This is a genomic window from Streptomyces sp. NPDC091416 (genome assembly GCF_044756845.1).
GTDB lineage: Bacteria > Actinomycetota > Actinomycetes > Streptomycetales > Streptomycetaceae > Streptomyces.
On record NZ_JBIVTU010000001.1, the window covers coordinates 1,338,359 to 1,448,057 of the forward strand.

Genomic DNA, 109,699 nt, shown 5'->3' on the forward strand with positions numbered 1-109,699 from the left:
AGGGCCTTCCGGCGGAGATCTACAGCCCGGCCGCGTTCGTCGCCCGGAGGCTGCTCGACAAACTGCCGCCCGCGCGCGTCGCCCCCGTCCGCCAGGTCGTCCTGCGCACCCTGGAATGCAGCGAGTGCCGGGCCCCCGGAAGCCCCGAGGCCATGCGCGGCGGCATCTGCGGCGCATGCCGGGGCAAGCCCGCGACCGCACCCAGCGGTCCGGCGGGCGCCGTACCCGTACAAGGCGTGCGGGCCAGGATGAGCGCGGTACGGGCGGGGCTGGTGCCGCGGGCGGACCGTACGTACCGGTGACGGGCGTCGGCGGGGGCCTGGCCGGATTCAACGCGACAGCTGTGCCGTCTAAGGGAGTTGTGACGAGCGCGCGGTATTCGTTCGACCGGTTCGGTAGCGGCCCGGGGTCGTTCCGATGATGCCGGTGAACGCTGCGGTGAAGCTGCTGGGGTTGGCCCATCCGCAGGCGTGGGCGGTGCGGGTGGTGTCGTGGCCGTCGGCGAGGAGTACGAGCGCGTGGTAGACGCGCAGTTGGGTGCGCCACTCGTAGAAGGTCATGCCGAGTTCGCTGCGGAACAGCCGGCTGAGGGTACGGCTGCCGGCTCCGACCGCCTTCCCGAGCTCGGTCAGCGTGGAGTTGTCCGCCGGCGTCTCGTAGAGCCTCCGGGCAATGGCTCGCAGCCGGTCGTCCTGCGGCTCGGGCAGGTGCAGCGGCTGTTCGTGCGCTTCGCGGAGTTCGTCGACGAGGACGCGGAGGAGGCGGGCGCGGGCGGCGGGGCTGTAGTCCGGTACGGCGTCGTCGTAGTTGCGGGGGCCGGTCAGGGCGAGCAGGACTTCGCGGGCGAGGCCGGAGGCCAGGAACACGGCGGGGCGATCCGGGACGAGCCTGCTGAGGGACTGCGGGAGAAAGACGATGCGCATATCGGTGTCGCCGTGGGCGCGGTGGCGGTGGGTGAATCCGGCGGGGGTCCAGGCGACGCGGTTGGCGGGCACGATCGACGTACCGCGCTCGGTGTGAACCGCCAGGACGCCACCGGCCGCGTACACCAGGTGTCCGCGTGCGTGCGACCGCGCTTCGCTCGTTCCGCCGGACGGCCAGTGGTGGCGCCCGCCGGACGGCCAGATGTGTGAGGTCACGCCGGCGCTTCCGGGAGGTTGGCGGTGAACGGGCATCGATCGGCATCGTATCGGTGGTCGGCCAGGCCCTGTTCCGGCGAGGCTTTCTCCGTACGGAGCGGTCGACGGCGGCGCGAAGCGCCCGGCCGAACCGCATCGCATCGCATCGCGGCAGGGCGCCTCGACGCCTCGACACCTCGATGCCTCGGCTTGAGCGGCAAGGAGAGATCACATGGCAACGTTCGTTCTTGTACCCGGTGGCTGGAAGGGTTCCTGGTCCTTCGAGGCGGTGGTCCCGCTGCTGGAGCGGGCCGGCCATACCGTTCACGCCCTGACCCTGACCGGCCTCCGGCCGGACGACGACATCGCTACGGTCGCGGCCGCCAACCTCGACACACACGCCGGCGACGTGGTGCGGCACTTCGACCGCGCCCGCATCACCGACGCGACGTTGGTCGGCCACAGCTACGCCGGGATGGTGATCGCCGCAGCCGCCGACCGCGCCGGCGGCCGGGTCTCACGGCTGGTGCATCTCGACGCCTACGTACCGCAGGACGGCGAGTCGTGCTGGTCGTCGACGAACGACCACTTCCGCCACGTGTTCGCCGCCGGCGCGGCCAGCACCGGCTACGCCGTAGCACCCCCGGGCAACGGCGATCCCCGCCGCCGCCCTCATCCCCTCGCCTCGTTCCTCCAGACCATCCGGCTCACGGGCGCGCACGCCCGGGTCCCCCGCCGGGAGTTCGTCTACTGCTCGGGATGGGAGGACCGGACGCCGTTCACCGAACTCCGCAACCGGCTGCGCGCCGATCCCGCGTGGCAGGTCCACACCCTCCCCACCCGCCACGACGCCATGCACGAGGCCCCGGACGCGGTCGCCGCGCTCCTGCTGGGCGGAGGCGCACCGGACGCATCGGATGCGCCGGTGAACCGATGACATGCCTGCCGGTGAGGACCGGCGAGCCCCGTCCGCCCGGACCCACCGTCCGGAGGCCGACCCTGCGCGGGGCGGGACGCCCTTGAATCAGTAAGAAAACTCTGAACAGCTCAGGCAGACGCAAGGCTGCGTCACCGACTCCGACGGCCTGGAGATCATCCAGGCCCGCGACCGCTACTGCCCGCCCCGGGACGGGGAGCGCGCCGAATATCCCGTGGCAGCGAGTGCGCCACCCACTATCTTGGCCCGATGACAACGATCAAGCAGGTCCAGATCACCTTCGACTGCGCCGACCCCGAACGCGTCGCGCGGTTCTGGGCCGAGGTGCTGGGCTACGTCGTGCCGGAGCCGCCGGAGGGGTTCGACAGCTGGGAGGCGTACAAGGGCTCCCTGCCTGCCGAGGAGTTGCCGCTCAAGGGATTCGTCTGTTCCGACCCCACCGGCGCGGGGCCGCGCATGTACTTCCAGCGCGTCCCCGAGGGCAAGGTCGTCAAGAACCGGGTGCATCTCGACGTGCGGGCCGGCACCGGGCTCGTGGGTGAGGAGCGGCTCGCCGCGCTGGAGGCCGAGTGCGCGCGGCTCATTCCGCTCGGGGCCGTACGCGGGAAGCTGCTGGTGGCCGATGAGGAGAACGAGTCGTGTCAGCTGATGCAGGACATCGAGGGCAACGAGTTCTGCCTCGACTGAGCGGGCGGTGACGGAGGTGGCGATGGCGTGGCGGTCACCGGGGGCCTGCCCGCTGCGGACATCGTCACGTCGCGGTGGGCGCTTCGTGCGCGTGCGGTAACAAGCCCTGATTGCCGGTGACTTGACCATCGGGTTGCGGTCACACTCCTCTGTGTGGCCAGTAGGCCGTACACAGGCCGGCCCGGTGGTCCGGTCTCGGGGGAATGGGACTTCAGCATGCACACGAAGGCAGTCAGAACCGGTTCCGTACGTCAGGCCCTGCGCAGCACCCTCCTGGGAGCGGGTGTCGCCGCTGCCCTGCTGGCGGCCACCGCCTGCCGGCCTTCCGGGGGCGACGGCGACGCCGCCGCCCCGTCGGGCTCCGTCCCGGCGGCGGGAAGCCCGTCCAAGGGCACCGAGCCGTCCGGCGACTCCGGAACCGGGTCCAGTAGCAGCCCGGCCGCCGACGCGACCGGGGACAGCGGCGAGACCAGCGGTGGCAACGGCACCCAGTACCAGGACTGCACGGCCTCCGGCCTCGGAACCGCGGTCGAGCTCCAGGACGCGTCCGGGGAGACCCCCCGGCACTTCCTGCTGACCGTCACCAACGACGGCGGGGCGCCGTGTGTGCTCAACGACGGACCGCTGGTGCGGCTCGCCGCCGGTTCCGACGCCTCGACCGTCGAGGCGCTCGGCGAGCCGGACACCGAGCCCGTCGTCGTCGAGGGCGGCGGCGGCAAGGCGTACGCGGGCCTGTACGTCTTCGGCAACGACGAGGGCGGCGAGGCGGAGTACGACCAGGCCGACCGGTTCACCGCGACGCTGGTCGCCGGCGAGGGCACCGAGCTCAGGGGCACCCTCGTCTTCGACCTGCCCGACGGCCTCGGCACCGTCTCCTACGACGACGCGGCACGGGTGAACGGCTGGGCCGGTACCGAGGGTCTGGCCATGCGCCCGATCAACCAGCTCTGACGGCCGCGTACGACGGGGGTGCCACGGACGCGGCGCCCCCGTTCAGTCCTCGCCCTGCGGGAGCAGCAGCGCGGAGTCCGCGTGGACGGTGACCTGGACCGGTACGGACTCCGTTGCCTCGACGCGGGGTTCGCCCGTTCCGGGGTTCTGCGCGTAACGCGGGTGCGCGCCCGCGCTGATCTGCCAGCGGATGCGGTGGCCTGCGGCGAAGCGGTACGCGGTGGAGCTCATGGGGACCGTGACGTGGGCCGGTTCCCCGCCGGGCGTACGCAACTGTGCCAAGCCGTCGCAGACGTTGGTGGAGCGGCCCGCCGCGTCCACGTCGCACAGGCGGGTGAAGACGTCCCCGTGGCCCGTGTCCGTGGATGCGGAGATCCGCGCGGAGACCGCGCCCAGCACCGTGACGGGCTCGGTCAGCACCGGGCCGGTGAACGTGAGGACGTCGTCGCGGGACTCCAGTGTGCTGTTGTCCTTGGCGCCGGCCGTGAGGGAGAGCAGTGGGCCGCCGAGAGCGGGGGTCGGGGCGGCCGGGTCGTGGCGGAAGGTGGTCAGGGCGGCCCGGTCCGTGGGGGGCTGCCGGGTGAGGTGGCCGTCGGCGGTGGGGAACCAGGCGGTGGTGGCGGGGTTGAGCGGCCACGCGTCCAGGTCCTGCCAGGCCGCGTCCGCGCCGCCCGTGTGGACGCGTACGGGGGTGGGGCGCAGGCCGGAACGGTCGTCGCACAGGTGGGCGCGGAGCCAGGCGAGGCTTTCGGCGAACACCTCGGGCCAGCCGCGCTGGAGGGCGGACGCGTGGGTCCAGGGCCCGGCGAGCAGCGTGGTCTCGGCGCCCGCGGCGCGCAGCCGGGCGTACTGCGCGAAGGTCTGGTCGACGAGGGCGTCGCGCCAGCCGGTGATCAGGGCGGTGGGGATGCCGGGACGGTCGGCCGCTTCGGCGGCCGACGCGCCCTTCCAGTACGGGTCGTCCGGGTCCGGGTGCGTCATCACGTCATCGAGCCAGGGCACCTCCTGGCCGAGCGCGGCCACGTAAGCGCCTCTGAGCGGACGGGCGTTGACGATCTCCTTCAGGTGGCGCCGCAGGCGCAGGGTCGCCTTGACGAACGGACCCATGCCGCGGTGCTGGTACGTCATTCCGGTGCCCACGAGCAGCGCGTTCTCCAGCTTCAGCGCGCCGTCCGTGTGGAAGAGGGCGTACGGGTCGTGCAGGCCGACCTGGACCACCATGGCCTTCAGTTCGGGTGGCGGGTCCAGGGCCAGTGCCCACTGGACGTAGCCGAGGTAGCTGGGTCCGACCGTGCCCAGGGTGCCGTTGAACCAGGGCTGTTCGCGCAGCCAGTCCACCGTGGCGAGGCCGTCGGCGGCCTCGTTGCGCCAGAGGTCGAAGGTGCCGCCGGAGCCGCCCGTGCCGCGGCAGCTCTGAAGGATCACGTGGAAGCCCTGTTCGGCGAAGAGCATCCCGTACTGCGGGGACCAGGGCACGCCCCGCCCGTAGGGCGAGCGTACGAGGAGGGTGGGGAAGTCGCCCTCGTCACGGGGGAAGTAGTGGTCCGTGATCAGGGGGCTGCCGTCGGCGGCGGGGACGGTCAGTCCCGGCTCCCGGGCGATCCGGTGGCGCTTCGGCGGGAGGCCGCGCCAGGTGGCGCGCATCATGCGCGCGGACAGCGGCGGCTTCGCTGCCGACGGTGTCCGGGCAGGCCTCGGCCGGGCGTCGTGCGTGGGTGATGTCATCGTTCGCCTCCGTCGCTCCACTCATTCTCGTACTGTGTACGAGAATAGACGATGCTTGGATGAGCGCAGACAGGAGCCGCAGCAGTGCGGCCGCATCCGTGAGGCTGCATCCGTGCGGCTGCATCCATGAGGCCGTATCCGTGAGGAAGGGAACCGCAGGACCGTGACCCGTGCCGAAGGGTCCGGCGCCCCCGGCGTCGACCCCCGCGAACTCTGGCTGACCCCGGACCGGCCCCGCCGGGGGCGCAGGCCCGCCTTCAGCCGTGAGGCCATCACGGTGGCGGCCGTCGCCCTGGCCGACGCCGAGGGAATCGACGCGGTCACCATGCGCCGGGTCGCCGCGGAGGTGGGCGCCGGAGTCATGTCGCTCTACAGCTACGCCCCCGACAAGGAGACGCTGCTGGACCTGATGATCGACCACGTCAACGGCGAACTGCCCGCCTCCGGCCCGCTCACCGGCGACTGGCGGGCCGACCTCAAGGCCATCGGGCACCTCCAGCGCGACCACATGCTCCGCCACCCCTGGCTCGCAACCGCCGTGTCCGCCCGCCGGACCCTGGGCCCCCGCACCCTCGCGTTCCTGGAACACGCCCTGGCCGCCCTGCGTCCCAGCGGCCTCGACGGCGGCGCCCGGCTGGAGGTCTTCGCCCAGCTCACCGCGTTCGTGGCCGGGCACGTGGCCCACGAGGTGGCGCAGGCCGAGGCCGCCCTGTCACCGGACCGGGCCGCGGCCGAGGCGCTCTACCTCGCCGCCGTCGCCGCGGACGGCCACCACCCGGAACTGGCCGAGGCCCTCGCCTCGGCAGGCCGCCCCGTCACCCCCGACGCCACGTTCGCCCGCTTCCTGAACCGCCTGGTCGACGGCCTCGACGCGGGCTGACCGGCCACCCCGCCTCATACCGGGGTACCGGGTGCCGACCCGCCGATTGAGCACCCGGGTATCACGCGACCGGGCACACCGGCGGGGCATCGTGGGGTGTCCGCAGCACGGTGCGCACCGTGCCCGCGCCGTCCGAACGGGGAGAGTCCAGTGACCGCAGTCCCGCGTACCCGCACCCACAACCGCCGGCAGGTGCTCGTCACCGGGCTGGCCGCGACCGCCGCGCCGGCCACGTACGCCGTACCGTCCGTAGCAGCCGGCCGGCCCGGAGCGCGGGCCGGGACCGGGACCGGGGCGGGTTCCGGGGCTGGTTCCGGCGGGGTTCCCCGCTCGCTTCCGACCGCCGAACTGCCCCACCCCACCGGCCCGTTCGACGTCGGCTCCACGACCCTCCGGCTCGTCGACCGCACCCGCACCGACCCGTGGGCACCGGACCTGTCCCCGTACCGCGAGCTCATGGTCAGCGTCCGCTACCCGGCCGCGCCCGGCGGTTCCGCGCCCCGCGTGCCCCAGATGTCGGCTGCCGCGGCCGCCCACTTCGGCGGGCCCGGGGGCGCCGCCGCGCTGAACCTGGGGATGGCGCCGGGGACGGCCGACTGGGGCGCCACGCTCAGCCACGCCCGGCAGGACGCGCCCGTTCACCGCCGGGCCGGGCGGCTGCCCGTCGTCCTCTACTCCCCCGGGCTCGGGGACCCGCGCACCTGGAACACCGCGCTGGTGGACGACCTGGCGAGCCACGGATACGCGGTCGTCACCGTCGACCACACCTACGAGGCCACCGAAGTGGAGTTCCCCGGCGGCAGGCTCGCCACCATGCGGATCTTCGACGGCGCCCCGCCCAACGACCCGGACGCGGTCAGCGCCCTGCTGCGGAAGGTCGTCGCGGTACGGGTGGCCGATACGCGGTTCGTGCTCGACCGGCTGCCGGAGCTGAACCGGACGCGCTTCGGGGACGTACTCGAGCTGCGGCGCATCGGGATGTTCGGCCACTCCGCGGGCGGCTTCACGGCGGCCCAGGCGATGCATGACGACCGCCGGATCCGGGCGGGCGTCAACATGGACGGGCAGATGGACTACGTCGGCGGGGCGCTGCCGGACGGCAGCCGGCTGAGCACGGTGGCGCTCGAAGGGCTCGACCGGCCGCTGCTGCTGATGGGGACGGAGAGCGAGGGGTCGGGCGACTATCGCCGGCAGCCGTCCTGGGCGGCGTTCTGGCGCAACACCCGCGGCTGGAAGGCGAACGTCACGCTGACCGGCTCGCGCCATGCCTCGTACACGGACGCTCAGGTGCTGCTGCCGCAGCTGGCGCGGCAGGGTGCCGAGCCCGCGGACGGTCTGGCCTCCGCGGTCGGGACCGTGCGGCCGGACCGGGCGGCGGCCGCGGGACGGGCGTATGTGACGTCGTTCTTCGGGCGGTGGCTGCGCCGCCACGACGACCACCTGCTGGACGGCCCTTCGGACCGCTTCCCGGAGATGGTGTTCAGCCGCTGAGGCCTTCCCGCCGGATCCGGCCGGAGAGGAAGGACCGAGAGACGGAGAGACGGAGACGGCACCGGCCCCCGGGGACGAATCCCCGGGGGCCGGTGCCGTGTACTGCTGTGCAGGAGCTACCGATCCGTCAGGATCAGAAGTCCATGTCACCGCCGGGCATGCCGCCCGGAGCGCCGCCGGCAGCGGCCTTCTCCGGCTTGTCGGCGATGACGGCCTCGGTGGTGAGGAAGAGCGCGGCGATGGACGCGGCGTTCTGCAGGGCGGAGCGCGTGACCTTCGCCGGGTCGAGAATGCCCTCGGCGATCATGTCGACGTACTCGCCGGTCGCGGCGTTGAGGCCGTGACCGATCGGCAGGTTGCGCACCTTCTCGACGACGACGCCACCCTCGAGACCACCGTTGACGGCGATCTGCTTGAGCGGAGCCTCCAGCGCCAGCTTGACGGCGTTGGCGCCGGTCGCCTCGTCACCCGAGAGCTCGAGCTTCTCGAAGACGGCCGAGGCCTGGAGCAGAGCCACGCCACCACCGGCGACGATGCCCTCCTCGACGGCGGCCTTGGCGTTGCGCACCGCGTCCTCGATGCGGTGCTTGCGCTCCTTGAGCTCGACCTCGGTCGCGGCACCGGCCTTGATGACGGCCACGCCGCCGGCCAGCTTCGCGAGGCGCTCCTGGAGCTTCTCGCGGTCGTAGTCCGAGTCGGAGTTCTCGATCTCGGCACGGATCTGGTTGACGCGACCCTGAACCTGGTCGCTGTCACCGGCGCCGTCGACGATCGTCGTCTCGTCCTTGGTGATGACGACCTTGCGGGCGCGGCCGAGCAGGTCGAGACCGGCGTTCTCCAGCTTGAGGCCGACCTCCTCGGAGATGACGGTGCCACCGGTGAGGATGGCGATGTCGCCGAGCATGGCCTTGCGGCGGTCACCGAAGCCCGGGGCCTTGACGGCGACGGACTTGAAGGTGCCACGGATCTTGTTGACGACCAGGGTCGACAGGGCCTCGCCCTCGACGTCCTCGGCGATGATCAGCAGCGGCTTGCCGGACTGCATGACCTTCTCGAGCAGCGGAAGGAGGTCCTTCACGTTGCTGATCTTCGAGTTCACGATCAGGATGTACGGGTCGTCCAGGGACGACTCCATGCGCTCCATGTCCGTGGCGAAGTACGCCGAGATGTAGCCCTTGTCGAAGCGCATACCCTCGGTGAGCTCGAGCTCCAGACCGAAGGTCTGCGACTCCTCGACGGTGATGACGCCTTCCTTGCCGACCTTGTCCATGGCCTCGGCGATGAGCTCGCCGATCTGGGTGTCAGCGGCGGAGATGGAGGCCGTCGAAGCGATCTGCTCCTTGGTCTCCACGTCCTTGGCCTGCTCCAGGAGGGCGGCGGAGACGGCCTCGACGGCCTTCTCGATGCCCCGCTTGAGAGCCATCGGGTTCGCACCCGCGGCCACGTTGCGAAGGCCCTCGCGGACGAGCGCCTGAGCGAGAACGGTGGCGGTGGTCGTACCGTCGCCGGCGACGTCGTCCGTCTTCTTGGCGACCTCCTTGACCAGCTCCGCACCGATCTTCTCGTACGGGTCCTCCAGCTCGATCTCCTTGGCGATGGAAACACCATCGTTGGTGATCGTGGGGGCGCCCCACTTCTTCTCAAGGACGACGTTGCGGCCCTTGGGGCCGAGGGTGACCTTGACGGCGTCGGCGAGCTGGTTCATGCCGCGCTCAAGACCGCGCCGGGCCTCCTCGTCGAAGGCGATGATCTTGGCCATATGAAGTGGTCCTCCCGGACAGGGGTGGATTTCTCCGGACCGAGTGGCGCCCGCGACGGACGGCCTGCGTGCCTGCCGGTTCCTTGCCCCGGAGGCCTGCGGGCCTCACCGGCCCGGTCCAAGTTTCTGTCACTCTCACCCAGAGAGTGCTAAGCCAATAATTAGCACTCGACCCCCGAGAGTGCAAGCGTCTCCCTCGGAGTGTGGACAGCCACGGGGGGCGCGACGGAAGCGGCCCCGGACGCGCGGAGGGCCCGTACCTGTGGGGTACGGGCCCTCCGTGCGTGAGTAGTGTCGTCGACCGACTGCGTCGAACCCGGCCGGGCTCAGCCGACGGCGAGCTTGACCATGTCCGCCTGCGGCCCCTTCTGGCCCTGCGAGATCTCGAATTCAACTCGCTGACCCTCTTCGAGGGTGCGGTACCCGTCCATCTGGATCGCGCTGTAGTGGACGAAAACATCCGCACCACCGTCGACCGCGATGAAGCCGTACCCCTTCTCCGCGTTGAACCACTTGACGGTGCCCTGAGCCATGCCCAACTCCCCTATTACTGGCCCTTTCACAGGACCGCACTTCGCGGGCCCGGGTCAGAACCCACCCTCCGACAGGAGAGGGTGCGTGCGCCGGAACGCGTCGACCGCGGCCGAATGTATCTGCCCAACTGCCCTCTGCAACAGGTCAATCGGACGAGAATTCTGAGCAGAACCGATCGCCCGAATATGAGGAATTTATGAGATTCCAGGGCAAGTCGGGCCAGGCAAAGGTGACTTATGACGCAAGGAGCTCACACACTTTGGCTGCTTCTTGTCGTGTCCAGGCGCATTCTCGTATGCGGGGGGCACGGGCAGCGGAGGGGGCTTCCCTCACTGTACCCCGCTCAACCATGCAGAATTGCCCCCTCCGCTTCTCTCGCGGAGGGGGCAATCGTGGTCACGCTGTGAAATCGGCCCGGCGGCCGCGAAGGGTCCGGGCCGCGGCTCAGCAGCCGCCGGCGACGGCCGGGATGATCGAGATGCCGGCACCGTCCGGCGTGGCCGCGTCCAGGCCGCCCTCGAAGCGCACGTCGTCGTCGTTGACGTACACGTTCACGAAGCGCCGCAGCTTGCCCTGGTCGTCCAGGACGCGGGCGGCGATGCCCGGGTGGTCCTTCTCCAGGGACTCGATGACCTGGGAGAGGGTCGTGCCCTCGGCCGGGACCTCGGCCTGGCCGCCCGTGTAGGTGCGGAGGATGGTGGGGATACGGACCTTGACGCTCATGGCGGGTGCCCTTCCTTCAGTCTCGGGTGGTCAGCTGGTGGCGAGGCCGGCGGCGCGGAAGGCGTCCAGGCTCGGGCGGATCGTGGCGCTCGCCTGCGAGGTGGCGGCCACGGCGTCCAGCGTCTTGAGGCCGTCACCGGTGTTCAGGACGACGGTGGTGAGCGCCGGGTCCAGCAGACCGGCCTCGATCAGCTTCTTCGTCACGCCGACCGTCACCCCGCCCGCCGTCTCGGCGAAGATGCCCTCGGTCCGGGCCAGCAGCTTGATCGCGTCGACGACCTGCTCGTCGTTGACGTCCTCCACGGCGCCGCCCGTGCGGCGGGCGATGTCCAGGACGTAGGGGCCGTCGGCCGGGTTGCCGATCGCCAGGGACTTGGCGATCGTGTTCGGCTTCTGCGGCCGGACCACGTCGTGCCCGGCCTTGAACGCGGCGGAGACCGGGGAGCAGCCCTCGGCCTGGGCGCCGAAGATCTTGTACGGCTTGTCCTCGACGAGGCCGAGCTTGATCAGCTCCTGGAGACCCTTGTCGATCTTCGTGAGCTGCGAGCCGGACGCGATCGGGATGACGATCTGGTCGGGCAGCTGCCAGCCGAGCTGCTCGCAGATCTCGTACGCGAGGGTCTTGGACCCTTCGCCGTAGTACGGACGCAGGTTGACGTTGACGAAGCCCCAGCCCTCGCCGAGCGGGTCGCCGATGAGCTCGGAGCAGAAGCGGTTGACGTCGTCGTAGTTGCCCTCGATGCCGACCAGCTCGCCGCCGTACACCGCGGCCATGACGACCTTGCCCTGCTCCAGGTCGTGCGGGATGAACACGCAGGAGCGCAGGCCGGCCCGGGCGGCGGCGGCACCGACGGCGCCGGCGAGGTTGCCGGTGGAGGAGCAGGACAGGGTGGTGAATCCGAAGGCGCGGGCGGCCTCGACGGCGATCGCGACGACGCGGTCCTTGAAGGAGTGCGTCGGGTTGCCGGAGTCGTCCTTGACGTACAGACCGCCGGTGACGCCCAGCTCACGGGCGAGGTTGTCGGCCTTGACCAGCTTGGTGAAGCCGGGGTTGATGTTGGGCTTGTCCGCGACATCGGAGGGGACCGGCAGCAGCGGCGCGTAGCGCCAGATGTTGTTGGGTCCGGCCTCGATGCGCTTCTTCAGCTCGTCGGGGGAGCCGCTCGGCAGGTCGTACGCCACTTCGAGCGGCCCGAAACAGGACGCGCAGGCGAAAATGGGGCCGAGTGCGAATCGCTCTCCGCATTCGCGGCAGGAAAGCGCCGCGGCGGGACCGAGGTCCACGGAGGTTTCGGCGGGTGCGGCAACAGTCTCGATAGCCATGATGGCGAGGCCCTTTCTCCTCATCTTCCTCGCGACGCATTTCGTCACGAGACGGAATTGGCACCTTCCCCACCTGACCTCGCGGTCGGCGGGAGGGTTGCCGGGACTTCAACGGGCCGTTCCCTCTGTCCCTCTGGATGAGCGCTGTGGCACTGGACCTTGGATCCAGGCGTTTATCGGCGGACGGACCCCGGCATGCGACGGCCATCTGCGTTGTTCAAGACTGTAACCGAAGCACCGGACTGTTGAGATAGTCGTCCGTACCGCGAGATGGATCACATACAGGGAGTATCGACCGTGCTGGAAGAGGTCGAACGCTGGCTGACCAGGCGTTCCTGGTCAGCCGCCGACCGTCCGCTGGACCGTCTGCTGGACGCCAGGAACGACGCGCACGGCCGCCCCACCGTGAGCGTGGTGCTGCCCGCGCTGAACGAGGCGGAGACGGTCGGGGACATCGTCACGACGATCCGGCGCGAGCTCATGGAGAAGGTCCGGCTGGTCGACGAGCTCGTGGTGATCGATTCCGGCTCGACGGACGCCACCACCGAGGTCGCCCGCCGGGCCGGCGCCCGCGTCGTCCACCGTGACGCGATCCTGCCCCGCGTTCCGGCCGTCCCCGGCAAGGGCGAGGTGCTGTGGCGGTCACTCCTGGTGACCGGCGGCGACATCGTCTGCTTCATCGACGCGGACCTGAAGGACTTCTCGGCGGACTTCGTCTCCGGCATCGTCGGTCCGCTGCTGACCGATCCCTCGGTGCAGTTCGTCAAGGCGATGTACGACCGCCCGTTCGGCGACACCACCGGTCAGGGCGGCCGCGTCACCGAAATGGTGGCACGCCCGCTGCTCAATCTGCACTGGCCCCAGCTGGCCGGATTCGTCCAGCCGCTGGGCGGCGAGTACGCCGTGCGGCGCTCGCTGCTGGAGCGGCTGCCGTTCCCGGTCGGTTACGGAGTGGAGCTGGGCCTGCTCGTCGACGCGCTGCACACGGTCGGCCTGGACGCGCTCGCCCAGGTCGACGTCGGCGTCCGGAAACACCGCCACCAGGACGGCCAGGCGCTCGGCCGGATGGCGGCCGCCATCTACCGGACCGCTCAACTCCGCCTCTCCCGAGGCCATCTGGTCCGCCCGTCGCTGACCCAGTTCGAGCGCGGTGAGCACGGGTTCGTCCCGCGCACCTACCCGGTGGACACCGAGGAGCGGCCGCCGATGCGCGAGATCGAGGAGTACGTTTCACGCCGCGCGGCGTGAGGTGGCCTGCTTTCGCACGTTTGGGCGGTTCATGATCGGGCTAGATTTCGCCCATGGTCTCCGAGCACGCCCCTCAGCCCGCTGCCCAGGTACTCGTCGCGTCGAACCGCGGCCCGGTCTCGTACGCGCTGCGCGAGGACGGCTCCCTCGACGCCAGGCGCGGCGGAGGCGGACTCGTCTCCGGCCTGAGCGCCGTGGACGACAAGATGTGGGTCTGCGCCGCCCTCGGGGACGGTGACCGGGAGGCGGTGCGGCGCGGGGTCGGCGAGCCGGGCGTCCGGATGCTCGACATCGACGCGGACGTGCACGCCGACGCGTACAACGGCATCGCCAACTCGGTGCTCTGGTTCGTCCACCACATGCTCTACCAGACGCCCGTCGAGCCCGTCTTCGACGCGGACTTCCGCCGGCAGTGGGCCTCCTTCGAGACGTACAACCGGGCCTTCGCCGAGGCGCTCGCCGAGGAGGCGGGCGAGGGCGCGGCGGTCCTCGTGCAGGACTACCACCTGGCGCTGGTGCCGGGCATGCTCCGCGAGCTCCGCCCCGACCTGCGGATCGGCCACTTCTCGCACACCCCGTGGGCGCCCGTCGACTACTTCCGGCTGCTGCCCGACGACATCGCCGAGCAGCTGCTGCGCGGCATCCTGGGCGCGGACCGGGCGGCGTTCCTGACCCGCCGCTGGGCGGACGCGTTCATCGGCTGCTGCGCGGAGATCCTGGGCGGCACCGGGCACACCCGGGTCGGGGTGCACGGCCTGGGCGCCGACGCGGACTTCCTGCGCCGCCGCGCCCATGAGCCGGATGTGGACGAGCGGATGGCGGCGCTGCGGGATCAGGTGGGCCCCGGCCGGAAGACGATCGTGCGGGTGGACCGTACGGAGTTGTCCAAGAACATCGTCCGCGGTCTGCACGCCTACCGCGCCCTGCTCGACGAGCGGCCCGAGTGGCGCGGGCGCGTCGTCCACATCGCGTTCGCCTATCCCTCCCGGCAGGACCTGGCGGTCTACCGGGAGTACACGGCCGAGGTCCAGCGCGTCGCCGACTGGGTCAACGAGGCGTACGGGACGGCGGACTGGACCCCGGTCGTCCTCCACGTCAAGGACGACTTCGCCCGCTCGCTGGCGGCGTACCGGCTGGCGGACGTCGCGCTCGTCAACCCGATCCGGGACGGGATGAACCTGGTCGCCAAGGAGGTCCCGGTCGTCTCCGACCACGGCTGCGCGCTGGTGCTGTCGCGGGAGGCGGGGGCGTACGAGGAGCTGGGCGCCGACGCGATCACGGTGAACCCGTACGACGTCTCCGCCACCGCCGCGGCCCTCCACGAGGCACTGACGATGGCGGACGACGAACGGACGGCCCGCACGAAGCGGCTGGCCGCGGCGGCCACCGCGCTGCCGCCGCAGCAGTGGTTCCTGGACCAGCTGGACGCGCTCGGCCAGGGCTGACGCCTCGGCTGAAGGCGCCGGGGCGGAGCCGGCGGGCGGTCGGTGCCGTGACAGGCAACGTCCGCCCCGTCGCGGCACTAGAGGCGCTCGGCCAGGGCTGACAGGAACGCGACGACGGCTCCGGGGCCCGGCACCAACAGATCGGCCCTTTCGGCCAGTTCGGGCACTTCCGCGCTGCCGCTGCAGATCAGCAGGCCGGGAATGCCTTCGGGGCCCTCGGTACGGAGTTTGTCGACGGCCGCGTACGCGGCCAGATCGCCCAGGTCGTCACCGGCGTAGAGCACGGAGCCCGCGCCCGTCTCGTGCACGTACTGGGTGAGGGCCACGCCCTTGTCCATGCCGGAGGGCCGCAACTCCAGCACCAGGCGCCCGGGTTCGACGATCAGCCCGTGGCGGGCGGCGAGCTCGCCCAGGGGGCCGCGCAGGGCCTCGAACGCGGCCTGCGGGTCGGCGGCGCGGCGGGTGTGGACGGCGAGCGCCTGGCCCTTCTCCTCTATCCAGGTGCCCTGCCAGGAGTCGAACCGGTCGAGCACGCCGGGCAGTTCGGCCCGGACCGCGGCGACGCCCGGGTGCGGGGCGGGGGCGCGGACGGTGCCGGAGACGGCGTCCCAGCGTTCGGCGCCGTAGTGGCCGAGGACGACGAGCCGGTCCAGCCCCGCGACCCCTGCGAAGCCGCCGTGGCGGACCGCGACGCCGGCCGGGCGGCCGGTGATCACGGCGATCGACGCGACCTTGGGGGCCAGTGCGGCGAGCGCCTCGACGGCGCCGGGGTGGGCGCGGGCCTGTTCGGGGTCCGGGACGATGTCGGCGAGTGTCCCGTCGAAGTCGAGTGCGATGACGGCGCGGTCGGGCCGGGCGAGGAGCGCGGCGAGGCCCTCCTGTCCGGCGGGGGTGACCGGGGCCGGCAGGGGCGGGGTGTGCGGAGTGCTGCCCATGCGCCCGAGCCTATAGGCGGTGGCCCGTTGGCGGGGGCGTCCGCGGGGGCCCGTCGGTGGGCCCGTCCGCGGGGCCCGTCCGCGGGGGCTCGGGGCCTGCGGCTGGGGCCTGTGCGGGTACTACCGGGGCGCTGCCCCGAACCCCGCTCCTCAATCGCCGGAGGGGCTTGGTCTGGCCGGGGCTCGGTTTGGCCCGGCCCGGACGCCGCGTACCGGTAGCGGCTTGGTCTGGCCAGGCCCGGACGCCGCGTACCGGTACGGGGTCAGCGGCGGCCCCGGCGCGCCTCCCGCACCCGGCGCAGGCGGTTCACCGTCACCGGGTCCTCCTCCAGCGCCCGTACGTCGTCCAGCAGGGCGTTCAGCAGCTGGTAGTAGCGGGTCGGGGAGATGCCCAGCTGTTCCCTGATGGCCCGCTCCTTCGCGCCCGGGCCCGCCCACGACTGGCGCTCGACCGCGAGGACCGCACGGTCCCGGTCGGAGAGGCCGGCGGGAAGGGCCGGATCGTCGGGGCCGTTCGGGGGGAGGGCGGTCATATCAGCCAATATATTGCGCGGGCCGCAGACCGCTACTCCGCGTTCTCGGCCGCCGAGGACTCCTGCGCGATGTGCTGGAGCACGCTCTGCGGGTTCGCGCCCGGCTCGACCGCCTTGCCGATGTTCTCCTTGATCGACTCACTGGCCTGGGCCCAGGACGTCTTGCCGAAGGGGTAGAACTCCGCGTTCGTCAGCGTGGTCAGGAACTGGTGCAGCGGCTTGAACTCGGGGTCGTCCTCCATCGACGCCGACGCGCTGTCCGTGACCGGCAGCAGGTCGTACTTGTCGGCGAACGCGATCACGTTCTCGTCGTTGAACATGAAGTCGAAGAACTTGCCCATCTCCACACGATGGCCGTTCTGCTTGAACCCCATGATCCAGTCGGCGACGCCCATCGACGCCTTGGTGGGTCCGGCCGCGCCGGGCAGCTGCACCATGCCGACGTTCACGCCCTGCTTCTCGGCCTCCTCCATCAGGGTCGGGTGGCCGTTGAGCATGCCGACATCGCCCTTGCTGAACGCCTCGAAGGCCGCGGCCCGGTTGAGCTTGCCGGGGGCGACGGGCCCGACCAGCCGCTTGTCGACGAGGTTCGACTTCAGCCAGTCGAACGTCTTGACGTTCTCCTCCGAGTCGATGTCGTACGAGCCGACGTCGTCGGTGTAGCCACCGCCGCCGCTGAGCAGCCACATCATGGTCTCGGCCTGGGACTCCTCCTGGCCCAGCGGCAGCGCGAACGGGTACTTCACCCCGCGCTGCTTGAGCGCCTCGGCGTCGGAGGCTATGTCGCCCCAGGTGCGCGGGGCCCGGAGGCCCGCCTGGGAGAAGAGGTCCTTGTTGTAGAAGAGAAGCCGGGTGCTGGCCACGAACGGGAGACCGTACTGGACACGGCTGACCCGCCCGGCGTCCGCGAGCTTCGGCAGGAAGTTGGCCTGGGTGGGGATGCTGAGCATCTGGTCGGCGGAGTAGAGCTTGCCGGCCTTGGCGTAGTCCGCGTACGCGCCGATCTGCGCGATGTCGGGAGCCTTTCCGTCCTTCACCATCTCGGCGACCTTGCGGTCGACGTCCGTCCACGGATAGACGGTCACGTCCACCTTGATGCCGGGGTGGGACGCCTCGAAGCTCCGGGCGACTCCGTCCCAGTACGTCCGCGACTTGTTGGCCTCGCCGGTGCCGTAGTCGGCCGCGACGAGTTTCAGCGTGACGTCTCCCGAGCCCCCGTCGCCCCCGCAGCCCGCCAGCGAGACGGTCATCCCCAGTGCGGCGACAGCCGCCGTCAGTCCCAAGTAACGCCGCTGCACAGCCCAGTCCGTCCTCGTCTATTGCGCCACCCACGGCACCCACGTCGGCGTGGGCGTCCTCCGGATGAGCTGCGATTTTGCACCACGCCCGAGAAATGGTCTACACCACGGGGGTATCGCTTCCGCAACACAGCAGCATTGCACGGGACGCGGAGTGACTGCTAAGGAGGTCTCGGCCGGGCCCGACCCGGCCACCGCCCAGGCGCGAGGAGCCGTCCAGCATGTCCCGTACCGCATCAGAAATTGCCACCCAGCCCAGCTGCTGGCGTCGTGCCGCAGAGGCGGGTGCGGCCTTCGACGGGCTGCCGCGTCCGGGCGAGCGGGTCGCCGTGACCGGGTGCGGCACCTCCTGGTTCATGGCCATCGCCTACGCGGCACTGCGGGAGGCCGCCGGACAGGGCGAGACGGACGCGTACGCCTCCTCGGAGTTCCCCGCCGGGCGGGCGTACGACCGGGTCGTGGCGATCACCCGTTCCGGTACGACGAGCGAGGTGCTGGCGCTGCTGGGCGAACTGCGCGGCAAGGTGGCCACCGTCGCGCTGACCGCCGACCCGAAGACGCCGGTCATGGACGCCGCCGACACGGTGGCCGTACTGGACTGGGCGGACGAGGAGTCGGTCGTCCAGACCCGGTTCGCCACCACGGCCCTCGCGTTCCTGCGGGCCGGTCTGGAGGCGGCGGGCCCGCTGCCGGCCGGGGTCAAGACAGTCGCCGAGGCCGCCGTCGACGCGGAACTGGCGGTGACCGAGCCGCTGGACGAGACGGTGGTCGCGGCCGAGCAGTGGACGTTCCTGGGGCGCGGCTGGACGTACGGTCTCGCGCAGGAGGCCGGGCTGAAGATGCGCGAGGCGGCGGGCGCCTGGACCGAGTCGTACCCCGCGATGGAGTACCGGCACGGCCCGATCGCGATCACCGGTCCGAACCGGGTGGCCTGGGTCTTCGGCCCGCTGCCCGAAGGGCTCGCCGGTGAGGTCGCGGCGGTCGGCGGAACGCTCGTCGCGCACCGGTCGGCGGACCCGATGGCCGACCTGATCCGGGCGCAGCGTCTCGCGGTCGTCCTGTCGGAGTCGAAGGGCTACGACCCGGACCATCCGCGCAACCTGTCGCGCAGCGTGATCCTTCCCGGATAGCCCCTCGTCGGCGCGTTGCCGACGGGTTGCGTCCGGGTTGCGGCCGGTTGCCGCCGGGTTGCGGCCCCGATTTTGTATGGATGCGCAACAAACAGCGATAGTGGACTAGACCTATTGGGGGTCGTCGGGCGAAACTGTTTCCCGTGAAACACGTCATCGCCCTCGATGTGGGCGGCACCGGAATGAAGGCCGCACTGGTCGGGGCCGACGGCACCCTCCTCCACGAGGCACGTCGCGCGACCGGCAGAGAGCGGGGTCCCGACGCCGTCGTGGAGTCGGTCCTCGCCTTCGCCGCGGATCTGCGCGCCTACGGCCAGGAGCACCTCGGCGAGAGCGCCCGCGCGGCCGGCGTCGCGGTGCCCGGCATCGTCGACGGCGAGAACGGGATCGCCGTCTACGCGGCGAACCTCGGCTGGCGCGACGTACCCATGCGTCTGCTCCTCGGCGAACGGCTCGGCGGCGTGCCCGTGGCCCTCGGCCACGACGTCAGGACCGGCGGGCTCGCCGAGGGCCGGATCGGCGCGGGCAAGGGCGCCGACCGCTTCCTGTTCGTGCCGCTGGGCACCGGAATCGCCGGTGCCATCGGCATCGCGGGCACCATCGAGGCGGGCGCCCACGGCTACGCGGGCGAGATCGGCCACATCGTGATCCGGCCGGACGGCCCGGACTGCCCCTGCGGCCAGCGCGGCTGCCTGGAGACGCTGGCCTCCGCCGGCGCCGTCAGCCGGGCCTGGGCCGCCGCCTCCGGCGACCCGGAGGCCGACGCCGCCGACTGCGCCAAGGCCGTCGAGTCGGGCGACCCGAAGGCCGTCGCGGTATGGCTCAACGCCGTGGACGCGCTCGCCGCCGGACTCGTCACCGCGCTCACCCTGCTCGACCCCCGCACGCTCATCATCGGTGGCGGTCTCGCCGAGGCCGGGGAAACCTTGTTCACACCACTCCGTGCGGCCGTCGAGGAACGCGTCACGTTCCAGCGCCTGCCCCACATCGTCCCGGCGGCCCTCGGGGACACCGCCGGATGCCTGGGCGCAGGGCTGCTCGCCTGGGATCTTCTCTCCACGGAGGTATCCGCCTGATGGCCGGACGCGCAGACAGCACCGTTCTCGCAGGTGCCCGGGTGGTCCTGCCCACCGGGACCGTCGAGAACGGCCGGGTGATCGTCGAGGGCACCCGCATCGCCGGCAGTCCGGCCGAGGGCGCCCCGACCGTCGACCTGTCCGGCCACTGGATCGTGCCCGGCTTCGTGGACATGCACAACCACGGCGGCGGCGGCGGCTCCTTCACCTCCGGCACCGTGGACGACGTCCTGACCGGCGTCCGCACCCACCGCGAGCACGGCACCACCACGATGGTCGCCTCCACCGTCACCGGCGAGATGGACTTCCTCGCCGAGCGCGCCGGCATCCTCTCCGAGCTGGTCGAGCAGGGCGACCTGGCCGGCATCCACTTCGAGGGCCCGTTCATCTCCCCGTGCCGCAAGGGCGCCCACAGCGAGGGCCTGCTGCGCCACCCGGACCCGGCCGAGGTCCGCAAGCTCATGGACGCGGCGCGCGGCACCGCGAAGATGTTCACCCTCGCCACCGAACTGCCCGGCGGCATCGACTCCGTACGGCTGCTCGCCGAGCACGGCGTCATCGCCGCGATCGGGCACACGGACGCCACGTACGAGCAGACCGTCGAGGCGATCGACGCCGGCGCCACCGTCGCCACGCACCTCTACAACGCGATGCCGGGCCTCGGACACCGCGCGCCCGGCCCCATCGCCGCGCTCCTGGAGGACGAGCGGATCACCGTCGAGCTCATCAACGACGGAACGCATCTGCACCCGGCCGCCCTGGAGCTCGCCTACCACCACGCGGGCGCGCACCGCGTCGCGCTGATCACCGACGCCATGGACGCGGCCGGGTTCGGCGACGGCCAGTACCAGCTCGGCCCGCTCGCCGTCGAGGTCAAGGACGGCGTCGCCCGGCTCGTCGAGGGCGGCTCCATCGCCGGCTCCACCCTGACCCTGGACACCGCCTTCCACCGGGCCGTCACCATCGACCGGATCCCGGTCGGCGACGTGGTGCAGTCCATCTCCGCCAACCCGGCCCGGCTCCTCGGCGTGTACGACCGGGTCGGCTCCCTGGAGCCCGGCAAGGACGCCGACCTCGTCGTCCTGGACGAGGAGTTCCGGCTCAAGGGCGTCATGCGCCAGGGCGAGTGGATCATCAGGCCGCAGGCCGTCCGGCCCGCCTGACCGGGCCGCCTTCCGCGTAACGAAGAGACGGCGGTTGGTCCCGAGGTCTGGGCCGACCGCCCTCTCTTTGACATGATCGCGGAGGAAACCAGCAGGGAAAGCGCGTTCTGGAAAGAGATCCGCGCTCCACGGATCGAGAGGGGCCGAGGGTGATCCTCACGGTCACGCTGAACACGGCACTCGACCTGACGTACGACGTCCCGGCACTCGTCCCGCACGCCAGCCACCGCGTCACCGCACTCTCCGAGCGTCCCGGCGGCAAGGGCGTCAACGTGGCCCGGGTCCTCGCCGCCCTCGGCCACGACAGCGTCGTCACCGGCTTCGCCGGAGGCGCCACCGGAGCCGTCCTGCGCACCATGCTCGCCGCGCTCCCCACCGGCCCCGGGGCCGTCACCGACGCACTCGTACCGGTGGCCGGCGACACCCGCCGCACCCTGGCCGTCGTGGACCGCGCCACCGGGGACACCACCCAGTTCAACGAACCCGGACCGCACGTCACCGCCGACGAGTGGACCGCGTTCCTCACCTCGTACGGCGAGCTGCTCGGCGCCGCCGACGCCGTCGCCCTGTGCGGCAGCCTGCCGCCCGGCATCCACGTCGGCGCCTACGCCGAACTGGTCCGCCTCGCCCGCACCGCCCGCGTCCCCGTCCTCCTGGACACCAGCGGCGAACCGCTGCGCCGCGGCATCGCCGCCCGCCCCGACCTGATCAAGCCGAACGCCGCCGAGCTCGCCCAGCTCACCGGCTCCCGCGAACCGCTGCGCGGCGCCCGCGACGCCCGCCGCCGCGGGGCACACGGGGTGATCGCCTCGCTGGGACCCGACGGCATGCTGGCGGTCTCCCCCGGCGGCACCTGGCAGGCGTCCCCGCCCGCGGCCGTCAAGGGCAACCCGACCGGGGCCGGCGACTCCGCGGTGGCCGGGCTCCTGTCCTCCCTCGTGGAAGGCCTGGACTGGCCGGACCGGCTGCGGCGGGCGGTGGCACTGTCGACGGCGACCGTGCTCTCCCCCACGGCCGGTGAGTTCGACCGCGCGGCGTACGAGGAGCTGCTGCCGCGCGTCGGTATCGAGGAACACGCAGACGCGGCCTGAACGCCGCGTCCCCACCGGACCCGCCCGCCGGGCCCGAGGAAACACAGAGGTCAGCATGCCGCTCGTCAGCACCGGTGAACTCGTCTCCGCCGCCCAGGCCCGGGGACACGGAGTCGCCGCCTTCAACGTCATCACGCTGGAGCACGCCGAGGCGATCGCCGCCGGGGCCGAGCGCGCCGGTGCCCCCGCCATCCTCCAGATCTCCGAGAACGCCGTGAAGTTCCACGGCGGCCGCCTCGCCCCGATCGCCGCCGCCGCCGCGGCCGTCGCCCGCACCTCCGGCGCCCCGCTCGCGCTCCACCTCGACCACGTCGAGTCCGTGGAGCTGCTGCACCAGGCGCACGAGACGGGCTTCGGCTCGGTGATGTTCGACGCGTCCAAGCTGAGTTACGAGGAGAACGTACGGGCCACCGCCGCGGCGGTCGCCTGGGGCCACGAGCGCGGCGTCTGGATCGAGGCCGAGCTCGGCAAGGTCGGCGGTAAGGAAGGCGAGGCACCGCTCGACGCCCACGCCCCCGGTGTCCGCACCGACCCGGACGAGGCCGCCGCGTACGTCCGCGCCACCGGTGTCGACGCCCTGGCCGTCGCCGTGGGCTCCTCGCACGCCATGACCGAGCGCACCGCGGCCCTGGACCACGAGCTGATCGGCCGGCTGCGCGACGCGGTCCCCGTCCCGCTGGTGCTGCACGGCTCCAGCGGCGTCCCGGACGAGGAGATCCGCCGGGCCGTCACGTCCTCCGGCATGGTCAAGATCAACGTGGGTACGGCGCTGAACACCGCCTTCACCGGAGCCGTGCGCGCACACCTGGCCGAGCACACCACGGGCGTGGACCCGCGCAAGTACATCGCCCCGGGCCGCGAGGCGATGACCGACGTGATCAGCCACTTCCTGGGACTCGTGTCCGGCGCCGCGCGCTGATCCGAGCGGCCCCCGCCGCGTCCGCCACCGCACGCCGGTCCCGAACGGCCCCCGTGCGCCGACGGGAACGGGCCCCGTCCCACGCGCTCGGCGTGGGACGGGGCCCGTCATCGTTTGGTCGCTCGCGCGCACCCGCCGGGCGGGGCACGTCCGGAGGACTCAGTCCTTCGCGGGGGTGACCTCGACCCAGTCCAGGATCACGTCGCACTGGTTGCCGTCCTGGCACGAGATGCTGATCTCGTTCTCACCCTTGACCAGGTCGACGGGTGCCCAGGTGGTCTGCCAGTTCTTCTCCCAGTTCGGGTCCGAGGACTGGATGAAGTCCTTGAGCCCGATCGGCTGCGAGTTCGGCTTCCCGTTGACCGTCAGCGTCGCGTTGGCGTCCTTGTCGGGGATCGCGTAGCGCACCGTCAGACGGTACGAACCCGCCTGTTCCATGGCGGCCCGCCAGGTGACGGACGATCCGACGGCGTTGAAACCGGAGACGTAGGAGCCGTCGGGGCCCTCGGCTCCCTTGACGGTCTTGTCCACGGCCGCGGTACCGCCGAGCTTCAGCGACGCCGCGTCCTGCTTCGGCAGCTCGACCGGGGCCTCGGAGCTCTTGGCCGGCTCCGGCGTCGGGGACTGCTCGACCTCGCCGGCCGGACCGGAGGAGGACGTGGCCTCGTCCTTCTTCCCGCCCTTGTCGTCGTCCGTCATCAGCGCGACACCGATGCCGATGAGCACGACCGCGACCACCGCGACCGCTCCGATCAGCAGGCCCTTGGTGTTCGGACCGCCCCGGCCGGGACCGCCGCCACTGCCGCGGCCGCCCTGGTGCGGCACCTGCGCGGTGGTTCCACCGGGGTACGTCTCCGGAGCCGCGTACTGCGCGTTCGGCTGACCGTACTGCGCGGTCGGCTGGCCGTACTGGCCGTTCTGCTGGCCGTAGGGCGCCTGGGGCTGCCCGTACGCCTGCTGCGGCGGCACCTGCCCGTACTGGCGCTCGCCGACGGTCCGCACCTGGTTGTACGAGGTCCGGGGCACGCCGGGCTGCGCGGCGGGACCCGGGTAGCCGTAGCCGCCCTGTCCCGGCGGCTGCGCGCCGGCCGCCTGTCCGTCCTCGTAGAGGTAGCCGAACGGATCGTCGTCCTCGGGTGTGCTCGCGCCGTTGTTCCCGGCCATCCCTGGGTCACTCCTCACCATGTCGCCAGCCGTCGCCGAACCTCGCCAGCCGTCGCCGACCGGCCGAGCCTACCCCGAACGGACCACACCAAGAATTGCCGGAGGCGGGCCGGCAACCGGCGTGAGACAGCCCACGCACCCCCGGAACGACGGGCCGGCGAACGTCAGCCGGCCCTGCGGTGAACCTTGGACCGGGACCGCTTCTCGACGTACATCCGCTGGTCGGCGGAGCGCAGCACCTCTTCCGCCGTCATGCCGCAGGCGGCCCAGCCGATACCGAAACTCGCCCCGACCCGCACCGCCCGGCCATCGACCCGAATGGGCGGAATGATGGCGTTACGCAGGCGTACGGCCAGGTCCGCGGCGTCCGCGGACCCCAGCCCGTCCGCGAGAACGACGAATTCGTCACCCCCGAGCCGGGCGACGGTGTCCCCGTCACGGACACAGGTGGTGAGCCGCCGGGCGACCTCGATGAGAACCGCGTCACCCGTGTGATGTCCGAAGCGGTCGTTGATCGACTTGAAGCCGTCCAGGTCGCAGAAGAGGACGGCGAGACCCTTCGACCCGTCGTCGTTCACCGTGTCCGGTGCGACGGAATGCACATGGTGGTCGTACGGTCCGACGGCCCGCCCGGCGCCGAACCCGTCGGCCGGGAATCCGTGCGCCCGCGCCTCGTCGACGTCCCCGTACGCCGCGTCCAGCGCCTCCACGTCCGTGGAGATCACGGAGTGCGGGCGCTCACACAGCCGCGCGCTGAGCCGGGACCGCAGCTCCGCGCTGTTGGGCAGCCCGGTCAGGGCGTCGTGCGAGGCGCGGTGCGCGAGGTTCAGCTCGTGGCGCTTGCGCTCCTCTATGTCCTCGACGTGCGTGAGGAGGAAGCGCGGCCCGTCCGCGGTGTCCGCGACGACGGAGTTGCGCAGCGAGACCCACAGATAGGTGCCGTCCCTGCGGCCCAGCCGCAGCTCGGCACGGCCGCCCTCGGCGGAGGTGCGCAGCAGGGTCCCGATGTCCTCGGGGTGGACCAGATCGGCGAAGGAGTAGCGGCGCAGCACCGAGGCGGGACGGCCCAGGAGCCGGCACAGCGCGTCGTTGGTGCGCAGCAGCCTGCCGTGCTGGTCACCGCCCATCTCCGCGATGGCCATGCCGCTGGGCGCGTACTCGAAGGCCTGGCGGAAGGATTCCTCGCTGGCCCGCAGCGCCTGCTGTTCACGCTCCAGGCGGACCAGGGCGCGCTGCATGTTCGCCCGGAGCCGGGCGTTGCTGATCGCAATGGCCGACTGCGACGCGTACATCTGGAGCGCCTCGCGGCCCCAGGCACCGGGCCGGCGGCCGTTGCGGGGGCGGTCGACGGATATGACGCCCAGGAGGTCGCTGCCGCCGCCCGAGGCGTACATCGGGGCGTAGAGACGGTCCTGCGGGTGCCACTCGTCCTCGAAGCGGGGTTCGGGGCCCTCGGTGTGCCACTGCGGGACGTCGTCGTCGAGGAGGACCCAGCCGTCGGTGTGGGGTATGAAGCGGAGCTCGTCCCATATCTCGCCCATGGCCAGCCGGCGCTCCCAGGAGGTTCGGGAGCCGACGCGGCCGGTGATCAGGGCCTCGGCGGCGCTGTTGCCGGCGAAGGCGGCGACGACGAGATCACCGTCGGGACGGACGAGGTTGACGCAGGCAAGCTCGTAGCCGAGACCGGCGACGATTCCGTCGGCGACGGTCTGCAGCGTGTCGGCCAGGCTCCGCGCCGTGTTGAGATCGGCTACGGCCTGGTGCAGCTGCCGCATCGTCGCAAGACGGACGTACGGCTCCGACTCGGCCTCCATTGCTCGCACTCCCCGAGACCTCGACAGCACTCCAGATTTCATATCGACGCACTAGACGTACTTACTGCAGTGTCACGGCCACTGAATCACAGTGAGCTGTGCACCCGGTACACAGGGTCAGCAAATATTGCGCTCTGTGACTCAAGTCACAACAGATGGTGAAGGGTCCGTTGTGCCGCCTGTCAGCGGTCCGTCCTTTTCTTGAACGCAAAACGCAAACCTCCTGTCGCCACGGCCCCGCGACGGACAGGTCCTAGGACCTGGGGCTGGTCCCCTGGCCCGATGCGGCGGCCCACGGTACGCGGCTAGCGTTCCCGGTGTGTTGCAGACGAAGCCCCCCGCCCCGCGTCCCGAAGCCGTCCCCCATGCTGAGGGGGTGAGCAACGACGAGTTCCGCGGCGCCCTGGCCCGGCTGGCAGCCGGAGTGGTGCTGATCACCGCGCAGGAGCCACCGCTCGACGAGCACGGACGCGGCGAGGACGTGGGCATGACGGCGACCGCCTTCATGTCGGTCTCGCTCGACCCGCCGCTGGTCACGGTGAGCCTGCGCAACGACTCCCGGATGGACGACCTGCTGGCGGAGCAGCCGCTGTGGGCCGTCTCCGTACTGGCGGAGAGCCAGCGGCACATCGCGGGACGGTTCGCCATGAAGGGCCGGATCAGCGACCGGCTGCTGTTCGAGGACATCCCCTACGTACGCGGGGACGTCACCCGCGCACCTCTGGTCGGGGGCGCGCTCGCGACGCTGGAGTGCCGCACCGAGCAGCGGATCACCGCGGGTGACCACACGCTGGTGATCGGCCGGGTGCTCGGTGCGCAGCTGCCGAGCGAGGACGGCGGCCCGCTGACGTACTTCCGCGGGCGCTACCGGCAGCTGGGCTGACGGCGGCGCGGAGGACGGGCGCTACCCGTCGCGGGCGGCGCTGAAGACGGCGTCACCGGTCGCGGCCGCAGCGGCGCTGAAGACGGCGTCACCGGTCGCGGCCGCAGCGGAAGGCGGGCGCTACCAGTCGCGGCCGGAGCGGCCGCGCTTGGTGTCGCCGCGCTGCTTCTTCTCGCGCAGCCGGCGTTCGTTGATCCCGCGCGGGATCTTCCGTTTGACGCGCGGCTTGGGCGGCGGCGCCGTGGCCTCGGCCAGCAGGGCCGTGAGCCGCACGACGGCCGTCTCCCGGTTGCGCCACTGCGAACGGTGCTCCGAGGAGCGGACCGACACGACACCGTTGACCAGCCGGCTCGCGAGCCGTTCCAGCGCGCGCTCCTTCCAGACCTCCGGCAGCGACTCGGTCGCCGCGAGGTCGAAGCGCAGCTCCACCTGGGAGTCGCTGGTGTTGACGTGCTGCCCGCCGGGCCCGGAGGACCGCGAGAAACGCCACATGAGCTCGGCCTCCGGCAGGGAGACCGCACCGCGGATGAAATAGGGCCCGGACATGACACCCATGTTCCCCGCACCGCGCACGGTTCGTCACCTCCTTTTGCCGCAGGCCTCCTCCGTCCGCGCGCACCCCGTCATCAGTTCGGTAAAGAAAGTAAAGGCGGAAGGAACCTCACGGTCCCCTGCTTGCGTTAGGAACTGTGACGGTAGCTTCGTGATGGCACGAAGCCCGCACCGACAGATGAAAGGGACTTCCCATGGCAGTAAGCCTGTCCAAGGGCGGCAACGTCTCCCTCACCAAGGAGGCCCCCGGCCTCACCGCCGTCACGGTCGGCCTCGGCTGGGACGTCCGTACCACCACCGGCACCGACTTCGACCTCGACGCCTCCGCGATCGCGGTCAACGCCGCGGGGAAGGTCTTCTCCGACGGGCACTTCGTCTTCTTCAACAACAAGGCGACGCCGGACCAGACCATCGTGCACACCGGTGACAACGTCACGGGTGAGGGCGAGGGCGACGACGAGCAGATCAACGTCAACCTGGCGGGCCTGCCGGCCGACATCGACAAGATCGTCTTCCCGGTGTCGATCTACGACGCCGAGACCCGCAGCCAGAACTTCGGCCAGGTGCGCAACGCCTACATCCGCATCCTCAACCAGGCCGGCGGCGCCGAGATCGCGCGCTACGACCTGAGCGAGGACGCCGCCACCGAGACCGCCATGGTCTTCGGCGAGCTGTACCGCAACGGCGCCGAGTGGAAGTTCCGCGCCGTGGGCCAGGGCTACGCCTCGGGCCTGCGCGGCATCGCGCAGGACTTCGGCGTCAACCTCTGACGCTCAGCACCACCGCTTCACAGGAGCCCCCGGCCGAACGTCCTGCGGCCGGGGGCTCCGGCATGTCCGCGTACGGCGGGGTGCGCGGACGCCTCGTCCGCCATGCCGGCACACCGACATGTCCACGTACCACTGAACGCGCCCGACGCGGCCCGCGACACGCGGTGTTGTCCCATCGATGGGAGTCCGCCGGATAGCGGACACAGACGCATCCCAGTCGGACAAGAAACGGTCAAAGAATTGTGAGGTAATTGTTGGTACACCGTCAAAATTGGTCATTCGGTGGCACGCTCCCTGCTCGTAACCCCCCACGGAACGAGCAACGGAGAACGCATGACCCCCCACATGAACACCCGTCGCGCCGCAGCCCTGGCCGCCGTGGCCGCGATGGTCGTCGTCGGAGTGCAGACCGGTGCGGCGAACGCCACCCCGGGCGCCTCCGACGGCGGTTCCTCCGCCTCCCCCCGCACCACCTCCCCCACCTCCCCCGCGTTCAACAGCGCCTCCGCACGTACGAGCGCCATCAAGTCGGCCCAGACCGACGCCTCTTCGGCCGCCACCGCCCTCGGGCTGGGCACCCAGGAGAAACTGATCGTCCGTGATGTGATCAAGGACGCCAACGGCACCGTCCACACCCGCTACGAGCGCACCTACGCCGGACTGCCGGTCCTCGGCGGCGACCTCGTCACCCACACCGCGAGCAGCGGCAAGCTCAAGGGCGTCACCAAGGCGACGAAGGCCCGGATATCCGTGCCGTCCACGACGGCGAAGATCAGGACGGCGGCGAGCGCCCGCAAGGTGATCTGGGCGCGCGGCACCACGCCCGTCCTCGCCTTCGAGACCGTGAGGACCGGTGTGCAGAAGGACGGCACCCCGAGCCGGATGCACATCATCACGGACGCCGTCACCGGCAAGAAGCTGCACAGCTACGAGGCCATCGAGACGGCGGGCGTCGGCAACAGCCAGTACAGCGGCACCGTCGACCTCTCCACCACCGCGTCCGGATCCGGCTTCGAGCTGACCGACGGCGACCGCGGCGGCCACAAGACGTACGACCTGAACCAGGGCGAGAGCGGCACCGGCGACCTCGTCACCGACGAGGACGACACCTGGGGCGACGGCACCGGCGACGACCGCCAGACCGCCGCGGTCGACGCCCACTACGGTGCCGCGAAGACCTGGGACTTCTACAAGTCGGCCCTCGGCCGCGACGGCATCGCCGGTGACGGCAAGGCCGCCTACTCCCGGGTCCACTACGGCGACGCGTACGTCAACGCGTTCTGGGACGACAGCTGCTTCTGCATGACGTACGGCGACGGCGCCGACAACAAGAGCGCCCTCACCGGCCTCGACGTCGCCGGCCACGAGATGAGCCACGGCCTGACCGCCGCCACCGCCAACCTCGACTACGCCGGGGAGTCCGGCGGCCTCAACGAGGCGACCAGCGACATCTTCGGCACCTCCGTGGAGTTCTTCGCCGACAACGCCACCGACGTCGGCGACTACCTCATCGGCGAGAAGATCGACATCAACGGCGACGGCACGCCGCTGCGTTACATGGACGAGCCCAGCAAGGACGGCGGCTCGGCCGACTACTGGGACAGCAGCGTCGGCGACCAGGACGTGCACTACTCGTCCGGCGTCGCCAACCACTTCTTCTACCTGCTGGCGGAGGGCAGCGGCGCGAAGACGATCAACGGCGTCGACTACGACTCCCCGACCTCCGACGGCTCCACCGTCACCGGCATCGGCCGGGACAAGGCCGTCCAGATCTGGTACAAGGCCCTCTCCGAGTACATGACCTCCACCACCGACTACGCGGCCGCCCGCGTCGCGACCGAGAAGGCGGCGACCGACCTGTACGGGGCGGACAGCGCCGAGCTCGCCTCGGTCAGCGCCGCCTGGACCGGCGTCAACGTGAAGTAGCCCGCCCCGCACTGCCCCGGGAGCCGGCCCGCCGTCCGCGGCGGGCCGGCTCCTGCGTTCCCGCAGCCGGCCGGCCCGCACGTTCACCGGGGCCGGGTCAGCCCGGCCCAACAGGCCCACCCCCGCGCCCCCGGAGCCGGGTCAGTCGTCCGCGGCGGGCCGGTCTTTGCCGTACAGCCAGGTCTCCCACAGCTGCGACAGGTCCTCGCCCGTCTCCTCCTCGACATACGCGGTGAAGTCCGCCGTCGAGGCGTTGCCGTGCCGGTGCGCCTTCGTCCAGCCGGCGAGCAGCGCGAAGAACTCCTCGTCGTCGTCGACCGCCTCGCGGATCTTGTGGATCACCATGGCCCCGCGCCCGTACACCGGCTGCTCCGAGATGTCCGCGGCGCTCGGCGGATCGGCGGGCGGGAAGGCCCAGTTGTCCTCGTCCTTGTACGCCGCGTCGAACGACTCCTGGGCCGGGACGTCCTGCTTCTCCTCCTCCCAGAGCCACTCCGCGTACGTCGCCAGGCCCTCGTTGAGCCACATGTCGCGCCAGGTCGCGGGCGTCACCGAGTCGCCGAACCACTGGTGCGCCATCTCGTGGACGAGCAGAGCGACGCTCGGCGGGCCGGGGAAGAACGGGCGGTTCTGCGTCTCCAGCGCATAGCCGGAGTCCCCCTTGCGGTCCACGATCGCGCCCGTGGCGGAGAACGGGTACGGGCCGAAGTGCTCGGCCTCCCACTTCACGACCTCGGGGACCCGGGCCAGCGTCCCCGCACTCGCCTTCGCCGACTCCGGGTCCACGGCGGTGAACACGGTGATGCCGTCCGCCGTCGTCGACGTCTTCGTCGTGAACCGGCCGACGGCCAGCGTCGCGAGATAGCTCGCCATCGGTTCGGCGGTGTGCCAGCGGTAGGTGGTGCGTTCCCCCGCCGCCGTCGGCGGCCCGGCCGGCACCCCGTTGGAGACCGCCGTCAGCCCCTTGGGGACGGTGACCGTCAGGTCGTACGAGGCCTTGTCGCTCGGGTGGTGGTTGCCGGGGAACCAGGCCATCGAGCCCGTCGGCTCCCCGAGTGCGACCGCGCCGTCGTCGGTCGGCAGCCAGCCCTCCTCGGAGTCGTCCGCATCGGTGATCGTGCGCGGGGAGCCGGAGTAACGGACGACGGTACGGAACGTCTCACCCCGCTGGAGCCGGTCCTCGACCTTCGCGTCCGTACGCAGCGTCAGCTCGTTGCCCGCCCGGTTGACGGCTGCCGGACGCCCCTCCACGGTCGCCGAGTCCACGGTCAGACCGGCGAGGTCGAGGTTGAACGCACTCAGGTCCTGGGTCGCCCGCGCGGTGATCACGGCGGTCCCGCGCAGCGTCTGCTCGTCCGGGTCCACATCGAGCGTGAGGTCGTAGTGCGTGACGTCGTAGCCGCCGTTGCCGAGCTTCGGGAAGTACGGGTCGCGCAGGCCGGAGGCGCCGGGCTTGCCCTCCACCCCGCCGCTGCCGGCGGAGCAGGCGGGGGCGAGGACGGCGAGGGCGAGGAGCAGGGCGGCGGACCCGGCTGCCCTGCGGGGTGCGCGTGCCGGGGGTCGGTGATCCACACCGGTGATCCTATGTGCGGAATGTCGGAGTCCGGGGACGGCGGGACAGTGGCGGAGCCTTTCCGGTCCTCGGAGCACCACGATGCCCGGCGACCGCCCGCCTTCCCGGTACTCAGAGCACCGCAATGCCCGGCGGCCGCCCGCCTTCCCGGTCCTCAGAGCACCGCAATGCCCAGCGGCCGCCCGCCTTCCCGGTCCTCAGAGCACCGCAATGCCCAGCGGCCGCCCGCCTTCCCGGTCCTCAGAGCACCGCAATGCCCAGCGGCCGCTCGCCCGCCGCCAGCCGGACCGGGTCCTTCTTCCCGGCGAGGTCCACGACCGTGATGCCGTTCCAGTACCCGTCCCGGGTGAAGCCGCCGGTGACGTACGCCGTGCGGCCGTCCGCGGACACCGCCACGTCCTCGTGCGGGCCGTCCAGCCCGATGACGCGCTCGGTGCCGTCCGGCTTCCGGACCGTCAGCGACGCCTCCTCGTCGTCGGAGGCGATCGGGCCGGTGCCGACGACGAGCAGCGTGCCGTCGGGGGCCGTCGTCGCGCCGTGCTGGTGCGTGTTCGCCGTCATCGGCTCGACCGTCACCTCGCCGGTCCGCGGATCGAGGACCGCCAGCCGCTCGCCCTCGAACGGCAGCAGCAGCTTCCCGTCGGCGGGGCGGACGGCCGCGTAGTGCGGCTTCAGCCAGGAGCCGAGACCGCCCTCGGTGCCGTACGGGGCCACCTCCGTCCGCCGGGTCCGCAGGGTGTCCGTGCGCACGGACGTCACGTCGAAGGAGTCGTGGCCGGTGGCGTACACCTCGTCGCCGTCGGGCGAGACGTCCACGTCGAAGGGCCGGCGGCCGACCGGGGCGGTGCCGGTCACCTCGCGGGTCCCGGTGTCGATCACCTCCAGGACCCCTTCCGTGTCCGGGACGTTGACGCCGACGTACACGTGCCGGCCGTCGGGCGCCAGAGCGATGCCCATGCCGCCGCCGCGGTACTCGCCCGTGGTGACGGGGCCGGTCTCCGTCGCGTACGGGATACGGGCCAGCCGGGTACGGGTCCGCGTGTCGACGACCGCGACGCCCTCGGCGGTGGCCACCCAGGCCCGGCCGTCCGCCCCGACCACCAGCCCGTACGGAGCGGCGCCGACCTCGACCCGGTCGAACGCGCCGCGTTCCGGATCGACGAACGTCACCGTGTCACCGCCGAAGTCGGCGACCAGGAGCGTGCCGTCGGGGGTGCTCCCGGCCGGGGCCCGTACCGAAGAGGTCGCCGCCGGGCTCTTCGCAGCCGGGGCGTCCGGCGTGCCCGTGGCCTGCCCTGCGCAGCCGGCGAGCACGGCCGCGGCGGCCATCAGGAGCACCGCGCGACGGGCACTCACCGGGGCTCCCGATCGCCCGGGGCGCCCCGCAGCAGCGCCGCGATCTCCGCGAAGCCGCGGCGTTCCGCGTGTGCCAGGGCCGTGACGCCGTCGCCGTCCGGCAGCCCGGGCGCCGCCCCGGCGGCCAGCAGCAGCTCGACGATCTCCTGGTGCGCGCGGCCTCCGTCGCCGAGGATCACGGCCTCCAGCAGGGCCGTCCAGCCCAGCCGGTTGACGTGGTCGACGTCGATGTCCGTGACCCGGAGCAGCTCCCGTACGTACGCGACGTGGCCCCGCTCGCTCGCCGGGATCAGCGCGATGCCGCCGAACCGGTTGCGGAGCTTCAGGTCGGGCCCGGCCGGCAGCAGGACGTGGAGCATCGCGACGCTGCCCGTCACACCGGTGGCCAGCCACGGGCTCTCCTCCCGGCTGTCCTGCGCGTCCGGGTCGGCACCCGCGTCGACGAGCAGCCGCGCGGTCTCCACATGGCCGCCGTGAACGGCCAGGAGCAGCGGGGTGCGCAGCTCCTCGTCCCGGGCGTCCACCCGGGCTCCGCCCTCGACCGCGGTCCGCACGGCATCGGTGTCGCCGGCGCGTGCGGCGTCGAGCAGCTGCTGATCGAGGGCGTTCATATCCGTCTCCTGCGGTTGGCTTCGACTACTTGGCGAGGGCGGCGACGCCGGCCCGGGCGAACTTCTCGTCGAGGTCGCCGCTGGGCGCGCCGGCCACTCCGATACCCGCCACCGGGGCGCCCTTGACCTGCACCGGGGCGCCGCCCGCGAGGAACAGGGTGCCAGGGATGTCCTTCAGGTTCGGGGCCTGGGCCAGCCGTCCGGCCAGCTCCGAGGTCGGGGCGTTCCAGGACACGGCGGTGTACGCCTTCTTCTCGGCGGACTCGTACGCCTGCGGGCCCGCACCGTCGCCACGCAGCGTCAGGATCGTGTTGCCGTTGCGGTCGACGACGGAGACGGCGACCCGCTGGTTCTCCTTCTCCGCGGCGTCGAGGGCGGCCTGCGCGGCCTTCGACGCGGCGTCCACGGTCAGGTGCGTGGACTGCTGGAGGTTGCGGTTCGCGGTGTCCGCCTTGACGGTGGTGGCGGGCGCGGCGGCCGGGGCGGAGGCGCTCGCGGACACGGCACCGAAGGTTCCGGCCCCGAGGGCGGCGACGGCGACGGTACCGGTCAGGACACGGGTGCGCAGCGACATCTTCTTCATGGTGGGCTCCTCAGCGGGGTGGTGCGTGGCTTCTGCGTTCTGTGTTCCATCCTTGGGCCGGTTCCGGGGCCGTACGGTCGTCGTACCGGCTCGACGCCGCACGCGGGACGGCTGACGGCCCCATCGGCCGATCGGTTGATGCGGGGACGCCCGTTCGGGGTGACGATGAAGGTCCGCGCAGGTCAGGAGCAGGGCCCGGGCAGGTCAGGCAGGGGTACGAGGTGGAGCAGCGGTACGAGGTGAAGCGGCGGGGCCCGCTGCCGCCCGGCACCGGGCAGGCCGGCGACCCCGGCACCCGCGGGCTCGCGCTGCTCATGCACGCCGCGTTCTTCCTGCTGCTGGGCGCCTCGCTGACCCGGTTCCTGCTGCGGCACCCGGGCGAGACGCGTACCCCGTGGATCATCGGGCTGTCCGTCGCCCTCGCCGTCCTGTACGTGGTCGGCCCCGTCCTCGGCTCCCGCCCGACACCGCGCCGCCTCGTCTGGCTCGGGGTGCTCGTCGCCGTGTGGATGGTGCTGGTCGTCCTCGCACCGAGCTTCGCCTGGTGCGCGGTCCCGCTCTTCTACACGGGGCTGCGCATCCTGCCGCCGCGTGCCGCGCTCGCGCTCGTCGCGCTGCTGACCCTGTTCGTCGTCGCCGCGCAACTGCGGCTGGCCGACGGCTTCGACCCGAACCTGATCCTCGCCCCGCCCGCCGTCGCGGCCGTGGCCACCGCCGTCTTCATCCACATGCAGCGCCAGGCCGCCACCCAGAGCGCACTCATCGACGACCTGCTCCGCACCCGCCGTGAACTGGCCGCCACCGAACGGCGCGAAGGCACCCTCGCCGAACGCCAGCGGCTCTCCATGGAGATCCACGACACCCTGGCCCAGGGGCTGTCCAGCCAGCAGATGCTGCTCCAGGCCGCCGACCGCACCTGGGACGCCGACCCGGCGACCGCCCGCCGCCACGTCCGTACCGCGACCGGCATCGCGGAACGCAACCTCGCCGAGGCCCGCCGCTTCGTCCACGACCTGGCCCCCGCCGACCTCGCCGAGGGCGGCGGCCTGGAGGCGGCACTGCACGCCCTGGCCGCCCGCGAGACCGCGCAGACACAGGGCCGGCTCACCGTCCGCTGCCACGTCGAGGGCACACCCCACGCCGCCCTGCCCGACCGCGTGCAGTCCGCCCTGCTGCGGATCGCCCAGGGCGCCCTGGCCAACGTCACCGAGCACGCGGACGCCACCGAGGCGGCCCTGACCCTCACCCACCTCGACGACCGGACCGTCCTCGACATCGCCGACAACGGCCACGGCTTCACGCCCGGCCCACGCACCGGAGCCCCGGACGGTGTCCGCGGACACGGGCTGCCCGCGATGCGCGCCCGGCTCCAGCAGCTCGGCGGCACCCTGGCCATCGAGTCCGCGCCCGGCGAGGGCACCGTGGTGACCGCCGCCGTCCCCCTCACCGGCGAGCCGCCCACCGCCCCCGCCCCCGCCCCGACCCCCCAGGACTCCCCATGACCGCTGCTCCGCGTCCGCCCGTCCGGATCCTGCTCTGCGACGACCACGCCGTCGTGCGCGCCGGACTCCTCGCCCTCCTCGGCAGCGAGCCCGACATCGAGGTCGTCGGCGAGGCCGGCAGCGGCGAGGAGGCCGTCGCCCTGACCGCCAGGCTCACCCCCGATGTCGTCCTGATGGACCTCCAGCTGGGCGAGGGCATCGACGGCGTGGAGACGACCCGGCGCATCGTGACCGGCACCGCCGGCGCCCACGTCCTCGTCCTGACCACGTACGACACCGACGCCGACATCACCCGCGCCATCGAGGCGGGCGCCACCGGCTACCTGCTGAAGGCCGAACGCCCCGAGGAGCTCTTCGCCGCGATCCGCTCCGCCGCCCAGGGCCGCACCACCCTGTCCCCGCCCGTCGCCAGCCGCGTCATGGCCCGCATGCGCGCCCCCCTGCCCACCCTCACCGACCGCGAACGCGACATCCTCGGGCAGCTCTCCCAAGGCCTCGGCAACCGCGACATCGCCCGCGCCCTCTTCATCAGCGAGGCCACCGTGAAGACGCACCTGGGCCGCATCTACGACAAACTCGGCGTCGACACCCGGGCCGGCGCGGTCTCCGTCGCCAAGGAACAACGGCTGCTGCCCTGAGCAACCCCCCGCCCCCGCCTCCGGCCGCCACTGATGCGGAAGCGGAACACCGGGCATGACACCATCGAACCGTGCTCGACATCGGCTACTCCCTCTCCCGACGCTTCCCCGATCCCCCGCAGACCGACTACCGCCGAGCGGACGTCCACGCGCTGCGCCACGATCTGTTCTCCGGGGACGTCTACCTCGCGGACACCAAAGAGGACCGCGAAGTATCCACAGCCTGGGGATGGGTGCCGGTTCTCGACTTCGCCTGGGCCCTGTGCGACATCGTCGAACAGCTCGACCAGGACCCCCGCGGCAACCGCTCCCACCGCCGCCAGTTCGCCGAACTCGACTTCACCGAGTCCTCCGACCGCATGCTCTTCGAGCGCCGCTTCGGCTGGGTCGACGTCGAGGCCGACTGGATGCCCGCCGAGGAAGCCCCCCTCACCTTCAGCCACTCCCTGCTGCGCCGCGAGGCCCGCGATTTCCTGCACGACCTGATCGCCGACCTCGCCGACATGCACGAAGGCCTCGCCGACAACCCCACCGTCTGGGATCTCCAGGCCCGCTTCCCCCGCCTCTGACCGGGCCGCGGGCCCGGCTCCGTCACGCCTCCACCCGCCCGGAGGCCCCCTCACGCCTCCACCCGCACCCCGATCTGCGCCGCGAACGCCGGAGCCAGCTCCATCAGCTGCGACGGACTGATCACCGCGCCGGCCAGCCGCTCCACGCCCCGTGCGATGTCCAGCTCCGCCACCGTCCGCAGATCAACCGAATCCATCCGCACCGCACTGAAGTCGGCCCGCTTCAGCACACAGTCCCGGAACTCCACCCGGGTCAGCTGCGCCTCCCCGAAATCCGGCTCCGACAGCACACACCCCTCGAACACCACGTCCTTCAGACGGGCCTTCCGCAGATTCAGGTAGTCGATCTTCCCGCCCCTGAACAGGACCCGCTCCAGCACCGCGCCGTGCATCTGCACCCCGCCCAGCCGCGCGTCCACGACCTCCACATCCCGCAGCGCGACCCCCGCGAGATCGGTGCCCACCCCCCGTACCCCCGTCAGCACCGAGTCGATGAACCGGGCCCTGACCAGCTCCGTGCGGTCTAGGGCGCAGCCGTCCAGCGCGCAGTCCATGAAACGCGCCCCCGGACCCGACTCGTCCGCCAGATCCACCGCGTCGAACCGCACACCGTCGTAATCCCCGTCCGGCTCCAGCCCACCGCCCTCGTACGCCACCAGCGGAGGCAACCGAACCTCCGGGCGCCGCGCCTCGGCGACCTGGCCCTTCGCTCCCCGGCCGGCCCTGCCCGTACCGCCACCACTACCGCTGCTGCGCACCATTGCCCCATCGTGACGCACACCACTGACAACGCCCCGCCGGTCCTCGCCGGAAACACCCCCGCGCCCGGCACACCGCTTGACCTCAAGCGCACCTGAGGTCCGAGGGTGGGCACACCGAGACCCACACCCCGGGGAGCCCACCATGCACGCCGTCCGCCTCCACGCCTTCGGCCCCGCCGAGAACCTCATCTACGAACACGCCGACGACCCCGTCCCCGGCCCCGGCCAGGTCCGCATCACCGTCCGCGCCGCCGGCGTCCACCTCCTCGACACCGCCCTCCGCCAGGGCATGACCGGCCCCTTCCCCGCCCCCGCCGAACTGCCCACCATCCCGGGCCGGGAAGTCGCCGGAACCGTCACCTCACTCGGCGAAGGCGCCGACCCCGACTGGCTCGGCCGTCGCGTCGTCGCCCACCTCGGCACCGTCCCCGGCGGCTACGCCGAACTCGCCGTCACCGACACCGGGAGACTCCACGCCCTCCCCGACGGACTCGACGACGCCGCGGCCGTCGCCATGATCGGAACCGGCCGCACCACCCTCGGCATCCTCGGATTCACCCCGCTCGGCCCGGACTCCGTCGTCCTCGTCACCGCGGCCGCGGGCGGCATCGGCACCCTGCTCGTCCAGTACGCCAAGAACGCCGGAGCCACCGTCATCGCCCTCGCGGGCGGCCCCGCCAAGGTCGCCCACGCCCACGCCAACGGCGCCGACCTCGCCGTCGACTACACGCTCCCCGACTGGCCCCGTCACGTCCGCACCCGCCTCGACGTCCTCGGCCGGCCCGCCACCGTCGTGTACGACTCCGTCGGCTCCACCACCGCCCGCGCCGCCGTCGACCTCCTCGGCAAGGGCGGACAGCACATCGTCTACGGCTGGTCCGGCAGCGGACTCCACGACGGCCGCCCGCTCACCTTCACCGACGACGAACTCGCCGCACGCGCCATCACGTCCGAGAGCGTCCTCGGACCGGCCATGCTCCAACGCGGCGGCGGCCTGCGCGCCCTAGAAACCCGCGCCCTCGCCGAAGCGGCAGCCGGACGGCTGCGCCCCGCGGTCCAGCGCTACCCGCTCGCCGAAGCCGCCGCCGCCCACCGCGCCCTAGAAACCCGCGGCACGACCGGCAAGGTCGTCCTCATCCCCTGAGCCGGACGGGCATCAGCCCCCGAGCTCCGCCAACGCCCCGTCCGTCAGCCGGTACACCGTCCACTCGTCCTGCGGCCGCGCACCCAACGACTCGTAGAAGGCGATGGACGGGGCGTTCCAGTTCAGCACCGACCACTCCAGCCGCTCGTAACCGCGCTCCACACAGATCCGAGCCAGCTCCGTCAGCAGCGCCTTCCCGTGCCCGCCGCCGCGCCGCTCGGGACGCACGTACAGGTCCTCCAGGTAGATGCCGTGCACCCCGCGCCACGTCGAGAAGTTCAGGAACCAGAGGGCGAAGCCGACGATCTCGCCGTCCTCGTCCGACTCGGCGATGTGCGCGTACGCGGCCGGACGCTCACCGAACAGCGCCTCACGCAGCTGCTCCTCGGTGGCCTTCGCCTCATGCAGCGCCTTCTCGTAATCGGCCAGCTCACGGACCATCGCGTGAATCGCGGGAACATCGGCAGCGGTAGCGGTACGAATCATGGGGGCAGCGTAAACAGCCCCGGCCCGGACACCGCCCCCTACCCCCGTCCCAGCAACCGCCGCGCCACCTCGGCATGCTCCGGCACCAGCCGGTGCCCGCCCTCCTCCGTCTCCCAGCACGCGTTCTGCAGCACTCTCCCCAGCGTCCACGCCCGCGCCCGCCCCCGGTCCAGCCCCAACGCCCCGGTCAGCAGATCGAACCGCCCCCTCACATCCGCCGCGTCGAACCGGTCCGCCAGCGCCGGAAACAGCTCGAACCCCGCATCACCCACCAACGGCTTCGGATCGATCGCCACCCACCGGTCACCGCCCTCACCCCGCCCCGCCAGCACGTTCCCGAAATGCAGATCCCAGTGCAGCAGCCGGTCCCCCGGCTCCCCCGCGACCTCCCGAACCGCCGCCGCACAGTCCGCCACCAGCCGCCGCTCCCCCGCATCCGCCAACCGCCCCGCCACCACCGGTGCCGCCTCCACCATCCGCACCGCCGCCTCCCCCAGCCCCCGCAGCCCCGCGCCCTCCGCGACCCGTACCGCCGTCAGCCCCGTCAGCAACCCCGCGACCACCCGCACCGCCTCCCGCGCGTCCGCCACTCCCGACAACGCACGCCGCCCGTCCAGCCGCTCCAGCAGCATCGCCCCCGACACCGCGTCGTGCTCCAGCAACTCCACCGCACCCGCCGACGCCTCACCCCACAACCGCAGCGCGACCGGCTCCCCCGCCGTCTCCTCGTCCACCGGCTGCAGCTTCAGCGCCGCCCGCCGCCCGTCCGCCACCCGCACCACCGGAAGAACGAGCGCGCACACCCCGTGCATGGCCTGACCATCCGGCCGCAGCCCCCACCGCTCCAGGAAATCCGCAGCCATCCCCGGCAGCGCGGCCACGAACGCCCGTCCCGCCTCACCGTTGTACGTGGACTGTGTGGCGATCAGCGCATCCGGAATGTCAATCACGCCGCCGATCCTAGGAGCGTGCGTCAATCGGCTATGACCCCGAGCCGCCCCGCCCCACCCACACGGCCCCGTCCCGCTCCCGCCACGTGGATCCGCAGCGCCGGCTCATGGGTCCGCAGCGCGCCCGGCACGTACATCTGGCTGACCGTCCTCTTCGTCACCACCGTCATCGTCCACCAGATGTCACCCGCCTTCGAGGAGGACTTCCTCCGCCAGCGGTCCACCAACATCCACGAGCTCTCCCGCAACCCCGTCCGCGTCCTCATCAGCAGCGCCTTCTGGATCGACAGCGGAACCTGGCTCCCGTACGCCGTCCTCTACACCGTCTTCCACGCCCCCGCCGAACGCCGCCTCGGCACCCTGCGCTGGCTCGCCGTCGCCGCCACCGCCCACGTCCTGGCCACCCTGGTCAGCGAAGGCGTCCTCGCCTGGGCCATCCAGCACGGCCATGCCCCCGCCACCGCCGTCAACACCCTCGACGTCGGCGTCAGTTACGCACTCGCCGGCATCGTCGCCGTCCTCACCTACTACGTGGCACGCCCCTGGCGGTACGTCTACCTCTTCGCCGTCCTCGTCATCTACGCCGTCCCCCTCGTCACCGGCGCCACCTTCACCGACGTCGGCCACTTCACCGCCGCCCTCATCGGCCTCGCCTGCTACCCGCTCACCCGCACCCACCCCGAGACGAAACCGGCCCCTGCGAAGTAGCGTCCCGCCAGGAGCACCTCACCCACACGGACAAGCAGGGGCAACATGAGCACCGTCAGCACCGTCAACGGCGGCATATCGTTCTGGTACGCGGACCGAGGCACCCCGACCCCCCGCGAACCCCTGCCCGGCGACAGCACCGCCGACGTCTGCATCGTCGGCGGCGGATACACCGGACTCTGGACGGCGTACTACCTCAAGAAGGCCGTCCCCTTCCTCAACATCACCGTCCTGGAAGCCAAGTTCTGCGGCTACGGCGCCTCCGGACGCAACGGCGGCTGGCTCTACAACGGCATCGCCGGCCGCGACCGCTACGCGAAGCTCCACGGCCACGACGCCGCCGTCCGCCTCCAGCAGGCGATGAACGACACCGTCGACGAGGTCATCCGCGTCGCGGCCGAGGAGAAGATCGACGCCGGCATCCACCGGGGCGGCGTCCTCGAAGTCGCGTACACACCCGCCCAACTCGCCCGCCTGAAGGACTTCCACAGCGTCGAGATCGCCTTCGGCGAGACCGACCGCACCCTGCACGGCGCCCGTGAGACCGCCGAGCGCATCCGCGTCCACGGCGCCGTCGGCTCCACCTGGACCCCGCACGGCGCCCGTCTGCATCCCGCCGGACTCGTCACCGGCCTCGCCGACACCGTGGAGGCCCTCGGCGTCACGATCCACGAGTCGACCCCCGTCACCGAGATCAGACCCAAACACGCCGTCACCCCCTACGGCACCGTCCGCGCCCCGTACGTCCTGCGCTGCACCGAAGGCTTCACCGCCGGCCTCAAGGGCCAGAAGCGCACCTGGCTCCCGATGAACTCCTCCATGATCGTCACCGAGCCCCTTCCCGCCTCCGTCTGGGACACCATCGGCTGGGAGGGCCGCGAAACCCTCGGCGACATGGCCCACGCCTACCTGTACGCCCAGCGCACCGCTGACGACCGCATCGCGCTGGGCGGCCGCGGCTACCCGTACCGCTACGGCTCCGCCACCGACAACGACGGCCGCACCCGGCCCGCCACCATCGAGGCCCTGCGCGAACTCCTGATCCGCCTCTTCCCGACCACCGCCGGCACGCCCATCGCCCACGCCTGGTCCGGCGTCCTCGGCGTCCCCCGCGACTGGTGCGCCACCGTCACCCTCGACCGCTCCACCGGCCTCGGCTGGGCGGGCGGCTACGTCGGCTCGGGCGTCGCCACCACGAACCTCGCCGCCCGCACCCTGGTGGACCTCATCCAGCAGGACTCCGGCCAGTCCGGCCCCACCGAGCTGACCACGCTCCCCTGGGTCAACCACCGCGTCCGCCGCTGGGAACCCGAACCCCTGCGCTGGCTCGGCGTCCACGGCATGTACGCCGCCTACCGCGCCGCCGACCGCCGCGAACTCACGTCCCCGCGCCCCGGCACGGACCGCATCGCGAAGATCGCGGACCGGCTGTCGGGGCGGGGCTGAACAGACCGCGCGGGTGCGACGGCGGCTACTTCGTACCGCCGTTGAACCTCGCTGTCGCCCAGAGGTAGCCCAGCACGGTCAGCCCGAGGCACCAGCCGGCTGCGAGCCAGCCGCTGTTGCCGATACCGGTACCGAGCAGGAGCCCGCGCAGGGTCTCGATGGCGGGGGTGAACGGCTGGTACTCGGCGACCGGCCGGAACCAGCCGGGCATCGAGTCCAGCGGAGTGAACGCGCTGGAGAGGAGCGGCAGAAGGATCAACGGCATCGCGCTGTTCCCGGCCGCCTCGGCGTTCGGGCTGACCAGACCCATCCCGACCGCGATCCAGGTGAGGGCGAGGGAGAACAGCACCAGCAGCCCGAACGCCGCCAGCCACTCCACAGCGGTCGCGTCCACCGACCGGAAACCGATGGCGACACCGACAGCACCCACGAGGACCACACTGGCGACCGCCTGGAGCACGCTGCCGATCACATGCCCGACGAGCACCGAACCGCGGTGAATGGCCATGGTGCGGAAGCGGGCGATGATGCCCTCCGTCATGTCGGTGGAGACGGAAACCGCGGTACCGACCACCGTGCTGCCGATCGTCATCATGAGGATGCCGGGCACGATGTAGGCGATGTACGCGGCACGGCCGCCGCCCCCGTCACCGATACCCGCGCTCATCGTGTCGCCGAAGATGTAGACGAAGAGCAGGAGCAGCATCACCGGGGTGAGCAGCAGGTTCAGCGTGAGGGAGGGATAGCGCCGGGCGTGCAGGAGGTTGCGGCGCAGCATGGTGCCCGAATCGCGTACCGCCAGGGAGAGGGAACTCATCGGACAGCCTCCTTCGGCTGGACGGGGACGCGGGCCGGGCCGGTCAGGGCGAAGAACACGTCGTCGAGGTCGGGGGTGTGCACCGTCAGCTCGTCGGCCTCCACACCGGCCGCGTCGAGACGGTCGAGGACGCCGCGCAGGTCACGCTGACTGCCGTCGCTCGGGATCTGCAGCGCCAGCGCCTCGTCGTCCGCGGCGGCCCCCGCCAGGGCCAGCGCGGCGGAGCGGTAGGCGGCCGGGTCGGTGAAGCGGAGCCGGACGTGCCCGCCGGGGACGAGGCGCTTCAGCTCGTCGGCGGTGCCTTCGGCGGCGATCTTCCCGTTGTTCAGTACGGCGATGCGGTCGGCGAGTTCGTCGGCCTCCTCCAGGTACTGGGTGGTGAGGAAGACGGTGACGCCGTCGGTGACCAGTGCGCGGATGATGCCCCACATGGTGTGGCGGGAGCGGGGGTCGAGGCCGGTGGTCGGTTCGTCGAGGAAGATGATCCGCGGGCTGCCGACGAGGGTCATGGCGATGTCGAGGCGTCGTTTCATGCCGCCGGAGTAGGTGGAGGCGGGCTTCGACGCGGCGTCGGTGAGGTCGAAGCGTTCCAGGAGTTCGGCGGCCACCCGGCGGCCCTCCTGCCTGGACAGGTGGTGCAGGTCGGCCATGAGGAGCATGTTCTCCTCGCCGGTGATCAGGCCGTCGACGGCGGAGAACTGTCCGGTCACGCCGATCGCGGCCCGTACCGCCTGCGGTGACGTGGCGAGGTCGTGGCCCGCGACCTGGGCCTGCCCGCCGTCGGCGGTGACGAGCGTGGAGAGGATCTGCACGGTGGTGGTCTTGCCGGCGCCGTTCGGGCCGAGCAGCGCGAACACGGTGCCGGTGGGGATGCGCAGGTCGATGCCGTCCAGGACGGTCTTGTCCCCGTAGGACTTGCGCAGCCCGACGGCGGAGACGGCGGCGGCCGGAGGCCGGCCAACCCGTGTTTTGGACGTGGGCATGACAGAAATGGCCATGGGTTCCTCCCGTGTGAAGGGTCGAGCGCGCAGCGCGCAAGGAGATCGGACAGGACGAGACGGAGCGGTCGGCGCGTGAGACCCGTCCGCCGCGAACGGACCTCACGGCGAACGGAGTCCCCAGAGGTTCACAGACCCCCGGCACCGGCCGGCGGCATCCACTCCACAAGCTGGATCACCACGCCGTTGGGGTCGGTGAGCTGCAGCAGCCACTCGCCCCACGGCTCCTGCCGCAGCGGCATCGTGATCCGCGCGCCTTCCCGCCGCAGCCGCTCGTGTTCGGCGGCAAGACCGGTGACCGCGAAGGACACCGCGACATCGGCCCGAGCGGACGCCCGCAGCTCCTCGGGCAGGCCGGGCCGGGACCTGAGGACGACGAGATCGGCAGCCGCGTCGTCGCGCGACAGATGCACGGCTCCCTCAGCAACCAGCACCTCCCGGAACCCCAGATGACCGGTGAAGAACCGGCTCGACGCCGCCGGATCACCGACGGTCAGCAACACCGCCGACGCGATGACGTTCATGCCCTGAGCTCCTTCCACGCGGCCGACTGCCGTCACCACCCAGCTTCGGCACTACGGAAGGACGGATCAACGACGTATCTTGCACATGCGGTTAACCCAGGGATTACCGATTCGGGGGCGCGAGGCGTGGAACTGCGCGAGATAGAGATCTTCCTGACCTTGGCGGAGGAGCTGCACTTCGGCCGCACCGCAGACCGGCTCCATGTCACCCGGGCCCGCGTCAGCCAGGCGATCAAGAAGCAGGAACGCGCCATCGGCGCCGAACTGTTCAAGCGCACCAGCCGCACTGTGCAGCTGACCCCCATCGGCACACAGCTGAGAGACGGACTCAGCATCGGCTACCAGCAGATCCAGGACGCCCTGACCGCCGCGACGGCGGCCGGCCGCGGCATCACCGGCGAACTCGGCATCAGCTACTCGGCAGCCTGGTGCGGCAACCTCGTCCTGACGGCCGCCGACACCTTCCGCGCCCGTCATCCCCAGTGCGTGCTCACCATCCAGGACTCCCAGCTGGGCGATGTCCTGGAACCGCTGCGCCAGGGCAGATGCGACCTCGCGCTGATCGAGCTGCCGATCGAGGAGCCCGACATCGCCCACGGCCCGGTGCTCTTCTCCGAACCCCGCGCACTCGTCGTCCCCGCCGGCCACCCGTTCGCCCGGCGGGACACGGTCTCCATGGAGGACCTCGCGCAGGCCCCGCTCATCACCATCACCGGCCAGCCGGCGTACTTCCTCGACCACCACTACCCCCGGCACACGCCGAGCGGCGCCCCCGTCCCGCGCGGCCCTTCGACGTCCGCCTGGCAGGAGGTGCTCGCCCTGGTCGGCGCGGGCAAGGGCGTCTCCCCCACGTGCGCCCGCGCGGCGCGCTACTACTCCCGCCCGGACATCGCCTTCGTCCCTTTCAGCGACGCGCCGCTGGTGGACTACGGCCTCGTGTGGTCGGCCACCGGGAACACCCCGAGCGTGCGCGCGTTCGTCGACACCATCCTGGAGACCGCCGCCCTGGAACGGCCGTGACCCAGGAGCGCCGCAGCCGCTCCTGGGCGGGCTGGGGCCATGACGAAAAAAATCCCAGGTCAGCGAGGTGCTGACCTGGGTTCTGAGCCGCCTGTCGGATTCGAACCGACGACCTATTGATTACAAATCAATTGCTCTAGCCAACTGAGCTAAGGCGGCAACGCGCACACCGGAGAACAACCGCGCGCGCGAGCCCTCACTCTACACAGCGCCCAGCCACCGATCCACGAAGTTCCACCGCCCGGCAGCCGGGGGGGGCGGCGCGGCATGACGGATACGACGGACGGCACGGGCGAGAGATATTCCTCCCCAGAGAACTACTGACAGATCCCAAACCGCCAGGTAGCGTCGCTGATGGTTCACCCAGGTGGACCAGACCACTCCCTTTACAACGGATCGTCCGGCACGTTCCTGCCGGTTGAGGAGAAGATTCAGCATGGCCAGTGTCACGTTCGACAAGGCATCCCGCGTCTACCCCGGCTCCACGAAGCCGGCCGTCGACCAGCTCGAGATCGACATCGCGGACGGTGAGTTCCTCGTCCTCGTCGGTCCCTCCGGTTGTGGCAAGTCGACCTCCCTGCGCATGCTCGCGGGTCTCGAGGACGTCAACGGTGGCGCCATCCGCATCGGTGACCGCGACGTCACGCACCTGCCGCCCAAGGACCGGGACATCGCCATGGTGTTCCAGAACTACGCGCTGTACCCGCACATGTCCGTCGCGGACAACATGGGCTTCGCGCTGAAGATCGCCGGTATCAACAAGACCGAGATCCGCGCGAAGGTCGAAGAGGCCGCCAAGATGCTGGACCTCACCGACTACCTGGACCGGAAGCCGAAGGCGCTCTCCGGTGGTCAGCGTCAGCGTGTGGCGATGGGCCGCGCCATCGTGCGTGAGCCGCAGGTCTTCCTCATGGACGAGCCGCTGTCGAACCTCGACGCCAAGCTCCGCGTCTCCACCCGTACGCAGATCGCCTCGCTCCAGCGCCGTCTGGGCATCACGACCGTGTACGTCACGCACGACCAGGTCGAGGCCCTCACCATGGGTGACCGCGTCGCGGTCCTCAAGGACGGTCTGCTCCAGCAGGTCGACTCGCCGCGCAACATGTACGACAAGCCGGCGAACCTCTTCGTGGCCGGCTTCATCGGCTCCCCGGCCATGAACCTGGTCGAGGTCCCGATCACCGACGGTGGCGTGAAGTTCGGCAACAGCGTCGTCCCGGTCTCCCGCGAGGCGCTCACCGCCGCCGCGGACCGCGGTGACCGCACGGTCACGGTCGGCATCCGTCCCGAGCACTTCGACATCGTCGAGCACGGCGGCGCTGCGGCGACCGGCCTGACCAAGGCGTCCTCCGACGCCCCGGCCGGCCTGGCCGTCTCGGTCAACGTCGTCGAGGAGCTCGGCGCCGACGGCTTCGTCTACGGCGCCGCCGAGGTCGGTGGCGAGCACAAGGACCTGGTCGTCCGCGTCGGCGGCCGTGCCGTCCCGGAGAAGGGCACCAAGCTCCACGTCGTGCCGCGCCCGGACGAGCTGCACGTCTTCGCGACGTCGACGGGTGAGCGTCTCACCGCCTGATCCGCACACGCTCCACGACGGCCCCGCACGTTCTCCGTGCGGGGCCGTCGCGCGTTCGGGGGTTTGGGGCGGCCGGGTCAAATTCCCCGGCACAACGGTCATTTCGCTCCGGGGCGTCAACACGGGATTCGAAAAGCACACTCGAACCATCCCTCGCACGAGTGACGTAATGTCGCCGATTCATCACTGCCCGCTACGCTCGCTGCGTGACCCACACCGCGCGCCGTATCGGCCGAACTCTCGCTTTCGTCCTGCCTGTCGTCATGGTCCTGTCCGGGACCCTCGCGGTCACCGCCGTGCCGTGGGCAGCTCACGACTCCGAGTCGACGTTGCTCACCGCGTCGGCCCAGACCGTCTCCAAGCGCGCCAAGGCGCGTACACCGCAGGACATTCTGCGCGACAAGCTTCTCCTGGAGCTCCAGGAGAAGGACCCGGGTGCCGCGCTGACGGATCTCCAGCGGGCCGTGGAGGGGCGCCCGTCGCTCGCGCGGCACTGCATGTCGATCGCGAAGGCGCTGGGCAAGGCCGCGGTCGAGCAGTACGGTCCGACCCGCGCGCACCGCTTCTCCCGTCCGGTCTGTGACACGTCGTTCGCCTCAGGTGTCGCGCAGTTCAGCTGACCGTCCGGGCCGGGCACGGCATATCGTGCCTGGCATGGATACGTTTCCGACGCAGGCCGTGATCCTGGCGGGTGGCCAGGGGTCACGGCTGCGCCCGTACACCGATGACCGCCCCAAGCCGATGGTCGAGATCCCGGGCACCGGGACGCCGATCATCGGCCATCAGCTTTCGTGGCTGGCCGCCGAGGGCGTGACCGACGCGGTGGTGTCGTGCGGGCACCTCGCCGAGGTGCTGCAGGAGTGGCTCGACGCGGCGGTGCTGCCGTTGCGGGTGACGACGGTCGTGGAGTCCGAGCCGCTGGGCCGCGGTGGCGGGCTCAAGTACGCGGCGGCCCGGCTGCCCGAACCGGAGCAGCCCTGGTACGCGACCAACGGTGATATCTGGACCCGTTTCTCGTTGCGTGAGATGGCCGCGTTCCATGCGGAGCGTGATGCGACCGCGACGCTGGCGCTGGCCCGTCCGCGCATTCCGTGGGGTGCGGTGGAGACGGACGCGTTCGGGCACATCACGGACTTCATCGAGTCCCCGCCGTCGCCGTATCTGATCAATGCGGGTGTGTACGTGTTCTCTCCCGCGTTCACGGGGATGCTGCCGGACCGGGGCGACCACGAGCGGACGACGTTCCCGAGGCTGGCGCGGGAGCGCCGGCTGGCGGGGTATCCGTTGCCGCACGGGGCGTACTGGCGGGCCATCGACACGGCGAAGGATCTCACGGAGGCGGCGAAGGAGCTGGACGGGCAGTAGGTCCTTGTCCGGGGCGCATCGAAGCGGAACCGGGTCGTATCGAAGCGGAAGGGGCGGGCACCGGAAGTGATTCCGGTGCCCGCCCCTTCCGCTTGTGGTGGGTGTCAGCCGAGGAGGCCGCCGATGGGGTTGCGTCCGCCGCCGTCACCGCTGGTGCCGCCCGTGGAGCCGGTGCCGGGGTCCGTGCCGCCGGTGGTGGAGCCGCCGGTGGGGCCGCCGGAGGAGCTGGGGCCGGAGCTGCTGGAGGAGGGCGGCTGCTGGGGGGTGGTCTGCTGCGGGGTGGTCTGTCCGGTGCCCTGGGTCTGGCTGGGCTGGCCGGCGCCGGTGCCCGCGGCCTGGCCGGACTCGCGGACGCTGTCCGTGGCGGGCGTGGAGGCCTTGGCGGACGGGGTACGGGGTGCGGTGGTGCGGGAGGGGGTGGGGCGCTGTCCGCTCGGGGTGTGGGAGGCCTTGCCGTGGCGGGACTTCTCGGGGAGCGGGGTGCCGGGGAGCTGGTTGGTGGGGACGCCGTTCGGGCCGGGGACGGTGACGACCTCGGTGGAGCGGACGGCGCCGCCGAGCATGGAGCCGATGAGGAGGGTGAGGCCGACGACCACGGTGGCGACGACGGCGCCGCGGCGCAGGACGCGGCGGCGGAGGTCCCAGATCTCGGAGCGCGGGCCGAGCTTGCGCCAGGCTTCTCCGGCGAGGCGTCCGTCGACGGAGTAGACGGGGGCGCCCGCGATGACCAGGGGGCTCCAGGCGGCGAGGTAGATGATGTCGGGCGCGTCGTAGACGGCGACGGTGCGCCAGCTGACGGTGACCAGGAGGGCGGCGGACAGGAGGGCGCCGATGGAGGCGGCGACACGCTGCCAGAGGCCGAGGACGGTGAGGACGCCTACGACGACCTGGAGGAAGGCGATGGTGAGGCCGGCGCCGACGGGGTGGGAGAGGGCGAAGTCGCGCAGGGGTTCGGCGAGGGCCCAGGGGTGGAGCGAGGTCAGCCACTTGACCATGGAGCCGCGGTCGCCGCCGTCGAAGTAGACGGGGTCGCAGAGCTTGCCCATGCCGGCGTAGATGGAGATGAAGCCGAGGAAGACGCGCATCGGCAGGAGGACGACGCCGAGGTTCATGCGGCGGCCGGGGTAGTACGCGTGCCGGACGGTGTCGCTGCCGGTGCGGCGCTCGCGGGTGTCGGTGATGTCGTAGGCGTCGCGGTCGTGTCCGTCGGTGTCGTACGGGCCGGGTTCGACGGAGTCGTAGGCGCCGACGGCCTGGCGCATGGGAGGCAGCAGCGGGCCGTCGGGGCGGCGGGGCTGGTGCGGTGCGGTGATGACGGGGTTGGGCTGGGTCTCTTCGAGGCGGTCGATGACCTGGGTGCCGGGGCCGCCGTGTCCGCTGTCGAACTCGTAGGAGGCGTACGGCTCGTAGGGGTCGTAGGCGGTGTCGGGCCGGCCCGCGGTGGAGTTCCGTACGGCCTGGAGGAGTCCGCCGGCGCCGGGGTCTCCGGGGGCGGACCTGCCGCTCCATACGACGGGGGCGCGTCGGCCGCGCCCGGCTCCGGCGCCGCTCATGGCGGGGATCCTGGGTGCTCCGGCGGGTGCCACGCCGCGCAGCCGTGCGCGCTGGCCCGGGGCGAGCTGCACCCGGAAGCTGGCGTGGTTGACGATGACCTGCGCGGGGTCGCAGTCCACCTTGGCCATGCTCAGGGCGGGTTGTTCGTCGAACCGAGGCGTTCTGGTGTCCACACTCATCTAACCGAGTGATGTGTGTTTAGGACACTGCCTTGACGGTGTCGAAGTGTCCGAGACCCGTCAACAGGGGGTGGTGGGGTGCGCCGGGGCGTGAGGGTGCCCGGATGCGCCCCCTGCGCGGGCATCGCGGACCCGGTCGGCCGCCGCCTGTGCGGGTGGTCCCGCGGGACGGGCCGTGCGGCCCGTCCCGGCGGCGGATCAGGCGCGGCGGCGCGCGACCTCGTACATCACGATGCCGGCGGCGACGCCGGCGTTGAGGGATTCGGCGCCGCCCGGCATGGAGATGCGGACGCGGTAGTCGCAGGTCTCGCCCACGAGGCGGCCGAGGCCCTTGCCCTCGCTGCCGATGACGATGACGACGGGGCCGCCGAGTGCTTCGAGGTCCTCGACGGTGTGCTCGCCGTCGGCGGCGAGGCCGACGACCGCGATGCCTTCCTTCTTGTACGCCTCGAGCGCCCGGGTCAGGTTGGTGACGCGGGAGACGGGCGTGCGGGCGGCGGTGCCGGCGGAGGACTTCCAGGCTCCGGCGGTCATGCCGGCGGCGCGGCGTTCGGGCACGACGACGCCGTGGCCGCCGAAGGCGGAGACGGAGCGGACGATGGCGCCGAGGTTGCGCGGGTCGGTGACGCCGTCGAGGGCGACGATCAGCGGGTCCTCGCCGTTGTCGTAGGCGGCGGCGGTGAGGTCCTGCGGGTCCGCGTACTCGTAGGGCGGGACCTGGAGGACGAGGCCCTGGTGGTTGAGGCCGTTCGTCATCCGGTCGAGCTCGGGGCGCGGGGCTTCCATCAGGTTGATGTTGCCGCGTGCGCCGGCGAGCTGGAGGGCCTCGCGGACGCGCTCGTCGTTGTCGATGTACTGCTGGACGTACAGCGTGGTGGCGGGCACGCCGTCGCGCAGGGCCTCGAAGACGGGGTTGCGGCCGACGACCATCTCGGAGGTGCCCTTGACGCCGCCGCGCCGGGGGGCGGGGCGGCGGTTGGCGGCCTGCTTGGCCCTGGCGGTGGCGATGCGGTTCTTCTTGTGCTTCTTGCGGTCCTCGGCGGCCGGCGTCGGACCCTTGCCTTCGAGGCCACGGCGTCGCTGGCCACCGCTGCCGACCGTGGCGCCCTTCTTGTTGGACGTGCGGCGGTTCCTGCGCTGGCTGTTCCCGGCCATGACCTACCTGTTTCGTTGCTTCAGACGTGCGTGCGTATAAGTGAAAGTGTGCCGCCCGGCGGGCCGGGCGGCACATGGAGGACTACGGGCGCGGGCCGAGTGTCCACCGCGGCCCGGTGGGGCTGTCCTCGATGACGAGGCCGGACTGGTTGAGCTGGTCGCGGATGGCGTCGGCGGAGGCCCAGTCCTTGCGGGCCCGTGCGGACTGGCGCTGGTCGAGGACGAGGCGTACGAGAGTGTCGACGACGCCGTGCAGGTCGTCGCCGCGGTCGCTCTCGCCGGCCCAGTGCTCGTCGAGCGGGTCGAGGCCGAGGACGCCGAGCATCGCGCGGACCTCGGCGAGGCGTGCGACGGCGGCTTCCTTGTCGTCGGCTGCGAGGGCGGAGTTTCCCTGGCGGACGGTGGTGTGGATGATCGCGAGGGCCTGCGGGACGCCCAGGTCGTCGTCCATGGCCTCGGCGAAGGCCGGCGGCACCTCGGTGGCGGCGGCGACGGTCTCGCCGGCCTTCTCGGTGACGCGCTGGACGAAGCCCTCGATGCGGGCGAACGCGGACTCGGCCTCGCGCAGGGCCTCCTCGCTGTACTCGATCATCGACCGGTAGTGCGGGGTGCCGAGGTAGTAGCGCAGCACGATGGGGCGCCAGGCCTTGACCATCTCGCTGACGAGGACGGAGTTGCCGAGCGACTTGGACATCTTCTCGCCGGACATGGTGACCCAGGCGTTGTGCACCCAGTACTTCGCGAAGTCGTCGCCGTAGGCCTTGGCCTGGGCGATCTCGTTCTCGTGGTGCGGGAAGATCAGGTCGATGCCGCCGCCGTGGATGTCGAAGGCGGTACCGAGGTACTTGTGCGCCATGGCGGAGCATTCGAGGTGCCAGCCGGGGCGGCCGCGGCCCCAGGGGGTCTCCCAGCTCGGCTCGCCGGGCTTGGACGCCTTCCACATGGCGAAGTCGCGCTTGTCCCGCTTGCCGGTCTCGTTGTCGCCGGAGGGCTGGCGCAGATCGTCGAGCTCCTGGTTGGAGAGCTCCAGGTAGCCGGGGAACGAGCGGACGTCGAAGTAGACGTTGCCGTCGGCCGCGTAGGCGTGCCCGCGCTCGATGAGGCCGCGCATCATCTCGATCATCTCGGGGATGTGGCCGGTGGCGCGGGGCTCGTAGGTGGGCGGCAGGCAGCCGAGCGCGGCGTAGCCGTCGTTGAAGGCGCGCTCGTTCTCGTAGCCGATGGACCACCAGGGGCGGCCCTGTTCGGCCGACTTCTTGATGATCTTGTCGTCGATGTCGGTGACGTTCCGGACGAACGTCACGTCGTAGCCGCGGTAGTCGAACCAGCGGCGCATGATGTCGAAGTTCAGTCCGGACCTGATGTGCCCGATGTGCGGGGCGGCCTGGACGGTCGCGCCACAGAGGTAGATCGAGACGCAGCCCGCTGTGAGCGGGACGAAGTCACGGATCTGCCGGGCGCTGGTGTCGTACAGGCGAATAGTCACGCCTCAAGGGTAGTGGGCGCGCACCAGTGCCCCGCGACCCCTTGGGGTATTGCGTGGACAGTTGTTACGGCTCCGGGCGGGCCGGAGCCGTGGGGGTTGATCGTCCGGTACGGCTCAGATGCGTCCGACGACCTTCCGGGGGGTGATCCGGACGACGACGCGGGGGTCGTCGTCGCCGGAGGCCGGGTTGAAGTCGGCGTACTTCTTGCCGGTGTACTTCTGCGACAGCTCGTCGATGAGTTCCTGGCCGCCCTCGGTGGTGAGGGTGGCGGTGCCGCGGATCTCGGCGTAGGTGTACGGGGCGTCGAAGGGCTGGACGACGACGGAGACGCGCGGGTCGCGGGCGAGGTTCTGTTCCTTGCGGCGGCCGGTGGTGGTGGAGATGAGGACGTCGTCGCCGTCCCGCTTCACCCAGACCGGGGACACCTGCGGGCTGCCGTCGGGCTGGATGGTGGCGACGGTGACGAAGACGGGGGTGTCGAGCAGCGCCTTGAGGTCTTCGGAGAGTGCGGCGGTCATGGCGTACGTCCTCCTGAGCGGGTCGGTGGTGCCTCTACACCTACCCCGCCTCCGCTTCCTCGTCCCTGTTTCCCGTCCGTGCCCACCGGAAGGGTCAGTGCCAGCGCGGCGCCGGCCAGCGGGACGGCGGCGAGGACGGCCCAGCGGACGGGTGCGGGGGCGTCGAGGAGGGCGCCGGTGGCGGCGCTGCCGCCGAGCACGGCGAGGCCGGACACGGAGGAGAGCGCCCCGGTCGCGAGGCCCAGGTGCCGGTCGTCGACGAGATCGGGTACGAGGCCGCGGGCGGCGGGCACGAGGAGCATCTGACCGAGGGTGAGGAGGACGACGAGGGTGGCCGGGGGCAGCAGTCCGGCGGGACCGGCTGGGGTCAGCGGTACGGCGGCGAATCCGGCGGCGACGGTGACGAGCCCGGCGACGAGGGCGGTGCGCGGGGCGAGCCGGCGGGCGGACCAGCGGGTCAGGGGCAGCTGGGCGAGGACGACGAGGAGGGAGGAGAGGGCGAAGAACCAGCCGAGGGCGGCCTGGGATCCGGTGGTGCGCTGCACCTCGGCGGGCAGCGAGAGGTAGAGCTGGTTGTACGCGACGAGGTAGCTGCTGTACGCGAGGCAGAGCAGCAGGAACGGGCGGCGTGCGAGGACCCGTCGCACCGCACCGCGGTGTGCGCCCGTTCGGGTGACGGGGTCGCGGTGCGGCATGAGCCGGGCATGTCCGGCGAGTACGGCGGCGAAGACGACGACGCCGGCGAGGCAGGCGGCGCGGAAGCCGCCGTCCAGGAGGAGGATCAGCGAGCCGAGGAGGGGGCCGAGGAAGGCTCCGGCCTGTCCGGCGGCGGAGAACCCGGCGAGTACGTGGGCGCGGGGGGTGCCGGTGCGCTGTTCGTGCCGGACGGCTTCGCGGGCGGTCTCGGATTCGACGGCGGGTGAGAAGAGCGCGGCGGCGAATCCGGTGAGCAGGACGGCGCCGATGACCGTGGCGGTGGACGCGGCGAAGGCCAGCCAGCCGAATCCGGCGATGCGCAGGGCGCAGCCGGCGAGGACGACGGGCCGGGGTCCGTAACGGTCGGTGAGGGCTCCGCCGATGACGAAGAGGCCCTGCTGACTGAAGGTGCGCAGTCCGAGGACGAGGCCGATGAGCCAGCCGGTCATGCCGAGGCCGGTGCCGAGATGGGTGGCGAGGTAGGGCAGGACGGCGTAGAAGCCCGTGTTGAAGGCGAACTGGGTGGTGGTGAGGAGGCGGAGGTAGGGCGTGGTGGGGCTCATCCGGGGTGCTTCCGGGTTCCGCGGCCGCGTACCGCTGCCGTGGTGAGCGCGGCGAGGGCGCCGAGGACGGCGAGGGCGGCGGCGGGGGCCAGGACGGACCAGGGGGCGCGTTCGGCGTAGGGGAGGTTCTCGGAGAGCATGCGCCCCCATTCGGGTGAGGGCTGTCCGGTGCCCAGGCCGAGGAAGCCGAGCGAGGCGAGGGCCAGGGCGATGGCGGGAATGCGCAGGGCGGCGTGGCGGGCGACGGGGGGCAGGACGCCGGGCAGCAGGTGGCGGCGCAGCAGGTGGAGTCGTCCGGCGCCGAGTACGCGGGCGGCGGCGAGGTGCGGGGCGGCGCGTTCCTGGGTGTACAGGGCTGCGGTGTGGGCGGCGAGCGGGGCCCAGGCGACAGCGGTGACGGCGGCTGCGGCGCTCCAGGGGCCGGGGCCTGCGATGCCGGCGACGACGAGGCCGGTGAGGATCGCGGGCAGGGCGTTGGCGGTCTCGGTGAGCGCTCCGGCGCCCGCTGCTCCCAGGGCGAGGCCGAGGAGCAGGGTGGCGGCGGAGACGGCGAGGGCGGTCAGGGCGGTGCGGGCGGCTCCGTGGCCGAGGCGGGCGAGGACGTCGCGGCCGAGGGAGTCCGTGCCGAAGGGGTGGGCGGTGGAGGGTCCGGCGAGGCGGGCGGCGGCGTCGATGTGGAGCGGGTCGCGCAGGAGTCCGGCGAGGGTCACGGCGGCGAAGAGCGCGGCGAGGAGAAGTGCGCCGGTGATCAGGGCCCGGTGTGCGCGGGCGGCCGGGGGCACGAGGGCGGGCAGGGCTCCGTCGTCGAGGGCGGGGCCGAGCAGGGCGCGTGCGGTGAGGCGGCCGGCGAGTCCGGCGGCGGTGCCGAGGAGCAGCAGGAGCAGGACGCAGGCCTGGAGGACGGGGAGGTCCTGGGCGAGGGCGGCGGCCAGGGCGGTGGAGCCGAGGCCGGGGATGGCGTAGAGGGTTTCGACGGCGACGGCTCCGCCGGTGAGTCCGACGACGACCAGGCCGAGCTGGGGCAGCAGGCCGGGCAGGGTGCGGCGCAGGGCGTGGCGGGCGGTGCGGTGTCCGGGCAGGCCGGCCGCGGTGGCGGCGCGGGCCCAGGGCTCGGCGAAGGCGGCGGGCAGGGCGTCGTCGAGGAGGCGGCCGAGGAGGGCGCCGGCGGGGATGCCCATGGCGAGGGCGGGCAGCACGGCTTGCTCGGGGGTGCCCCAGCCGAGGGCGGGGAGCCAGTCGAGGCGGACGGCGACGACGGCGGCCAGGACGGCGGCGAGGAGGAATTCGGGGAGGGCGGCGAGGACGGCGGCTCCGGTTCCGGCGCCGGCGGTGACGTTCCGGTCGCGTGCCCCGCGGCGCAGGGTGCGGGCGGCGAGGGCCGCGGCGGTCAGGAGGGCCACGGCGAGCGAGGCGGCCATGAGGGTGAGGGAGACCCCGAGAGCGGGTATCGCGTCGGGGGCGACGGGCTGTCCGGAGACCCAGGAGGTGCCGAGGTCGCCGCGCAGGAGTCCGGCCGACCAGTCGCCGAGGAGGTGGAGGGGGCCGCCGTCCAGGCCGGTCTCGGCGCGGATGGCGTCGAGGGTCTCGGTGGTGGGCGGCCGGTCCGCGTAGCGGGCGTGCAGGATCGTGAGCGCGGGGTCGGTGCGGGTCAGCCGCGGCAGCAGTCCGACGACGGCGACGACCGCGAGGAGTGCGGCGAGCCGGCCGGCCAGGTGTTTCACCGGGTCATCCGAGGTGGGTGTCTGCGGTGATGAGGGTGCGTTCCAGGGGGTCGAGGGAGACGCCCTGGACGCGGCTGTCGTCGTAGCCCTGGACGAAGCGTTCGTGGAGCAGCGGTACGAGTGCGTCGGTGCCGAGGACGTCGGCCTCGGCACGCGCGGCGGCGGCGTGGCGGGCGTCGGCCGTGGTGGCGCCCGCGGCCCTGTCCACGTCGGCGTCGACGCGCCGGTCGCAGAGCTGGGAGATGTTGAAGCTGCCGTCGCAGGTGAAGTCGGAGGCGAGGTAGGAGACCGGGTCGGCGGTGTCCAGGAGGGTGTTGCGGGCCTGGATGAAGGCGTCGTACTTGCCCGCGAGTGCGTCGGCCTCCAGCTGGGCGTAGTCGCGGACGACCTGCTTGACGGTGAAGCCGCGCTTGCTGAGCTGCTGCTGGACGACAGTGGCGACCTCGGGGAGTTCGGGCCGGTTGGTGTAGGTGGCGAGGACGATCTCCTTCGTCTGCGCGACCTGGGCCCGGTCGGCGGCCTTCGTCCGGCCGACGGGGGCGGTGCGGGCGTCGGCGGCCCAGGGGACGCCGGGGCCGAGGAGGCCCTGCGCGGCGTCGGCGCGGCCTTCGTAGACGGCCTTGACGAGGGCCTTGGAGTCGATGGCCTCACGGGCCGCGGCGCGCATCGCGGGATCGGCGAAGACGCCGCGTTCGGTGTTGAGGGAGAGGCCGTTGGTGCGGGCGGAGGGGAACTCGTGGACGAGCCCGTCGCCGAGGAGGGAGGCCTGGGAGATCGGTACGTACTCGGCGACGTCGACGGCTTCGGTGCGCAGGGCGTTGGCGCGGGCGGTGCCGTCGGCGACGAAGGTGACGTCTACGCCGGGGGCCTTGGCCTTGGCGCCCCAGTAGGTGTCGTTGCGTTCCAGGGTGGCGCTGACGGCGCCCTTGACGGTGGTGAGGGCGAAGGGGCCGGTGGCGTGTCCCGCCGGGTCGGCCCTGCCGCCGGTGTAGGCGGCGGCGGACAGGATCGTGAGGGAGGGGTTGGCGAGGCGCTGGGGCAGCAGCGGGTCGGCCTCGTCGGTGACGATCCGTACGGTGTCGGCGCCCCGGGCCGTGGCGGTGAGGCCGGTGTCGGACAGGACGCGGGGCCTGGGCGATGCCTTCTGGGCCGCGGTCAGTGAGCGGACCACGGCGGCCGGGTCGACCTTCGTGCCGTCGTGGAAGGTGGCGCTGCGCAGGGTGAAGGTCCATTCCTTCGCGCTGTCGCGTTTCCAGGAGGCGGCGAGCGCGGGGGTCGCCGTGCCGTCGGGGCCGAGGCTGGTGAGGCCCTCGACGACCGCGAGGCGGCTGAGGGTGACGGCGTCGTCGCCGTAGGGAGACATGGCCTGGGCGGGCGGGAAGGCCATGACGACCCGGAGGCGTTGCCCGCCGTCCGCCGCACCCTTGGCGTCGGACGCGCCGCCGGAGCAGGCGGTGGCGAGCGGGACGAGGAGGGCGGTCGCGGACAGGGTCAGCGGCAGCGCGGAGCGACGGCGTCGGGGCGTGGGCATGGCAACGACCTTATATGAAAATGATTGTCATTTGATACGGAGGGGCTGCTGCGCCTCCGGAAGGAGCGGCAGTTCGAAGTGCACGATGCCCTGGCCACCGCCCGGCAGCGTGCGCTCGTCACACACCTCCCGCGCCAGCGAACGCCAGAACGGCTCGGCGCCCGGCACGGCGGGGTCGGTGTGCAGGTAGACCGCCTCGTATCCGCCGGTCGCCGCCACGAAGCCGCGGAGCTCGCGCACCATCCGGCGCGCGAGGCCGCGCCTGCGGTGTTCCGGCGCGATGTAGATGCGGCAGAGCTGCGCGGTGGAGCCGGACGGGAAGCGGTCGGCGACCCACTGCGGATTGGGCGGCGCCTGCGGGCCCCGGTCCCGCACGGCGCCCGTCGCGACGATCTCGCCGTCGCGCTCGGCCACCAGCAGGGTGCAGCGCGAGGGACGCAGATAGGCGGCCTCGGGGTCGATGATGTCGGCGTGCCAGCGCGGTACGTAACCGGAGCGCAGGTCGCGGTAGACGGTGTCGAGCATGACGGCGCGCGCCCCGCCGATGTCCGCAGGCCCGGCGGTACGCACGACGTAGCCGTCGGCCTCGGTCCGTACCGGAGCGATCGTCGCCGTGCTCATCCCGGAGCTTCCCCGTCCCTTGCGCGCCACGTCATTGCCGTATCAGCGTACGTGCAAGTGATGTGCAACAAGACTCCGGGGACCGGGGCCGCCCGGCCGGCCCCCGGAGCGGCGCCGGGCGGGACCCCGGAGCGGCGTCGGGCGGCTCAGCCGGTGCGGTAGACCAGGGCCGTCGCGATGCCCGCGATGCCCTCGCCCCGGCCGGTGAAGCCGAGCCCGTCGGAGGTGGCGGCGGAGAGGGATACCGGCGCGCCCACGGCGGCGGACAGGACCTTCTGCGCCTCGTCGCGCCGCTTGCCGATCTTCGGGCGTACGCCGACGACCTGGACGGCCACGTTGCCGATCTCGAAGCCCTCGGACCGGACGATCCTGGCCGCCTCGGTCAGCAGCGTGACGCCCGCGGCGCCGGACCACTCGGGGCGCCCGGTGCCGAAGTGCTGCCCGAGGTCGCCGAGACCGGCGGCCGAGAAGAGCGCGTTGCAGGCGGCGTGCGCGACGACGTCGGCGTCGGAGTGGCCGGCCAGACCCGGACCCTCGCCCTCCCACAACAGGCCCGCGCACCAGAGTTCGCGGCCTTCCTCGAAGGCGTGGATGTCGGTGCCGATTCCGACGAGCGGGATCACGGGTGCGGTACCGGAAACCTCAGAAGCCATCGTTCGCCCTCCTGCGCGCGAGAACCGCCTCGGCCAGGACCAGATCCAGCGGCCGGGTCACCTTGAACGCCTCCTCGTGGCCGGGAACGACCACGACGGGCGCCCCGAGCCGCTCGACCATGCCCGCGTCGTCGGTCGCGCCCTCGCCGCTGAGAGCGACCTCCTCGTGGGCCCGCAGCAGCGTGTCGCGGTCGAAGCCCTGCGGGGTCTGCACCGCGCGGAGCCGGGCCCGCACCGGCGTGGAGAGCACCGGCTCGGGCTCCCCCGGCGCGCCGGGCTCGACCTCCTTGACGGTGTCGGCGAGCGGCAGCGCGGGAACGACGGCGGGCGCGCCGTCCCGTACCGCCTCGATCACCGCGTCGACCGTGTCGACGGGCACGAGCGGGCGGGCCGCGTCGTGGACGAGGACGACGCCCACGTCCCCGGGCAGCGCGTCGAGCCCCAACTTCACGGACTCCTGCCGGGTCCCGCCGCCGGGCACCACCAGGAAGTCGGTGCGTTCGGGCAGGGCGTGCTCGTCGAGCAGGTACCTCACCTCGGACGCACCCTCCGGCGGCGCGACGACCACGACCAGGGACACATGACGGGAGGCCGCCATGGCCCGTACCGCGTGGATGAGCATGGGCGTCCCGCCCAGCGCGCGGAGCGCCTTGGGGGCGCCCGGGCCGAGCCGTACGCCGCGGCCGGCCGCGGGAATCACGGCGGCGGTGCGGTAAGGACGCGATTGATCAGACATCGGTTGCACTCCGAAGCATCGGCATGTTTGTCTCCACGGCCGACGTGGGTATGGCCACAAGCGAGCCGGGCGCTACGCCATGACTCGACCGGGACCCTTTCCGTGACCCCGGGCGAGACGGGTACCGCCCCGGCCGCTCGGGATCGGCCTACACGTCGACTTCACAAGATCGCGAGCAAGGTACCGGGGGATCGTCGATGAGGCCAACGCATCGGCGCATCGGGGAGAACATCCGGTTTCATCCGGCCACGGCCACGCCATCCGCAGGCGTCCGCCGGACCGGGTGCGCCGACCGGGCGACACCCGACCCCCCGGATGACAACCGAAGAGCAGCCTGACGGCGCCGGACATGCCGCAGCGCCCGACGACACACCGTGAAAACGGCTGGTCAGCGGGCACCGCGGCACATTATTTACGACCGGTGCGATCCGGTTCAGGACGCGAGGACCTCGTCAAGAAGAGCCTCGGCCTTGTCCTCGTTCGTGTTCTCCGCGAGAGCGAGCTCACTCACCAGGATCTGGCGAGCCTTGGCGAGCATGCGCTTCTCACCTGCGGAGAGTCCGCGCTCGCGCTCACGACGCCACAGGTCACGAACCACTTCCGCGACCTTGATGACATCGCCGGATGCGAGCTTCTCGAGATTTGCCTTGTAGCGTCGGGACCAGTTCGTCGGCTCCTCGGCATACGGTGCGCGCAGCACCTCGAAGACCCGGTCCAGCCCTTCCTGCCCGACCACGTCGCGCACGCCTACGAACTCCGCATTGTCCGCCGGCACACGCACCGTCAAGTCGCCCTGAGCGACCTTGAGCACCAAGTAGGTCTTGTCCACGCCTTTGATCTGGCGAGTTTCGATAGCCTCGATCAGCGCGGCCCCGTGATGGGGATAGACCACGGTGTCGCCAACCTTGAACGTCATGTGACAGGTACCCCTTCCGTGGCTATCAAGAGTAACACGAGAACTGCTTCTCCTGAATGGCGTTTTCGCAGGTCAGGGCATATCTCGGGGCTTGACAACTGCAACACGGACGTGCTGCGGAAGGCTCCTGGAGGACGGTATTCGCAGGTCGGAGCCGCTGTACGGGCGAGGAGAAACGCGGACGTTACACCGACCGGAACCCGCTCGGAAGTGACGAGACGTCCCGTTTTGCCGGGTTCCGGATGATGAACAATCCGTACTCCGTTCGGAGATCGATCACCTGTACGGCCGTTAGTGGCGACGGCGGTACGCATGGTCATTGAAATTGATCAACGCCGGATCGCGTGCGGATTATGCGCAATGAATGCGCCACACCTCCTTGAACAGCGGCTGAACAGGAGCGCGAGGCGCAGCGGGAACATCCGGCGGAACGCGCGCCGGAACATCCGCGGAACGCACGGCGGAACATCCCGCGGAATTGATCAAGCGCGTTATGTGAACGGCGTGCGAATGATCTCGCGCACGCCGGCCCGCGACGCCCGGAGCGGTCGGGTCAGGATCCCCCGGGCCGTCAGGGGCGGGTCGGGTGCGGGGCGGGGACAGGGGCTCGGTAACCTGGCCGCTGACACACCCTTAGGGCGGCTTTACACCGCTCGCCCGACCCCGTCCGTAAGTCCGCTCGTTCAAGGAGTTGCCGCCGCCGTGAGCCGCAGCCTTCGACACGGCGCTCTCGCCGCCACTGCCATCGCGTTCTCGATCGCCGCGCTCTCCGCATGCGGAGCAGGCAAGAACGCGCAGACGCTCGAAGTCAGGCCTGACAACGCCGCCACGTCGGCCGGCGACATCAAGATCCAGAACGTCAACGTGATCACCCAGCCGGAACACGGCGCCGAGGGCCCGGCCGCGGTCACCGCCACGCTGTTCAACAACGGCACCCAGGCGGAGACGCTCGATGCCATCACCCTGACGGGCGGCAGCGGCTCCGTGGAGCTGCACGCCGCCGGCGGTTCGGGCCCGGTCGTCGTACCGGCCGGCGGCCGGGTGATCCTCGGCGGCGAGGGCAATGCCTCCGCCGTGATCGAGAACGGCCACGAGGCCACGCAGAACGGCAACGTGCAGCCGCTGGTCTTCAAGTTCAGCCGGACCGGCGACGTCCCGCTCGGCGCCTCCGTCGTGCCCGCAACCGGCTACTTCGCGGACTTCGGTCCCAGCGCACTGCCGGAGACCCCGAAGAAGCCCGGGCAGTCGCCCGAGGCGTCGGCGACCGCCTCCGCGTCGGAGACCCCGGGCGCCTCGACCGGCGAGGCCTCCGCCCCGGCCTCCGAGGGCGACACGACCACGCCGAGCGACGCGGCGTCGGACTCGCAGCAGCCGGGCTGACCCCGGCACGAACGGCAGCAGGTGCGGCGAAGGCCGCCTCCCGGTCCTGGGAGGCGGCCTCCGCCACACCTGCTGCCGTGTCCGGGCCGGTCTACGGCTCGAACTTGTACCCGAGCCCCCGCACCGTGACGAGGAACCTCGGGGCGCCCGGGTCCGGCTCGATCTTGGCGCGCAGCCGCTTCACGTGGACGTCGAGCGTCTTGGTGTCGCCCACGTAGTCGGCGCCCCAGACCCGGTCGATCAGCTGCATCCGGGTCAGCACCCGCCCGGCGTTGCGCAGCAGCATCTCCAGCAGGTCGAACTCCTTCAGCGGCAGATCGACCTTGCCACCGGACACCGTGACGACGTGCCGGTCCACGTCCATCCGCACGGGGCCGGCCTCCAGCGCGGCCGGAGTGACCTCCTCCGGCTCCCCGCGGCGGCGCAGCACCGCGCGGATGCGGGCGACGAGCTCGCGCGAGGAGAAGGGCTTGGTCACGTAGTCGTCGGCCCCTATCTCCAGGCCGACGACCTTGTCGATCTCGCTGTCCTTGGCGGTGACCATGATCACGGGGACGTTGGACTTGCTGCGCAGCTGCCGGCAGACCTCCGTGCCGGGCAGACCGGGCAGCATCAGGTCGAGGAGCACGAGGTCGGCACCGTTGCGCTCGAACTCGTCGAGGCCGTCGGGGCCGGTGGCCGCGATGGCGACCTCGAAGCCTTCCTTGCGGAGCATGTAGGACAGGACGTCGCTGAAGGATTCCTCATCCTCGACGACAAGCACTCGGGTCACGGAAGAGCCTCCGGGGCAGGGAACGAATCAAAAGTGTCGGGTGCGGCGCCCGGGTGGGACGCCTCGTCGCCGTTGACGATGAGGGGACCGCCCGATGTGCGGTCCCGGGCCCGTACGGAGCCCGCTTCGGGCAGCCGCAGGGTGAAGGTGGAGCCCTGACCCTCCGAGCTCCACACGGTGACCTCCCCGCCGTGCGAGGCGGCCACGTGCTTGACGATGGCGAGGCCGAGGCCGGTGCCACCGGTGGCGCGCGAGCGGGCCGGGTCGACGCGGTAGAAGCGTTCGAAGACCCGTTCCCGGTCCTTCTCCGAGATGCCGAGGCCCTGGTCGGTCACGGCGATCTCGATCTCGTCCCCGCCGGGTACGACCACCCGGCGGACGGCGATGCCGACGCGGGTGCGGGCGGGGCTGTAGTTGACGGCGTTCTCGACGAGGTTGCCGAGCGCGGCGGCGAGCTGGCCGCGGTTGCCCCATATGCGGAGCTCGGCGGTGCCGCCCGCGGCCATGGTGATCTGCTTGGAGCCTGCCTGCTGGCGGCAGCGGTCGATGGCCTCGGCGACCAGCTCGTCGACCCGGACCGGCTCGGCGTCCTCCAGCGGGTCGTCGTTCTGCACCCGGGAGAGGTCGATGAGCTCCTGTACGAGGTTGGTGAGCCGGGTCGCCTCTATCTGCATCCGGCCGGCGAACCGCTCCACCGCCTCCGGATCGTCGGAGGCGTCCATGACGGCCTCGGAGAGCAGGGACAGCGCGCCGGTCGGTGTCTTGAGCTCATGGCTGACGTTGGCGACGAAGTCGCGCCGGACCGCTTCGATGCGGCGGGCCTCGGTGAGGTCCTCGACCAGCAGCAGCACCAGCCGGGAGCCCAGCGGTGCGACCCGGGCGGAGACCGCGAGGGCCTCGCCCCGGCCCGTACCGCGCCGGGGAAGGTCCAGCTCGACCTGTCGTATCTCCCCGTCGCGACGGGTGTCCCTGGCCATGTTCAGCATCGGCTCGACGGCCAGACGCCCTCCCCTGACCAGTCCCAGCGCATACGCGGCGGAGCTGGCCTTGACGACGCTGTCGCTCTCGTCGAGCACGACCGCGGAGGAGCTGAGCACGGACAGGACCGTGTCGACGCCCGGGGGCAGGGGGGCACCGCTGTCGGGCCGCAGGGACGTACGCGTGGGTTTCTTCTGGTCGCGCTCGCTCCAGCGGAACGCCAGCATCGCGATCACGCCGGTACACACACCGGCGATCGCTGCAGCTGCGGCGACCGCCGCGTTCACGTCCATGGCTCCAGGTTATGCGGCTCCGCCGACACTCTCCCAGCCGTCCGAGTGCGTATCCGAACACTCGTCGCCCAGAGTTCACCGAGGGGCAAGCGCCGGTTCACTTGGCCGGTCGGAACCCGACGCGTACGGCCGTCACGGTGGCACCGTGGGGTTCAGAGCTGGCCCCGGCCTCGGTTCAGAACTGGAGAGGGACTTCCCATGCGTGACGCGTACCACGAGGAACTCGACTCGATCGGCGAAGGGCTGGTCGAGATGGCCCGGCTCGTCGGATCGGCGATCGGCCGGGCGACGACGTCCATGCTCGACGCCGACCTCAAGCTCGCGGAGACCGTGATCGCCGCGGACCAGAAGGTCGACGACCTCCAGCACGACCTGGAGGCCCGGGCCATCGCGCTGCTGGCCCGCCAGCAGCCGGTGGCGACCGATCTGCGGATCGTGGTCACCTCGCTGCGGATGAGCGCCGACCTGGAGCGCTCGGGCGACCTCGCCCAGCACGTCGCCAAGCTGGCCCGGCTGCGCTTCCCGCAGAAGGCGGTCCCGGACGACCTGCACGCCACCATCCTGGAGATGGGCCAGCTCGCGCAGCGCCTGATGGCCAAGGCCGCCGAGGTGATCATCACGAAGGACGTCGACCTGGCGCTCCAGCTGGAGCAGGACGACGACGAGATGGACCTGCTGCACCGCACGCTGTTCCAGCACCTGATGGACGACCGCTGGAAGCACGGCATCGAGACGGCTGTCGACGTCACGCTGCTCGGCCGCTACTACGAGCGGTTCGCCGACCACGCCGTGTCGGTGGCCAAGCGCGTCGTCTACCTGGTGACGGGCGAGCACGCGGACGAGATCCAGCAGCCGACGCCGGTCGAGGGGGCGTAGCCGGCCGAGGCCGCCCGGGCCATGGCGCGGCCTCGGCCCGGGGCCGCACGCAGCGCCAGGGACTCGCACATGTGTTCCTGCGCGTGTGCGCCGTTGATGCGCCCGCCCGGCTGGGCATGCAATGGGGTGGGGCGGCACGACCTTTCCGTACGCCCCGGTCGTGGGCCCCGGGCGGGCGTACGGCCCTGTCGTACACCTTGAGGAGGAACCATGGCCGATTCCCCCACGACCGAACCCCAGCAGGGAACACCCGCCGATGTGGCGCACCGGGGCGTCGTCGGCGCCTGCGGCTGCGGATCGGGCTGCGGGTGCGGCTGCCAGTCCGGCGCGCCGTGCCAGTGCGGCGGCTGCTCCGGCTGACGGGCGGGCTCAGCGCGCCGGAGGGCGCTCCGCGCGGACCTGCACCGTCCGCGCGGAGCGCCCTCCGCGGCCCTTGCTCAGGCTGTCCGTTCCACGACGGGTTCGGCACCGGCGCCCCGGACCGCGACCGCTCCGACCGCTCCGTCGGCATCGACGGCGGCTACGGCCACGGCGGCTCCGGCCCCGCCCGCTCCGCTCACGACCGCCGGGGCCGGCGCCGAAGGCGCGCCGTCCCGCGGCAGGTTCCGCATCAGCAGCCAGTAGCCGAACGCCGCGCCCGTACCCAGGACCGCGCATGTCCCCCACAGCCACCCGGCCCCGAAGTGGTCGATCACCACGCCGGACATCAGCGGGGCCACGAGCGCCGCGGCCGACCAGGACAGGGCGTACATGCCCTGGTAGCGGCCCCGGCCGTGAGCCGGGGAGAGCTGGACGACCAGACCGTTCTGCACGGGCGCGTTGACGATCTCGGCGACCGTCCAGACGCAGATGGTCAGCGCGTAGACCGCCACCGAACCGGCGAAGGCCGTCAGCCCGAACCCGTACCCGGCCAGCAGCGACGACACGATGAGCAGCCGGCGCGGGTCGCGGCTCTGGATGAACCGGGTGACCGGGATCTGGAGCACCACGATGAGCACGCCGTTGACGGCGACCGCCGCGCCGAAGTCGGAGCTGCTGAACCCGTCGGCCCCCATGGCCACCGGCAGACCGACGTACCCCTGCTGGAAGATCAGGGCGATCACGAACGACAGTCCGACGACGCCCATGAACCGTCCGTCGCGCAGCACCGTGCCGAGCCTGATGCCGTCGGCACCACCGGCGGTGTCCACGTCCGTGGCCGTGACCGTGGCCTTCTGCGGCCGGGACTCCGGGACCTTCATGAAGACGACGACCGCACAGCACAGCGTCATCACGGCCTCGCCGACGAAACCCGCGAGGTAGCTGTACTCGGCGACGAACCCGGCCCCGGCGGACGAGACCGCGAACCCCAGGTTGATCGCCCAGTAGTTGAGCGAGAAGGCCCGCACCCGGTCCTTCGCCGGGACGATGTCGGCGATCATCGCCTGGACAGCGGGGCGCGAGGCGCTGCTGGCCATGCCGACGAAGAAGGCGACGGCGGCGATCGCCACCGGATGGACCATGAAGCCGAGCACGGCCACCGAGACGGCGGTGGACAGCTGCGCCACGAGCATCGTGGGCCGCCGCCCGAAACGGTCCGTCATCACACCCGCCACCAGCGAGGAGACGACCCCGCCGAGCCCGTGCAGGGCCGCGACCAGTCCGGCGTACGAGGCGGAGTAGCCCCGGTCCAGGGTCAGGTACAGCGCCATGAAGGTGGCCACGAACGCCCCGAGGCGGTTGACCAGGGTGCTGGTCCACAGCCACCAGAACTCCCTGGGAAGACCGGAGACGGATTCACGGGTGGCCCGTCTGAGACCGGCGGCAGGCATACGGGTACTCCCGGGACGTACGGATGCGGATGCGGAGCAGGCGGTAAGCGGTCCGCCGACGGTCCGAACATTACAAATCCCGGCTTCGCCGCTGCCACCCAATTGACGCCCGGCGTCAATCGGCGCCGCCCTGTCCGCCCTGTGGCCGGGCGCGCGCGGCCCGTACGGGTTCGATTACGCTCGGACCCATGGCCGACGCACCGTACAAGCTGATCCTCCTCCGCCACGGCGAGAGCGAATGGAACGCGAAGAACCTGTTCACCGGATGGGTGGACGTCAACCTCACCGAGAAGGGCGAGAAGGAGGCGGTCCGCGGCGGTGAGCTGCTCAAGGACGCCGGCCTGCTCCCCGATGTACTGCACACCTCGCTCCAGAAGCGCGCCATCCGCACCGCCCAGCTCGCGCTGGAGTCCGCGGACCGCCACTGGATCCCCGTCCACCGCTCCTGGCGCCTGAACGAGCGCCACTACGGCGCCCTCCAGGGCAAGGACAAGGCGCAGACCCTGGCCGAGTTCGGCGAGGAGCAGTTCATGCTCTGGCGCCGCTCGTACGACACCCCGCCGCCCGCCCTCGAGGACGGCACCGAGTTCTCCCAGAGCGACGACGCACGCTACGCGTCGATCCCGCCGGAGCTGCGCCCGCGCACGGAGTGCCTCAAGGACGTCGTCGACCGGATGCTGCCGTACTGGTACGACGGCATCGTCCCGGACCTCCTCGCCGGCAAGACCGTCCTGATCGCCGCGCACGGCAACAGCCTCCGGGCCCTGGTCAAGCACCTCGACGGCGTCTCGGACGCGGACATCGCGGGCCTGAACATCCCGACGGGCATCCCGCTCGCGTACGAACTGGACGAGAACTTCCGCCCGCTGAAGCCGGGCGGGACGTACCTGGACCCGGACGCGGCGAAGGCCGCCATCGAGGCCGTGAAGAACCAGGGCAAGAAGTAGGCGCAAGAAACACCTGCCGCCCACGCGCCGAGCCCCCTGCATGCGGATCATCCGCCGGCAGGGGGCTCTTCGCTGCCGCGCCGCCTGCGTCACCGCCGCGATCCGGAGGTGCAATGAGGGAGCGCCACGACGCCCCTGCGGCGCTCCCCCTGTGACGGCGCTCACCCGGCGTCGTACCCTGTGGCGCATGCGGGGAGAGCGGGGAGAGCAGCGATGAGTGAACCCCTGAAGACCTTTGTCGGCGGCGCCGAGGTCGAGGTGCCGAACAGCATCCCGGCCATCCGCGACGCCCTGCCCGAGGCGAGACGCGAGGAGTTCGACCGCGCCATCAACGAGGCCGGGGTGCACGAGATCCAGGCCGTGATGCGGCACTGGATGCTGGAAGCCGTGCCCGATCCGGAGGCCGAGCGGATCCTGGACCGGCTGGCGCGGGACGAGGCGGAGAGGCGGAGCGTCGCTTGAGCCTCCGGATCTCCTACGCGCCGCCCGCCGACGACACCCTGGCCAAGATGCGGGACGGCGACACCTTCCGGGACGAGATGGCGCGCACGCTGGGGCGTGACCCGTACGGGCACGGCTCGTCCGCCGTCAAGGGTGAGCACGATCGCCGCGAGGCGACGGTCGCCGGGGCGATCGTGCTCTACTACGTCTCCGGCTCGGTCCTGACCGTCACCGTGGTGCGGCTCGTCCCGCTGCCGTAGGACATCGCACCCGCGCGGGGTACGGGTCGTCGGGCGCTTCCCTGACCCCGGCTCAGGCGAGCTTGGCGGCCTGGGCGTCGATGACCGCGGTCGGCAGCTCGAAGTCGCCGCCCTGACCGGACACCCGCAGGTTGAGCGCGGTCATCGAGGCGAGCGTGGTGCCCTGGCGGAGCTGGATGAGCTTCATCGCGCTCTTGACACCCTCGGCCTCGATCGACACCGTCCAGGCGACGGCCTCCTCGCCGCCCTTGACCGGCACCTCCGCGATCTTGGTGACCTTCTGCTTCGATCCCGCGGCGGTGAGGGTGAAACCGGAGGCGCACTCGGTCGCCGCGGTGCGCAGACCTGCCAGCGCCTCGTCGGCGCCCTTGCCGTCGTACGCGGAGAGCGTGGTGAGCGTCGTCGTGACGTCCATCACCGACTCCAGCATCTTCGCCGGGTCGTCGCTCTTCTTCGGCAGGCCGGCCACCTTCCGCTGCGTGGACGCGGCGGGCTTTCCTGCCTTGGCGCCCATCAGGGCGTCGGCGAACGGGTCGCAGGCGGCCTTGTCGACCGTGACGGCGTCGCCTTCGATGGCGTCGGCGGCAGTGGCCTTGGCGACCTTGTGGTCCTTGACGTCGCCGTCGGCCAGCGAGACCTTCTCCAGCTCGGCGGCGGTCAGCGCCTTGGCGTCGGAGTCCGCGCCCTTGTCCGCCGGAGCCGCGGAGGCGGAGCCGGCCGCCTTGCCGCCGTCCTTGCCCGCGTCCCCGTCCGAACCGCAGGCCGCGGTGAGCAGGGCCAGGGACATCACGGTGGCGGCAACGGCGGTACGGCGTATGGCAGTGGGTCGCATGGCCCGTCCTTCTGTCTCAAGGTGATTCGCCCGCACGAGAGCGGCCGTCGCCGGGTTCGGCACGGCGGTGAGGAATCGTGGGGGTTTGCCAACTCTATGAGCAGGCTGTGGTTTGGCAATCCGTCAAAGCGGGCATCGCCCGTGATCGTGACGACGTCGTGATCACCTCATGAAGGCCGTGGACTGCGCATATGGCGCAGATGGCAGCATCACGTCACGGGGTGACCGCTCGAAGGGGGACCGCTGATGTCCGTCGATTCCGCTCTGTCCGCCGTGCTGGGTTCCGTGGGCGTGCCGCCGGAACTGGTCGCCTCGTGCGATCCGCTGACCGGAGGTACGTACAACGCGGTCACCCGCGTCGGCCTCACCGACGGCCGGCGGTGGGTGGTGAAGACGCCTCCGCCGGGCGGGAGCCATCTCGCCTACGAGCGCGATCTGCTGGTCAACGAAGTGGCGTTCTACACCGCGGCGGCCGCTCTCGCCGACGGGACCGCCGTCCCCGGCCTGGTGCGCAGCGGACTCGATCCGGCCGCACCCGGGGGCGCTTACGTGATCATGACGGAGCGTCCCGGGCAGCCCTGGCACGAGCTCGGCGGCGCCCTGGCCGACGACGAGGGCCGGCGGCTGCGCACGGAACTCGGCCGGATCGTCGGCCGGCTGCACACCGTGCCGGGTCCGGGCGGATTCGGCTACCCGTCCGCGGCGCTCGGCCCGTTGGCCCCGACCTGGCGCGGCGCCTTCACGGTGATGACCGAGGCCGTGCTGGCCGACGCGGAGAGGTACGGGGCGCGGCTGCCGCGTACGCCTTCGGCCGTCCGCCGCCGGTTCGACGCCGCCTCGTCCGTCCTGGACGACGTCGCCCGGCCCGCCCTCGTCCACTTCGACCTGTGGCAGGGCAACATCCTGGTCGCCGGAGAGCCGGGTGCGCGGCGGATCGGCGGGATCATCGACGGGGAGCGGATGTTCTGGGGCGACCCGGCCGCCGACTTCGTGTCGCTCGCCCTGTTCGGGGACATCGAGGAGGACGAGGACTTCCTGACCGGGTACGGGGAGTCGGCGCCGGGCGGGCCGGTGGAGTTCGACGGTTCCCTGCGGTCGCGGATCGCGCTGTACCGCGCGTACCTCTACCTGATCATGCTGGTGGAGACCGTGCCCCGGAAGGCGTCCGCGGAGCAGCTGGAGTGGACGTGGAACGAGGTGGCGCCGCGGCTGGAGGCGGCGCTCGACGAGGCGGGACCGGCGCCGCGGGCCTGAGGGCGGCCGCGGCGCCGGCACGCGTCCGTCAGTGCCCCAGCGCCCGTTGGGCGTCGTACAGGTTGCGCGGGCGGACGGCTTCCGGGGTTCCGTACGCCTCCAGGCGGGTGTGCAGGTCGCCGGTGAAGTCGGGGACGTCGGTCTGGTCGAACTCCGTCACCTCGCTCACCCCCACGGTCGCGCTGTACGGGGCGAGCCCGTCGATCCGCATCAGGCCGGCCCGGCCGTTGGTGACGCGGATGTTCCAGTGCGTGAAGCGGGCGCCGAACAGCGGTCCGGCGCTCGCGTCGCCGCCGTGGCGCCCGTTGTTGTTCACGGTGATGTCGGTGCGGACGTTGGCGAACGGCATGCCCCGGTGCGAGTCGAAGGTGCCCATCTCCATCACGCCGCGCGACCACACGTTGTAGCTGGACAGGCCCTCGACGTTGATGCCGTGCAGCTGGGTCCCGGAGGGTGCCGGGACGGTGCGCTGCTCGATGGTGAAGTCCTCGATCAGGTTGTCGTGGCTGCCCTCGCGGCAGTAGTACGGGTGGTGGGAGCCGCGCCCCGCGACCTTCGTGCGGCGCAGGGTGCAGGCGGAGGCGCCGATGAGGCCGAAGCCGTTGTCGACGTGGCGGACGGTGATGTCGTCGGCCCAGCAGTCGTACGCGCACTGGAACGCGACGCCGTTGTAGCCCTTGTCGAGCAGGTGCGGGGACTGGGGGGTCTCGACCGCTTCGAGGGTGAGGCCTTCGACGCCGGAACCGGTGAGCGGGGCGGCGAGGGTGGTGAGCCGCGGGTCCCATTCGGGGCGGACGTCGAGCGGGAGCGGCCGTTCCAGGGTGACCCGCCGCCCGTGCACGGCGGTGATGCGGACCGGCCACTCGTAGGGGACGTACGAGGTGAGCTTGGTCTTGTCGTCCCAGTAGTACGCCTCCGGACCGGCGCCGCCGCCCGCCATGTGCTCCAGCAGGGTGTGCGCGGAGTCGTCGGCGAGGCGGAGCAGGACGAGTGCGCCGCGCTTGAGCTTGCGGGCGTCGTCGACGGTGATCGTACGGTCGCCGAGCCGGGCGGGAGCGACCGTGGTCAGGGTCTGCCACTCGTCCCGCTTGTTCCCCGTCCAGCCCTCGAAGGGCCAGGCCTTCGCCTTGATGGCGTCGGTGAGCGAGGTCCAACGGGCCTCGGGGCAGAGCCAGATGAGGCCGCCGGCCCAGGACCAGCTGGACTTGTCGCCGCCGTAGCGGCTGCCGTACGCGCCGATGAGCTCGGTGAGGCTCTTCGTGGCGAGGAGCGTGGTGCGGCCGCTGCCCGCGCCGCGGACCACGACGTCGCTGTGGCCGATGCGGATGATGTCGTCGATGCGGTAGGTGCCCTCGGGAATGAGGACCGTGCCACCGCCGCGCTCTCCGGCAGCGGCGATGGCACGGTTGATCGCGGGGGCGGCGTCGGCGGAGTTGTCCGGCCGGGCGCCGTAGTGCCGGACGTCGGCGGTGAAGCCGTGGCCGGTACGCGGCCGGGGCAGGGCGGAGCCGCCGCGGTAGCCGGCCCGGCCGATGAACGGGATCTGCGGGTGGGTGAGGGGCGCTGCGGTGAACTCCCGCCAGATCGGGGTCGGCTGTGGCCGTCCGCCGGCTGCGGCGCCCCGGCCGCCGCTCGCGGCGAAGGCCGTTCCGCCGCCGAGCGTTCCCGTTGCCGCGGCCGCGGCAACGGCCACCGCACTGCCGAGCAGTCCACGCCTGCTGATTTCCCTCTTCGCCGCCTGGGGCGCCATGAGCCGGTCCGCCTTCCACGATTTTCACGGATGTGAACGATGTTCATATCTGCGTCGGCGGTGAGCATGCCACGAGCCCCGGGCGCAGCGAAAGGGCCGCGCACCGGGGAATCTTCAGGCGAGGAATTGCCCAGCAGCAGACGTCAGTTGACGGGGCGCTGGGTCAGATTTGTGAACGCTTCCAGGTTCCGCGTGGACTCGCCGCGCGACACCCGCCACGCGTACTCCTTGCGGATCGCGCTCGCGAAACCGAGTTCGAGCAGGGGGTTGAAGGCGCCGTCGGCGGCCTCCAGGACCACCCCCAGCAGCCGGTCCAGCTCCCCGGGCGTCACCACGGAGAGCGGCAGCTTGCCGACGATGTAGACGTCCCCGAGCGAGTCGATCGCGTAACTCACGCCGAACAGCCGGAGGTTGCGCTCCAGCAGCCAGCGGTGCACCGCCGCGTCGTTCTCGTCGGGGTGGCGGATGACGAAGGCGTTGAGGGACAGTGCGTGCGTGCCGACGATGAGCGAGCACGTGGTGGCCAGCTTGCGGGTGCCGGGCAGCTGCACGACGTAGTGGCCGGGCGCGGGGCTCTCGTAGTCGAGCCCGGCATCCTTCAGCGTCGCCGCGATGACCTGGGCGACCTGTGTGACCTGCGGCGTCGCCGCTTCCTCGGGTACGTCAGCCATGGAGCGAGCGTACGCCCGTCGGGCAGCGGCGTGCTTGCCGGCATGTCCCGGCCGAAGCGTGGCGCGGGCGCGCCGCCCTCACCCGTGGTGGGAGCGGACCCGGCGCCGGTGGTCCTGGACCGCGCCGCTGTACACGTCCGCGGTCGCCGCCGCCGCCGTGTCCCAGCCGAAGCGCCGCGCGTGCGCGGCGGCCTCGCCGCCCATCCGGTCGACGAGCTCGGGCGCGACCGCGAAGCGCTCCAGCGCCGCCGCGTACGCCTCCGGGTCGTGCCCGGGGATCAGGAAGCCGCTGACCCCGTCCCGTACCGCCACCGGCAGTCCCCCGACGGCCGCCGCGACGACCGGGGTGCCCGCCGCCTGGGCCTCTATGGCGACCAGGCCGAAGGACTCGCTGTACGAGGGCATGACCAGCACGGACGCGGCGCGGAACCAGTCGGCGAGCTGGTCCTGGCCGACCGGCGGGTGGAACCGCACGACGTCCGCGATCCCGAGGCGGGCCGCCAGCTTCTGCAACCCCTCCGGCTTGGCGAGCCCGCTGCCGCTGGGGCCGCCGACGACCGGCACGACGATGCGGGAGCGCAGCGACGGATCCCGGTCCAGCAGCGCGGCGACGGCGCGCAGCAGCACGTCCGGGGCCTTCAGCGGCTGGATGCGGCCCGCGAAGAGCGGGATCAGGGCGTCCTGCGGCAGTCCGAGGCGCTCACGGGCCGCCGCGCGGCCGTCGGCGGGGCGGAAGCGGTCCAGGTTGACGCCGGGGTGGACGACGGCGACGGCGCCCGGATCGGCGTCGTAGAAGCGGACGAGCTCGTCCGCCTCCTCGGCGGTGTTCGCGATCAGCCGGTCGGAGGCGTGCACGATCTGGGTCTCGCCGATGACGCGGGCGGCGGGCTCGGGGGCGTCGCCCTCGGCGAGCGCGGCGTTCTTGACCTTGGCCATGGTGTGCATGGCATGGACGAGCGGGACGCCCCAGCGCTGCGCGGCGAGCCAGCCGACCTGGCCGGAGAGCCAGTAGTGGGAGTGCACCAGGTCGTAGTAGCCGGGGCGCTGACCGGCCCACGCCTGCATCACGCCGTGCGTGAAGGCGCAGAGCTGGGCGGGCAGCTCCTCCTTCGCCAGACCCTCGTACGGGCCCGCGTCGACGTGCCGGACCAGGACGCCCGGCGCCATCTCGACGGCCGGCGGCAGCGCGCCGGTGGTGGAGCGGGTGAAGATCTCGACCTCGATGTTGATCGCGGCCAGACGCTTGGCGAGTTCCACGATGTACACGTTCATGCCGCCCGCGTCACCCGTGCCCGGCTGGTGCAGCGGGGAGGTGTGCACGGAGAGCATCGCGATCCGGCGCGGTCTGCGGTGGCCGCCGGGGAAGGAGCCGGAGAAGCCTGCGGGGAACCTGAGACGCGGCGCGACCCGGCTGCTGCCGAGCCGGGAGACGTACTGACTCACGTCGTCCGGTCCTCCTCGCTCAGGGCACTGGCACCGACCTCGTTCACGGCATGCCACGACAGGGGCGCGGGCACTCCCGGAAGGAGGGCGCACGGACCCTTTCGCACAGGCTGGAACAGTGGAACTCCTCCTTTCATTTCCGCTTTGCCAAATCATTACGGTACGGCTCCGGCGCGTCGCGGTGCTGACCGCCGGGCCCGGGCGAGTGGTTACGCTCTGTGTCATGCGCCCGATCGGCACCGCCACCCGCGGGACCACCAACCCGAACCGGCTGCGCCGCATGGACCGCTGGATCGCCGCCACGCACGGCCCCGCCCTGCGCCGCGCCGACGCCCCCGTGGCGGTCGACCTCGGGTACGGCGCCGCGCCCTGGACCGCCGTCGAGCTGCTGGAGCGCCTGCGCACCGCCGAGCCGCGCACCCGCGTGGTCGGCATCGAGATCTCCCCGGAGCGCGTCGAGGCGGCGCGTCCGTACGAACGCGACGGCCTCACCTTCCGGCACGGCGGCTTCGAGATCCCCCTGCCGGAGCGGCCCGCGCTGATCCGGGCGGCGAACGTGCTGCGCCAGTACGACGAGGGCGAGGTCGTCGCCGTATGGGAGCGGCTGTGCGACCGGCTCGCGCCGGGCGGCCTGCTGGTGGAGGGCACCTGCGACGAGATCGGGCGCCGCCACGTCTGGGTGGCGCTGGGCCCGGAGGGCCCCCGCACGGTCACGTTCGCGACCCGGCTCGGCTCCCTCGGCCGCCCGTCCGACCTCGCGGAGCGGCTGCCCAAGGCACTGATCCACCGCAACGTGCCGGGCGAGCCCGTCCACGCCTTCCTGCGCGACTTCGACCGGGCCTGGGCGGCGGCGGCGCCGTACGCCTCGCTGGGCGCACGGCAGCGCTGGATCACGGCCGTCCGGACGCTGTCCGGCACCTGGCCGCTGACGGACGGCGTACGGCGGTGGCGCCAGGGCGAAGTGACGGTGAAGTGGGCGGCACTGCGACCCGAACGCTAGCCCCGCATCCGGGGAACAGGGTGAACTCTCCCGGCACCGGGAACGTCGGCACGGCATCGTTCGTCCCAGAACAGGGGGGCCTGAACCACACGGGCGGACACCAGGGGCCGGGGGGGGCGCCACGGGGGTTCGCGAGCTGCGGAGATGTGTCTGCCTCTGTTGCTTTTCGGTAGGGCATGGCACGATCTCGTCGGCGCCGTAAGTTACTGACGGTAAATCAGATTCGTGTCTACATCCGTACCAGCATCCACATCGCAGGGATCCGCTCGGAGGGGGAGCTTCGTGTACCGACGCCACTGTGCCGCTGCCGCGATCACTCTGGTCTGCGCGATGGCCGTCCTGGCCTCGCCGGTCCAGGCCTTCGCGGCACCCGCGCCCCCTTCGCCCGCCGCGGACCGGCCGGCGAAGAAGAGCCTCGAAGAGGTGCGCCAGGAGATCGACGGCCTCTACCGGGCCGCCGGATCGGCAACGGACGCGTACAACCTCGCCGAGGAGAAGGCCAGGAAGCAGTCGGGCGAGATCGTCAAGCTGGCCCAGGCCATAGTCGAGGGCCAGGCGAAGATCGCCGAACTCAAGAGCCGAGCGGGCGCGCAGGCCCGCGAGGAGTACCGCAACGCAGGCCTGCCGCCGGGCGCCCGGCTCATGCTCAGCGGCGACCCGCAGCTCTTCCTGGACGGGATCGGCAGGGCTCAGCAGGGCCAGAAGGCCACCAAGGGACTCCTGGGGGAACTGAACAGGACCCAGGAGGACCTGGAGACGTACACGCAGGACGCGAGCACCAACTGGACGAAGCTCGAAGCCAATCGCGTCAAGCAGGCCAAGGCCAAGAAGAAGATCAACGAGCAGATCGCGGCGGCGAAGAAGCTGGAGTCCCAGCTGGAGAAGAAGGAGCGCGCCCGCCTCCTCCAGCTGGAGCAGGAGGCGGAGTACAAGTCGCAGACCGCCTGGCTGAGCTCCGGCGCGCTGAAGGAGATCAACCGCGAGGCGAGCGCGCGCGGAAAGAAGGCGGTGGCCTTCGCGACCGCCCAGATCGGTCTGCCGTACGTGTGGGGGGCCGTGGGACCCGAGTCGTACGACTGCTCCGGCCTGACGTCACGGGCCTGGGCTTCGGCCGGCCGGCCGATCCCGCGCACCTCGCAGGAGCAGTGGCGGCAGCTGCCGCACATCGCGATCAAGGACATGCGCCCCGGCGACCTGATCATCTACCACGGCGACGCCAGCCACGTCGGGATGTACATCGGCGACGGAGCCATCGTCCACGCCCCGCGCCCGGGCCGAAACGTCACGCTCGCCGGAGCGGGCTCGATGGAGATACTCGGCGTCGTCCGCCCCGACAGATAGCCGCTCCGCCCGCCGCTCCCCAGACGCCGCCCGGCCACCGCCCGAGCGGCGCCACGACGGCCGGTACGCCTCCGGCGTGAGCGGTGGCACTCCCCGCCCGGAGCCCCGGCGAGCGATGCCGCCCCCGCCCGGACGCCCCGGCGTGAGTGGTGCCACTGCCACCCGGAGCCCCGGCGTGACCTTTGTCATGCCCCCACGAGCGCCCGCGAACGGCGCAACGCGCCGGATCCGTGACCTGACGCGGCTTATGCCGGTGCATATGCCGGAGGCCGAGTGCTGTGCGCCATTCCGTTCCCGCATCCCGTACCGCTATCGTCCCCGTCTGGCGGATCGTCGATCGTCGTTCCGCCGCGCCCTCGGGGGGAGGGAAGGAAACCCGAACCGATGCCCGTACCCGTACCGCAGCAGCGTGCCGTTCCCGCTGCGGAGGCCAGCAACGGCACCGACCTCACCCTCCTGGTGATCGAGGACGACCCGGCGGGCACCTTGAGCGTCCCGGAACTCTCGGCCGCGACCGGTGCCCGGGTCCGTGTCCGCGCCGCCCGCAACCTGACCGAGGCGGGCCGGCTCCTCACGGACGACGTGGACTGCATCCTGCTGGACCTGGCCCTGCCCTCCGGCGACCGGGGCGCGGAGGCCGACGGGCTCGCGACCCTCCAGCACGTGCTGCGGATCGCGCCCCGGCACGCGGTGCTCGCCCTCACGGCCGAGGACGACGCGGAGCTGGCCGCCGAGGCCGTACGGGTGGGGGCGCAGGACTACCTCTTCCGCGGCGAGCTCGACGGCAGGCTCCTCAGCCGCGCCATCCGCTACGCGGTCGAGCGCAAGCGCGCCGACGTCACCCAGCACAAGCTCACCGAGTCCCGGCTGCGCGCCCAGGAGAACGCCCGGCTGGAGCGCGGCCTGCTGCCCACCCCGCTGCTCGACGGCTCCGATCTGCGCTTCGCGGCCCGCTACCGCCCCGGCCGCAGCCGCGCGCTGCTGGGCGGCGACTTCTACGACACGGTCCGCACCCCCGACGGCACGGTGCACGCGATGATCGGCGACGTCTGCGGGCACGGCCCGGACGAGGCGGCACTCGGCGTCGAGCTGCGGATCGCCTGGAGGGCCCTGACCCTGGCAGGACTCTGCGGCGACGAACTGCTCTCCACGCTCCAGCAGGTCCTGGAGCACGAACGGGAGAGCGAGGAGATCTTCGCGACGCTCTGCACCGTCGACATCGCCCCCGACGGCCGCCGCGCGGGCCTGTGCCTGGCGGGCCATCCCGCGCCGCTGATCGCCCGGCAGGGACGAGCGGCGCATCTGCTTCCGTACGAGGACGGCGGACCGGCACTCGGTCTGCTGCCGCGCGCCCGCTGGCCGCGCCGACAGGTCGAACTGGGCGGCACCTGGAGCCTGATGATGTACACGGACGGGCTGATCGAGGGCCGCGTCGGCAACGGCACGCAGCGTCTCGGCCAGGACGGCATGGTCGCGATGGTCAACCGCCAGCTGGCCGAGGGCCTGGGTGGCGAGGACCTGCTGGAAGCGGCGGTCACGCACGTCCGCGAGCTGAACGGCGGCGAACTGACCGACGACGTCGCCGTCCTCCTGCTCGACAGGGAGCAGGACACCGCGCGCGACACCGCCCGCCACCGGGCGCAGCACGGCGGCCGGGGCCGGAGCATTCCGCGCCCCCGCCCCGGACAGGTGTCACCCGCAGGCGTTCAGCGCCCGCCGTTGTAGGGCCCGTACGGCCCGTCGCTGCTGGAGCCGCCACGCCGGCGGCCACCGCCGGACACGGCCTTGAGTGCGGGCCGTACGTCCACGAAGAACACGATGGACGCGATCAGCCCGGCGATCTGCAGGAAGAGCATCGGCGCCCAGAGGTTCACCACCACCGCAATGCCGAGGATGATCAGCCAGAAGGACTTCTTCTGCTTGTCCGCGGCGCGGTAGGCGTCCTCGCGGGCGATCGCGGCCATGACGAAGGCCACCACGGCGAGGACGGTCATGACCGTGAAGATCAGCCCGAGGATGGAATTGAAGCCTTCGAGCAACATGAGGTGCACCGCCTAGTGAGTGGATGAGCGCTCGCGGCCAAGGTACCGGGACAACGACCGGGGCACGGGAAAAAGTGCCCGCCCGCCGCCCCGGCACACCTGCCGGGCAACGCCGCGCTACTTGGCAGTGGGCGGCGTGGTCTTCTTGGCGGCGGGCTTGCGCGCGGGCGCCTTCTTGGCGGGCGCCGCGGGCGACGGCTTGGCCGCCTCGGCCTTGACGGTCTTCGGCGCGGGCTTGGCGGCGGGCTTCGGCGCGGGCTTGACCGTCTCCGGCTTCGACTCCTTGCGCGGCTCGACGACGACGGCGATCTCGACGATCTCCTCGGCGGTCTCACCACGCCACGTGCGCACGCTCTGCTCGCCGCGCTCGGCGACCTTCTCGTACGTCTCCCGAGCCCTGACCGCGTACTCCGCGGCCACGCCGACGCCGCGCAGCGCCAGGTCCTGGGCGCTCTCGCCCAGCTTCTTCAGGTCGGTGTCGAACGCCCCGATCACCTCGGTGACCTTGGCCTGGAAAGTGGCCTGCGCCTCCTTGGCCTGCCCGGCCACCTTCTCCTGCACGGCCTTGGGGTCGGTGTTGCGCACCGCCTCGATGCGCTCCGGCGCCTCGGCCCGCAGCTGCTCGATCAGGGCCGGAACCTTCCGGGCCTGCTGCACGGCGAGATCGGCCGTGCCGGCGGCGAAGTAGAGCGGGGTCGGGTCGGTGAGGGTCTTGCGCAGGTCATCGGTGATGGCCATGACTGTGGTCCTCCCGGATCATCAGACTCAGTGACTCAGCTGCTCAGCGACTCACTGTGAGGGTTTTGAGGGCTTTGAACCTGTATCGGCAGCACTGCCGTCGGCACTGAGGGACTTATCCGCACCGGATGGGTGTCCCTCACCGTCCGCGGGGTCCACGGGCTCGTCCTCGAACCCGTTCTCCTTGCGGAAGGAGGCGTAGATCTGCAGCAGCACGCTCTTCTGCCGCTCGTTGATCGACGGGTCGGCGAGAATCACCGCCCGCGTCTCCAGCTCCTCCCGCTCCCGCTCGTCCAGGATCCCGGCCCGTACGTACAGGGTCTCGGCAGAGATCCGCAGCGCCTTCGCGACCTGCTGGAGGACCTCGGCACTGGGCTTGCGCAGCCCGCGCTCGATCTGGCTGAGGTAGGGATTGGACACCCCGGCGGCATCGGCGAGCTGCCGCAGCGACAGCTGCGCGGTACGGCGCTGCTCGCGCAGGTACTCGCCGAGATTGCCGACGTTGAGTGAGGCCATGGGTCGATGGTGGACCCTGACTGCTAACTTTTGCAAGCAGCTGCTTGCAAAAGTGTTCCGGACCACTCGGACGGATGACTGTGACTCGCGGCGACACCTGTCACTTCGCGGCGATATCTGTCCCTGGTTGCACTGACCGGGGACGTTGGTCAATCGCGTGAAAGGACGGTAGGCCAGGACACCTGGAGCCGAGCGACCACCTCGCTGACAGGCCACCCGTCCTCGACGACGAGTCGTGCGACCTTCAGACGGTGGCGCTGAGTCAGTGCGGCGTCGCGGTGCGACATGGCAGTGCCCCTCCTGGGCCGGTCGGCCCAGGAGGGGCACTGCCATGTGTTCAGGGTTCGAGCAGGAGCCCGAGGACGTGGGCGAACTCTGCCGGCTCGGCGCTTGCGCCGAGGTGGTTGCCGGGCATGTCGATCAGAGGTAGCTCCAGAAGTTCAGCGAGCGCTCGGGTCGCCCGGCGCGCCATCTGGTGATGGCTCAGTGAGCCGGCGCACAGCGTCACCGAAACGCGGCGGATGGCCTCGATGTCGGGGACGTAGAAGACCGTGGGGCCGGCCATCCGCCCCAGGAAGTAGCGGTTCTTGTCGAGTTCCTCGACCGGCAGCTCGGGTAGCGCCATATGGGCGGGAGGCGTCTGATCCGGTCCTGTGTGGTGGGCAGCGCCGCTGAGGTCAAAGAACTCTTGCACGGCCCGCTGAGGATCAGCCTCTGCGGCTTTGAACGCTGCTGCGGCTCGTCCGGTCAGCTCTGCGTCGTCCAGGAGGGACATGAGGGGCGGCTCATGCAGGATGGCCCGGCCGACCACGTCAGGATGCTGCTTGCCCAGCTCCAGCAGCGTCACGGCACCGCCACTGGTACCGACGAACAGGGCGGGTCCTCCGGTGAACCTGTCGACAAGTGCAGCAAGGTCCTCGGCAAGGACCTCGGGCGTGGGCGCGGCCATCCCTGGGACCGCACGGCTGGACCCGATACCACGTGGATCGTGGGTGACGACGGTAAAACGTCCTGCAAGCTCATGCGCCAGCGCTGCGAAACCGGCCCGCCCAGCCGGCGCGCCGACGAGGAACAGCAGTGGCCCCTCGCCCTGGACACCGAAGGCGATCGTGCAGTCCGGTCGGTCGAGAAAGTCCACCGAACCCGTGATCCGATCACTGAAGTCCGCGATCTTCCGAGTGATCACATCGAGCGCACGGTCCAGCTCCTCGCGCCTGTCGCGGACGCGACGGCGATGAGCCGTCAGCAACTCCACTCGGAGCCTGGCCGGATCAGCCACCTTGTCGTCGGCGCCTGTGAACTGCGCGATATCGGCCAGTGGCATCCCCGTCTCACGGAGATGAACCAGCATGCGGACCAGCTCGACGTCAGCCGCCGTGTATCGGCGACGCCCCGCACTGTCGCGCCGTGGAGACGGTACGACCCCCTGACGTTCGAAGTACCGCAACGTGTCGGGCTCCAGACCGATCCACGCCGAGACCTCCGCGATACCGAACAGCTCGTCTGCCTCACTCATGCCTCAACCCTCGCCCCTGAACCTCGGTACAGGTCAAGCGATCGTCAGCCGGACCGCGGCTTCGACACCTCAACAAGCTGTCCGGGTCGGCACAACCGGGCCAGATCCCCCGCTCGGTGGCAGTTGTCGCTGCGAGTCGCCATGACGGGGCCCGGGCACGGCAGGTGAGCCGGTCCGCTGCCTCGGCCGAGGCGGCGCGGACCTGCGACGGGAGTCAGCCGCTTCGCTCCGCCGGCCGGTCCTGTCCAGGGGTGAGGCGGGCCGCGCGGGACGTGAGGTGGCGTCGCTCCGGTGTGCTGCTGGTACGCCGGGCAGCCTCGCGGTACGCGTGAGCCGCCGCGTCGTGGTCGCCGCGTTGTTCCAGGAGGTGGGCGCGGACCGCGAGCAGGCGGTGGTGGTGTGCGGTGCGCCGGTCGGAGTCCAGGGTCGCCAGCAGGTCGAGCCCGGCGGCCGGGCCGTGCACCATCGCGACGGCGACCGCGCGGTTGAGGGTGACGACCGGGTTCGGCGCGAGGTGCTCCAACAGGTCGTACAGGGCGAGGATCTGCGGCCAGTCGGTGGCGTCGACGTAATCGGCCTCGTCGTGGACGGCGGCGATCGCCGCCTGCAGCTGGTACGGACCGACCCGGCCCTCGGGCAGGGTCCGGCTGATCAGGTCGACGCCCTCCGTGACGAGCCGGCCGTCCCACAGGGCGCGGTCCTGCTCGGCCAGCGGCACCAGGACGCCGTCGGGCCCGGTGCGGGCGGCACGGCGGGCGTCGGTGAGCAGCATCAGGGCCAGCAGTCCGGCGGTCTCGGCGTGGTCGGGCAGCAGGCGGTGCAGCAGCCGGGTGAGCCGGATCGCTTCGGCCGACAGGGCAGGCGCGGTCAGATCGGTGCCTGCGGTGGCGGTGTAGCCCTCGTTGAAGACCAGGTACAGCACATGGAGGACCGCTTCCAGGCGTTCGGCCCGGTCGGCCGGCTGCGGCAGGCGCAGCGGCGTCGCGGAGTTCCTGACGGTCTGCTTGGCTCGGCTGATGCGCTGGGCCATGGTCGCCTCGGGCACCAGGAAGGCGGCGGCGATCTGTGCGGTGGTCAGGCCGCCGACCGCGCGCAGGGTCAGGGCGATCCGGCTGGGCTCCGACAGCGCCGGGTGGCAGCACAGGAACAGCAGTGCCAGGGAGTCGTCCCGGTCCGCGGGCGCCTCGGCGTCCGCGGCGCGGCTGAGCAACTCGGCCTGGGGCGTGGCGAGGGCGATGAGGTCCTCGCGCCGGCGCCGCGCCTGCTCGCTGCGCACCTGGTCCACCAGCCGTCGGGAGGCGACGGTGACCAGCCATCCCCGGGGACGGTCCGGGACTCCCTCGGCGGGCCATTGCAGGGCGGCCGCCAGCAGGGCCTCCTGGACGGCGTCCTCGCAGGTGTCGAAGGCGCCGTAGCGGCGGACGAGCGCGCCGAGGACCTGCGGCGCCAGCTCGCGCAGCAGGTCCTCGACGCCGGGTTCCCCGCTCACAGGTCCGTCGCGGCGTCGTGCAGGACCGGCCAGAGCTCGACCGGGTCGGTGTCCGCGAAGGGCATGTCGGCGGCGATCTCCTGCGCGCGCTCCAGGGACTCGCAGTCCAGCATGTAGAAGCTGGCGAGGTATTCCTTGGTCTCCAGGTAGGGCCCGTCGGTGACCGCCGGGACACCGTCCTTCCGGCGCACCAGCTGCGCGTTGGCCGCGTCCGCCAGGCCGTAGGCGCCGAGCAGTTCACCGCTGTCGCGGTACTTCTTGTTGAACGCGTCCTGCCTGGCGATCGCTTCGGGCCAGGCGTCGGCCGGGAAGGAGTCCCACTTGGCCTGGTTGCCGTAGATCATCGCGACGTACTTCATCAGGTGTCCCCTTGCGTCCCGCGCACCCCTTCGGCGCGCTTCCACCCCTCAGTCGGAGCCGCGCACGCCTCCTCGACATCCGCCACGGAAAAGTTCTCCGACTTTCTTCCGGGCCGCGCCGGCGGGCGGACCTGCGGTACGGAAAGGCGGGCGGACCGGCGGCGCGGACCGGCTCAAACGATCAACCTACCCGGCGCCCTCCGGCCCGGGGCGGCCCTGCGCACCGGCGCCTCCTTGCGCAGGTGCTCCCCGGTCCGGTTCCGCGCACCGCCCGGAAGCACCGTTGTCCGCGGGCCCTGCCAGGGTGTGCGTCATGGATGAACGGGTGGATGGACAGACGGCTGAACCGGCGGATGAACTCGTTGAGCGTGTCGATGATCAGGATCGCCTGCTGGGGACGGCGGTCAGCCGTCGGCGGGCCGTCCGGGAGGGCTGGCTGCACCGGGTCGCCGTGACGGTGTGCCGTGACGAGCACGGCCGGATCCTCGTCCACCGGCGGGCGGAGGGGCTGTCGCGCTTCCCCGGGCTCCACGAGGTCGTGGTCGGTGGCGCCGTGGGTGCCGGCGAGTCCTATGAACAGGCCGCCGCGCGGGAGCTTGCCGAGGAGTTGGGCGTTCGGGCGCTGCCGCGCCTGCTGTTCACGTTCCTCAACCGCAGCGGTCTGAGCCCGCACTGGCTCGGCGTGCACGAAGCGGTGGTGCCGGATGCCGTGGCCGCCGATCCCGACGAGGTCGCCTGGATCGGCCGGCTGACGGAGCCGGAGCTGCGGTCGGCCCTGCTGGAGTGGCGCTTCACCCCCGACAGCCACGAAACCTTCGGCAGGTATCTCGCGTTCCGGGCCGCACGGTCCTGACCGGGCCCGTTTCTCGGGCCGGGTGCCGGGACGACGACAACCTGGGCCCCTCGGTTGACCTTCACCTTGGGGGAGCCCACAGCATCGGTGGTGCCGGGCGACGCGCCCGGTATGAGGAGGGACGGGCATGGAGCTGCTGACCATCGGGACGTTCGCGAAGGCGTCCCGGCTGTCACCGAAGGCGCTGCGCCTCTACGACGAGCTCGGCCTGCTGACTCCCGCTCGCGTCGACGCGGTGACCGGCTACCGCCGCTACGCCCCGGAGCAGCTGGATCAGGCCCGGCTGGTCGCCTGGCTGCGCCGGATCGGGATGCCTCTCGCCCGTATCCGGCAGGTCTGCGCGCTGGAGTCGGGCCCGGCTGCCGAGGAGATCCGCGCGTTCTGGGCCCAGGTCGAGGCCGACACCGCCGCACGGCGGGACCTGGCCGCCTTCCTCATCGACCACCTCTCCCGGAAGGACCCCGCCATGTCTGCGACCACCACTCCCCTGGGCATCCGTTACGCCGCCCTCTCCGACACCGGCCTCGTCCGTGAAAGCAACCAGGACACCGCCTACGCGGGGTCCCGCCTGCTCGCCGTCGCCGACGGTTTCGGCAGCGCGGGCGCTCCCGCGAGCGCCGCCGCTGTCGACGCGCTCAAGAGCCTCGAAACCGACCGCATCCCGGCGGGCAGTCTCCTCAACGCCCTCGAGGCCGCGATCGGCCGCGCCGAGCGGGCCGTGCACGGCCTCTCCGGCGCCGACTCCTCCTCCGAGGCGGCCGGCACCACACTCACCGCGATGCTCTGGACCGGCACCCAACTGGCCCTCGTCCACATCGGCGACTCCCGCGTCCACCTCCTGCGCGACGGGGAGCTGTTCCAGATCACCCACGACCACACCGTGGTGCAGTCGATGATCGACGAAGGCCGCATCGGCCCGGAGGAAGCCGCCTCCCACCCCCAGCGCTCCCTGCTGATCCGCGCCCTGGGCCGAGGAGCCGACTCCACCCCCGACATGCGCCTGCACGACGCCCGGCGGGGCGACCGCTACCTGCTCTGCTCCGACGGCCTGTCGACCGTCGTGCCGGCCGAGGAGATCCACCGGGTGCTCGACGGGATCAGTGAGCCCGAACAGGCGGTCCGCGAGCTCATCGCCCTCGCCAACGGCTCCGGCGGCCCCGACAACGTCAGCTGTGTGGTCGCCGACGTCGTGGAGCTCCGGCCGGCCCCGGAAACCCGTTGACGGGCCGCGCCGGGTCGGCGTTAGTCTTGCGGAGGCCGTGCGAGAGAACGAGGAGGTGGTACCCGTGAACGCAGTATCGACATGGGTGCTCCCTTCCGGAGCCATGGTCGGGCGATAGACCGCCCGGGAGCGCCGTCTCGGAGCACTCCCGAAAGGCACGACCATGCAGTTCACTTCCGAACAGCACCTCGACGACGGCGTCCTCGAACGCGCATTCACTCTCGGCGGGATCCCCGGCATCCTGTGGACGCCCGCAGCGGCGCCTTCGTCCTCCTCACCGGCCCCGCTGATCCTGCTCGGCCACCCTCCCCTCGGCCTGCGCAGGATGTACCCGCGGCTGGCGGCCCGGGCCCTGCGGTCCGCGGCGGACGGCTTCGCGACGGCCACCGTCGAGCTCCCGGGGAGCGGCGACCGGCCCCGCCTGCCCGTCGTGGACCGGGCCCGCGCCGACCTGCGCCGGGCCATGGAGACCGGCGGGCCGGTCACCGACGAGATCATCGACGCGCTCGTCCTCCCGCTGGTCGACGAGGCGGTCCCGGAATGGCGGGCGGCCCTGGACGCCCTCCTCTCACTGCCCGGGATCGGTGGCCCCGTCGGGTACTCGGGAGGCGTGATCTCCATCGGCATCCGGCTGGCGGTGGCCGAGCCGCGCATCGTGGCGGCCAACCTCTTCGCCGGAAGTCTCGTGCCGCGCGCCATGTTCGAGGAGGCCCGCCGGGTCACCGTTCCGCTGCACGTCCTGTTGCAGTGGGACGACGAGGGAAACGACCGGCAGGCGGCCCTGGAGCTGTTCGACGCCTTCGGTTCCAAGGAGAAGACCCTGCACGCCAACATGGGCGGTCACACCGGTGTCCCGCAGTTCGCCGGGGACGCCGCGGCCCAGTTCTTCACCCGGCATCTGAAGTGAGGCGACGGCGTCTGAAGTAGGACGGCCCGGGCGCCTCGCCGTCGGCGTGCGGTAGGCGCTGTGACCGGATCGCGCACGTGAGGTTGCCCCGACCGGCCCGTCGGGGCAACCTCACGTGCACCTCCACCGGCGTTCGCGACGCGGTACGGATGACCGGCGGACGCGCTCAACCAGCCTTGACCTGAAGGGCGATTGAGCTTCTAGCGTCTTCCCGACTCGCTCGAAGACCGACGACGGGAGAACACGCTCATGATCCTCGTGACCGGAGCCACCGGAAACATCGGCAGCGCACTGCTGAAGGAACTGCACGCACACGGTGCCGGACCGCTGAGAGGCCTCACCCGCCACGCCGCACAGGCCGCCTTCCCCGAAGGCGTCGAAACCGTGCAGGGCGACTTCGCGGAGCCCGCGTCGCTGAAGCCCGCGCTGGAGGGTGTGCGTGCGCTGTTCCTCGTATCGCGTCTGGGCCCGGACGCCGACATCCTCGACGCCGCCCGTCGGGCGGGCGTGGAGCACGTGGTGCTGGTGTCGTCGATCACCGCCCTGACCCATCCGCACCTGGTCCCCGCCCAGGAGAACCTGGCCGTGGAGCGGCTGCTCAAGGAGAGCGGTATGGCCTGGACGATCCTGCGGCCGACCCAGTTCGCCTCGAACACCCTGATGTGGGCGGCTCCGGTCCGTGCGCACGAGACCGTTGACGCGCCGTACGCGGACACGGCGCTGCCGACCATCCATCCCGCGGACATCGCGTCGGTGGCCCGGGTGGCACTGACCGAGCCCGGCCACCAGGGGCACACCTATGCCCTGACCGGTCCGGAACCGGTATCGGCCCGCCGGCAGGCCGCGGCCATCGCGGAGGCGCTGGGCCGGGAGGTGCCGTTCGCCGAGATCAGCCGCCGGCAGGCCCATGCCCGGATGGCCGCGGTCTTCGGAGCGGAAGCCGCGGACGCGGTGCTCGACGTCATGGGCGGAGACGTCAACGACGGGCTGCTGACGGTACGCGACACGGTTGTGCAGGTCACCGGCGTCCCGGCCCGGTCGTTCGGGCAGTGGGCCGCGGAGAACGTCGCAGCCTTCCGCTGAATCGCCCGGACCGGGCACGTTCATCCGTACGTTCAGGGACACTTGGCCCAGGGAGAACACCGGCACAGCACACATCTGAACGGTGGACGGGGAGGGATGGACGTGTCGCAGGGCTGGAAGATCACGGTCATTTTCATGGCGGCGGCCGGCGTCCTGTCGACCCCGTTGATCTGGCTGCTGGACAACCCCGACGCCGGCCAGCTGGCCGGCGCGACGGTCCAGGCCGCCACCGGGATCGCCGCACTGGTCTGGGCGCTGCTGCAGACACCTCCTGCCGCCGGGCCCACGGATCTGGCATCCGATACCGGGGACGCCGACGGAACCGACGGCGGCACGGCTCACACCGGTGTACGGCGCGCCGCCGGAGCGGGGACCGGGGCAGCGAGGGCGGAGCGGACGGGGAAAGCCGTCGCGCGAGGGTCCGGCAGCAGGGCCGGGACCGGCATCGACTACAGCTGACCCCCGGGCCCGCAGCCCACGCAGCCCCTCCCGAGAAGGAACGCATCCCGTCATGAGGAGCCGCAAACGCCGCTCGACGCCTGCCTCCGACCAGGCCGCTCCCCACGCCGGAAACGGCCTGCCGGAGCAGCCCGTGGCGGCGGCCGGCGCCGACGGCACCCACGACGCGGGAACCGCGGCAACCGGCTACCGGGGCCCCGTTCCGGGGCCCGCCGCGCCTTCGGGCGGGGGGCTGGTGCAGGTATCGCGGACCGGGGACGCCACCGCGTCCTGGGGCGCCACCGCCATCAGCGGGTACGTCCGCGCACTGACGGTCGTCAACGAGGCCGCCCCGCGCACACCGGCCGCCTGGCCGCACCAGGTCGGCGTGCTCCCGGCCCGCGCCCTGTCCTTCCAGCACCGCGCCGAACGCGACCAGTTGCGCGCGACGATGGGCGGCGGAGGCACCGCGGTCCTGAGCCAGGTGCTGACCGGGACCGGCGGTGTGGGCAAGACCCAGCTGGCCGCCGACTACGCCCGCAGCGCATGGGAGAGCGGCGAGGTCGACGTACTGGTGTGGATCAGCGCGAGCAGCCGCTCGGCCATCACGGCCGGGTACGCGCAGGCCGGTGTCGAGATCCTTGCCGCCGACCCCGGTGACCCGGAACAGGCCGCGCGGGCCTTCCTGGCCTGGCTGGAGCCCAAGGCCGAACGGAATCAATGCCGTTGGCTGGTCGTGCTGGACGACATCGCGGATCCTGCCGACATCCGCGGCCTGTGGCCGCCGGCCGGCCGCCACGGCCGCGTCCTGGTCACCACGCGCCGCCGCGAAGCGGCCCTGACCGGAGCGGGCCGCCGCCTGGTGACCGTAGGACTGTTCACCCCGCGGGAAGCTGCCGCGTACGTCACCGCCGTACTCGCCGCGCACGACCGCCACGAGCCGGCCGACCGGATCGACGGCCTTGCCGCCGACCTGGGTCATCTGCCACTCGCCCTGGCCCAGGCCGCCGCCTACATCGTCGACGCCGGCCTGACCTGTGGCTCCTACCGGGAGCTGCTGGCCGACCGGATGGCGAAGCTGTCCGGGTTGCTGCCGGAGCCCGGTGCGCTGCCCGACGACCAGACCGTGACCGTGGCCGCCACCTGGTCCCTGTCCGTCGAGCGCGCCAACCGGATCCGCCCGGCGGGCCTGGCCGGCCCCATGCTCCAGCTGGCCGCGATGCTCGACCCCAACGGCGTGCCCGCGGCGGTTCTGGCCGGCGAACCCGCCCTGGCCCATCTCGCCGAGCACCGCGTCCTGACCGGCGAGGACTTCACGGAGGAACCGGAACCGGTCCTGCCCGGGGACGCGTTGAGCGCTCTGCGCGCACTGCACCGGCTCAGCCTCATCGACCACAGCCCCGACTCGCCCCACCAGGCCGTCCGCGTCCACCAGCTCATCCAGCGCGCCACCCGCGACTCCCTCACCCCCGGCAGCCACCACCGCATCGCCCGCACCGCCGCCGATGCCCTGCTCCTCGCCTGGCCCTCCATCGAACGCGACACCGCCCTCGCCCAGTCGCTGCGCGGGAACACCCAAGCACTCACCCGTCACGCGGAAGGCGCCCTGTACGGGCCGGCCGGCCTGCACACCGTGCTCTTCCGCGCCGGCGTCAGCCTCGCCGACGCGGGCCAGGTGGCGGCCGCCGTCGACTACTTCCAGCGCCTCGCGAGCACGGCGGACGAACGGCTGGGGCCCGAACACGTCGCCACTCTCGGCGCACGGCACAACCTCGCCCACTGCCGGGGAGAAGCGGGGGATCCCGCCGGTGCGCTCAGGGCATTCGCCGAGTTGCTGGCTCAGACCTCGGCACTGCTGGGCGCCGACCACCCCTACACCCTCGCCACCAGGTCGTCCCTCGCGCAGTTCCGCGGGGAGGCCGGGGACGCGGCCGGGGCCGCCACCGCGTTCGCCGAACTGGTCGCGGATCAGGCTCGCATACTGGGGGCCGACCACCCCGGGACCCTGGTCACCCGGGAGAAGCTCGCCGGGTGGCGAGGGCAGGCCGGGGACGCGTCCGGCGCCGCCACCGCGTTCGCCGAGCTGCTGCCGCACCGGCTCCGCGTGCTGGGGCCCGACCACCCCCACACCCTCAGCACCAGGTCGGGCCTGGCCCACTACCGCGGGGAGGCCGGTGACGCGGCGGGGGCCGTCACGACGTGCGCCGAGCTGCTGGCCGACCTGCTCCGCGTCCTCGGGCCCGACCACCCCGAAACCCTCGGCGCCCGGCACAGCCTCGCAGGCTGGCGTGGTGAGGCCGGGGACGCGGCCGGAGCCGCCGACGCGCTCACCGAGCTGCTGGCCGACCGGCTCCGCATCCTCGGACCGGACCACCCCGAGACCCTCACCACCCGGCAGAACATCGCCCACTACCGGGAGGTGGCCGGGGACCTGGCCGGGGCCACCACCGCGTGCGCCGAGCTGCTGACCGACCAGCGTCGCATTCTGGGACCCGACCATCCGGCCACGCTGGCCACCCGGCAGAACATCGCCCACTACCGCGGGGAGGCCGGAGACGCCGCCGGGGCCGCCGGAGCCCAGGCGGAGCTGCTGTCCGACCTGCTGCGGGTCCATGGGCCCGACCACCCCTTCACCCTTGCCACGCGGTCGACCCTCGCCAAGTGGCGCGGAGTGGCGGGGGATGTCACCGGTGCGGTGAACGCCTTCAGGGAACTGGTGACCGACACCCTCCGCGTACTCGGCCCCGACCACACCTACACCCTGATCCACCGCCACAACCTCGCCAAGTGGCTCGTGGAGGCCGGGGATTCGGACGAGGGCATCGCCGCCTGCGATCAGCTTCTGCACGACATGCTTCGAGTCCTGGGCCCTGATCACCCCCACACCCTCACCGCCCGGCACCACCTCGCCGAATGGCGGGGGAACGCCGGGGACGCGGCCTGGGCCGCCCACGCGTTCGCCGAGCTGCTGCCCCATCGGCTGCGCGTCCTGGGACCCGATCACCCGGAAACGCTCACCACCCGGCAGAGACTGGCCTGGTGGCGCGGGCAGACCGGGGATCCGGCCGGGGCGGCCGCCGCCTACGCCGACCTCGTCGCGGACCGGCTCCGGGTGCTCGGACCCGACCACCCGCTGACCCTGATCGCCCGGCACGGCCTCGCCCGCTGCCGGGGCGAAGCCGGGGAAACGGCCGGGGCCGCCGCCGAACTCGGGCGACTCCTGCCCGATCTCCTTCGTGTGCTGTCCCCGGACCACCCCCTCACTCTGAGCGCTCGGAGCCGCCTGGCCCAGTGGAGCGGCGGCAGCGACGGAGGGGTCGCTCCGGACGGCGGAAGCGGAGAGGCCGATCCGGACGGAGGCAGCGACGGAGCGGCGGTTCCTGAGGTCGGGAGCGCAGAGACCGTTCCCGGTGCCGGAAGCGACGGAGGGGCCATTCCCGGCACCGGAAGCGGAGAGCCCGTTCCCGACGGCGAGAGCTGAGCGAGTCGTTCCCGAGGCCGGGGGCCAGGGTTCTTGTATCCGTGCCGGGCCCGGCTGCGCCGACGGCTCAAGGCGCCTCGGCACCGGCATGGCGTCCTTCCCCGAGCACGCGTGGCTGCGGAGCCGTTGCCGTGGCCGTAACCGTCAGAGAGCGATCAGCCCCGCCGCTGTCTCCCGGAAGCCACAGGCGTCGAAGTAGAACGACCGCAGATGCTCTTCGAAGTCGACGTGGAGCCACGCACACTTCGCGGCACGGGCCGCCCCGGCCGCAACGGCGACGAGCTCCGTGCCGACCCCTCTCGACCGAAGGTGCCGGGCCACCACCGTGTCCAGGACGAAGGCGTGTGCTCCTCCGTCCCAGGCGACGTTGACGAACCCGGCCAGCGAACCGTCCTCGTACGCGCAGACCCAGCCCAGGCTGTGGCGTTCGAGCCGTGTCCGCCAGTCGGCCGGCGTGACCGGGGAGCCGAAACCGTCGGCGTGCAACGCGTCCAGGGACGCGTTGTCGAAGTCGCCCCGCCACTCGTACGTGATCGCCACGCCGGGATCATACGGCGCCGGCCCGCAACGGCCGGGGCGGCGGCCGGAGACCGTCCCGTCCGGCGGTCAGCCGGACATCGCCACGCCGTGCAGCGCCGCCAGCGCCTCGTCGATGGGATGCGGTTGCGGGCGGCCGTCGGCGTCGAGCCGGTTCCACCGCTGCAGGTTGAGCGCGACCGCCATCCGCCGCCGGCCGTCGGCCCGGATCATGGCCAGTGTCCCGCCGCCCCAGACCGTGCCGCCGTGGCCCCAGAAGGTGGCCCGGCCGGAGCCCTCCATCGGGTACAGCCCGAGGCCGTAGTCCATCAGCTTTCCCTCCTGGGAGACGATGGGGACCGTGCGTCGCATCTGCGCCAGCGACGACGGGCTGACGATCTCCCCGGCCAGCAGCATGCCGAAGAAGCGGTTGAGGTCCGCGACGGTCGACGTCAGCGAGGCCGACGGGCCCGCGTACGACATGTCGAAGACGCTGTAGTCGCGCGGCGGTTCGATCATGCCGAACCACGCCTCGTAGAGGTTCGAGTGCGGTCCGTCCATGTACGGCCCGGCGGGGAATCCGGTGTCCTGGAGTCCGGCGCGCTCGATGACGTCCCGCGTGATGCACTGCTCGGCCGTCGTGCCGCTCACCTCTTCCAGGAGTTGGGCCAGGAGCAGGTAGTTGGTGTTGGAGTACAGGCCCGGAGTACCGCCCGGGGCACCGGCGGCCGGGGCGCTGACTCCCTTCTCGATCAGGTCGACGGGGTCGAACCGCGTGAACCGGTGGTCCTCCAGACTCTCCGGCCCGGTCTCCGCGACGACGGGCATCCCCTTGAGGGACGGATAGACGTACGGGAGGTACTCGGCGAGGCCGCTGGTGTGGTTGATCAGCATCCGTACCGTGATCGCGTCGCCGCGTTCCCCGGGAACCAGCTCCGGAAGGTACCGGCCGATCGGTGTGTCGAGACCGATCCGGCCGTTCTCGGCCTGCCGCAGGACCGCCGCGGTGGTGAAGGTCTTGGTGATGCTGCCGACGCGGTGCCGCATATCGGCGGTGACGGGACGGCCCGTGGTGACGTCGGCGACTCCGGCGGCCCCCCGCCACACCTGGTCACCGTCCCGCACCTCGGCGAACAGACCCGGCATTCCGGCGTGGTGGACATGGTCGAGGGCCGCGTCCAGGGCGGCACGGTCCAGTGCGTTCTTCACGTCATGCGTCCTTTCGTATTCCCCGGGGTGAGCTCCGCGTGGGTCGCCCACCCCCGGATGACAGGGCACGAGTGCATGCCGGTCCGCCCTCAGGCCGTCCGGCACCCCCTTGTCCTCATTATGCACGCGGTGCGTGCAACACCAAGTGCATACGTTAGGCTGAGATCCGGCGAGAGGGGTGACATGGCAGGTCGAAGGCGTTGGTCGACCGAGGAAATCCTGGATGCGGCAGTGGAGTTGCTGAGCTCCGGCAGCACGGAGTCGTTCAGCGTGCGCAAGCTCGCCGCGACGCTCGGGACCGACTCATCCAGCCTCTACCGGCACTTCCGCAGCAAGACCGAACTGCTGCGGGCGGTCGCCGACCGGATTCTTCTGGACGCGATGAAGGGCCACCGCCCCGAGGGTGACTGGAGGCAGCGCATCACCTCTCTGGCCCTGCGCGTGAGGGACGCGTTCGGCAGGCAGCCCCAGCTCGCCGCGGTCTGGGGGCGTTACGCGTCGGGCGGGACCGGTTCCCGGCTGGTCGTGGAAGAGGTACTGCAGGCCCTGCGCGCGTCGGGGCTGCCCGACGAGGAGATCCCGGTGCGCTACCACCGGCTCGCGGTCCTGATCGCCGCACTGGTCTCCTCCGAGGCCGGGGTCACCACCATCACCTCGGAGGAGTACGAACAGGGCATGGAGCTCTTCCGCGTCTCGGTACTCGGCGCCGATCCCGAACGCTTCCCCGCCCTGGCCCACTTCGCCCGCGACGTCCGGCCGCTCGGAGCCGACCGCGGCGCCGCGTTCGAGGAGCTCCTCGCCGCGCAGCTCGATCAGATCGAGGGTGCGGTCCGCTCGGCGTAGCCGGCGCCGCCGGCCACCGGGCCGACCCGTACCGGGCCGGTCCGGATCAGGCCGGGCGCGCGCTGCGGAAGGCCCGCCGGTAGCTGTCCGGCGGGACGCCCACGATCTTCTTGAACTGGCGCCGGAGCGTCGTCGCGGTCCCCATGCCGGTGGCGACCGCGACCGCCTCGATGCTCTCGTCGGTGGCCTCCAGCAACTCCTGCGCACGGCGTACCCGTTGGACCAGGAGCCACTGGATCGGGGTCTGCCCGATCACCGACCGGAACAGCCGGCCGAGGTGCCTCGGGCTCGTGTTCGCCTTCCGCGCCATGTCGGTCACGGACAGCGGCTGGTCCAGTCGTTCCTGGACCCAGGCGAGCAGCTGGGCGAGCGCGTGGTCGCCCGAGGCCTGCACCGGCGTGGACACGAACTGGGCCTGACCGCCCGGCCGGTGCGGCTGCATGACGAGACGGCGGGCGACCGAGTTGGCGACGGCCGCCCCGTGGTCGAGGTGGATCAGGTGCAGGCACAGGTCCACGGCCGCCGCCTTGCCCGCGGACGTGAGGACGCTGCCGTTGTCGGTGTACAGGACGTCCGGGTCGACCTCGGCCAGCGGATGGCGGGCGCTCAGCTCTGCGGCGTGGGCCCAGTGGGTGGTGGCCCGCCGGCCGTCCAGCAGGCCCGCGGCACCGAGCACGAACGCCCCGGTGCACAGCGAGGCGACCCGGGCACCCGCCTCGTGCGCCGCGCGTACGGCCTCGACCAGCTCCGCGGGCGGCGGTACGTCGATGTCGGCGCACGCGGGCACGATCACGGTGTCGGCTGCCGCCACGCGGTCGAAACCGTGGTCGGGCTCGACCGTGAACGGGCCGACCCGCACCGGACCGGGTCCGCAGAGCCGCACGTCGTACCAGCCCTCCGTCGCCTCGCTCGGAGGGTTGCCGAAGATCTCGTAGGCCACGCCCAGTTCGAAGTGCAGCAGGTCACCGGCGGCCAGGAGTGCGACAGTTGGCATGTCCGAAAGTGTACGCATGCTGTCGGTCCGGACCCTCACGGTCGCGCTCCGTCCCCGCCGAGACTGGAGCCCTCACCACATCGAGAACGAGCGGGGAACCATGAACACAGCGGCTGCGGTAGTGGTCTACGGAGCGACCGGGCACACCGGGCGGTTCATCGTCGCCGAGCTGCGGCGGCGCGGGTTCACCCCGGTCGCCTCCGGCCGGAACGCGGCCCGGCTGGAGGAACTTGCGGCCGAGTGGGGCGATGTGGAGGTACGGCCGGCGGGCGTGGACGACCCGGCCGCACTGGACCGGGCCCTCGCCGGGGCGGCAGCGGTCATCAACTGCGCGGGCCCCTTCGCGGTGACCGGCGGCCCGGTCGTCGAGGCGGCCCTGCGGGCGGGGATTCCGTACGTCGACGTCGCGGCGGAGATCGAGGCGAACGTGGCGATGTTCGCCGACCACACGGAGGCGGCCCTGACGTCGGGTACGCCCGTGGTGCCCGCGATGGCCTTCTACGGCGGACTGGGCGACCTGCTGGTCACCGCTGCGATGGGCGGGGCGGCGGCCGCGGAATCGGTCGATGTCGCTTACGGGCTGAGCAGTTGGCGTCCCACGGCAGGCACCCGGGAGGCGGGGCAGGTGTCGCACGACCGCCGCGCGGGCCGTCGGGTGCGCTTCACGGACGGCGCTCTGCGGTACCACGAGGACAAGGTGTCGCAGGCCGAGTGGGCCTTCCCCGAACCGCTGGGCCGGCGCACGATGATCACGGAGTTCACCATGGCCGATGTCGTCACCGTGCCCAGCCACCTGAAGGTGCCCGAGGTCCGCACCCACATGTCCGTCAAGGCGGCGGGCGACCTGGCCGGCGAGAACACCCCGGCGCCGGAGGCGGTCGACGCGCTGGGGCGCTCGGACCAGACGTTCGTCGTCGACGTCCTGGTCCGCGCGGACGGCACCGAGCGCCGCGCCACGGCATACGGCCAGGACATCTACGCGGTCACCGCACCCCTGGCCGTGGAGGCCGTCGCCCGCATCCTGTCCGGCCGCACCCGCACCACGGGCGTGGCCTCGGCCGGTGCGATGTTCGACGCGGCGGACTTCCTGCGCGCACTGGCCCCGTACGTGACGGTCGAGCTGCCGGAGTGACGGATGCGGCGTGACCTGGTGAGGAGCGGTACCGCCTGAGGGCTCGGACGCCGCGCGCGGGCCGCGAGGGCGGGCGCATGACCCGGATCCGGCACGAGGAGCTCAGACGCCGCGCGCGCGGACCGCGAGGGCCGCGGCCAGGACGATCGGCACCAGGAGCAGGCCGAACGCGGCGGCGTAGGCGGGCAGATCGGCGGAGCCGAAGCCCAGGAGCAGGTTGAACAGGGCGGCGGTCATCCCCATCACCGCCGTCTGGCCCAGGTTCTGACTGGTCTGCATCGCGCTGCCGGCGTATCCCTGCCGGCCCGGCGGGCTGTGCGTGAGCGAGAGCAGGGTGAGGGACGGTGCGGCCATGCCCATGCCGACGGCCGCGAGCACCATCGCCCCGGCGGCGGTCAACGCGGGCAGTCCGGGCAGCGTCCCCGCCGCGGCGACCGCCACCGCCGCCCCCATCACCAGGGCCCCGGCCGTGACCAGACGGTGGCGGGAGACACGCCCGTGGAGGCGGCCCTGCAGCCAGGAGGAGCCGGCCCAGGCGATGGCGGCCCCGGTGAAGGCCAGTCCGGTCTGCACGGGCGGAACGCGCCGGGCCGTGGTCAGCAGGAGCGGGACGAACGCCTCCAGCGTGAAGTACGCCCCCGACGTCAGACCGCGCAGCAGGACGGCGGCCGGCAGTCCGCGCGCGGCACGCCAGGTGCCCGGCGGCAGTAGTCGCGGCACGAACACCACCAGCAGGGCGAGCCCCGCCACCCCGCACAGCAGATGCCGTACGTCCCAGCCCGACACGGCGTACTGGCCCAGCGCCGCACCCACGCTCACCGCCGCCGCGACCATCAGCGTCGGCCGCGACGCGCGCTCCGCCGACGGACCGGACTCCGGCTTCTCCGGGGGTGCCTGCCAGGAACGGCTTCGCAGGAGGATTCCCACGGCCAGCGACGGAATCACGGTGAGGGCGGCCAGGCCGAAGAACACGGCGCGCCACGACCACCACTCGGCCACCAGCCCGGCCAGCGGCGGGCCCGCCAGGGACGGGATGATCCAGCAGGTACTCATCAGCGCCAGGGCGCGTGCCCGCAGCCGGTCCGGATAGGCGTGTGCGATGGCCGTGTTGATGGCCACCGCGATCATCCCGGCCGCCACCCCGTCCAGGAACCGCCCGACCGCCAGTTGCCAGATGGAGGTGCTGGTCGCCGACACGATCAAGGTGACCACCGCCAGCACGACACCCGCCGCCAGCGGGCGACCCGCGCCCGCCCGGTCCGCCCAGTCGCCGCCCAGCACCCCGCCGAACAGGCTCGCCGCGACGAAGCAGCCCGCGACCAGCGGGTACAGCGGCACCCCGTCCAGCTCGCGGGCGGCCACCGGAAGCATGGGGACGACGGCGAGTGCGGCGAACCCGGTCAGGAACATCACCGCGGCGAAGCCGATCGTGGCGGCCGCGTACGTCCGCGAGAACAGCCGCTCCTCCGCGCCGCCGGGGGCCGGCCGCGTCGTTGCCGGGCCGGTCATCCCCGGCCGCCCGTCGTCGCCCTGTCGTTCCCGTTGCCGCGCAGGGCATGAGCGTGGACGCACACTTCCGGATCATGGGTCACGGGCGTTCAAGTTAGGCGGGCCGCGCGACCGCCCGCCACTGGATTTCGTGCCGGTCCCGCCCGCCCGGCCGTAGGCTCGACCGCATGGATGAGCTGCTGCCGTTCCTGGTGTCCGCCGGTGTCCTCGCCGCGGTCCTGGGCGGCTTCGCCCGGCTGGCCTCGCGGGTCCGCCGGCGCGGCCTCGCCGGTGCGGCGATGCGGGCCGCGATGGCGTCGTACGACGAGGCGTTCCGGGTGACGGCCCACGACGCGTACTACGAGATCCGGGCGCAGGTGGAGCGGCAGGCTCCGATGGCCGCCCCCGACGATCCGTGGCGGCCGGCGTACGACCGGCCCGGCAGCCGGCCGGGAGCGGCACGCGCACGGACCCGCGCCCCGCGCCGCCGACGCCGTTGGTGGACTCCCGGACGCTGAGCTGCTCACCGTCCGGCCACCGCCGCACTCGCCGCCCGCAGCGCGCCCCCGTCCCTCCCCATGAGCAGGTCCGTGCTGTCCGCCCACTGGTCGACGACCCCGGTCAGCGGCAGGCCGCGCAGGTCCGGGTCGGTGAGCGAGCCGGCCAGCGGGCGGGCGAAGCGTTCGGCGTGCAGGACGAGGTACGGACGGCCGTGGTACGGGCGCGGAGCCGGGTCCACCGGATCGACCAGGCCGGTCGCGTTCTGCCGGATCGCCAACGCCTCGTACGCGGTGCACAACAGCCGCTCACGCTCCTGGTGTTCCGTCGCCGCCAGCACGCCGCGCAGTGTCGGCATCAGCTCCCCGGCCGCCTCCAGCCGGGCGAACGCGCTGCCCAGCCATTTGCCGTACGGGGGAAAGCGCCGCTCCAGCAGCAGGCTGAGCCGCATGAGGTCCCGCACCAGCCGGGCCGCGACGACGGCCGAACCGAGTGCGTCGCCGACCTCGGCGCAGCGCCCGACGAAGGCCTCCTCCTGGGAGATCCGTTGCCACTGGCAGGCCAGCGCATAACGCCACACCTGCTCCGGGTAGCGGGCGAGTCGCGCGCGTGCGGTGGTGAGGAGACCGGGGCCGTCGTGGAACACCGCACCGGCGGTGACCCCGGCGAGCCTCTGCTGCGGCATGGCGAGCCAGTCCCGTACGCCCGGTTCCGTGGTGGAGGCGTCGAGGCCGACCTCCCGGGTCAGCCAGGCACCGGTGTCGTGCGCGACCACACGGTGGTTGACGGGGCCGTCGGTCGCCGCCATGTGGCCGACCGGGTCGAGCGGGTCGGCGGCCGGGCGGAAGTGGGTGGGCCAGCCGCGGACCTCCTTCGGCAGCCGGTCCGCCAGCAGCAGCCGGATCGCCTCGCCATGGGCCGCGGCGTCGTCCGGCGCGAGGAAGAGGTCCAGGCGCGGACCCCAGTCGTGGTCGGCCGACCGCGCGGTGTCGAAACCGAGCACCTCCGACCCCGGGCCGATCCGGGCGGCGGCGTACGGCAAGCCGGGGAAGGCGTCGTCGAGGACGGGCCGCACCGCCTCCTCGTACAGGATCCGGGAAAGCTCCAGACCGGGCAGGAACGCGGGTTCGGCAGAGGTCATACGGCCACTGTGGGGGCGGCGGGAGCGGTCGGCCAACGAATATCACCCGGGGTCCCCCACCGAACTGTCCGGACGACCACGGACCACCACCCACAGATCCCAGGCCGCACCCCACAACCCGCGGACCACGACCCACGACCCGCGACCCGCGACCCACAGGCCACAACCCGCAGACCGCAACCCGCAACCCGCAACCCGCAGACCGCACGGACATCACAGCATCCAGACAAGTCCGCTTGCGGACGATCCACCACAGACCGAATTGTTACGCTGGCGGACATGACCGCCATGGCACCCACCCGCACCGCACCGGACCTCTCCTACCTCCTGGACCACACCAGTCACGTCCTGCGGACTCAGATGTCGGCGGCGCTCGCCGAGATCGGGCTCACCGCGCGCATGCACTGCGTCCTGGTCCACGCCCTGGAGGAGGAGCGCACCCAGATCCAGCTCGCCGAGATCGGCGACATGGACAAGACCACGATGGTGGTGACCGTGGACGCCCTGGAGAGCGCGGGCCTCGCGGAGCGCCGCCCGTCCAGCCGGGACCGGCGGGCGCGGATCATCGCCGTCACCGAGAAGGGCGCCGCACTCGCCGCGCAGAGCCAGGCGATCGTCGACCGGGTGCACGAGGAAGCCCTGAGCAGCCTGCCCCGGACCGGCCGGGAGGCTCTTCTGCGCGCCCTGAACCAGCTGGCCGGCGAGCATCTGGCCACCCCCGCCGAGCACCCGCGAGCGGCCCGCCGGGCCCGCCAGAGCCAGAACTAGGCAGTGCCACCGAGGCGCGCAGGCCGAGCCATCCGCAGAAAATAGAACCGAAAGAAATAGTCCGCAACAAAACCATCTGCTACTTTCTCTCTTGTCGAACCCACCGACAGGAGAGCCCGATGTCTGCCACCGAATCCACCGCTCCCGCTCCCACCGCCCCCTCCACCGCCGCCCGTTCGCGCCGTCTCGCCCTCGGCGTGATCGCCACCGGTCTGCTCATGACCGTGCTCGACGGCTCGATCGTGACCGTGGCGATGCCCGCCATCCAGAACGACCTCGGATTCACACCCGCCGGGCTCAGCTGGGTCGTAAACGCCTACCTGATCGCCTTCGGCGGTCTCCTGCTGCTCTCCGGACGGCTCGGCGACCTCCTCGGCCGCCGGCGGATGTTCCTGGCCGGCACCGCGGTCTTCACCGCCGCCTCCGCACTGGCCGGCGCGGCCGGCTCCCCCGCCCTCCTCGTCACCGCCCGCTTCCTCCAGGGCGCCGGCAGCGCCATGGCCTCCGCGGTCGGCCTGGGCATCCTCGTCACCCTGTTCACCGAGAGCCGCGAACGGGCCCGGGCCATCGCCGTGTTCAGCTTCACCGGCGCGGCGGGCGCCTCGATCGGCCAGGTGCTCGGCGGGGTGCTCACGGACGCGCTCGGCTGGCACTGGATCTTCTTCATCAACCTGCCGATCGGCCTCGCGGTACTCCTCCTCGCGGTGCGCGTCCTGCCCGCCGACCGCGGACCCGGCATCGCGGCCGGAGCCGACGCGATCGGCGCGCTCCTGGTCACCGGAGGCGTGATGCTGGGCATCTACTCCGTCGTCGAGGTCGAGTCGTACGGGTGGCTGTCGGCCCACACGCTCGGCCTGGGCGCCCTGTCGCTGGCCCTGCTCGCCGCCTTCGTCGTCCGGCAGGCCACGACCGCCGCCCCGCTCCTGCCGCTGCGCATCCTCCGCTCACGCAGTGTCGCCGGAGCCAACCTGATCCAGATCCTCATGGTGGCCGCGCTGTTCTCGTTCCAGATCCTCGTCGCGCTGTATCTGCAGCGGGTCCTCGGTTACGGGGCCACCGCCACCGGCTTCGCCATGCTGCCGGCGGCCGCGGTCATCGGCGCGGTGTCGCTCGGGATCTCGGCCCGGCTGAGCGCACGGTTCGGCGACCGCAACGTCCTGCTCCTGGGCCTGGCCCTGCTGACCGGGGTGCTCGGCCTCCTCACCCGCCTCCCGGTCCACGCGCACTACGTGAGCGATCTGCTTCCCGTGATGTTCCTCGCCGCCGGATTCGGCCTCGCGCTCCCGGCGTTGACCACGCTGGGCATGTCCGGGGCGGGCGAGGAGGACGCCGGGCTCGCCTCCGGCCTGTTCAACACCACTCAGCAGATCGGCATGGCCATGGGCGTCGCCGTCCTGTCCACCCTGGCGGCCTCCCGTACGGACACCCTGCTCGCGGCGGGCGACAGCCGGGCCGAGGCCCTGACCGGCGGCTACCACCTGGCGTTCGCCGTCGGGACCGGCCTGCTCGTCACCGCCTTCCTCGTCGCGCTCGCGGTACTGGGCCGGCCGGGCCGGGCGGCCTCCACCACCCCCTCCGCCTGACCGCACCGCTCCCCACCGGACCACCCCACCCCACCCAGCCGAGCCGAAGGACGGGCCCCATGACCACGCACCCCGCCACCCCCGTCGAGAACACACCCGAGCCCGGCCCCGGAGCCGGCCCCGCCCCGCGCGTGCTCACCGAGGCGGAGCTGTCCCGGCTGCTCGATCAGCAGCAGTTCGGCGTCCTCGCAAGCGTGCGGCGCACCGGCCACCCCCACCTGACGACGGTCCTGTACTCCTGGGATGCCGGGGAACGCGTGGTGCGCGTCTCCAGCACCGCCGACCGCCTCAAGCCGCGCCATCTGCGCGCTGATCCGCACGCGGCGCTGCATGTGCGCGGCCAGGACGTGTTCTCGTTCGCGGTCGCCGAGGGCGTGGCGGAGGTGTCCGCGCCGGCGGCCGTGCCCGGCGACGCGGTCAGCCTCGAACTCCTCTCCCTGACACCGGGATTCGAGGACCCGGCCGAGGAGGCGGCCTTCCTGGCGCAGGTGGTCGCGGACCGGCGCGTGGTGATCCGGATCCGGGTCTCACGGCTGTACGGAACGGCGCTGGACATCCCCGCCGCGGACCGAGTGCAGGCGGCGCCGGTCCACCGGGGCCATGTGCGCGACAAGCGGAGGCTCTAGGATCCCGCCCATGGCTAACGACCCCGGCTACACCTGCTCCCGCTGCGGCGAACACCACACGGAACTCCCGATGGGGTACTCGACCATGGCGCCCGATGTCTGGGACGCGAGCCTGGAGAGCGACCCGGACAGCATGCTCTCGACGGACCAGTGCATCGTCAGGCACGAGCACTACTTCATCAAGGGCCTGATCGAGATACCCGTGACCGGCAGCCGGGAGCCGTTCTCGTGGGGTGTCTGGGTGTCCTTGAGCCGGGAGAACTTCGGCCGCGCGCTCGACGTGTGGGAGACCCCGGGCCGGGAGTCCGAGAAGCCGTACTTCGGCTGGCTCACCACCGAGTTGGGGCTCTACACCCCCCGTACGACCAACCTCAAGACCAACGCGCACACCCGCCCGATCGGCCGGCGTCCGCTCATCGAGCTGGAGCCCACGGATCACCCGCTGGCCGTGGAACAGCGCACCGGCATCACGCTCGACCGGGTCCGCGAGATCGCCGAGGCGGTACAGCACGCCGAGGACGGCCGCTAGGGACTCAGCGGCTCAGCGCTCCAGTCCCGACCGCAGCTGCACGAAGCCCTGCTCGGCGGCCTCGACCGCGTCGCCGTACACCTGGTCCGCGCTCCGGCCCTCGCTGATCCGCTGCCAGTTCTCCAGGGACAGGATGCGCAGGACCGCGATGATCTGGCCCGCTGCCAGCCGGTCCGTCGCCCCGTCGCCCAGGGCGCGGGCGAGAGCGGCCTCGGCGCGGCTCTGGTAGGCGTAGAGCCGCGCCACCAGGGACGGCGTCCCGTACAGGAGCCGGTGGAAGGCCAGCACCTGCGGTACGTCGCAGAGGCCCGTGACCGGGTCCCGCCGCTCCAGACCGTCCAGGTAGTGGCGCCGCAGCGCGTCCAGCGGGGACTCGTCCTCCGCGCGGCCGGCGACGACCCGCGCGGACTCGTCCTCGTGGTCGGCGAAGCGGTGGAGGGCCAGGTCCTCCTTGGCCGGGAAGTAGCGGAACAGCGTCGGCTTGGAGATGTCGGCGGCGGCCGCGATCTCCGCCACGGAGACCTGGTCGAAGCCACGCTCCAGGAACAGGGCGATCGCGGCGTCGGAGACCGCCTGATACGTCAGCTGCTTCTTCCGCTCCCGCAGGCTCATCGGCGCGCCGGAGGAGGCCGGCGCGGCCGCATCGCCACCCGCTGCCGTCCGGGGGCCGGGCTTCTCTCCGCTCATGACCATGAAGCGTAACGCCTCCGACCTCAAGCGGACTTGACGTCAGACGCCGTCCTGCCGCGTCCCGGAGGCGTTGGTTCCGCGCTCCCGCGCCCGGGATCCGATCAGTACGCCGACCCCGTCAAGCACCCGTTCGAGACCGAACGTGAACTCATGGTCGGGTTCGTCCGGCATCCACATCCCCTCGGTGGCCATCAGCCGGGAGAGCGCGGGGTGGCGTACGGGATCGACCAGGCGGCCCAGCGTACGGACGTAGCCGTCCATGACCTCCTGCGCCGGGACGCCCCGGGCCTCCACCGCGGCATCGAGATCACCCATCAGCAGCGCCTCGTTCCGCACGAAACCACTGACCAGGAGGATGACCGAGATCTCCTCGCCCGCGTCAAGACCGGCGCCCGCGAGCGCCTGGAGGCCCTGCTCCCACCAGGCGACCGAGTTCGGGGTCGCGGGCGGTCCCGCGATGGGGATACGGAGCATCCAGAGGTTGGCGTGGAAGACCCGGCTCTGCGCCCGGGCCCACTGCGACAGCGCCTCCCGCCAGCCGGCCTTCGCCTCCAGGGCGGGCAGCGGGGGCGGCGGGCCCAGGGCCGCCTCCTGCATCAGTACGTAGAGCTCGTCCTTGGCGGCCACGTAGCGGTAGAGCGACATCGTGGAGACCCCGAGGTCCTTGGCGACGCGCCCCATGGACACCCCGCCGAGCCCCTCGGCCGCCGCCACCGCAACGGCGGCGTCCACGATGCGTCCCAGGCTCAGCCCGGGCTTGGGCCCCTTGACCGGGCGCGCCCGCAGCCCCCAGGCGGCCTCGATGCTGGCCGGCAGGCCCGTACCGCCCGGCGAACCGTTCCCTTGTCGCGTCACCTGAACCCGCCTTCCCTTGACGGCCATCCTAGTTATGCGTAACCCTTACACAGAAACGTGTATGTCATACACAGAAGAGGTGCGCCATGCCGACACCCGCCATGATCGAGGCCCACGGCCTCACCAAGTCGTACGGAGGATCCGCGGCCCCCGTCCTGGACGGCATCGGCCTGCGGGTCGACCGCGCCACGGTCTTCGCCCTGCTCGGCCCCAACGGCGCGGGCAAGACGACCGCCGTACGCATCCTCGCCACGCTCACCACCGCCGACAGCGGCACCGCCCGCATCGCCGGGTACGACGTGGTGGCCGAGCGGAGCCGGGTACGCCGCGCGATCAGCCTCACCGGTCAGTACGCCGCCGTGGACGAGGCCCAGACCGGCGAGGAGAACCTGCGCATGATGGCCCGGCTGACCGGCCGCTCCCGCAGGGACGCCCGCCGCCGTACCGCCGAACTCCTCGAACGCTTCGGCCTGTCCGACGCCGCCCGCCGCCCGGTCCGGGCCTACTCCGGCGGCATGCGGCGCAGGCTCGACCTGGCGGCCGGTCTGGTCGGCAGCCCGCAGCCGGAGGTCTTCTTCCTGGACGAGCCGACGACCGGCCTCGATCCCCGCAGCCGTCAGGAGCTCTGGCAGGTGGTCCGCGAACTCGCCGCCGACGGAGCCGCGGTCCTGCTCACCACCCAGTACCTGGAAGAGGCCGACCGGCTGGCCGACCGCATCGCCGTCCTCGACCGCGGCCGGAAGGTCGCCGAGGGCACGGCGGACTCGCTGAAGTCACGCGTCGCAGGTCACCGCCTCGACCTCGTCCTGGCCGACCGCGCGAGCTACCTCCGGCTCACCCACCGGGCCGTGCACCACGCACCCGCGACCCTCACGCTCGGGCTGCCGACGGACGGCTCGGCCGCCCATGTCCGGGCGCTGCTGGACGAGATCGACCCCGACGGCACGGCGGTGGACCGGTTCAGCCTGCACAGCACCACGCTCGACGACGTCTTCATGGCCCTGACCACGACGAAGGAGAACCCGGCCACCCATGTCTGACCTCCTCACCGGCTCCCTCGCCCGCGCCGGCACCATGGCCGGCCGCTCGCTGCGCATCAGCCGGCGCAACACGGACGCCCTGATCACGTCACTCATGCTGCCCGTCATGCTGATGCTGATCTTCGTCTACTTCTTCGGCGGCGCGATCGACACCGGCGTCCCGCACGCCTCGTACGTCACCTACGTCGTCCCCGGCGTCCTGCTCCTGTGCGCGGGCTTCGGCTCCGCGAGCACGGCGGTGGCCGTCAGCGAGGACATGAAGAGCGGCATCATCGACCGCTTCCGCTCCCTGGACATCGGCGGTGCGACCATCCTCGCGGGCCATGTCGCCGCCAGCACGGCCCGCAACCTGATCTCCACCACGGTGGTGCTGTGCGTCGCCCTGCTCATCGGCTTCCGCCCCACCGCCACCCCCACCGGCTGGCTCACCGCACTCGCCGTCCTCCTCGCCTACATCGTCGCCCTGTCCTGGCTGTCCGCGGCGATCGGCCTGCTCGCCAGGACCCCGGAGGCCGCGGGCGGATTCACCTTCCTGATGTCGTTCCTGCCCTACCCGAGCAGCGCCTTCGTCCCGGTCGACTCCATGCCCTCCTGGCTCCACGGCTTCGCCGACCACCAGCCGATCACCCCGGCCATCGAGTCCCTGCGCGCCCTCCTCCTGAACCAGCCGGCGGGCAACACCCCCTGGACCGCGCTGACCTGGGCGGCGGGACTGCTGCTGATCGCGATCGGGCTGTCGGGGGTGCTGTTCAGGGTGCGGACGCGGTGAGGCCGGGGCCCGCCGGTCATCGAGTGCGGAGCCACCGGTTGTAGGCGCCGATCACCTCGCGCACGCTCGGCTCCACCGTCAGCCCGAGGGGCCTGCGCGCCGCGTCGAGCGCCCCCTTGATCCGCCAGGCCAGCCGGGGCAACTGCCGCCGGTTCGGGCGGCCGTCCGGCCCGACGAGTGCCGCTGCGGCCCGGATCACATCCGTGTAGACCGACTGCGCCCGCTTGTACGCGAGCAGCACCGGCAGATCCGTTTCCCAACCCTTGACACACTCGGGACGCCGCTCCTCGACCGCTCGCTGCCAGAGCCGGCCAACCCGGCCGGCCTCCTTCGCCGAGTACCGCATCAGATGGAGGTGCGTGGCCAGATCGTAAAGGGGGTCACCGATCATGGCCAGCTCCCAGTCGATGGTCCACAGGTCACCGGCAGCGTCGACGATGAGGTTGCGCCGGTGGAGATCGCCGTGTACCAGCGCGAACGCTCGCTCCGTCAGTGATTCGGCCCGCCGCGCCAGGTCGTCCAGCGCCCATTCCCGCACCCCGAGATCCCTGAACAGGGCGTGGTACGGGGCTCCGTGCTGCCGGTACACACGCACCTCCGTGAAACGGATCAGCCGTGTCAGGAATGCGTGGGAGTCCCCGTCCAGCGGGAGGTCTGCCCCGTCGCAGACGCGCTGCGCCTCGATCGCACGCGCGTCGAACGAGGTGAGTTCCCCGAAGAGGGCTCCGAGCTGACCTCGGTGCCGCTCGGACAAGGCCTTGCTCGGAAGCACTCCGTGACCCAGCGTGCGGCCCTCGATGAAGCCCTGGATCAGAACGCCGGGTTCGACCTCAACGATCCCGGGAATGCGCGACACCTGTCCGGCCAGGGCGCGCAGCAGCTCCTCCTCCGACGCGAAGCACCGCCGGTCGAACCAGAGCACGCCCCTGCGGGGTTCCCGGAGTTTGTAGCGTCCGACGCGTCCGGGCAGCGGGATCACATAGGTCTTGTGGTGATGCCCTCTGAGCGGGCCCTCGATCGACTGATCGGCGGCGGACAGCCTGGATTCCATGTATCAGTGCCTTCGGTGGTGCGGAGCCCTGCGGGGAGACTACTGGCGCCGCCGCCCCGCAGGCGCCGTGTCACGGCGATGTCACCCGGGTTTGATGAACAGGTGACGCATAGCCGTTCTCCGGACTCGCTAGCACTGATCGGCGGAAGCAACCTTCAGCGCATCCGTCAGCGTCTGCAGCTGCTGCACGACGACCCCTGCCCCGGCACCGAGCGCCGCCCTCTTGTCGGAGTTCTTCGCATACCCGATGAACGGCATACCGAGCGCCTCGGCGGCCTCGAGATCGGCCGGGGAGTCCCCGATCATCAGAGCGTCGGCTGCGGTCCGGCCCGTAGACCTCAATGCCCTTCTGAGGCAGTCCGGGTGCGGCTTCAACAGCCTGGGATCGGCAGGCGCCCGGCCGTATATGTCCCGGTCGAAGTAGCGTGCCATGCCCCGCCGGCCCAGATAGTCCACCACCGCTCCAGCCGAGTTGTTGGTCGTCACTGCCAGTTTGTATCCCGCCCCGTGCAGGAAGGCTATGAGGTCGTACGCGCCAAGGGTCGGTTCGGCGCTCGCCGCCGCCCTGCGCTCCTCCTGTGCAAGAAGGTCCTCAAGACGCGTGACTATCGACCCGCCCAGACCGGCACCTGCCGCGGTCTTCAGTATCGCCAGCGGATCGTCGCGGATGTCGGATGCCGCAACCAGCGCCGGATCGCTGCCGCCGTCCACCAGTACCTTGGTCAACAGGCGGGCGATCTCGCCGGAACTGTGCCGGTGGAAAAGCTCACAGACGGGCCCGTCGAAGTCGAAGAACACACACTTGGCGGACGCGAAGAGGGCCTGCAGCTCCCTCGGTTGCTGGTCGGTCACATCGCTCCGTCCGTCGGGAGGCAGAAGGCTTCCACCTTCCATACTGCCCTCCGAGGCGAGGCACGACAGCGGGCTCTGCCCCTCAATCACCGGAGCCGCGAAGACAATTCGGGGCACTCCTCGTCAGGCATCCAGGACCACGGGAGTCGCAATGGTGTTCCACAGTCCCTCGAACCACTGCGCGGACTGCGCCACGAACTGCTGATCCCGCACACCGGCCGAGCTTTCGAAGCGGAAGAGCGTCGAGAGGCTCCCCAGCGCGTCGTAGATCTGGGTGGGCGCGCCCTTGATCACCTCTTCGCGCTCCTTCACCGTGTAGTACGCGAACAACGCCTCCACACCGTTCAGTATGTAGAGCTTCACCGGTGGGGTGAACGGCATCGCCCGCATCGCCACGTCAACGCTCAGTGCACTGGTACTGCGCACCGCCTCGATCCCCTGCAACAGCACCTTCGCCTGCAGGTTACGGTTTTCCAGCCAGCGCTCATGCACCGCCTCGTCGCCTTCCACGGGCTCGGTACGGCGCGGAAAGGCCAGGGCGATCTGGCGATCGGGAAGCAGCACCCGCAGTTTCACCGACTTCGGCCTGAACTCCCCCGCCGTGATCCGGGTCAGCGACTCCGACAGTGCGGCAACGAGCGACTCCGCCGTCAGACAGAGCGCGTCGATGCGTACGTCGTTGTGGGCGAAGGCCTTCAGCATCCTGGCCCCGAGCACCGCAGCCGTCTGCTGGGGCGCCTGGGTCCCCGGCAGGCTCGCCACCTTCGGCGGAGCCCCCCGGGTGACGGCCGTCAGCAGGCCATCCCCCTGAAGGCGCTGCAACGCCTGCCGAACGACGCCCCTGTCGACGCCGAACTCACTGACCAGAACGGCCTGGGTGGGCAAGGAGTCACCCGGCTTCAGTTCACCGGTGCGGATACGTGTCCGCAGCGCATCCGCCACGTCCTCCGGCAAGGGCTTACGACTGCCGTTCATCGCTGCGCGTTCTGGAGTCACAACAGAACGCTACAACTTCACACCATCAAAGGGGAGTTGTTGGAGAGTTGTTTTAAAGATGGTGCCAACTGGGAACAACTCTCTTAGCCTGTCGCGAACTCGCAAGGGTCCGGCACGCCATCTGAGCACAGCACCTTCGCTCACCCGTTCACCGTCGTACGGGTGTTGCTCGCGCATCGGCAGATTCCCCGAGCCTCTCCGCTCACCACCTCCTGAGGAGGGACCGCCATGCCCTGGATCACCCTTGCCCTGGAGCAGTTCCTGCAGTGGAAACTCGGCGTCCTGGGAAGCGTGGGCTTCTCCTTCACCGTCGTCGGCATCAAATTCGGCAACGACAAGTGTCTGGCCGTGGGCAGCGTGACCCTCGCGCTCCTGATCTGCCCTCTGCCCGACGGAA

Annotated in this window: 108 protein-coding genes, 1 tRNA gene, 1 pseudogene and 1 riboswitch (2 of these 111 cut by a window edge); of the genes and pseudogenes, 52 read left to right on the top strand and 58 right to left on the bottom strand. The window is 71.8% G+C overall.

Annotation, left to right across the window (positions count from 1 at the left end; all coding sequences use genetic code 11):
• Positions 1-302, top strand: the 3' portion of a protein-coding gene (locus tag ACIQMX_RS06010; protein ID WP_402475287.1) for a hypothetical protein. The gene continues 514 nt to the left of window position 1, outside the view; the window shows 302 of its 816 coding nt (coding positions 515-816); the start codon falls outside the window, past its left edge; it ends in the stop codon at positions 300-302.
• Between the two features lie 48 nt (positions 303-350).
• On the opposite strand, the gene ACIQMX_RS06015 is transcribed toward ACIQMX_RS06010, so the two are convergent.
• Entirely contained in the window at positions 351-1,175 is an 825-nt protein-coding gene (locus ACIQMX_RS06015) for an AraC family transcriptional regulator (RefSeq protein ID WP_402475290.1), read from the bottom strand.
• A gap of 175 nt (positions 1,176-1,350) precedes the next feature.
• Here ACIQMX_RS06015 and ACIQMX_RS06020 point away from each other — a divergent pair, with 175 nt between their 5' ends.
• The 3 genes from ACIQMX_RS06020 (at position 1,351) to ACIQMX_RS06030 (ending at position 3,693) form a co-directional block, all read left to right on the top strand.
• Positions 1,351-2,055, top strand: a complete 705-nt coding sequence (locus tag ACIQMX_RS06020; RefSeq protein ID WP_363077004.1) for an alpha/beta fold hydrolase — start codon at positions 1,351-1,353, stop codon at positions 2,053-2,055.
• Between the two features lie 249 nt (positions 2,056-2,304).
• Positions 2,305-2,742, top strand: a complete 438-nt coding sequence (locus tag ACIQMX_RS06025; protein WP_363077006.1) for a VOC family protein — start codon at positions 2,305-2,307, stop codon at positions 2,740-2,742.
• A gap of 216 nt (positions 2,743-2,958) precedes the next feature.
• Entirely contained in the window at positions 2,959-3,693 is a 735-nt protein-coding gene (locus tag ACIQMX_RS06030; RefSeq protein ID WP_402475294.1) for a DUF4232 domain-containing protein, read from the top strand.
• A 42-nt stretch (positions 3,694-3,735) separates the two neighbouring features.
• Here the strand turns inward: ACIQMX_RS06030 and ACIQMX_RS06035 are convergent, their stop codons facing one another.
• On the bottom strand, positions 3,736-5,418 hold the full coding sequence (locus ACIQMX_RS06035) for a CocE/NonD family hydrolase (protein WP_402475297.1): 1,683 nt from the start codon (positions 5,416-5,418) through the stop codon (positions 3,736-3,738).
• Positions 5,419-5,581: 163 nt separating this feature from the next.
• On the opposite strand from ACIQMX_RS06035, the gene ACIQMX_RS06040 reads away from it, so the two are divergent.
• Both ACIQMX_RS06040 and ACIQMX_RS06045 read left to right on the top strand, forming a co-directional pair.
• The gene (locus tag ACIQMX_RS06040) at positions 5,582-6,298 is read left to right on the top strand and encodes a TetR/AcrR family transcriptional regulator (protein WP_402475300.1); all 717 of its coding nucleotides are present in this window, start codon (positions 5,582-5,584) and stop codon (positions 6,296-6,298) included.
• A gap of 150 nt (positions 6,299-6,448) precedes the next feature.
• Entirely contained in the window at positions 6,449-7,789 is a 1,341-nt protein-coding gene (locus tag ACIQMX_RS06045) for an alpha/beta hydrolase family protein (protein WP_402475302.1), read from the top strand.
• Between the two features lie 133 nt (positions 7,790-7,922).
• Here the strand turns inward: ACIQMX_RS06045 and groL are convergent, their stop codons facing one another.
• From groL to thrC, 4 genes are all read right to left on the bottom strand, one after another.
• Positions 7,923-9,548 (bottom strand): chaperonin GroEL, encoded by a 1,626-nt coding sequence (groL, locus tag ACIQMX_RS06050; protein ID WP_123524516.1) that lies wholly within the window; start codon positions 9,546-9,548, stop codon positions 7,923-7,925.
• 326 nt (positions 9,549-9,874) lie between these two features.
• The gene (locus tag ACIQMX_RS06055) at positions 9,875-10,081 is read right to left on the bottom strand and encodes a cold-shock protein (protein WP_003967346.1); all 207 of its coding nucleotides are present in this window, start codon (positions 10,079-10,081) and stop codon (positions 9,875-9,877) included.
• Between the two features lie 445 nt (positions 10,082-10,526).
• A complete protein-coding gene (locus ACIQMX_RS06060) occupies positions 10,527-10,805 on the bottom strand; it encodes a MoaD/ThiS family protein (protein ID WP_328949760.1) in 279 nt (92 codons plus the stop codon).
• A 30-nt stretch (positions 10,806-10,835) separates the two neighbouring features.
• Positions 10,836-12,128, bottom strand: coding sequence for a threonine synthase (thrC, locus tag ACIQMX_RS06065; protein ID WP_402475307.1), 1,293 nt, complete (start codon positions 12,126-12,128; stop codon positions 10,836-10,838).
• A 17-nt stretch (positions 12,129-12,145) separates the two neighbouring features.
• A riboswitch (SAM riboswitch) is annotated at positions 12,146-12,272 on the bottom strand.
• A 153-nt stretch (positions 12,273-12,425) separates the two neighbouring features.
• Between thrC and ACIQMX_RS06070 the strand changes: the two genes are divergently transcribed.
• Together ACIQMX_RS06070 and ACIQMX_RS06075 are read left to right on the top strand one after the other, a co-directional pair.
• The gene (locus ACIQMX_RS06070; RefSeq protein ID WP_148019366.1) at positions 12,426-13,376 is read left to right on the top strand and encodes a glucosyl-3-phosphoglycerate synthase; all 951 of its coding nucleotides are present in this window, start codon (positions 12,426-12,428) and stop codon (positions 13,374-13,376) included.
• Between the two features lie 53 nt (positions 13,377-13,429).
• On the top strand, positions 13,430-14,821 hold the full coding sequence (locus ACIQMX_RS06075) for a trehalose-6-phosphate synthase (protein WP_402475309.1): 1,392 nt from the start codon (positions 13,430-13,432) through the stop codon (positions 14,819-14,821).
• Positions 14,822-14,898: 77 nt separating this feature from the next.
• On the opposite strand, the gene otsB is transcribed toward ACIQMX_RS06075, so the two are convergent.
• The 3 genes from otsB to ACIQMX_RS06090 all read right to left on the bottom strand — a co-directional run bounded on the left by otsB (position 14,899) and on the right by ACIQMX_RS06090 (position 17,539).
• Positions 14,899-15,756, bottom strand: coding sequence for a trehalose-phosphatase (otsB, locus tag ACIQMX_RS06080; RefSeq protein WP_363077020.1), 858 nt, complete (start codon positions 15,754-15,756; stop codon positions 14,899-14,901).
• A gap of 263 nt (positions 15,757-16,019) precedes the next feature.
• Positions 16,020-16,289 carry a DUF3263 domain-containing protein gene (locus ACIQMX_RS06085; RefSeq protein WP_363077022.1) on the bottom strand — a complete coding sequence of 90 codons (270 nt, stop codon included), beginning with the start codon at positions 16,287-16,289 and terminating at the stop codon, positions 16,020-16,022.
• A 32-nt stretch (positions 16,290-16,321) separates the two neighbouring features.
• A complete protein-coding gene (locus ACIQMX_RS06090; RefSeq protein WP_363077091.1) occupies positions 16,322-17,539 on the bottom strand; it encodes an extracellular solute-binding protein in 1,218 nt (405 codons plus the stop codon).
• A 269-nt stretch (positions 17,540-17,808) separates the two neighbouring features.
• Here ACIQMX_RS06090 and ACIQMX_RS06095 point away from each other — a divergent pair, with 269 nt between their 5' ends.
• The 5 genes from ACIQMX_RS06095 (at position 17,809) to ACIQMX_RS06115 (ending at position 22,966) form a co-directional block, all read left to right on the top strand.
• The gene (locus ACIQMX_RS06095; RefSeq protein WP_363077024.1) at positions 17,809-18,717 is read left to right on the top strand and encodes a sugar isomerase; all 909 of its coding nucleotides are present in this window, start codon (positions 17,809-17,811) and stop codon (positions 18,715-18,717) included.
• 143 nt (positions 18,718-18,860) lie between these two features.
• Complete coding sequence (locus tag ACIQMX_RS06100) at positions 18,861-19,793, top strand: ROK family protein (protein ID WP_402475314.1); 933 nt, start codon at positions 18,861-18,863, stop codon at positions 19,791-19,793.
• Positions 19,793-20,956 (top strand): N-acetylglucosamine-6-phosphate deacetylase, encoded by a 1,164-nt coding sequence (nagA, locus tag ACIQMX_RS06105; RefSeq protein ID WP_363077028.1) that lies wholly within the window; start codon positions 19,793-19,795, stop codon positions 20,954-20,956. The genes ACIQMX_RS06100 and nagA overlap by 1 nt, the downstream gene beginning before the upstream one ends.
• Before the next feature lie 149 nt (positions 20,957-21,105).
• The gene (locus ACIQMX_RS06110; RefSeq protein WP_363077030.1) at positions 21,106-22,047 is read left to right on the top strand and encodes a 1-phosphofructokinase family hexose kinase; all 942 of its coding nucleotides are present in this window, start codon (positions 21,106-21,108) and stop codon (positions 22,045-22,047) included.
• Positions 22,048-22,102: 55 nt separating this feature from the next.
• On the top strand, positions 22,103-22,966 hold the full coding sequence (locus tag ACIQMX_RS06115) for a class II fructose-bisphosphate aldolase (RefSeq protein WP_363077032.1): 864 nt from the start codon (positions 22,103-22,105) through the stop codon (positions 22,964-22,966).
• Between the two features lie 159 nt (positions 22,967-23,125).
• On the opposite strand, the gene ACIQMX_RS06120 is transcribed toward ACIQMX_RS06115, so the two are convergent.
• Together ACIQMX_RS06120 and cdgB are read right to left on the bottom strand one after the other, a co-directional pair.
• Positions 23,126-24,130, bottom strand: a complete 1,005-nt coding sequence (locus ACIQMX_RS06120; RefSeq protein ID WP_363077034.1) for a CBM35 domain-containing protein — start codon at positions 24,128-24,130, stop codon at positions 23,126-23,128.
• Positions 24,131-24,294: 164 nt separating this feature from the next.
• Positions 24,295-25,944, bottom strand: a complete 1,650-nt coding sequence (gene cdgB / locus ACIQMX_RS06125; RefSeq protein WP_363077036.1) for a diguanylate cyclase CdgB — start codon at positions 25,942-25,944, stop codon at positions 24,295-24,297.
• Positions 25,945-26,320: 376 nt separating this feature from the next.
• Here cdgB and ACIQMX_RS06130 point away from each other — a divergent pair, with 376 nt between their 5' ends.
• Positions 26,321-26,827 carry a flavin reductase family protein gene (locus tag ACIQMX_RS06130; protein ID WP_363077038.1) on the top strand — a complete coding sequence of 169 codons (507 nt, stop codon included), beginning with the start codon at positions 26,321-26,323 and terminating at the stop codon, positions 26,825-26,827.
• A gap of 120 nt (positions 26,828-26,947) precedes the next feature.
• On the opposite strand, the gene arfB is transcribed toward ACIQMX_RS06130, so the two are convergent.
• Positions 26,948-27,373, bottom strand: coding sequence for an alternative ribosome rescue aminoacyl-tRNA hydrolase ArfB (gene arfB, locus ACIQMX_RS06135; protein WP_219571839.1), 426 nt, complete (start codon positions 27,371-27,373; stop codon positions 26,948-26,950).
• Between the two features lie 200 nt (positions 27,374-27,573).
• Between arfB and ACIQMX_RS06140 the strand changes: the two genes are divergently transcribed.
• Both ACIQMX_RS06140 and ACIQMX_RS06145 read left to right on the top strand, forming a co-directional pair.
• Complete coding sequence (locus ACIQMX_RS06140) at positions 27,574-28,149, top strand: TerD family protein (RefSeq protein WP_328895462.1); 576 nt, start codon at positions 27,574-27,576, stop codon at positions 28,147-28,149.
• A 333-nt stretch (positions 28,150-28,482) separates the two neighbouring features.
• Complete coding sequence (locus ACIQMX_RS06145) at positions 28,483-30,075, top strand: M4 family metallopeptidase (protein WP_402475322.1); 1,593 nt, start codon at positions 28,483-28,485, stop codon at positions 30,073-30,075.
• A 141-nt stretch (positions 30,076-30,216) separates the two neighbouring features.
• On the opposite strand, the gene ACIQMX_RS06150 is transcribed toward ACIQMX_RS06145, so the two are convergent.
• The 4 genes from ACIQMX_RS06150 to ACIQMX_RS06165 form a co-directional block, all read right to left on the bottom strand.
• On the bottom strand, positions 30,217-31,647 hold the full coding sequence (locus tag ACIQMX_RS06150) for a M1 family metallopeptidase (RefSeq protein WP_402475325.1): 1,431 nt from the start codon (positions 31,645-31,647) through the stop codon (positions 30,217-30,219).
• A gap of 241 nt (positions 31,648-31,888) precedes the next feature.
• Positions 31,889-32,977, bottom strand: a complete 1,089-nt coding sequence (locus tag ACIQMX_RS06155; RefSeq protein ID WP_402475616.1) for a YncE family protein — start codon at positions 32,975-32,977, stop codon at positions 31,889-31,891.
• Between the two features lie 23 nt (positions 32,978-33,000).
• Positions 33,001-33,615, bottom strand: a complete 615-nt coding sequence (locus ACIQMX_RS06160) for an ankyrin repeat domain-containing protein (RefSeq protein WP_363077044.1) — start codon at positions 33,613-33,615, stop codon at positions 33,001-33,003.
• A gap of 25 nt (positions 33,616-33,640) precedes the next feature.
• Positions 33,641-34,198, bottom strand: coding sequence for a heme-binding protein (locus ACIQMX_RS06165; RefSeq protein ID WP_363077046.1), 558 nt, complete (start codon positions 34,196-34,198; stop codon positions 33,641-33,643).
• A gap of 221 nt (positions 34,199-34,419) precedes the next feature.
• Here ACIQMX_RS06165 and ACIQMX_RS06170 point away from each other — a divergent pair, with 221 nt between their 5' ends.
• From ACIQMX_RS06170 to ACIQMX_RS06180, 3 genes are all read left to right on the top strand, one after another.
• Positions 34,420-35,700, top strand: coding sequence for a sensor histidine kinase (locus ACIQMX_RS06170; protein WP_402475329.1), 1,281 nt, complete (start codon positions 34,420-34,422; stop codon positions 35,698-35,700).
• Entirely contained in the window at positions 35,697-36,338 is a 642-nt protein-coding gene (locus ACIQMX_RS06175) for a response regulator transcription factor (protein WP_363077048.1), read from the top strand. The genes ACIQMX_RS06170 and ACIQMX_RS06175 overlap by 4 nt, the downstream gene beginning before the upstream one ends.
• A gap of 71 nt (positions 36,339-36,409) precedes the next feature.
• Positions 36,410-36,907: a hypothetical protein gene (locus tag ACIQMX_RS06180; RefSeq protein WP_363077050.1), complete on the top strand. Its 498-nt coding sequence runs from the start codon at positions 36,410-36,412 to the stop codon at positions 36,905-36,907.
• A 50-nt stretch (positions 36,908-36,957) separates the two neighbouring features.
• Here ACIQMX_RS06180 and ACIQMX_RS06185 read toward each other — a convergent pair whose 3' ends face one another.
• The gene (locus ACIQMX_RS06185) at positions 36,958-37,668 is read right to left on the bottom strand and encodes a pentapeptide repeat-containing protein (RefSeq protein WP_363077052.1); all 711 of its coding nucleotides are present in this window, start codon (positions 37,666-37,668) and stop codon (positions 36,958-36,960) included.
• A 142-nt stretch (positions 37,669-37,810) separates the two neighbouring features.
• Here ACIQMX_RS06185 and ACIQMX_RS06190 point away from each other — a divergent pair, with 142 nt between their 5' ends.
• On the top strand, positions 37,811-38,812 hold the full coding sequence (locus ACIQMX_RS06190) for a zinc-binding dehydrogenase (protein WP_402475333.1): 1,002 nt from the start codon (positions 37,811-37,813) through the stop codon (positions 38,810-38,812).
• A gap of 12 nt (positions 38,813-38,824) precedes the next feature.
• Here ACIQMX_RS06190 and ACIQMX_RS06195 read toward each other — a convergent pair whose 3' ends face one another.
• Together ACIQMX_RS06195 and ACIQMX_RS06200 are read right to left on the bottom strand one after the other, a co-directional pair.
• The gene (locus ACIQMX_RS06195) at positions 38,825-39,298 is read right to left on the bottom strand and encodes a GNAT family N-acetyltransferase (protein ID WP_363077055.1); all 474 of its coding nucleotides are present in this window, start codon (positions 39,296-39,298) and stop codon (positions 38,825-38,827) included.
• Between the two features lie 38 nt (positions 39,299-39,336).
• Positions 39,337-40,248 (bottom strand): aminoglycoside phosphotransferase family protein, encoded by a 912-nt coding sequence (locus tag ACIQMX_RS06200; RefSeq protein ID WP_402475335.1) that lies wholly within the window; start codon positions 40,246-40,248, stop codon positions 39,337-39,339.
• Between the two features lie 33 nt (positions 40,249-40,281).
• On the opposite strand from ACIQMX_RS06200, the gene ACIQMX_RS06205 reads away from it, so the two are divergent.
• Both ACIQMX_RS06205 and ACIQMX_RS06210 read left to right on the top strand, forming a co-directional pair.
• On the top strand, positions 40,282-40,956 hold the full coding sequence (locus ACIQMX_RS06205; protein WP_402475618.1) for a rhomboid-like protein: 675 nt from the start codon (positions 40,282-40,284) through the stop codon (positions 40,954-40,956).
• Between the two features lie 45 nt (positions 40,957-41,001).
• On the top strand, positions 41,002-42,402 hold the full coding sequence (locus ACIQMX_RS06210) for an FAD-dependent oxidoreductase (protein WP_363077059.1): 1,401 nt from the start codon (positions 41,002-41,004) through the stop codon (positions 42,400-42,402).
• Between the two features lie 25 nt (positions 42,403-42,427).
• Here the strand turns inward: ACIQMX_RS06210 and ACIQMX_RS06215 are convergent, their stop codons facing one another.
• From ACIQMX_RS06215 to ACIQMX_RS06225, 3 genes are all read right to left on the bottom strand, one after another.
• Positions 42,428-43,219 (bottom strand): ABC transporter permease, encoded by a 792-nt coding sequence (locus ACIQMX_RS06215; RefSeq protein WP_402475337.1) that lies wholly within the window; start codon positions 43,217-43,219, stop codon positions 42,428-42,430.
• Positions 43,216-44,217, bottom strand: a complete 1,002-nt coding sequence (locus ACIQMX_RS06220; RefSeq protein WP_402475340.1) for an ATP-binding cassette domain-containing protein — start codon at positions 44,215-44,217, stop codon at positions 43,216-43,218. Before ACIQMX_RS06220 ends, ACIQMX_RS06215 begins: the two co-directional genes overlap by 4 nt.
• Before the next feature lie 128 nt (positions 44,218-44,345).
• Complete coding sequence (locus ACIQMX_RS06225) at positions 44,346-44,741, bottom strand: VOC family protein (RefSeq protein WP_363077065.1); 396 nt, start codon at positions 44,739-44,741, stop codon at positions 44,346-44,348.
• A gap of 126 nt (positions 44,742-44,867) precedes the next feature.
• Here ACIQMX_RS06225 and ACIQMX_RS06230 point away from each other — a divergent pair, with 126 nt between their 5' ends.
• Positions 44,868-45,761: a LysR family transcriptional regulator gene (locus tag ACIQMX_RS06230; protein ID WP_402475343.1), complete on the top strand. Its 894-nt coding sequence runs from the start codon at positions 44,868-44,870 to the stop codon at positions 45,759-45,761.
• Positions 45,762-45,846: 85 nt separating this feature from the next.
• On the opposite strand, the gene ACIQMX_RS06235 is transcribed toward ACIQMX_RS06230, so the two are convergent.
• A tRNA-Thr gene (locus ACIQMX_RS06235) sits at positions 45,847-45,920 on the bottom strand.
• A gap of 277 nt (positions 45,921-46,197) precedes the next feature.
• Here ACIQMX_RS06235 and ACIQMX_RS06240 point away from each other — a divergent pair.
• The 3 genes from ACIQMX_RS06240 to ACIQMX_RS06250 all read left to right on the top strand — a co-directional run bounded on the left by ACIQMX_RS06240 (position 46,198) and on the right by ACIQMX_RS06250 (position 48,699).
• Positions 46,198-47,334 carry a sn-glycerol-3-phosphate ABC transporter ATP-binding protein UgpC gene (locus ACIQMX_RS06240; RefSeq protein WP_328895442.1) on the top strand — a complete coding sequence of 379 codons (1,137 nt, stop codon included), beginning with the start codon at positions 46,198-46,200 and terminating at the stop codon, positions 47,332-47,334.
• Positions 47,335-47,540: 206 nt separating this feature from the next.
• The gene (locus tag ACIQMX_RS06245; RefSeq protein ID WP_363077069.1) at positions 47,541-47,954 is read left to right on the top strand and encodes a hypothetical protein; all 414 of its coding nucleotides are present in this window, start codon (positions 47,541-47,543) and stop codon (positions 47,952-47,954) included.
• A gap of 34 nt (positions 47,955-47,988) precedes the next feature.
• Entirely contained in the window at positions 47,989-48,699 is a 711-nt protein-coding gene (locus ACIQMX_RS06250) for a nucleotidyltransferase family protein (RefSeq protein WP_363077071.1), read from the top strand.
• Positions 48,700-48,803: 104 nt separating this feature from the next.
• On the opposite strand, the gene ACIQMX_RS06255 is transcribed toward ACIQMX_RS06250, so the two are convergent.
• From ACIQMX_RS06255 to ACIQMX_RS06305, 11 genes are all read right to left on the bottom strand, one after another.
• Positions 48,804-50,432 (bottom strand): DoxX family membrane protein, encoded by a 1,629-nt coding sequence (locus tag ACIQMX_RS06255; RefSeq protein WP_402475347.1) that lies wholly within the window; start codon positions 50,430-50,432, stop codon positions 48,804-48,806.
• Between the two features lie 198 nt (positions 50,433-50,630).
• The gene (gene rlmB, locus ACIQMX_RS06260) at positions 50,631-51,587 is read right to left on the bottom strand and encodes a 23S rRNA (guanosine(2251)-2'-O)-methyltransferase RlmB (RefSeq protein ID WP_363077075.1); all 957 of its coding nucleotides are present in this window, start codon (positions 51,585-51,587) and stop codon (positions 50,631-50,633) included.
• A gap of 82 nt (positions 51,588-51,669) precedes the next feature.
• Complete coding sequence (gene cysS, locus ACIQMX_RS06265) at positions 51,670-53,073, bottom strand: cysteine--tRNA ligase (protein ID WP_363077077.1); 1,404 nt, start codon at positions 53,071-53,073, stop codon at positions 51,670-51,672.
• Positions 53,074-53,187: 114 nt separating this feature from the next.
• Positions 53,188-53,592, bottom strand: a complete 405-nt coding sequence (locus ACIQMX_RS06270; RefSeq protein WP_328895436.1) for a PPOX class F420-dependent oxidoreductase — start codon at positions 53,590-53,592, stop codon at positions 53,188-53,190.
• Positions 53,589-54,851 carry an MFS transporter gene (locus ACIQMX_RS06275; RefSeq protein WP_402475351.1) on the bottom strand — a complete coding sequence of 421 codons (1,263 nt, stop codon included), beginning with the start codon at positions 54,849-54,851 and terminating at the stop codon, positions 53,589-53,591. The genes ACIQMX_RS06270 and ACIQMX_RS06275 overlap by 4 nt, the downstream gene beginning before the upstream one ends.
• Entirely contained in the window at positions 54,848-56,572 is a 1,725-nt protein-coding gene (locus ACIQMX_RS06280; protein ID WP_402475353.1) for an ABC transporter permease subunit, read from the bottom strand. Before ACIQMX_RS06280 ends, ACIQMX_RS06275 begins: the two co-directional genes overlap by 4 nt.
• 4 nt (positions 56,573-56,576) lie before the next feature.
• Positions 56,577-58,103, bottom strand: a complete 1,527-nt coding sequence (locus ACIQMX_RS06285; RefSeq protein ID WP_402475355.1) for an ABC transporter substrate-binding protein — start codon at positions 58,101-58,103, stop codon at positions 56,577-56,579.
• 27 nt (positions 58,104-58,130) lie between these two features.
• The gene (locus ACIQMX_RS06290; RefSeq protein WP_402475357.1) at positions 58,131-58,724 is read right to left on the bottom strand and encodes a GNAT family N-acetyltransferase; all 594 of its coding nucleotides are present in this window, start codon (positions 58,722-58,724) and stop codon (positions 58,131-58,133) included.
• Between the two features lie 146 nt (positions 58,725-58,870).
• Complete coding sequence (gene ispF / locus ACIQMX_RS06295) at positions 58,871-59,377, bottom strand: 2-C-methyl-D-erythritol 2,4-cyclodiphosphate synthase (RefSeq protein ID WP_219570661.1); 507 nt, start codon at positions 59,375-59,377, stop codon at positions 58,871-58,873.
• Positions 59,367-60,113 carry a 2-C-methyl-D-erythritol 4-phosphate cytidylyltransferase gene (gene ispD, locus ACIQMX_RS06300; protein WP_363077085.1) on the bottom strand — a complete coding sequence of 249 codons (747 nt, stop codon included), beginning with the start codon at positions 60,111-60,113 and terminating at the stop codon, positions 59,367-59,369. Before ispD ends, ispF begins: the two co-directional genes overlap by 11 nt.
• A gap of 433 nt (positions 60,114-60,546) precedes the next feature.
• Positions 60,547-61,029, bottom strand: a complete 483-nt coding sequence (locus ACIQMX_RS06305; protein ID WP_006380568.1) for a CarD family transcriptional regulator — start codon at positions 61,027-61,029, stop codon at positions 60,547-60,549.
• Positions 61,030-61,731: 702 nt separating this feature from the next.
• Between ACIQMX_RS06305 and ACIQMX_RS06310 the strand changes: the two genes are divergently transcribed.
• Positions 61,732-62,409, top strand: coding sequence for a DUF461 domain-containing protein (locus tag ACIQMX_RS06310; protein ID WP_363077087.1), 678 nt, complete (start codon positions 61,732-61,734; stop codon positions 62,407-62,409).
• A 91-nt stretch (positions 62,410-62,500) separates the two neighbouring features.
• On the opposite strand, the gene ACIQMX_RS06315 is transcribed toward ACIQMX_RS06310, so the two are convergent.
• Together ACIQMX_RS06315 and ACIQMX_RS06320 are read right to left on the bottom strand one after the other, a co-directional pair.
• The gene (locus tag ACIQMX_RS06315; protein ID WP_073733027.1) at positions 62,501-63,181 is read right to left on the bottom strand and encodes a response regulator transcription factor; all 681 of its coding nucleotides are present in this window, start codon (positions 63,179-63,181) and stop codon (positions 62,501-62,503) included.
• On the bottom strand, positions 63,178-64,452 hold the full coding sequence (locus ACIQMX_RS06320; RefSeq protein ID WP_363073082.1) for an ATP-binding protein: 1,275 nt from the start codon (positions 64,450-64,452) through the stop codon (positions 63,178-63,180). Before ACIQMX_RS06320 ends, ACIQMX_RS06315 begins: the two co-directional genes overlap by 4 nt.
• A gap of 198 nt (positions 64,453-64,650) precedes the next feature.
• Between ACIQMX_RS06320 and phoU the strand changes: the two genes are divergently transcribed.
• Together phoU and ACIQMX_RS06330 are read left to right on the top strand one after the other, a co-directional pair.
• The gene (gene phoU, locus ACIQMX_RS06325; RefSeq protein ID WP_148019406.1) at positions 64,651-65,328 is read left to right on the top strand and encodes a phosphate signaling complex protein PhoU; all 678 of its coding nucleotides are present in this window, start codon (positions 64,651-64,653) and stop codon (positions 65,326-65,328) included.
• Positions 65,329-65,538: 210 nt separating this feature from the next.
• Complete coding sequence (locus tag ACIQMX_RS06330; RefSeq protein ID WP_363073084.1) at positions 65,539-65,688, top strand: hypothetical protein; 150 nt, start codon at positions 65,539-65,541, stop codon at positions 65,686-65,688.
• A gap of 77 nt (positions 65,689-65,765) precedes the next feature.
• Here the strand turns inward: ACIQMX_RS06330 and ACIQMX_RS06335 are convergent, their stop codons facing one another.
• Positions 65,766-67,139, bottom strand: coding sequence for an MFS transporter (locus ACIQMX_RS06335; RefSeq protein ID WP_363073086.1), 1,374 nt, complete (start codon positions 67,137-67,139; stop codon positions 65,766-65,768).
• A 188-nt stretch (positions 67,140-67,327) separates the two neighbouring features.
• Here ACIQMX_RS06335 and ACIQMX_RS06340 point away from each other — a divergent pair, with 188 nt between their 5' ends.
• From ACIQMX_RS06340 to ACIQMX_RS06350, 3 genes are all read left to right on the top strand, one after another.
• Positions 67,328-68,086, top strand: a complete 759-nt coding sequence (locus tag ACIQMX_RS06340; protein ID WP_402475364.1) for a phosphoglyceromutase — start codon at positions 67,328-67,330, stop codon at positions 68,084-68,086.
• A 213-nt stretch (positions 68,087-68,299) separates the two neighbouring features.
• Entirely contained in the window at positions 68,300-68,548 is a 249-nt protein-coding gene (locus ACIQMX_RS06345) for a hypothetical protein (protein ID WP_148019431.1), read from the top strand.
• Positions 68,545-68,787, top strand: coding sequence for a hypothetical protein (locus ACIQMX_RS06350; protein ID WP_363073094.1), 243 nt, complete (start codon positions 68,545-68,547; stop codon positions 68,785-68,787). The genes ACIQMX_RS06345 and ACIQMX_RS06350 overlap by 4 nt, the downstream gene beginning before the upstream one ends.
• Before the next feature lie 52 nt (positions 68,788-68,839).
• Here the strand turns inward: ACIQMX_RS06350 and ACIQMX_RS06355 are convergent, their stop codons facing one another.
• A complete protein-coding gene (locus tag ACIQMX_RS06355; protein WP_402475368.1) occupies positions 68,840-69,619 on the bottom strand; it encodes a hypothetical protein in 780 nt (259 codons plus the stop codon).
• Between the two features lie 246 nt (positions 69,620-69,865).
• Here ACIQMX_RS06355 and ACIQMX_RS06360 point away from each other — a divergent pair, with 246 nt between their 5' ends.
• Complete coding sequence (locus ACIQMX_RS06360) at positions 69,866-70,873, top strand: phosphotransferase family protein (RefSeq protein ID WP_402475370.1); 1,008 nt, start codon at positions 69,866-69,868, stop codon at positions 70,871-70,873.
• Between the two features lie 28 nt (positions 70,874-70,901).
• Here ACIQMX_RS06360 and ACIQMX_RS06365 read toward each other — a convergent pair whose 3' ends face one another.
• The 3 genes from ACIQMX_RS06365 to mshA all read right to left on the bottom strand — a co-directional run bounded on the left by ACIQMX_RS06365 (position 70,902) and on the right by mshA (position 74,737).
• Positions 70,902-72,623 carry a glycosyl hydrolase family 28-related protein gene (locus ACIQMX_RS06365; protein WP_402475373.1) on the bottom strand — a complete coding sequence of 574 codons (1,722 nt, stop codon included), beginning with the start codon at positions 72,621-72,623 and terminating at the stop codon, positions 70,902-70,904.
• 143 nt (positions 72,624-72,766) lie between these two features.
• On the bottom strand, positions 72,767-73,294 hold the full coding sequence (locus ACIQMX_RS06370; protein ID WP_402475374.1) for a YbjN domain-containing protein: 528 nt from the start codon (positions 73,292-73,294) through the stop codon (positions 72,767-72,769).
• A gap of 78 nt (positions 73,295-73,372) precedes the next feature.
• Positions 73,373-74,737, bottom strand: coding sequence for a D-inositol-3-phosphate glycosyltransferase (gene mshA, locus ACIQMX_RS06375; protein WP_363073104.1), 1,365 nt, complete (start codon positions 74,735-74,737; stop codon positions 73,373-73,375).
• 223 nt (positions 74,738-74,960) lie between these two features.
• Between mshA and ACIQMX_RS06380 the strand changes: the two genes are divergently transcribed.
• The 3 genes from ACIQMX_RS06380 to ACIQMX_RS06390 all read left to right on the top strand — a co-directional run bounded on the left by ACIQMX_RS06380 (position 74,961) and on the right by ACIQMX_RS06390 (position 78,803).
• Positions 74,961-75,737: a class I SAM-dependent methyltransferase gene (locus ACIQMX_RS06380; RefSeq protein WP_363073106.1), complete on the top strand. Its 777-nt coding sequence runs from the start codon at positions 74,961-74,963 to the stop codon at positions 75,735-75,737.
• Positions 75,738-76,019: 282 nt separating this feature from the next.
• Positions 76,020-77,078, top strand: coding sequence for an NlpC/P60 family protein (locus ACIQMX_RS06385; protein ID WP_363073108.1), 1,059 nt, complete (start codon positions 76,020-76,022; stop codon positions 77,076-77,078).
• 384 nt (positions 77,079-77,462) lie between these two features.
• On the top strand, positions 77,463-78,803 hold the full coding sequence (locus tag ACIQMX_RS06390) for a fused response regulator/phosphatase (protein ID WP_363073110.1): 1,341 nt from the start codon (positions 77,463-77,465) through the stop codon (positions 78,801-78,803).
• On the opposite strand, the gene ACIQMX_RS06395 is transcribed toward ACIQMX_RS06390, so the two are convergent.
• From ACIQMX_RS06395 to ACIQMX_RS06425, 7 genes and pseudogenes are all read right to left on the bottom strand, one after another.
• Positions 78,785-79,120 carry a DUF2516 family protein gene (locus ACIQMX_RS06395; RefSeq protein WP_363073112.1) on the bottom strand — a complete coding sequence of 112 codons (336 nt, stop codon included), beginning with the start codon at positions 79,118-79,120 and terminating at the stop codon, positions 78,785-78,787. The genes ACIQMX_RS06390 and ACIQMX_RS06395 overlap by 19 nt on opposite strands.
• 117 nt (positions 79,121-79,237) lie before the next feature.
• Positions 79,238-79,858 carry a hypothetical protein gene (locus ACIQMX_RS06400; RefSeq protein ID WP_363073114.1) on the bottom strand — a complete coding sequence of 207 codons (621 nt, stop codon included), beginning with the start codon at positions 79,856-79,858 and terminating at the stop codon, positions 79,238-79,240.
• Between the two features lie 51 nt (positions 79,859-79,909).
• Entirely contained in the window at positions 79,910-80,374 is a 465-nt protein-coding gene (locus tag ACIQMX_RS06405) for a helix-turn-helix transcriptional regulator (protein WP_363073116.1), read from the bottom strand.
• A 164-nt stretch (positions 80,375-80,538) separates the two neighbouring features.
• Positions 80,539-80,661, bottom strand: a pseudogene (locus ACIQMX_RS06410) (helix-turn-helix domain-containing protein); the annotation flags it as partial.
• A 50-nt stretch (positions 80,662-80,711) separates the two neighbouring features.
• A complete protein-coding gene (locus ACIQMX_RS06415) occupies positions 80,712-81,890 on the bottom strand; it encodes an alpha/beta fold hydrolase (RefSeq protein WP_402475380.1) in 1,179 nt (392 codons plus the stop codon).
• Between the two features lie 214 nt (positions 81,891-82,104).
• On the bottom strand, positions 82,105-83,379 hold the full coding sequence (locus tag ACIQMX_RS06420) for an RNA polymerase sigma factor (RefSeq protein WP_402475382.1): 1,275 nt from the start codon (positions 83,377-83,379) through the stop codon (positions 82,105-82,107).
• The gene (locus ACIQMX_RS06425; protein ID WP_363073122.1) at positions 83,376-83,738 is read right to left on the bottom strand and encodes a YciI family protein; all 363 of its coding nucleotides are present in this window, start codon (positions 83,736-83,738) and stop codon (positions 83,376-83,378) included. The genes ACIQMX_RS06420 and ACIQMX_RS06425 overlap by 4 nt, the downstream gene beginning before the upstream one ends.
• Positions 83,739-84,051: 313 nt before the next feature.
• Between ACIQMX_RS06425 and ACIQMX_RS06430 the strand changes: the two genes are divergently transcribed.
• The 6 genes from ACIQMX_RS06430 to ACIQMX_RS06455 all read left to right on the top strand — a co-directional run bounded on the left by ACIQMX_RS06430 (position 84,052) and on the right by ACIQMX_RS06455 (position 91,722).
• Positions 84,052-84,591 carry an NUDIX domain-containing protein gene (locus ACIQMX_RS06430; protein WP_402475385.1) on the top strand — a complete coding sequence of 180 codons (540 nt, stop codon included), beginning with the start codon at positions 84,052-84,054 and terminating at the stop codon, positions 84,589-84,591.
• Positions 84,592-84,718: 127 nt separating this feature from the next.
• Positions 84,719-85,813 carry a MerR family transcriptional regulator gene (locus tag ACIQMX_RS06435; RefSeq protein ID WP_402475387.1) on the top strand — a complete coding sequence of 365 codons (1,095 nt, stop codon included), beginning with the start codon at positions 84,719-84,721 and terminating at the stop codon, positions 85,811-85,813.
• Positions 85,814-85,976: 163 nt separating this feature from the next.
• Positions 85,977-86,720 (top strand): alpha/beta hydrolase, encoded by a 744-nt coding sequence (locus ACIQMX_RS06440; RefSeq protein WP_402475390.1) that lies wholly within the window; start codon positions 85,977-85,979, stop codon positions 86,718-86,720.
• 249 nt (positions 86,721-86,969) lie between these two features.
• The gene (locus ACIQMX_RS06445; RefSeq protein ID WP_402475392.1) at positions 86,970-87,803 is read left to right on the top strand and encodes an NAD(P)H-binding protein; all 834 of its coding nucleotides are present in this window, start codon (positions 86,970-86,972) and stop codon (positions 87,801-87,803) included.
• Between the two features lie 96 nt (positions 87,804-87,899).
• Positions 87,900-88,262 (top strand): hypothetical protein, encoded by a 363-nt coding sequence (locus tag ACIQMX_RS06450; RefSeq protein WP_402475395.1) that lies wholly within the window; start codon positions 87,900-87,902, stop codon positions 88,260-88,262.
• A gap of 52 nt (positions 88,263-88,314) precedes the next feature.
• Positions 88,315-91,722, top strand: coding sequence for a tetratricopeptide repeat protein (locus ACIQMX_RS06455; RefSeq protein WP_402475397.1), 3,408 nt, complete (start codon positions 88,315-88,317; stop codon positions 91,720-91,722).
• A gap of 144 nt (positions 91,723-91,866) precedes the next feature.
• Here the strand turns inward: ACIQMX_RS06455 and ACIQMX_RS06460 are convergent, their stop codons facing one another.
• Together ACIQMX_RS06460 and ACIQMX_RS06465 are read right to left on the bottom strand one after the other, a co-directional pair.
• Positions 91,867-92,262 carry a GNAT family N-acetyltransferase gene (locus ACIQMX_RS06460; RefSeq protein ID WP_402475398.1) on the bottom strand — a complete coding sequence of 132 codons (396 nt, stop codon included), beginning with the start codon at positions 92,260-92,262 and terminating at the stop codon, positions 91,867-91,869.
• Positions 92,263-92,328: 66 nt separating this feature from the next.
• Entirely contained in the window at positions 92,329-93,447 is a 1,119-nt protein-coding gene (locus ACIQMX_RS06465) for a serine hydrolase domain-containing protein (RefSeq protein ID WP_402475399.1), read from the bottom strand.
• Between the two features lie 183 nt (positions 93,448-93,630).
• Here ACIQMX_RS06465 and ACIQMX_RS06470 point away from each other — a divergent pair, with 183 nt between their 5' ends.
• Entirely contained in the window at positions 93,631-94,290 is a 660-nt protein-coding gene (locus tag ACIQMX_RS06470; RefSeq protein WP_363073140.1) for a TetR/AcrR family transcriptional regulator, read from the top strand.
• Between the two features lie 46 nt (positions 94,291-94,336).
• Here the strand turns inward: ACIQMX_RS06470 and ACIQMX_RS06475 are convergent, their stop codons facing one another.
• Positions 94,337-95,284, bottom strand: a complete 948-nt coding sequence (locus ACIQMX_RS06475; protein WP_363073142.1) for a helix-turn-helix domain-containing protein — start codon at positions 95,282-95,284, stop codon at positions 94,337-94,339.
• A gap of 100 nt (positions 95,285-95,384) precedes the next feature.
• Between ACIQMX_RS06475 and ACIQMX_RS06480 the strand changes: the two genes are divergently transcribed.
• Positions 95,385-96,416 carry a saccharopine dehydrogenase family protein gene (locus ACIQMX_RS06480; protein WP_402475620.1) on the top strand — a complete coding sequence of 344 codons (1,032 nt, stop codon included), beginning with the start codon at positions 95,385-95,387 and terminating at the stop codon, positions 96,414-96,416.
• 102 nt (positions 96,417-96,518) lie between these two features.
• Here ACIQMX_RS06480 and ACIQMX_RS06485 read toward each other — a convergent pair whose 3' ends face one another.
• Positions 96,519-97,925: an MFS transporter gene (locus ACIQMX_RS06485; protein ID WP_402475401.1), complete on the bottom strand. Its 1,407-nt coding sequence runs from the start codon at positions 97,923-97,925 to the stop codon at positions 96,519-96,521.
• Between the two features lie 167 nt (positions 97,926-98,092).
• Here ACIQMX_RS06485 and ACIQMX_RS06490 point away from each other — a divergent pair, with 167 nt between their 5' ends.
• Entirely contained in the window at positions 98,093-98,422 is a 330-nt protein-coding gene (locus tag ACIQMX_RS06490) for a hypothetical protein (protein ID WP_402475403.1), read from the top strand.
• A 5-nt stretch (positions 98,423-98,427) separates the two neighbouring features.
• Here the strand turns inward: ACIQMX_RS06490 and ACIQMX_RS06495 are convergent, their stop codons facing one another.
• Positions 98,428-99,543 carry a DUF4037 domain-containing protein gene (locus ACIQMX_RS06495; RefSeq protein ID WP_402475405.1) on the bottom strand — a complete coding sequence of 372 codons (1,116 nt, stop codon included), beginning with the start codon at positions 99,541-99,543 and terminating at the stop codon, positions 98,428-98,430.
• A gap of 279 nt (positions 99,544-99,822) precedes the next feature.
• Here ACIQMX_RS06495 and ACIQMX_RS06500 point away from each other — a divergent pair, with 279 nt between their 5' ends.
• The 4 genes from ACIQMX_RS06500 (at position 99,823) to ACIQMX_RS06515 (ending at position 103,049) form a co-directional block, all read left to right on the top strand.
• Positions 99,823-100,311, top strand: coding sequence for a MarR family winged helix-turn-helix transcriptional regulator (locus tag ACIQMX_RS06500; protein WP_402475407.1), 489 nt, complete (start codon positions 99,823-99,825; stop codon positions 100,309-100,311).
• Positions 100,312-100,430: 119 nt separating this feature from the next.
• A complete protein-coding gene (locus tag ACIQMX_RS06505; RefSeq protein ID WP_402475410.1) occupies positions 100,431-101,894 on the top strand; it encodes an MFS transporter in 1,464 nt (487 codons plus the stop codon).
• Between the two features lie 59 nt (positions 101,895-101,953).
• The gene (locus tag ACIQMX_RS06510) at positions 101,954-102,520 is read left to right on the top strand and encodes a pyridoxamine 5'-phosphate oxidase family protein (protein ID WP_402475412.1); all 567 of its coding nucleotides are present in this window, start codon (positions 101,954-101,956) and stop codon (positions 102,518-102,520) included.
• Between the two features lie 70 nt (positions 102,521-102,590).
• Complete coding sequence (locus tag ACIQMX_RS06515; RefSeq protein ID WP_363073324.1) at positions 102,591-103,049, top strand: DUF2199 domain-containing protein; 459 nt, start codon at positions 102,591-102,593, stop codon at positions 103,047-103,049.
• A gap of 12 nt (positions 103,050-103,061) precedes the next feature.
• Here ACIQMX_RS06515 and ACIQMX_RS06520 read toward each other — a convergent pair whose 3' ends face one another.
• The gene (locus tag ACIQMX_RS06520) at positions 103,062-103,742 is read right to left on the bottom strand and encodes a TetR family transcriptional regulator (RefSeq protein WP_402475415.1); all 681 of its coding nucleotides are present in this window, start codon (positions 103,740-103,742) and stop codon (positions 103,062-103,064) included.
• Between the two features lie 36 nt (positions 103,743-103,778).
• Positions 103,779-104,594 carry a TetR/AcrR family transcriptional regulator gene (locus ACIQMX_RS06525; protein WP_402475417.1) on the bottom strand — a complete coding sequence of 272 codons (816 nt, stop codon included), beginning with the start codon at positions 104,592-104,594 and terminating at the stop codon, positions 103,779-103,781.
• A gap of 86 nt (positions 104,595-104,680) precedes the next feature.
• Between ACIQMX_RS06525 and ACIQMX_RS06530 the strand changes: the two genes are divergently transcribed.
• Together ACIQMX_RS06530 and ACIQMX_RS06535 are read left to right on the top strand one after the other, a co-directional pair.
• Positions 104,681-105,634: an ATP-binding cassette domain-containing protein gene (locus tag ACIQMX_RS06530; protein ID WP_402475420.1), complete on the top strand. Its 954-nt coding sequence runs from the start codon at positions 104,681-104,683 to the stop codon at positions 105,632-105,634.
• On the top strand, positions 105,627-106,403 hold the full coding sequence (locus tag ACIQMX_RS06535; RefSeq protein ID WP_402475421.1) for an ABC transporter permease: 777 nt from the start codon (positions 105,627-105,629) through the stop codon (positions 106,401-106,403). Before ACIQMX_RS06530 ends, ACIQMX_RS06535 begins: the two co-directional genes overlap by 8 nt.
• Before the next feature lie 16 nt (positions 106,404-106,419).
• Here ACIQMX_RS06535 and ACIQMX_RS06540 read toward each other — a convergent pair whose 3' ends face one another.
• From ACIQMX_RS06540 to ACIQMX_RS06550, 3 genes are all read right to left on the bottom strand, one after another.
• Entirely contained in the window at positions 106,420-107,454 is a 1,035-nt protein-coding gene (locus tag ACIQMX_RS06540) for a phosphotransferase (protein ID WP_402475424.1), read from the bottom strand.
• Between the two features lie 129 nt (positions 107,455-107,583).
• Positions 107,584-108,306 (bottom strand): HAD family hydrolase, encoded by a 723-nt coding sequence (locus ACIQMX_RS06545; protein ID WP_402475427.1) that lies wholly within the window; start codon positions 108,304-108,306, stop codon positions 107,584-107,586.
• 123 nt (positions 108,307-108,429) lie between these two features.
• Complete coding sequence (locus ACIQMX_RS06550) at positions 108,430-109,302, bottom strand: FadR/GntR family transcriptional regulator (protein WP_402475430.1); 873 nt, start codon at positions 109,300-109,302, stop codon at positions 108,430-108,432.
• A gap of 228 nt (positions 109,303-109,530) precedes the next feature.
• Between ACIQMX_RS06550 and ACIQMX_RS06555 the strand changes: the two genes are divergently transcribed.
• Positions 109,531-109,699, top strand: partial view of a hypothetical protein gene (locus tag ACIQMX_RS06555; RefSeq protein WP_402475433.1) — the 5' portion only. Its footprint extends 5 nt past the window's final position; only the first 169 of its 174 coding nucleotides appear in the window; it begins with the start codon at positions 109,531-109,533; its stop codon lies off the right edge, out of view.

Excerpts from the sequence above, each read along its gene's own strand:
- ACIQMX_RS06015 (WP_402475290.1), bottom strand. The coding sequence starts at position 1,175 with ATGCCCGTTCACCGCCAACCTCCCGGAAGCGCCGGCGTGACCTCACAC.
- ACIQMX_RS06020 (WP_363077004.1), top strand. The coding sequence starts at position 1,351 with ATGGCAACGTTCGTTCTTGTACCCGGTGGCTGGAAGGGTTCCTGGTCC.
- ACIQMX_RS06025 (WP_363077006.1), top strand. The coding sequence starts at position 2,305 with ATGACAACGATCAAGCAGGTCCAGATCACCTTCGACTGCGCCGACCCC.
- ACIQMX_RS06030 (WP_402475294.1), top strand. The coding sequence starts at position 2,959 with ATGCACACGAAGGCAGTCAGAACCGGTTCCGTACGTCAGGCCCTGCGC.
- ACIQMX_RS06035 (WP_402475297.1), bottom strand. The coding sequence starts at position 5,418 with ATGACATCACCCACGCACGACGCCCGGCCGAGGCCTGCCCGGACACCG.
- groL (WP_123524516.1), bottom strand. The coding sequence starts at position 9,548 with ATGGCCAAGATCATCGCCTTCGACGAGGAGGCCCGGCGCGGTCTTGAG.
- ACIQMX_RS06055 (WP_003967346.1), bottom strand. The coding sequence starts at position 10,081 with ATGGCTCAGGGCACCGTCAAGTGGTTCAACGCGGAGAAGGGGTACGGC.
- ACIQMX_RS06060 (WP_328949760.1), bottom strand. The coding sequence starts at position 10,805 with ATGAGCGTCAAGGTCCGTATCCCCACCATCCTCCGCACCTACACGGGC.
- thrC (WP_402475307.1), bottom strand. The coding sequence starts at position 12,128 with ATGGCTATCGAGACTGTTGCCGCACCCGCCGAAACCTCCGTGGACCTC.
- ACIQMX_RS06075 (WP_402475309.1), top strand. The coding sequence starts at position 13,430 with ATGGTCTCCGAGCACGCCCCTCAGCCCGCTGCCCAGGTACTCGTCGCG.
- otsB (WP_363077020.1), bottom strand. The coding sequence starts at position 15,756 with ATGGGCAGCACTCCGCACACCCCGCCCCTGCCGGCCCCGGTCACCCCC.
- ACIQMX_RS06085 (WP_363077022.1), bottom strand. The coding sequence starts at position 16,289 with ATGACCGCCCTCCCCCCGAACGGCCCCGACGATCCGGCCCTTCCCGCC.
- ACIQMX_RS06090 (WP_363077091.1), bottom strand. The coding sequence starts at position 17,539 with ATGACCGTCTCGCTGGCGGGCTGCGGGGGCGACGGGGGCTCGGGAGAC.
- ACIQMX_RS06095 (WP_363077024.1), top strand. The coding sequence starts at position 17,809 with ATGTCCCGTACCGCATCAGAAATTGCCACCCAGCCCAGCTGCTGGCGT.
- nagA (WP_363077028.1), top strand. The coding sequence starts at position 19,793 with ATGGCCGGACGCGCAGACAGCACCGTTCTCGCAGGTGCCCGGGTGGTC.
- ACIQMX_RS06115 (WP_363077032.1), top strand. The coding sequence starts at position 22,103 with ATGCCGCTCGTCAGCACCGGTGAACTCGTCTCCGCCGCCCAGGCCCGG.
- ACIQMX_RS06120 (WP_363077034.1), bottom strand. The coding sequence starts at position 24,130 with ATGGCCGGGAACAACGGCGCGAGCACACCCGAGGACGACGATCCGTTC.
- cdgB (WP_363077036.1), bottom strand. The coding sequence starts at position 25,944 with ATGGAGGCCGAGTCGGAGCCGTACGTCCGTCTTGCGACGATGCGGCAG.
- arfB (WP_219571839.1), bottom strand. The coding sequence starts at position 27,373 with ATGTCCGGGCCCTATTTCATCCGCGGTGCGGTCTCCCTGCCGGAGGCC.
- ACIQMX_RS06140 (WP_328895462.1), top strand. The coding sequence starts at position 27,574 with ATGGCAGTAAGCCTGTCCAAGGGCGGCAACGTCTCCCTCACCAAGGAG.
- ACIQMX_RS06145 (WP_402475322.1), top strand. The coding sequence starts at position 28,483 with ATGACCCCCCACATGAACACCCGTCGCGCCGCAGCCCTGGCCGCCGTG.
- ACIQMX_RS06155 (WP_402475616.1), bottom strand. The coding sequence starts at position 32,977 with ATGGCCGCCGCGGCCGTGCTCGCCGGCTGCGCAGGGCAGGCCACGGGC.
- ACIQMX_RS06160 (WP_363077044.1), bottom strand. The coding sequence starts at position 33,615 with ATGAACGCCCTCGATCAGCAGCTGCTCGACGCCGCACGCGCCGGCGAC.
- ACIQMX_RS06165 (WP_363077046.1), bottom strand. The coding sequence starts at position 34,198 with ATGAAGAAGATGTCGCTGCGCACCCGTGTCCTGACCGGTACCGTCGCC.
- ACIQMX_RS06175 (WP_363077048.1), top strand. The coding sequence starts at position 35,697 with ATGACCGCTGCTCCGCGTCCGCCCGTCCGGATCCTGCTCTGCGACGAC.
- ACIQMX_RS06185 (WP_363077052.1), bottom strand. The coding sequence starts at position 37,668 with ATGGTGCGCAGCAGCGGTAGTGGTGGCGGTACGGGCAGGGCCGGCCGG.
- ACIQMX_RS06190 (WP_402475333.1), top strand. The coding sequence starts at position 37,811 with ATGCACGCCGTCCGCCTCCACGCCTTCGGCCCCGCCGAGAACCTCATC.
- ACIQMX_RS06195 (WP_363077055.1), bottom strand. The coding sequence starts at position 39,298 with ATGATTCGTACCGCTACCGCTGCCGATGTTCCCGCGATTCACGCGATG.
- ACIQMX_RS06205 (WP_402475618.1), top strand. The coding sequence starts at position 40,282 with ATGACCCCGAGCCGCCCCGCCCCACCCACACGGCCCCGTCCCGCTCCC.
- ACIQMX_RS06210 (WP_363077059.1), top strand. The coding sequence starts at position 41,002 with ATGAGCACCGTCAGCACCGTCAACGGCGGCATATCGTTCTGGTACGCG.
- ACIQMX_RS06215 (WP_402475337.1), bottom strand. The coding sequence starts at position 43,219 with ATGAGTTCCCTCTCCCTGGCGGTACGCGATTCGGGCACCATGCTGCGC.
- ACIQMX_RS06220 (WP_402475340.1), bottom strand. The coding sequence starts at position 44,217 with ATGGCCATTTCTGTCATGCCCACGTCCAAAACACGGGTTGGCCGGCCT.
- ACIQMX_RS06225 (WP_363077065.1), bottom strand. The coding sequence starts at position 44,741 with ATGAACGTCATCGCGTCGGCGGTGTTGCTGACCGTCGGTGATCCGGCG.
- ACIQMX_RS06240 (WP_328895442.1), top strand. The coding sequence starts at position 46,198 with ATGGCCAGTGTCACGTTCGACAAGGCATCCCGCGTCTACCCCGGCTCC.
- ACIQMX_RS06250 (WP_363077071.1), top strand. The coding sequence starts at position 47,989 with ATGGATACGTTTCCGACGCAGGCCGTGATCCTGGCGGGTGGCCAGGGG.
- ACIQMX_RS06255 (WP_402475347.1), bottom strand. The coding sequence starts at position 50,432 with ATGAGTGTGGACACCAGAACGCCTCGGTTCGACGAACAACCCGCCCTG.
- rlmB (WP_363077075.1), bottom strand. The coding sequence starts at position 51,587 with ATGGCCGGGAACAGCCAGCGCAGGAACCGCCGCACGTCCAACAAGAAG.
- ACIQMX_RS06270 (WP_328895436.1), bottom strand. The coding sequence starts at position 53,592 with ATGACCGCCGCACTCTCCGAAGACCTCAAGGCGCTGCTCGACACCCCC.
- ACIQMX_RS06275 (WP_402475351.1), bottom strand. The coding sequence starts at position 54,851 with ATGAGCCCCACCACGCCCTACCTCCGCCTCCTCACCACCACCCAGTTC.
- ACIQMX_RS06285 (WP_402475355.1), bottom strand. The coding sequence starts at position 58,103 with ATGCCCACGCCCCGACGCCGTCGCTCCGCGCTGCCGCTGACCCTGTCC.
- ACIQMX_RS06290 (WP_402475357.1), bottom strand. The coding sequence starts at position 58,724 with ATGAGCACGGCGACGATCGCTCCGGTACGGACCGAGGCCGACGGCTAC.
- ispF (WP_219570661.1), bottom strand. The coding sequence starts at position 59,377 with ATGGCTTCTGAGGTTTCCGGTACCGCACCCGTGATCCCGCTCGTCGGA.
- ispD (WP_363077085.1), bottom strand. The coding sequence starts at position 60,113 with ATGTCTGATCAATCGCGTCCTTACCGCACCGCCGCCGTGATTCCCGCG.
- ACIQMX_RS06305 (WP_006380568.1), bottom strand. The coding sequence starts at position 61,029 with ATGACGTTCAAGGTTGGCGACACCGTGGTCTATCCCCATCACGGGGCC.
- ACIQMX_RS06320 (WP_363073082.1), bottom strand. The coding sequence starts at position 64,452 with ATGGACGTGAACGCGGCGGTCGCCGCAGCTGCAGCGATCGCCGGTGTG.
- phoU (WP_148019406.1), top strand. The coding sequence starts at position 64,651 with ATGCGTGACGCGTACCACGAGGAACTCGACTCGATCGGCGAAGGGCTG.
- ACIQMX_RS06330 (WP_363073084.1), top strand. The coding sequence starts at position 65,539 with ATGGCCGATTCCCCCACGACCGAACCCCAGCAGGGAACACCCGCCGAT.
- ACIQMX_RS06335 (WP_363073086.1), bottom strand. The coding sequence starts at position 67,139 with ATGCCTGCCGCCGGTCTCAGACGGGCCACCCGTGAATCCGTCTCCGGT.
- ACIQMX_RS06340 (WP_402475364.1), top strand. The coding sequence starts at position 67,328 with ATGGCCGACGCACCGTACAAGCTGATCCTCCTCCGCCACGGCGAGAGC.
- ACIQMX_RS06345 (WP_148019431.1), top strand. The coding sequence starts at position 68,300 with ATGAGTGAACCCCTGAAGACCTTTGTCGGCGGCGCCGAGGTCGAGGTG.
- ACIQMX_RS06355 (WP_402475368.1), bottom strand. The coding sequence starts at position 69,619 with ATGCGACCCACTGCCATACGCCGTACCGCCGTTGCCGCCACCGTGATG.
- ACIQMX_RS06360 (WP_402475370.1), top strand. The coding sequence starts at position 69,866 with ATGTCCGTCGATTCCGCTCTGTCCGCCGTGCTGGGTTCCGTGGGCGTG.
- ACIQMX_RS06365 (WP_402475373.1), bottom strand. The coding sequence starts at position 72,623 with ATGGCGCCCCAGGCGGCGAAGAGGGAAATCAGCAGGCGTGGACTGCTC.
- ACIQMX_RS06370 (WP_402475374.1), bottom strand. The coding sequence starts at position 73,294 with ATGGCTGACGTACCCGAGGAAGCGGCGACGCCGCAGGTCACACAGGTC.
- ACIQMX_RS06380 (WP_363073106.1), top strand. The coding sequence starts at position 74,961 with ATGCGCCCGATCGGCACCGCCACCCGCGGGACCACCAACCCGAACCGG.
- ACIQMX_RS06390 (WP_363073110.1), top strand. The coding sequence starts at position 77,463 with ATGCCCGTACCCGTACCGCAGCAGCGTGCCGTTCCCGCTGCGGAGGCC.
- ACIQMX_RS06395 (WP_363073112.1), bottom strand. The coding sequence starts at position 79,120 with ATGTTGCTCGAAGGCTTCAATTCCATCCTCGGGCTGATCTTCACGGTC.
- ACIQMX_RS06400 (WP_363073114.1), bottom strand. The coding sequence starts at position 79,858 with ATGGCCATCACCGATGACCTGCGCAAGACCCTCACCGACCCGACCCCG.
- ACIQMX_RS06405 (WP_363073116.1), bottom strand. The coding sequence starts at position 80,374 with ATGGCCTCACTCAACGTCGGCAATCTCGGCGAGTACCTGCGCGAGCAG.
- ACIQMX_RS06415 (WP_402475380.1), bottom strand. The coding sequence starts at position 81,890 with ATGAGTGAGGCAGACGAGCTGTTCGGTATCGCGGAGGTCTCGGCGTGG.
- ACIQMX_RS06425 (WP_363073122.1), bottom strand. The coding sequence starts at position 83,738 with ATGAAGTACGTCGCGATGATCTACGGCAACCAGGCCAAGTGGGACTCC.
- ACIQMX_RS06430 (WP_402475385.1), top strand. The coding sequence starts at position 84,052 with ATGGATGAACGGGTGGATGGACAGACGGCTGAACCGGCGGATGAACTC.
- ACIQMX_RS06435 (WP_402475387.1), top strand. The coding sequence starts at position 84,719 with ATGGAGCTGCTGACCATCGGGACGTTCGCGAAGGCGTCCCGGCTGTCA.
- ACIQMX_RS06440 (WP_402475390.1), top strand. The coding sequence starts at position 85,977 with ATGCAGTTCACTTCCGAACAGCACCTCGACGACGGCGTCCTCGAACGC.
- ACIQMX_RS06445 (WP_402475392.1), top strand. The coding sequence starts at position 86,970 with ATGATCCTCGTGACCGGAGCCACCGGAAACATCGGCAGCGCACTGCTG.
- ACIQMX_RS06450 (WP_402475395.1), top strand. The coding sequence starts at position 87,900 with ATGGACGTGTCGCAGGGCTGGAAGATCACGGTCATTTTCATGGCGGCG.
- ACIQMX_RS06455 (WP_402475397.1), top strand. The coding sequence starts at position 88,315 with ATGAGGAGCCGCAAACGCCGCTCGACGCCTGCCTCCGACCAGGCCGCT.
- ACIQMX_RS06470 (WP_363073140.1), top strand. The coding sequence starts at position 93,631 with ATGGCAGGTCGAAGGCGTTGGTCGACCGAGGAAATCCTGGATGCGGCA.
- ACIQMX_RS06475 (WP_363073142.1), bottom strand. The coding sequence starts at position 95,284 with ATGCCAACTGTCGCACTCCTGGCCGCCGGTGACCTGCTGCACTTCGAA.
- ACIQMX_RS06480 (WP_402475620.1), top strand. The coding sequence starts at position 95,385 with ATGAACACAGCGGCTGCGGTAGTGGTCTACGGAGCGACCGGGCACACC.
- ACIQMX_RS06485 (WP_402475401.1), bottom strand. The coding sequence starts at position 97,925 with ATGACCGGCCCGGCAACGACGCGGCCGGCCCCCGGCGGCGCGGAGGAG.
- ACIQMX_RS06490 (WP_402475403.1), top strand. The coding sequence starts at position 98,093 with ATGGATGAGCTGCTGCCGTTCCTGGTGTCCGCCGGTGTCCTCGCCGCG.
- ACIQMX_RS06495 (WP_402475405.1), bottom strand. The coding sequence starts at position 99,543 with ATGACCTCTGCCGAACCCGCGTTCCTGCCCGGTCTGGAGCTTTCCCGG.
- ACIQMX_RS06500 (WP_402475407.1), top strand. The coding sequence starts at position 99,823 with ATGACCGCCATGGCACCCACCCGCACCGCACCGGACCTCTCCTACCTC.
- ACIQMX_RS06505 (WP_402475410.1), top strand. The coding sequence starts at position 100,431 with ATGTCTGCCACCGAATCCACCGCTCCCGCTCCCACCGCCCCCTCCACC.
- ACIQMX_RS06510 (WP_402475412.1), top strand. The coding sequence starts at position 101,954 with ATGACCACGCACCCCGCCACCCCCGTCGAGAACACACCCGAGCCCGGC.
- ACIQMX_RS06515 (WP_363073324.1), top strand. The coding sequence starts at position 102,591 with ATGGGGTACTCGACCATGGCGCCCGATGTCTGGGACGCGAGCCTGGAG.
- ACIQMX_RS06520 (WP_402475415.1), bottom strand. The coding sequence starts at position 103,742 with ATGGTCATGAGCGGAGAGAAGCCCGGCCCCCGGACGGCAGCGGGTGGC.
- ACIQMX_RS06530 (WP_402475420.1), top strand. The coding sequence starts at position 104,681 with ATGCCGACACCCGCCATGATCGAGGCCCACGGCCTCACCAAGTCGTAC.
- ACIQMX_RS06535 (WP_402475421.1), top strand. The coding sequence starts at position 105,627 with ATGTCTGACCTCCTCACCGGCTCCCTCGCCCGCGCCGGCACCATGGCC.
- ACIQMX_RS06540 (WP_402475424.1), bottom strand. The coding sequence starts at position 107,454 with ATGGAATCCAGGCTGTCCGCCGCCGATCAGTCGATCGAGGGCCCGCTC.